Below are 115,343 nucleotides of genomic sequence, written 5' to 3' on the forward strand. Positions count from 1 at the left end.
CACGACCCGACGACACCTCAACCGAAGCCGCCACCAGATCCGCCAACGTCACATCCTCAACCCAACGATCCGTAACGTTCACACCCCCCAACACCAACCCACGCTCAACCACAGACTCCACGGCGAAAAGTTCCACTCGCCGATCCGGTTCTGCTACAGCAGTAGTCAAGACCGACTCGAACGCGTACATCAGACGGGAGGCAGTGGATTCCTCGAAGAGATCCGTGGCGTACGTCAGCTGAACGACGAGCCCGGAAGGTCGACCGTCGTTGTCGAACTGTTCCGCCGCGACAAAATCGAGGTCGACCTGGGTGCTCACCACCGTAGGTTCGATGCTCTCGATATGCAGCCCGTCGAGAGTCAATCGTAAATCGAGATGGTTCTGCAGCGCGAGACCGACCTGGAAGAGCGGTGAATACGACTGCGAGCGAACCGGATCGAGCAACTCCACCAGACGCTCGAACGGCACGTCACTGTGAGCGAAAGCCTGGAGGTCGGCGTCGCGGAGGCGGGACAGCAGGTCGAGGAACTGCTCATCTGGATCGACGCTGGTGCGCAACACCACGGTCCCGACGAACATGCCGACCACATCGTCGAGCATGCGTTCTCCGCGCCCGGCCGTCGGCGTCCCGACGGCGAAGTCGTAACTGCCGGTGAACCGCGACAGTACAACAGCCAGAGCCGCGTGCAGCACCATGAAAGGCGTCGCGCGATGCCGTCGAGCCAAATCGGAAATCGCCTGTTGCAGGACAGGTTCGAGATGAGCGTTCAGAACCGATCCACGACCGGAAGCCACCGCGGGGCGGGGCCGATCCAACGGGAGTTCGAGGACGGAGGGCAAGCCGTCGAGCATGTCCGACCAGAACGCGAGCTGGCGCGAGATCAGCGAGGTCGACGATTCTTCCGAACCCAACATCTCGAGCTGCCACAACGCGTAATCCGCGTACTGCACCTCGAGCGGCGACCACGACGGCTCCACCCCTCGGGTCCGCGCCTCGTACGCCACCATCACATCACGCGTCAACGGACCCATCGAGAAACCGTCACCCGCAATGTGATGCACCGACATCGCCAGCACGAACTCGAACTCGTCGAGCTGGAACAGATGAGCTCGCACGGGAATTTCGGACGTGACGTCGAACGACGCACCGAGCACCTCGACCAGCACGTCGTGGAGCGAATTCTCCTCAATGGCAATGACATCGAGGATCTCGGGAACCTGAGGTGCCTCGACAATCTCTTGGTATCCCATCCCGTCGTACTCCGGGTACACAGTTCTCAAGATCTCGTGACGGGCGATCACGTCGGCGACACTCACGCGCAGCGCCTCGACATCCAGCGGACCGACGAATCGAAGAACCACCGGGATGCTGTACGCCGACGAACCGGGATCGAACCGGTTGAGGAACCACATACGAGTCTGCGCCGGTGAGAGCGGAATCCTCACCGGTCTCGGCTGCGAACCCAGCGCGGGTCGCCGCGAAAGCTCGGCAGTTTCCACTACTGCAGCCAACGCTGCGACGGTGGGCGACTCGAAGACCACACGCACGGGCAGGTCGGTGCCCACCGCGGCGTTGATCCGTCCGAGCAACCGAGTCGCACTGAGCGAATTGCCGCCGCGTTCGAAGAAGTCGTCGTCGACTCCCACTTCGTCGGTCTTCCCGTCACCGAGGATCTCGGCAAAAGCGGTGGCTACCGACAGTTCGGCAGGCGTGGTGGGTGCGCGGAATCGACGTGCCTCGAAGATCGGTTCCGGGAGCGCCTGTCGATCCACCTTGCCTGTACTCCCCAGGGGGAGGGCGTGGAGTGTCATCAGGACAGTCGGCACCATGTAGCCGGGCAGGGTGGCACGCAGTCGGGTCAGGATCACCGACTTCTCGACTGTCGAACCCTCGACCGCGGTAACGTAACCGACCAGGTGTTGCTCGCCGGTGGCTGACGTCGTGACCGTGACTACCGCATCCTGAATCGACGGCTCGGCGCGCAACGCTGTTTCGATCTCACCGAGTTCTATGCGGAAGCCTCGAACCTTGACCTGGAAATCTGCACGCTCGAGGTATTCGAGACTGCCCGCCGCATTCCACCGAACGAGATCGCCGGTTCGATAGAGGCGCTCTCCCGTTTCATTCGGATCGGCGACGAAACGAGTCGCGTTCTGCCCCGGATCCCCGATGTACCCACGGGCCAGCTGAACTCCGGCGAGATAGAGCTCACCTGCAACACCGACCGGAACCGGATGAAGGCGGTCGTCGAGTACATGCAATCGTGTGTTCCATGCGGGAGTTCCGATCGGAACAGTCGCCACGTCGACATCGCTCGTTCGGTGTGCCGTGACGCTGACCGCGGCCTCCGTGGGGCCGTACAGGTTGTAGACCTGCGCCGAACTCTGATCTCGCACATCCTTGGCGGTCTGTACCGGCAGTGCCTCACCGATGCACAGGATCCGGGTCAGAGAACTCGGCAGCCGACGCGCGGAGGCACTGAGCAGTGACAACATCGAGGGAACGGCATGCAGCGTAGTCACCTGCTCGCGCTCCATGAGCAACGTGAGGTAGTCACCGTCCTGCTGGGCTCCCGACTCGGCGAGAATCAGGCAGGCACCGGTCTGCAACGCCCACCAGTACTCCCAGACCGACAGGTCGAAGGTGGCTGCGGTTTTGACGAGCACACGGTCATCGACATCGAGAGGGAACTGAGCCTGCTTCCACAAGAGTTGATTGGTGATCGCTCGATGGGAGATCGCTACGCCCTTGGGCTTTCCGGTGGATCCGGAGGTGTAAATCGCATACGCGATGTTGTCCGTGTGCAGGGGTGCGAGGCGTTCTGTGTCCCGAACGGGCGACCCGTCGATACCGTCCAGCTCGAGTGTGTCGACGTCCACGACATGGTACGGCCCGTCGACTGAATCGTGAGAAGTGTTCAGAACAACGGCGGTCTCGGCGGATTCGAGTATGTGCGCCGTGCGTTCTGCCGCCTGATCCGGGTCGAGAGGAACGTAGGCTCCGCCCGCCTTCACCACCGCGTACATGCACACGACCAGTTCGACGGAACGCCGAAGATTGAGCGCAACAGTCACTTCCGGGCCGACACCGATTCCGATCAGATATCGCGCCAGGCGATTGCTTTCGGCGTCGAACTCGGCATAGGTCAGGCGACGGTCACCGAAAACCAGTGCTTCGGCGTTCGGTGTTCTGTGCACCTGGGCGTCGAACAGATCCGCGAGGGTTGTCTCCGGAACGACGGTGTTGGTGTCGTTCCACGTCTTGACGGTGGCCGCGATCTCTTCGTCGCCGAGCAGAGCGATGTCGCCTACCGTGACGTTCGCGTCATGACCGATCGAATCGAGCACGCGCAGCAGGCGATTGGCGAATGTCGCCACCGTGGATTGGTCGAACAGATCCGTCGCGTAGGTGAACGACGCCGACATCGCACCCGACTCCCCCGGGGTGACTGTCAGGTGGAGATCGAACTTCGCCGTCTCGACTGGGGCGCCAACTGCCGCAATCTGCAGTCCGGGTAGCGCGAACATCGTCGGCGTGAGGTTCTGGAAGGACAGTGCCACCTGGAACAACGGATGGCGTGCCGTCGATCTGACGGGATCGATGATCTCGACGAGCTTCTCGAACGGCAGGTCCGCATGCGCGAAGGCGGCGAGATCCTGATCGCGGGTGTGGTCGAGCAGTTCCGTGAACGGCGCCGCCGTGTTCACCTGGGTTCGAAGTGCCAAGGTGTTCACGAACATCCCCACGAGCGCGTCGAGCGACTCGTGTCCACGTCCCGCGATGGGCGAACCGATAGTGATGTCGGCGCTGTCTCCCAGCCTTGCAAGTAGTACTGCGAACGCGGCGTGGACGACCATGAACAGGCTCGAGCCTGATCCGGCGGCGAGATCACGCAGTCGATCGGCGGTGTCCGAGCCGATCGTGAAGTGAATCTCCTTGCCCCGATAGCTCTGACGGGCCGGACGCTGCCGGTCCGTCGGCAGATTCAACTGGTCCGGAATTCCGGCGAGCGTGGACGTCCAGAACTGTATTTGCGCCTGAGCAACACCTGAAGGTTCGGATTCGGTTCCGAGCAGATCGTGTTGCCAGAGAGCGTAATCCGCGTACTGAACGGGCAACGGCTCCCACTGCGGAGCGTCACCCGTAGAACGCGAGACATAGGCGCCCATGACGTCGGCTGCCAGGGGCCCGAGTGACGATCCGTCCGATGCGATGTGATGCATCACGACGGCGAGCACATGCTCGGTCTCGGAGATTCGATACAAAGCGGTCCGCAGCGGTACAGCAGTCGTCACGTCGAATCCGGCGCCGGCCAGAGCGAAGAGCCGTTCCAGCGCTTCGGCGTCGGTGACGTCGTGCTGAACCAGATCGAGATCCACCGACGACGCGGACAGGATCTCCTGACGGGGTCCGTCCGCGGTATCGGGATAGTAGGTACGCAACGACTCGTGACGTTCGACGACGTCACGAAGCGCAAGCGCCAATACAGACGCGTCCAGGGTGCCGCTCAGACGAAGCGCGAGCGGTAGGTTGTCCGTGGCAGCCGCGGCGTCGAATCGATTGAGGAACCACATCCGAGTCTGCGCCGGCGAGAGCGGAATACGTTCGGGTCGCGGTCGCGCTTCCAATCGAGGCTGGTCATCGCGTTCTGCCGAGCCCGCCAGCAGAGCCAGTTCTGCGACAGAGGGTGCCTCGAACAGCGCACGAACACCGAGTTTGACCCCGAACGAAGCGTTGACGCGGGCAATCGCCCGTGTGGCACTGAGCGAGTTTCCACCCAGCTCGAAGAAACTGTCTTCTGCTCCGACGGTGTCGGTACCGAGAACGTCGACGAAAGCACTCGCGACACGAATCTCCGCGAGTGTCGTCGGCGCCCTGAACGTCGCCGAGGCGATGAACGCCGGAACGGGAAGTGCTGCGCGATCGAGCTTCCCGGCCGGAGTCAGGGGTAGCGAATCCAGCAGGACGACAGCAGTGGGCACCGAGGCTCGGGGCAACACCGCTGCGACGGCGTCGAGGATGTGCTCCGCCGACACCGCACCTGTGACGGTGACATAACCGACGAGTTGATCGCCGAGAGAGTCATGTCGGTGAACGGTGGCAGCGGAGGCGATCACTCCGCGGACGGAGGCGAGAGCTGATTCGATCTCTCCCAGTTCGATGCGGAGCCCGCGAAGCTGAACCTGGGCGTCGGATCGTCCGCAGTAGGCCAGTTCGCCCTGGCCGGTCCAGGTGACCACGTCACCGGTCCGGTACATCCTCGCGCCCGGTGCCCCGAACGGGTTCGCGACGAAGCGTTCTGCGGTCAACCCCTCGCGTCGGTGATACCCGCGAGCCAGGCCTGGGCCCGACAGATACAGCTCACCCCTGACCCCGACGGGGACGGGATTGAGGGCGGAATCGAGGACCAGAACATGGGCGCCTTCGAGCGGTGTGCCGATCGTGACGGACGTGAGTGAACGGTCACCTCCTTGTACACCGTCACCGAACAGCGCCACAGTCTCGGGGAGAGCCCCGGTCTTGGTGATGACGATGGTGCTCTCAGTCGGGCCGTAGCTGTTGAAGAGTCGTGTCGTGTCGTGAAAACGGTCGAGCAGCTGTGGTGGGAAAACGTCGCCACCGAGCACCACGGTTTCGAGGTCGGCGAGCGTAGTCGCATCGACGGTCGTCATCGCCGCCGGCGCTGTCACCACGTGAGTGATGTGGTGACGCCGGATCACGTCGGTGAGTTCGTCACCGGCGATGACCGTCGGCGGAGCGACCACCATCGTCGCACCGGCAGTGAACGCGAGGATCATCTCGAACATCGAGGCGTCGAAACTCGCGGAAGACAGTCGCAATACCCGAGAGTCTCGCGATACCGCCAGATCGGTGCGGGTGCGGGCGGAGAACACGGACAATCCGCGGTGAGTGACGGCGACCCCCTTGGGGAGACCGGTCGAGCCTGACGTGTAGATCAGGTAGGCAACCTGATCGACGTGCAGTGGACGGATCCGATCGACATCGGTGACCTTCCCTGCGAAATATCGATCGAGATCGAGATCGTCGACCTCGATCGTGTCGATTCCGTTCGGAAGTGTCGGCGCCGTCACGGAGTCGGTGACGACGGCCCGCGCACCGGAGTCTCTCAGCATGTGAGCGATGCGCTCGTCGGGGTATGTCGGATCCACCGGAACGTACGTTGCGCCCGTCTTGGCCACGGCCCACAGCGCGAGAATGGATTCAGCCGATCGCGGAAGAGAAACTGCGACAGCCGTTTCGGGGCCTGCTCCGCGCTCGATGAGGAGACGAGCCAGCTGCGAGGATCGCAAATCCAGCTCGCTGTACGTCATCTCGACACACGACTCGGAGACGATAGCCACACTCTCGGATTCCGAATGCAGGGTCAGAAGATCCGCCAGGGTGCGAACTGTTGGCGCAGGCGGACCGAGTACGGACGTGAGCCTGGTGTATTCGTCCTCGGCCAGTACGTCGATATCAGCGACGGCCGTGTCGGGAGCCTCCACAATCTGCGCGAGAATCCGGTGGAACCGCTCCGCAAATCCGTCCACGGACTCGCCGGCGAAGAGATCTGTGGCGTAGGTCCAGGTGAGATTCATCGAATCAGCGTGCTCGACCATCGTGACCTGGATGTCGAACTTCGAGGGCACGACTGCGTTCTCCACGGCCTCGATCTCGAGGCCGGGCAGCGCGAATGCCGCAGTTCCCTCCTGCTCTTGCGAGAGTGCCACCTGGAATATCGGCGCGTGGGCCTGGGATCGAGGGGGTTGCAGAATGTCGATCAGCCGCTCGAACGGTAGGTCCGCATTCTCGAATGCAGCGAGGTCGGTGGCTCGCACCTGGGCCAACAAATCCAGGAACGACATCGCCGGCGTGAGACGGCTACGCAGGGCCACCGTGCCGACGAACATTCCGACCACGTCGTCCAGCGCCGGTTCGCCGCGTCCGGAAATCGGTGTCCCGATCACCACGTCATCGGTCGCGGCGAGGTTGGACAGAAGAACCGCGAGGGCCGCATGAAGCACCATGAATGGCGTGGCTCCGTGCGTGCGGCCCACCTGCTTCACAGCGCCGGTCATCTCGGACGTCAGCACCAGTTCGGTGCTCGCTCCGCGTAACGACGCAATCGCCGGCCGCGGGAAATCGGTGGGCAGTTCGAGAAGCTCCGGCGCTCCGGCCAACTGGTCACGCCAGTACTCGGCCTGCCTCGAAGCAACACTGGTCCGGTCACTTTCCGAACCGAGGACCTGGTGCTGCCACACGCTGTAGTCGGGATACTGAACTACCAGGGGGGTCAGCGACGACTCTGCTCCCGAACGGCGTGCCGAGTAGGCGAGAACCAGATCCCGAGCGAGCGGCGCCACTGACGCACCGTCCGCGGCGATGTGGTGAACCACGGCGGCCAGGATGTGTTCGTCGTCCGAGAGTTCGAACAGATTCACCCGCAACGGGATTTCCCGGGTGACGTCGAAGCCCTCGCTCAGAGCGCCGACAATCAGGTCGGCAGCCTGTTCGGGAGAAACCACCGTGTGACGGAAGGGTATGTCGGCATCTCCGAGAACGGACTGATAGGGCCCAGCTGCGTCTTCGGGGAAGATGGTTCGCAGGGATTCGTGACGAAGAAGGATGTCCGACAGCGCTTCTCGCAGAGCTGAGGAATCGAGCTGCCCGCGCAGGCGAAGGACGAGCGGGATGTTGTATGCGGGTGAGGTGGGATCGTATCGATTGAGAATCCACATTCGTGATTGCGCGGGCGAGAGCGGGATCCGATCCGGCCTGGGCCCGGCCGTCAGAGTGAGACGGGTACTGCGGTGTGCTCCGTCGACTACCGCAGCGAGCGCCGCGACTGTCCTGGCGTCGAAGAGGACCCGAACCGGGAGGGCAACCGAGAGTTCGGTGCCGACTCGTCCCATCACTCGGGTAGCGCTCAGCGAGTTTCCACCGAGGTCGAAGAAGTCGTCCACCACGCTCACCTGGTCGACATCCAGAACGTCGCCGAAGATCCGGCTGATCAACGTCTCCGTCTTCGTAACCGGTGCGACGAACGCGTTCCGATGCATCGTCGGCGCGGGTAGTGCTCGGTAATCGACTTTGCCGGCCGGTGTCAGCGGAATCTCCTCGACGACGATCACGGAGTCCGGAATCATATGTGCGGGTAGCAGACTGGAGACGAAGGTGCGTACTTCCTCCGGGTCCAGATGCTCACCAACGACGTACGAGTGCAGCCCGTCGGTCTGGTGTGCGGTCGTCACCGCAGTTCGCACGCCCGCGTGCACGGCGAGCACTGCGTCGATCTCACCGAGTTCGATGCGGAACCCACGAATCTTGACCTGTGAATCGCTACGACCGAGATACTCGAGTTCCGTTCCACGACGTCGCACGAGGTCGCCGGTGCGGTACATCCGCAGGCCCGAGCGTGCGGGATCGGCAACGAATCGCGCTGCCGTCAGGTCGCCGCGACGGTGGTAACCGCGGGCCAGTCCACGCCCACTCAGATACAGCTCACCTGTCACACCGTCCGGAACGGGACGGAGGCGAGAGTCGAGAACATGTGCGACGGTCCCGACAACGGGACCACCGATGGTGATCCGATCGGTCGCCGACATGGGTCCCGCGAGGGTAGCCATGACGGTGGACTCGGTGGGACCGTACGCGTTGAACATCTTTCGTGTCGGTGCCCACAGCGCGGCCAACGCAGCGTCGCACGCTTCACCCCCGACGATCACGACACCCAGATCGGGAACGTCCGCCGGTTCGACCGTGGCCAGAGCTGCCGGGGTCACGAACGCATGGGTGATCTTCGACGCGCGCATGAGATCTGCCAGCTCGGCACCGCCGTAAACTCCGGTGGGAACAACAAGCATCGCGGCGCCCGCACCAACGGCCATTGCCAGTTCGAGCACCGAAGCATCGAAGCTCGGTGAGGCGAAATGCATGGTACGACTGCGGTTGTCGAGTCCGTATCGTCGAACCTGTTCGCCGACCAACGCCGCCAGCCCCGCATGCGAGACGGCGACGCCCTTGGGAACGCCGGTCGATCCCGACGTGTAGATGACGTACGCGGTGTTGTCCATCCGAATCGGTGACGTGCGTTCGGAGTCGACGAGTCGAGCGTCGCCGACATCGGCGCGATCCAATGACACCGCCACGTCGTCGGTCAGCGTCAGGACTGCACCCGAATCGGTGAGCATGTGCTCGATACGCTCGGCCGGGTAACTCGGGTCGACGGGCACGAAAGCGGCTCCGGTCTTGGCGACGGCCCAGGTCGCGAGGACGGACGTCACAGATCGTGGAATGGCAATCGCCACTACCGATTCGGGACCGATTCCTTGCGCGACGAGTGCCCGCGCCCACCGATTGGTGCGCCGGTCTACGTCGTCGTACGAGAGTTCGAGGTCGCCGCACAGCAACGCCGAACCGCCGTTCGACCTGCTGACGCCGGCAGCAAGTATCTCCGGCAGCGTCAGTTCTGCCAGAGCGACCGTATCTGCAGCTTCCTGGCGTTCGATCTCTGGCATCGTCCGCAGATCGAGGTCGCCGACCACTGATTCCGGTTCAGCGACGACAGTGTCGAGAACGGCGGCAAACCGAGCCGCGATCTCGCGCACGGTCGGTTCGTCGAAGATGTCGACTGCATAGGTCCACGTCGTGGTCACCGACCCGTCCGGGCCCGGAGACGACACATCCAGTTGGAGATCGAATTTCGAGATCCTCGCATCCAACGCGACCTGAGAGACGGTAAGGCCGGGAAGCTGCACGGATGGAGTCGGAATATCGCCGGTGGCGAGTACTACCTGGAAGAGGGGGTGGTGCGCCGACGAACGAGGCGGGTCGAGCACCTCCACCAGACGCTCGAAGGGAATGTCGGCGTGGGCAAATGCCGAGAGGTCGGCGTTGCGGGTCATCTCGAGCAGTGCGCGGAAAGTTGCGGCCGGATCCACTTGTGTCCGAAGAACCACGGTCCCGACGAACATGCCGACGAGATTGTCGAGGGTCCGATCGCCGCGTCCGCTGACCGGGGTGCCGATCGCGATGTCGGTCTCCCCCGCCATCCGGGACAGCAGAACCGACAATGCGGAGTGCAGGACCATGAACGGTGTGGATCGAGTGCTGCGAGCCAGGGATTCCACGGCGCTGTAGGTCTGAGCGGAAACTGCCGACGACACCGTCCCTCCGCGATACGAGGCGACGGGCGGATGCGTTCGGTCCGTGGGGAAATCGAGGCGAGTCGGCACGTTCGTCAATGCGCCGCGCCAGTAGTCGATCTGCCGTGACGCCTCCGACCGCGGATCGTCCTCGTCGCCGAGAGAATCGATCTTCCAGAGCGTGTAGTCCGCGTAGTGGACACTCAACGGCGTCCACTGCGGCGCCTCGCCCGCCAACCTCGATGCGTATGCCGTCATCACGTCCGCGGCCAGTGGCTGCATCGACCACCCGTCGCCGCTGATGTGGTGAACGACCAGAACAAGAACGTGCTCTCGCCCAGAGGACCGCAGAAGCGCGACCCGCACGGGGACCTCAGTGGTGACGTCGAACCCGCTGCCGACCACTTCGCTGATCACCGCGACTGGGTCACTGACATCCACCGGTTCGAGATCGACCGGCACCTCGTCGAGAATGCGCTGGTACGGCCCCTGCTCCGAATCAGGATAGAGAGTTCGCAGCACCTCGTGCCGGTCGACGACGTCGCTGATCGCCTGGTGCAGAACCTGGACGTTCAGGTCGCCCGACAGCGAGAGTGCTGCTGCAATGTTGTATGCCCCGGATTCCGGATCGAAACGGTTGAGGAACCACATTCTCTGCTGGGCCGGTGAGAGCGGAATCCGTTCCGGTCGCTGCCGTGGAGCGAGCCCTGTGCCCGTGGGCCGATCACCGTCTGCGACAAGTTCAGCCAGCGCACCGACCGTCGGAGCATCGAACAGTTCTCGAACACCCAGCGAGGATCCCAGCGCCGAATTTATCCGCGCCACGGCCCGCGTAGCCGTGAGCGAGTTGCCACCGAGGACAAAGTAGTCGGCGGTGACGCCGATACGGTCCACTCCGACGAGCTCGGAAAAGATTGCCGCAATGGCTTTTTCGGATTCGGAGGACGGAGCGACGTATTCTTCTGCTGCCACATCCGGTTCCGGCAGAGCTCGCCTGTCAAGTTTACCGTTCGGACCGAGCGGCATCGACGACAAGATCACGAAGACGGAGGGGACCATGTATGTGGGCAACTTCGCCCGCGCATGAGCGGCGAGAAGCGCAGTGTCGGTTGCCGATTCAGCAGTGACGTAAGCGACCAGGCGATCCTCGTGTACGACGGTGACGGCGGAGAGAACACCCGTGAGTTCCACCAGGACGGCGTCGATCTCGCCGAGTTCCAAGCGCTGTCCGCGAAGCTTCACCTGAAAATCGGTACGCCCGAGATACTCGATCTCACCACGGGCATTCCACATGACGAGGTCACCGGTGCGGTACAAGCGCCCAGTGCCGAAAGGGTTGGCCACAAAGCGATCTGCAGTCAGATCAGGACGATCCACGTAGCCACGGGCGAGCTGCACTCCCGCGAGATACAGCTCTCCCGGAACTCCTATCGGGCTGGGCGTCAGGCGCTGATCCAGCACGTAGGTTCGAGTGTTCCAGACCGGAGCCCCGATCGGCACCGGGCCCGTTGCCGCGGAATCCGTCTCGTGGAACGTCACGTCCACGGCAGCTTCGGTGGGACCGTAGAGATTGTGCAGATCTGCACCGATTCGTTCGTGAAAGCGACTCACCGTCGCACGCGGAAGTGCCTCACCGCTTGCGAACACCCTTCGAACGGACTCGAGTTGCGAGAGATCTCCGTCGACGAGAAAGACGTCGAGCATCGACGGGACGAAGTGCAAGGTGGTGACACCTTCGCGAGCGATCAACTCCGACAGGTAACGCGCATCGCGGTGTCCGTCGGGTTCGGCTACGACCAGCCTCGAACCGGTGACGAACGGCCAGAACAACTCCCACACCGAAACGTCGAAGGTGGCCGGCGTCTTGTGCAGCACGACATCCCGAGGCGAGAGCGGGTATTGATGTTGCATCCACAGCAGGCGATTGACTATCGCACGATGCGAGACTGCAACACCTTTGGGTTTCCCGGTGGACCCGGACGTGAACATCACGTAGGCAACGTGATCCGGAGATACGTGACCGAGTCGCTCGACGTCCTCGATCCGGTCGGTGGAGTACGCCGAAAGATCGATCTCGTCGAGAAGCACCGGCTCGATCTCCGCAGGCAGAGATGCGGCATCGGCCGTCATCGACAGCACTACCGATGGTGCTCCTATGTCGAGCACGTGCCGGATCCGCTCACCCGGGTGTTTCGGATCGATCGGAAGATACGCTCCACCTGCGGCGATGACGGCGTGGACCGCGACCACGTAATGCGCACTTCGTTGCAGCGCGATCGCAACGAGAGACTCGGGCCCGACCCCACAGTCGACGAGGTGGCGAGCAAGAGAGTTGACCTGGGCACGGAATTCGCAGTTGCTGACCGTCGCGTCTCCGAAGGTCACTGCAGCACCGGACATGTCGGCGACGTCAGCGTCGGCGAAGATCAGATCGAGCAGCGTCGCATCGACCACAGGGTGGGAAGTGTTGTTCCACTCGTCGAGCACGAGCCGACGTTCGGCATCGTCGAGAGAGTCGATGTCCCGGATGCGGACACTCTCGTCGGTCATCGCAGCGAGTATCGATGCGAGACGTCCGCCCAGACGCACCGTGGCGTCGTGGTCCATTGCGTCGGGTGCGTACTCGATGGTGAGACGGAGGCTCGGTTCGAGGACGGTGACCAGCGCCAGCGGGTAATGAGTCGCGTCTGCGACCTCGATACCCGTGATGCGCATCCCGGCGATGTCCGTCGCGGATTCGAGCGCCGAACGATCCACGGGATACGACTCGAACACCGTCAACGTGTCGAACACCGCGCCGGCGCCCACCGCCGACTGCACCTCGGCAAGACCGACGTGATGGCTGTCGAGCAACCGGACCTGCTCGGACTGAACTTGTTCGAGCAGTTCGGAAACCGAACCGTCCGGGTCCACGCGGACGCGAACGGGGACGGTGTTGATGAACAGGCCGAGAATGTCTTCGACCCCGGTCAGCGACGCGGGTCGACCGGAGACGGTGGCGCCGAACACGACGTCGTCACGCCCGAGCATTCCACCCAGCAGCAGGCCCCATGCTGTCTGGACGACGGTGTTGACCGTGACCCCGGTGCGCTTGGCCAACGCGACGACGGCCTCGGTCGACGAGGCTTCCAGCGGGACGTCGACGTCCACGGGAACTGCGTGCACGGAGGATTCGGCGCGGTGCGGTGCGATCAGCGTCGGTTCGTCCGCCCCCGCCAGCGCGCCGGTCCACCGTTCCAATGCCTCGCCGTTGTCTTGTTCGGCCAGCCAGTCCAGATACGTGCGGTACGACCGAGCAGGAGCCGAGAGCGATGTGTCGGCGGCGTAGAGCGAAAGTAGATCGCGCACCAACAACGGCATGGACCAACCGTCGAAGAGAATGTGGTGATTGGTGACGATCAGGTGCGCGGAGGCCGAACCCTCGCGCACCAGAACTGCACGAAGCAGCGGAGGGGTTGAGAGATCGAAGGGCGTCGTACGCTCTCGTTCCGCGATGGCGTGCGGGTCACCCCCGAGCACCTCCCGCCACGGACTTGTCACGGAATCGAGAACGAGCTGTGCTGCAACGCCGTTCGAGTCGTAGACGAAGGCGGTCCGAAGCGCGGCGTGACGCTCGAACAGTCTCGAGAGCGACCGGTGTAGTCGCTCGCTGTCGACGATTCCAGCCAGCGACAGAACGATCTGGCCGGTGTAGACATCGACTGTATCGGCGGTGAGGCCGGCGTGGAACTGGAATCCGGCTTGCAGCGGCGAGAGCGACCAGATGTCCTCCAGGTGGCCGAACCGCTTCTCCCACAGTTCTATTTCGTCCTGTGACGTCGAGACCAGAGGCACGTCGGACGGCGTGAGACCGGCATGATCACCGACGGAGGCGACAATCTTCTCCAGGGCATCGCGCCACGACTGTGCAAGCTCCTCGACTTCTCCGGGTTCGAAGATGCCTTCGGGGAAGGCAAATGTCGCCGAAAGGTATTCGCCGTGCGGTCCGTCCACGACCGCGGCGTTGATGTCGATCGCACGGCTGACAGCGAGATCGCTTCCACTGCCGTAGTTGAGATCGATTCCGGCATCGGGAATCCAGCCGGCGGAACGCAGTTCGTCGCTGAACTCCGCGGTGGACAGTTTGCCCAGGTAGTTGAAACCGATCTGTGGCTCCGGACCGGTCAGCATCCCGGCACGGCGTAGCAGCCCGTACCCGATGCCGGACCCGGGTGTAGCTCGCAGCTGTTCCTTGACGGATTTCACGACCGTAGGTACGTCCGCTCCGAGTCCGGTGAGATCCATTCGGACCGGGTACACCGCTGTGAACCAACCGACGGTCCGGGACAGATCAGCGCCGGGCAGCACGTCTTCGTCACGTCCGTGACCTTCGAGCGCGACGAGCACGCGCTGCGATCCGCTCCAGGTGCGTATTGCCAGGGCCAGTGCGCTGAGCAATCCGTCGTTGACACCGCTCCGATAGTGCGACGGCACGGAGCGCAACAAGTGATCCGTCATGCCGTGGTCGATGTCGATCCGCACCCTACGGAGTGACGACCCCCGGTCCCGTTCCGCATCGAGTTGACGCGAACCACAAGGTGCAGCGGCGGAGTCGAGGACCTCTCGCCAGTACTCGAGTTCCGCCGACGGTGACACGTCGGCGAGTCCGTGCGACCAACGCCGCAGTGACGTACCGACGGGCATCAATACCGGTGTGCCACCGTCAATGATCTGTTGCCACGCAGCGGCGAAGTCGGGAAGCAGAATCCGCCAGGAGACACCGTCTACGACAAGGTGGTGGATGACGATGACCAAGCGGCCCGAACCGAGCATCGAATCGAGCCAGACCATCTGAACTGTGACGCCGCGGTACGGATCGAGCCTCGAGGCGGCGTCTGCGGTCGCCTCGGTGAGAGCGTCCTCGAACTCCGGGTTTCCGGGCGCCGCGTCGGTGACCGTTCGGCGAACCCATGTATCGACGGCACAGGTCGGGGCAATGTCGAGCCCGGAGTGGTCGGGCAGCAAGCGCGCACGGAGCGCGTCGTGCCGATCGACAACTACCTGTAGAGTCGCGACGAGACGCGAAAGATCTACTCCAGCAGGAACACTGACTGACACGGCTTGATAGAAGGCATCGATGCTGCCGGCCGTGCCCAGGATCTCGGTAGCGATCGGGGTCAGGGGGACAAACCCCACTCCCCCACCCGGCAATTCGTCGAGCACAACGGATTCATCTGCCGGACGCGCAATTTCGGCCAATCGAGCCACGGTCTTACGTTCGAACACATCGCGCGGGGTGAAGACGACGCCGGCTGATTTCGCTCGCGAGACGAGTGAGATGGCAACGATGCTGTCTCCGCCCAGTGCAAAGAACGAATCGTCGACGCCGACTCGCTCGATGCCGAGAACTGACGCAGCGGCGTCGGCGATGATGCGCTCGACCGGCCCGCTCGGTGCCCGGTAATTCTGGTCGGCCGACCGAAGTTCCGGTTCGGGTAACGCTTGGCGATCGATCTTTCCGGCCGGGGTCAATGGCACGTCGACCAGCGGCACCAACTGCGACGGAACCATGTGGGCGGGCAGGAATCGAGATGCGTGTGCGGTCAGAGCCTCTTCGTCGAGACTGTAGCCGGCCTTGATCTTCACGTACGAGTACACGGTGCCGCGAGCCAGCGTCACGACGACATCGACGGATTCATGCTGTGCGAGAACAGCGTCGATCTCACCGAGTTCGATCCGAAGTCCATTGACCTGCACCTGGAAATCGGAGCGGCCGACATACTCGAGCGAGAGTTCCGGAGTCCAACGCACTATGTCACCGGTGCGGTACAACCGAGTTCCGCCGCCGAGAGGGTCGGCGACAAAACTCGCAGCGGTCAGGGCCGAACGTGCGTGGTAGCCCTGAGCCAATCCGGGGCCACCGAGATACAGTTCACCGGCCACACCGACCGGCACTGGCCGCAACCAGCGGTCCAGAACCATCAGATGTGCGCCTTGAACGGGTGAACCGATCGTGATGGCGTCGTCGAGTGACAGCGGAGACGTCGTGGTGATGACGATCGTCGATTCGGTGGGGCCGTAGCTGTTGTAGAACCGGCAGATCGGGCCGAAGCGCCGAACCAGATCCGGCGGACACACGTCGCCACCGACAACGACCGCTTCGAGATCCGGGAGAACGGTGGCGTCCACAGTGCTCAGAATTGCCGGCGCGCTGATGATGTGGGTGACGCGCTCGCTGCGCAATAGTTCGGTGAGCTCGTCGCCGCCGAAGACATCGGACGGAGCGATGACCATCGTCGCACCGGCACTGAACGCCTGGACCATTTCGAAGACTGAAGCGTCGAAACTTGCCGACGAGAATCTCAGTACCCGCGAATGCACTCCGACGCCGAGTTCAGGACGACCCCAGGCGGTGAAATCGACCAACGCGTTATGCGTGACGGCAACACCTTTCGGCGTACCGGTGGACCCGGACGTGTAGATCAGATACGCGGTGTGATCGCTTCGCAACGGCGCCGTGCGGTCGGCGTCGCCGACAACGGACTCGTCACCGACATAACTGAATCCGTCGATCGAGATCCAGTCCGGATCGCCGGGCAAGAACTGTCGGACAGTCGAATCGGTCAGTCCTACAACAGCATTACTGTCCCGAACCATGTGAGTGATTCGTTCGATCGGGTACGCGGGGTCCACCGGAACACAGGCAGCGCCGGTCTTGGCAACCGACCACCACGCGACGACGGCATCGATCGATCGGGGCAGCGCGATCGCCACACCGGCACCGGGTCCTACTCCGAGCCGGATGAGCATTCGAGCAAGAACGGTGGATCGTCGATCGAGTTCGCGGTAGGTGAGCTGCCGAGCGCCACATTGCAGTGCGATCCCCTCCGGCGACGCCGTGACGCCGGTCGAGAGAATCGAGGGCAATGTCATCGGCTTCAGCGCGGCAGGTCCGCGCGCCGGAACGAGTGACATCCGTTCCTCGTCGCTCAGGATCTCGAGATCGAGAACCCGGGTGTCCGGCAGCGCGTCACCGTAGCGAATCAACAGGTCGACGTACCGACGAACGTGGTCGCTGAGGGTATCCGCGTCGTACAGATCGGGATTGGCCTCGAAATCGATTCTCGCCGCCTCACCCGACGCACTCGGATAGATGTTGACCGACAGGTCTTCCACCGGCCCCGTCGACAGCACGTGGAATCGACCGGTCACCGAACCCAGGACCACTTCGGGGTGAAAGTTCATGATGTTGATCGCGGGACCGAAGAATCCACGCTCGGCGCCGAGGCCTCGATCGCGTCGCATGTCTTCGGTGCGGTATCGCTGATGTCTGAGCGCACCGGTCAATTCCAGTTGGACTGCCGCGCTCAATTCGGCGACGGTGGTCCTCGCAGTCACCGAGACTCGTACCGGAACGACATTGGAGATCATTCCACCCGAACCACGCAGAACTTTGTTCGTTCGCGCGGTCACCGGCAAACTCAGGACCACGTCTTCGGTGCCGGTCACACTGGCGAAATAGAGCGCAAAGGCCGCTACCGCCACCACAGAAGAGAATCCGTCCGCGTTGACCATCGCATTCGCGGCGTCGAGTGGTCGTCCGACAACGACAGCACCCGCTGTGGCGTCCATCCGCCTGCCGGCCAGGCTCGAGGCTGCGGGAAGCTCCGCCGTCTTGGCTGCCCAGTAGTCCCGATCCCTGGTGAATCGCGGCGAACGGCGATATTCGGCCTCGGCCGCGTACACGGCACCAAGATCGTGGGCCGAGGATTCCCCGGCTTCGAGGCCGGCGACCTCCGCCGAGTACAACTCGGCGATGCGTGTCATGAAGTTCATGGCGCCGTAGCCGTCGAGTACCAGATGGTGGATCCGGCAGTACCAGTAATGACGGTTCGCGCCGACGCTCAGGACCGCAGATTTCACCAACCGATCAGTGAGTAGGTCGAAAGGGCGGGTGTACTCGTTCCGCATCCACTCGAGTGCGGCCGTCTCCGGCTCGAGTTCGCAGCTCAGATCGACGACCTCGACGCTCTGGCTGAGGTCGGAATCGATCTGCTGAAAAGGTTCGCCGTCCACCTCGAGGAGTTTCAGCATTCCGGAGCCGAACTCATGCGCTGCTGCGACGCAGGCCCTTTCGAGAACCGCAGCGTCGAGAGATCCGTCGACCACGACATACTGCGCGATCGTGATCGGCACATCGGTACGCAGTAGCTGGGCAAACCAGATTCCGCGTTGTGCGTTGGTCAGCGGAAAGGGCTCGAAACGTCGATCAGCATGCACAGCGTCGTTCTCTCATCTGCCGAAAAAAGTACCGACGGCCTGCATCGATTGCTGTGGGCTTGCGGCGCGAGATGACCGAACCGGCTACCACTCGACACAGTCCGCCGATTGATCAAAGATAGGGTTGCATAACCTTCCCATCTCGTCAAATGGCAAAACAAGTTCCGAACTGAACATTTGAAGGATTCCGCGAGGTCTGTTTCTGCTGATCAGGCCTGCGCTCCGACCGCCGCCTCCGAATTCGGCGCATCATGCGCCGGATACGCATGCACCAGCGCAGTGGCGAGCTTGGGCACCGCGTGAGTGAGCGAATGCTCGGCACTGTGCGCGATTGCGTGAGCTTCGGCAAGAGTTGCCCGTGGATCGATGTCGAGTTCCGCATCGGCGTGCAACCGGTGCCCGATCCATCGCATCTTCAGATCACGTACGCCGAGAACCCCAGGCTCGTGTTGCAGCGCATGTTCGGCATCGTCCACCAACTCCGGTTCGACGCCGTCCATCAACCGCCGGAAGACGTCTCGCGCTGCGGTCCTCAGCACCGCCACGATGGCCACGGTGATGACAAGGCCGATGATCGGGTCTGCCAACGGGAAACCCAGCGCAACTCCCCCCGCCCCCAGAAGGACTGCGAGCGAAGTGAATCCGTCTGTACGAGCATGCAATCCATCGGCCACCAGAGCTGCGGAACCGATCTGCCGCCCCACTCTGATCCGATACAACGCCACGAGTTCGTTGCCGAGGAAACCGATCAAACCTGCAGCCGCTACCCAACCGAGGTGCTCGATCTCCACCGGATTGATCAAACGCCGCACCGCCTCCACACCGGCAATCACCGCCGACAATGCGATCATCGCAAGCACGAACAATCCGGCCAGGTCCTCCGCACGGCCGAACCCGTAGGTGTAACGCCTGGTCGCCGCACGTCGGCCGAGCGCAAAGGCAATCCAGAGTGGGACTGCCGTGAGCGCGTCGGAGAAGTTGTGAATGGTGTCCGCCAGCAGCGCCACCGAACCCGAGATCGCCACGATCGCAACCTGAGCAACTGCGGTGACCCCGAGCGCGACAAGACTGATCTTGACCGCCCGGATGCCAATTGCGCTCGATTCCAACGCGTCGTCGACACTGTCGGCAGCGTCGTGACTGTGCGGGGAGAACACTTCGCGAACTGCCGATCGAAATCCCTTCGGGCCGTGGCCATGACCGTGACCACGTCCATGACTGTGACCGTGTCCGTGGGTCGTCTTGGGCTCGTGTGTCATGACGCACCTTCTTCTCGATCGGTACGATCGACCTTCGCCGAGCGCTCCGGGTGAATCTCCCGAAGCTCACCTTCACTACGGTGATGCCCCGGCAATCCGGGTCCGGCATGCTCGGCATTGAAGACCGCATCCGTAACCAGTTGGCGCACATGGTCGTTCTCCAGGCGATAGAACACTGTCGTACCATCACGGCGCGTTCGCACCAACCTCGCCATACGCAGTTTCGCCAGGTGCTGTGACACAGAAGGCGCCGGCTTGCCGACACGTTCTGCCAGCTCGTTCACCGAGCACTCGCGGTCGACCAATGCCCACAACACCTGCACACGAGTTGCGTCGGCGAGCATGCGGAACACCTCGACTACGAGGTCGACTTGATCATCGGGAAGCTTGCGGCGACAAACACCACTATCTGCGTTCATACGTAGATAGTAGATCATGGTGGACGCCGAAGATGTCTCTCGTCGATTCACCAGTTGTGCAAAGCTTGGCAGCAGAGCCTTTCGCCACTCGCAGACCGGGAGACAACGATGAGTACCGACGATTGGAACGCAGGCATCATTTCGGAGTTTCGGGAAAACGAGGGCAAGGTAGGTGGCCCCTTCGAAGGTGCGCCCATGGTGTTGGTCCATCACACAGGACGTAAATCCGGGCGCGATTTCGTCAGTCCCATGATGTATCTGGCAGACGAGCGGGATCCTAAGACCATCTACGTTTTTGCATCCAAGGCCGGCGCCCCGACCAACCCCGACTGGTACTACAACCTCGTTGCCACCGACCAGGCAGAGGTCGAGGTCGGCACCGAAACATACCCGGTCTCCGTCAGCGAAGTAACCGGCGAGAAACGTGACCGCATCTACGACGAGCAGGCCAGTCGATACCCGGGATTTGCCGAATATGCGGAGAAGACAGCTGGGATCCGCACAATTCCGGTGGTGGCACTGACTCGCGCGTAATTCCTGACAGCGCCTCCCTGCCGTTTCCATCCAGAAACGGCAGGGATCGTCACCAAGGAATCATGACACTGAAGAATCACGACCCTGAAGAATCATGACACTGACGACGCTTTGACCTCAGCCTTCGAATGCCGTCCGAGCAGCACGTATCCGACCCAGGATCCGACAACCACCGTCGCCGCGAGCGCCTGTACCAGGCCTTCGATACTCACCGGATAGAACACGCCGGTGATGTAGTGCGAGATGAATCCGGTGGACGGCAACTCCGCGATTCCGGCCATCCGGCGGGCCCAGTTCTCGAGATTGGTCAGCGGGCAGTCGTATCCGACCGCTATCGAACCGGCTCCCCAGACAACCGCAGCAAGATGGATTGCGATGGTACGACGCCACTTCCACGCGACAAATCCACCCAGCACCACATAGAGAACAAATCCGAAGTGAACGAACACCGTCACTACTTCGATGAGCCGATACACCATCGTCGTCTCCGCTCGTGGCGCGGAAGTCCCGCAACAACCAGACTATTCCGATGTTAGTCCCCGCAGCGACGATCTACCCGGTGTATGCAGCCGTCGTGCGAGCAGCGGCGGCTGCAGCCGCATCCGGGTCGTCGCCCGATACGATCGCAGCTTCGGCCCACAGTTCACTGCTTCCCGCGATGAACGCCTTGGCCTCGTCGCTCGCCGACCACTCGGGTGTCTCGAGTGGGGTCGCGATCCCCAGTTCCACGTGTCGAGCCAGCCCGAGCAGTCCCATGTCCCACCCGACGCCGACGGCACCTGGACCGTACTCGGCCCACCGATCAGGCTCCACGTCCGCAGCGTGTTCGAAGTCGAACAGCGTTGCACCACTGCCTTTTTGGGCGAGATTCACAGCCACATAGCTCACATCGCCGTCATATTCCCAGGTGATGCGAAGAGCCCGAGGAGCATCGCACGCCAAAATTTCGCCGCCGGCGTTGCCCTCGAGTTGATAGTGGCCGCCGATCACGGCTTCTCCCGAGACCGGCATGAACCATTGGGGAATGCGGTCGAACTCGGTTATCGCCGCCCAGACCGTGCCTATGGGTGCCGCGAGAGTCCGCGACATGCGCAGCGTGCGTGTTTTCCCCTCGTCACCGCCGAACGGACTCAGCTCTCGCGCTACCATCTGCAACGAATCAACGGCTCTGTCGACCACAATTCTCCTCGGTTCGGGAAACTTCAGGTCAATCGCTGCTGTAGACGTACCGATACTTCTTCTCCAGCGAGGCTCTTGCCGATCGCCTTGCAGAGCGCCACGCGGAGCGGAAGCCAATGAGGTCCGTCGCCGGAGGGCATCAGCGTCGCCTCGAAGGGATGCTCGCCGTCGAGGATCCCGACCACCTTGACTGCGCGTCTGGTTCCCAGAAGTTCCGCCGAACCGGGCACGGTGAGAAACGTCGCGAACGCCCCGTCTTTCTCGATAGGAGCGGTGAAGGTGTAATCGAGCGGTTGTGGAGTCTTGTCAGCGGCCATGTCGCGTCACTGCTGAGCGGCGAGTAGGACGTCGGTGTCGAAACACGTGTGAGTGCCGGTGTGGCACGCCGCGCCCTCCTGGTCGACGATCAGCAAGACCGAATCGCCGTCGCAGTCGAGTCGCACTTCGTGGACGTACTGGGTGTGCCCCGACGTCTCACCCTTGACCCAGTATTGCTGCCGCGAGCGCGAATAGTACGTCCCCTTACGGGTTTCCAGTGTTCGCGCGAGCGCTTCGTCGTCCATCCACGCGACCATCAGCACATCACCGGTCGACTTCTCCTGCGCAACCGCGCTGAACAGTCCGGCGTCGTTACGCTTCAGCTTCGCTGCGATTGCGGGATCAAGACTCATATGACGTTTATACCTTCCACCTGTGACTTCCGTGGAATTCCCCTGCGTGGCCGCCCTAGAATGGGAGTTACGTCGCCGTCGCTGCGGAAGAGGATCCGACATGAACCATCAGCATCATGACGGTCCACACCCGGAGTACACCTGCCACCTCGCGAACCCGAGTACCGATCGCGTCCCTACCCGCCACATAGTTCTCGGCATCGGCACAGGCCTGACCAGCAAGAATGTCGTCAGCTACGGATTGATGCTTGCCGCCAAGGAAGATTCGGCCCTCCACGTCGTTCACTGCATCACATCCGAGGACTTGCCTGTCGAAACCGACTCACCACAATTCGACACGCGTCTGCACGACGAGATGGTGTCGCAACGCGAGCAGACGACCTCGGCGCTCGCCTCACACACCGATACGTGGACGTACGACTGCACCTACGGCGACCCGGCCGGTGTCATTCTCGCGACTGCCGACAAGTACCACGCCTTCACCATCGTGATCGGATCACCGCGAAAAGGTGCTGCCTCCGCGGTGAGCAAACTGATGCACAGTTCGGTCACGTCCCGACTGAAGCGGCAGAACCGTTATCCCGTGATATCGGTTCCGACCGGAGTCGGTTCGACACGTTAGCCGAACACGGAACAAGCGCGCCTAGATGATCGAATAATCGTCGAGCGGAAAGCGTTTCGCTTCGACAAACGCGTTGCGCGTAGAGGTGGGCCGCAGGATCGCAGCCTCGCCGTGCTGATTGAAGTAGTAGCTCCGCGCAGTCTGGCAACTACCGCCGTAAAAGACGGAGTCCGCGAGGTTCTCCGTCATCCGGTCCAGGAACTTGGCGTTGGCGGTTTCGGTGACCTCGAAGGTGTCCGCGCCGCGCCGTTTCACCTCGCCGAACAGTCGATCCATGTGCTGCATCTGCGATTCGATCGTCGTGAAGTAGGACAAACCGCTGTACGAGTACGGACTGGCGAGCGTGAGGAAATTGGGAAAGTAAGGAACCGCAACTCCCTCGTAAGCCTGGAAACGGTTGTCACGCCACCACTTGCCGAGGTTGCGGCCCTCACGGCCGATAACCTCGATGGCCGGAAAGTTCACGTCCCAGAGGTTGAAGCCGGTTGCCAGCACCAAGGTGTCGATCTCGGTCTTGCGTCCGTCAGCGGTGACGATGCCGTCGGCGGCGATATGGTCGATCGGCGTAGTTTCAAGGTGCACGTTCTCCTTGGTGAACGTACGGAAATAGCTGTTGGAGAACGTGGGTCGCTTGCACCCGAAGTCGTAGTCCGGTGTGAGTTGCTTGCGAAGGCCGGCATCGCGGACCTGCGACCGCAGAAACGCTCGTGATGCGGTTGCAGCGCCCTTGTTCAACAGTTTGACCTGCTTGTAGTGCAGGACCGCACTGACCATGATCATTTCGAGTATCGACGAACTGACAGCGCGAGCGATTCGCTGGGTGAGCGGAATGCGCGAGAACAGCCTCTGCACTGCGCTCGGAATGGGGACGTCGATCTTGGGAACTACCCAGATCGGTGTGCGTTGGTAGACGGTCAACTCTGCGGCCTGCCGCGCCACCTCGGGGATCAACTGCACGGCAGTGGCACCGGTTCCGATGATTGCGGTCTTGGTGCCCGACAAATCGTAGGAATCGTCCCAGGCGGTGGTGTGGATGATCTTTCCCGCAAATTCGTCGATGCCGGAGATGTCCGGGCGATGTGGCTGCGAGAGGAAGCCCGTCGCGGTCAGGAGGTATTTTGCGGTGATATCCGGAGATCCCTCGACGGATACGACCCAGTGCGAGGAATCCTCGTCCCAGCGGGCTCCGTTGACCACAGCACCGAACGTCATGTGCCTACGCAGGTCGTACTTGTCCGCGACATGATCGGCGTACTGCTTCAGTTCGGCACCAGGTGCGAAGAGCCTGGACCAGTTCGGATTGGGTTCGAACGAGTACGAGTACGTGACCGACGCGATGTCGACGGCCAAACCGGGATAGCGATTGACGTGCCAGGTCCCGCCCAGATCGTCCTCACGCTCGAGGATCGCCAGGTTGTCCAGGCCCATCCGCTTGAGTTGAATGGCCGCACCCATTCCACCGAAGCCCGCCCCCACCACTACTGCGTCGTACTGCACTGCCATCGGAGAATCCCTCTCGTGAACTGCACACCGTGAACCACGCACCCGTGAACTGCACATCAGAAACTGACATGTCATTCCGTTATTGAGAACGGTATCATTCCTGACGTGACGAAGGCCATGACCAGAGCAGAACGAAAAAAGGCGGAATTGCGCCGCGAGATCATCGACGCATCATTCGAGTGCTTCGCGAAACACGGCTACCACGCGACCGGAATTGCCGATATCGCAACAACTCTCGGAATCGGTCACGGCACGTTCTACCGATACTTCGAGAACAAGCGCGACATCATCGACCACGTCATCGACGATCTGATCGCAAAAATAATCAGCGCACTCGCCGTCGAGAATGCCCCTGACGCAGCAAACACGTTGGACGAGTACCGCGCGCAGGTCGGTCGCATCGCCGAAGCACTCCCCCGCATCTTCTTCGACGACCCGCGTATTCCGCGGGTTCTCCTCTTCGAAACGACCGGCGTCGACGCCGATCTCACAGGCAGGATGCTCGATCTACTCGACCAGTCGGCATCGTTGACCGCGGCGTATCTGCATCACGGAGTCGAATGCGGCTATCTACGCGCCGACCTCGACGTCGACAACACTGCGCAGGCAGTCAACGGCATGATGCTGGCAAGTGCAATTCAAGGATTGCGAGCCGATTCGTCCGTCGACTGCGCAGCACTGAACCAGGCCATCAGTCGCCTCATGTTCGACGGAATCCGCGCCGAGAACGCCTAGCGAACGACGATTCCCTCGGCGCGCATCGCATCCTTGACCTGCGGGATGCTCAAATCGCCGAAGTGGAAGACACTCGCTGCCAGAACTGCATCCGCGCCCGCTTCCACAGCAGGAGCGAAGTGTTCGACCAGGCCGGCACCGCCACTGGCGATCACCGGTACGTGGACCGCCGCCCGGACAGCACGGATCATCAGAAGGTCGAAGCCGGCCTTGGTGCCGTCGGCATCCATCGAGTTGAGCAGGATCTCCCCCACTCCCAACTCCGCGCCACGCTCGGCCCACTCGACCGCGTCGATACCCGTCCCGCGCTTGCCTCCGTGAGTGGTGACCTCCCACCCCGACGGTGTGTCCGGCTGCCCCTGGGGAACGGTGCGGGCGTCGACCGAGAGGACGATGCACTGCGAGCCGAAACGCTCACTCAGTTCCTTGAGTAGCTCCGGGCGCGCGATTGCCGCGGTGTTGACGCTGACCTTGTCGGCACCGGCACGCAGCAGACGATCGACGTCCGCCACCGTGCGCACTCCACCGCCGACTGTCAGAGGAATGAAAACCTGCTCGGCCGTACGACTTACGACGTCGAGCATCGTGCCACGATCCGACGTGGACGCGGTGACGTCCAGGAAGGTCAGTTCGTCGGCGCCCTGAGCGTCGTACGCCGCCGCGAGTTCCACGGGATCTCCGGCGTCGCGAAGATTCTCGAAATTGACACCCTTGACCACTCGTCCGGCGTCGACGTCGAGGCACGGAATCACGCGAACTGCGAGGGTCATGACTGTGGTCCTCCTGAGGACGAAGCGCGCGGATCACCGAGCGCGTTGAGGATATCGAGAATCTCACCGTGGATGCCCGGGGCGGCGGCGAGCACCGACTCCGATTCTACGGTCCACGGGTTGCCGGCCAGATCGGTGACCACCCCGCCCGCTCCGCGAACGAGCGCGACACCGGCTGCGTTGTCCCACGCGTTGCGGCCGTAGACGATCGCACCGCCCAGGATGCCCGCAGCGGTGAAAGCCAGGTCGACTCCGGTGGAGCCGTGTATCCGGATCCGTGAGGACACCTTGCTGATCTCGGCGAGGAGGTCGAGCCGGAAACTGCCGGGGATCCGGCCGCGACTGTTGACGTTGAGCGCACCCAAGCCGACGATCGACGACGCCAGATCGGTTGACTCCAGCGGAGGTACGGCGATTCCGTTGACCAGCAACGGACCGCCGGCACGAGTCGCGTACGTGTGACCGATCAATGGCAGCCAGGTCAATCCGAGCACCGGGACACCGTCGTCGAGAAGCGCCAACAACGTTCCGGCAGTAGGCAATCCGGCCGAATAGTTGAAAGTACCGTCGACGGGGTCGAGAACCCAGACAAGTCCCGAACCGACGTCGGGGCCACCGAATTCCTCGCCGTGCACCTCGATGCCGGTCTGCTCGAACAACTCCGCGGTCAACCGCTTCTCGAGCGCGAGATCGACCTCGGTGGCAAAATCGCCCCAGCCCTTGCGGACCGCGCTCGGGGCACCGACACCGGAGACGAACTGATCGTGGACGCCGTCGAGAAGCCGACTCGCAATCGCGAGAAGTTCGTCGAGGTCACGCGTCGGAGTCATCTGGAAAATCTATCCGGAAACTGCTGCCAGCGCTTCGGGGAGTGTGAAGCGTCCGGCATAGAGCGCCTTGCCCACGATCGCGCCTTCGACACCCTGATCCACCAGGCTGGAAATGGCGAGCAGATCCTCGATGGTCGACACACCACCAGAGGCCACGACGTGCGCGTCGGTTACTGCGCAGACCTGACTGAGAAGTTCGAGGTTGGGACCGGTGAGGGTGCCGTCTTTGGAGACGTCGGTGACGACGTAACGGGTGCAGCCGTCGCGATCCAGACGCGCGAGGGTCTCCCACAGATCGCCGCCGTCGGTGACCCAGCCGCGACCACGGGTGCGGTACTGGCCGTCGACGAGACGAACGTCGAGGCCGACGGCGATCTTGTCGCCGTACTTGGCCAATGCACGCGCACACCACTCGGGATCTTCGATAGCGGCGGTACCGAGATTCACGCGAGCACAGCCGGTGGCCAGTGCGGCTTCCAGGGAAGCGTCGTCGCGGATTCCTCCGGAGAGTTCCACCTTGACCGTCAGGTCACCGATGACGCCGGCCAGCAGTTCGCTGTTGGACCCACGCCCGAAAGCGGCGTCGAGGTCGACCAGATGCACCCATTCGGCGCCGTCGTTCTGCCACGCAAGAGCAGCATCGCGGGGCGACCCGTAACCGGTCTCACTTCCCGCCTCTCCTTGCACGAGGCGAACAGCTTCACCGTTGACGACATCTACAGCAGGCAAAAGGACCAGGCTCACGTGCGGTAACCCTAGTAGGTCAGGACCTCGAACCGTCTTCCGGGTCACCGAACGCTTTTCGGGTCATCCGCTTGGATACGACGCCCATTGCCGCGATCGCAGCGACGACCCCCACGAGACCGATCGCGAGACCGACACCCGGCGAGGGTTCGAGCACGACGATGACGACGGTGGCGACCGCCAACGCAGCAACAGCGGCGCCGAGCGAGAACAACGCCAGACGAGCGAGGGAAAAGTCGTCGCCGCGGTTCGGGCCGGAACTCCCGGTCACAAACTCTGCACCCAGTTGCTCAGCAACTCGGCGCCTGCGTCGCCGGATTTCTCGGGGTGGAACTGCGTCGCGGACAACGCGCCGTTCTCCACGGCAGCGAGGAACTTTCCGCCGTGATCTGCCCACGTCAGCTTCGGAGGTGCGATGTGCTCGGACGGCGCGAGTTCCCAACTCTGCACACCGTAGGAGTGGACGAAGTAGAAGCGGGTGTCGGCGTCGATGCCTTTGAACAAGGTGCTGGACTCCGGAGCCTCCACGGTGTTCCAGCCCATGTGCGGCAGAACTTCAGCTTGCAGCCTCTCGACGGTGCCAGGCCATTCGCCGCAGCCCTCCGCCTCGACACCGAATTCGACTCCCCGATCGAACAGAATCTGCATGCCGACGCAGATGCCCAGCACGGGCCGGCCACCGGCCAAGCGTCTGCCGATGATGCGGTCACCCTGGACTGCGCGCAGACCTTCCATGCAGGCCGCGAACGCGCCGACACCGGGTACCACGAGACCGTCTGCCGCCAGTGCAACCTTCATATCGTTGGTCACCTCCACCTGCGCCCCGGTGCGCGCCAGTGCGCGAGTAGCGGAATGCAGGTTGCCGGAGCCGTAATCGAGTACAGCAATCGTGGAAGCGCTCATGCCCCAACTCTATCGGGCAACCCTGCTGCCGATCACTTTGCCGCCTGCGGCCAGTGCCGGGAGTAGAGCGACAACGACCGCGGAGACCGCGAACACCCACGCATAGCCGGCAGTCGTGGCCACGAATCCCAGAGCCAGTGCACCGATCCCGGTGCCGGCGTCATAGCCGATGTTCCAGATCGCGCTCGCGGATCCGAGTTGCCTCGGGCCGGCAGCCTGGAAAGCCATGACCAAGGACTCGTTCTGCACTGCACCGAACCCGAGCCCGAAAAGGACCGCCGCGCAGAACAAGACCGGTGTCGAACCGCCGTCGACGTTGACAGCGAAGAGCACCAATCCGATGGTCGACGACGCCAGCGCCGGCGCGAGAGTTCGGCCACTGCCGACACGATCGGCGATCAGCCCCGCCGAGAATCGACCGACCAACATCGAACCACTGGCAGTCGCCAACACCACACCTGCAACAGCCGCGCGCTCCGAAATGGCGATCGGCAGCAACGACGACAATCCGCCGAACGACGCGGACACGCACGCCAGAGCGAGCACCGGAACCAGGACGGCGAACACACTCAACCGGGCGGATTCCCCGGTCGGCTGGGCGAAAATCTCCGGCAACCCGGCAATGGCCACCAGCGCGAGCGCCGGGATCAGCGCACCGAGGACGAACACCGGTGTCGCCGACCACCGTTCCATGATCGCAAGCCCCAGCGGTAGCCCCGCCATTTGTGACGCAGCGATCGCGATTCCCTGAGCGCCGGTGGCACGGCCCAGAATTCGCTTGGGCGCCAACTCCGCCACCAGTGCGCTGCCGGCCACCGTCAGCATGCCGAAACCGATACCTCGCACCGCGGAAACCGCCAGGACAGGGCCGGCGTCGGCCGAGATCAACAGCACCAACGACGGTGGACCGAGGAGCAGACATCCGACCGCCAACACGCGTCGGTAGCCCTGCGTCCGCAACAGCCGAGGCACGAGCAGTTGCGTCACGACCGTGGCCGCCATGAAGACACCGGTCACCGACCCGGCAAGCGCATCCGATCCGCCGGATTGCGCAACCAACAACGGCACCACCGGCAACAGCAACGACCAGCCGCCGAAAGCTGCTGCCGCCATGATCAGGACACCGACCATGCCCGGAGTACGAAGCAACCCCGGCCCCGCCTCTTTCCCCGTCACAGACGCAGTAACTTTCCCCGTCACAGACGCAGTAACCTTTCGCGTCACAGACGCAGTGCGCCCGCTACCGCCGCCAGAACCGCCAACGCCAGAAGGATTCCCGACGCCAGCTTGTTGACCTTGAACATCGAGTAAGCGCCGCCGACGGCAATTCCCGCACCGATGAACAGCAGATAGGTGAAGAGGACGCTCACAGTGTGCCCTTCGTCGACGGCACGCCGCTCACGCGCGGATCCGGCTCGACAGCTTCACGCAAAGCACGCGCAACGGCCTTGTACTCGGCCTCGGTGATGTGGTGCTGATCGCGGCCGTACAAGACCCGAACGTGCAGTGCGATACGTGCATTCAATGCGATCGACTCGAACACGTGGCGGTTGATCACCGCGTGATACGGAACGCCCGGGTACCCGCCGATGACGGAATGCACCATGTAGTCGGGCTCACCGGTGTGCACGCAGTACGGGCGACCGGAGACGTCGACCGACGCGTGCGCCAGCGTTTCGTCCATCGGTATGAAAGCGTCGCCGAAACGGCGGATGCCCTTCTTGTCGCCGAGTGCCTGGCCGAGTGCCTGGCCGAAAACGATCGCGGTGTCCTCGACGGTGTGGTGAGCGTCGATCTCGACGTCACCCTTCGCCTTGACATCGAGATCGAAGCTGGCATGGGTACCCAAGGCGTTGAGCATGTGGTCGAAGAACGGAACGCCGGTGGAGACGTCGACGATGCCGGTCCCGTCCAGATTCAGTTCGACGACGATGCTTGATTCCCGAGTTGTTCGTTCGATCCGCGCGATGCGATCGCTCATGCCGTCTCTCCTGAATTCGTGTCGACCAGCTGGGTGCCTGCGATTTCGTCACTGGCCTTGATGAACGCGTCGTTCTCGGCTTCGAGTCCCACTGTGGCCCGCAGGTATCCGGGGATGCCGATGTCGCGGATGAGAACCCCGCGGTCGAGGTATTCCTTCCACGCCTGTGCACTGTCGGCGAACTGACCGAACAAGATGAAGTTCGCGTCACTGGGAATCACTCGGAAACCGGTGTCCGCCAGCGCCTTCGACACCCGATCACGCTCGGCGGACAAGGCGTGAACGCTGCCGAGAGTCTCGTCGGCATGGCGCAGTGCGGCACGTGCCGCCGCCTGCGTCACCACCGACAGGTGATAGGGCAAGCGCACCAACAACAGTGCGTCGATGAACGCGGGGGCAGCGGCGAGGTAGCCGAGTCGGCCACCGGCAAACGCGAACGCCTTGCTCATGGTGCGGGTGACAACCAGCTTGGCCGGGAACTCGTCGATCAGCGTCATCGCGCTGGGGGCAGCGGAGAACTCCGCGTACGCCTCGTCGACGATAACGATGCCCGGCGCCACGTCGAGAATGCGTCGCAGTTCCGCAATACCGACGCTGTGTCCGGTCGGGTTGTTGGGACTGGTCACGAACACGACGTCCGGTCGACGCTCCTCGATCACTGTGACGGCAGCATCCACGTCGAGTGCGAAATCGTCCCGACGGAAGACCTCGACCCACTCGGTATCGGTACCGTCGGCGATGATCGGGTGCATCGAGTACGAGGGCACAAAACCCATCGCGCTGCGCCCCGGACCTGCGAACGCCTGCAACAACTGCTGCAGAATTTCGTTCGATCCGTTTGCCGCCCAGAGATTGTCGACGGTGACCGGCACCCCGGTCTGCTTCGACAGGTACGCAGCCAGATCCGTCCGCAACGCCACAGCGTCACGGTCGGGATAGCGGTGCAGTTCCTTCGCGGCGTCGCGCACGGATTCGGCGACATCGTCGATGAGCGCCTGCGTCGGCGGATGCGGGTTCTCGTTCGTGTTGAGCTGAACCGGAACCGTCAACTGCGGTGCGCCGTACGCCGACTTTCCACGCAGGTTCTTGCGAATCGGAAGGGCGTCGACCGAAATCGATCCTCCGGGAACACTGCTCATCGCAGCGCTACTCATCGCAAGGCCTCGAATCGCAGACGCACAGCCTCGCCGTGAGCGGGCAGGTCCTCCGCATTGGCGAGCGTGATGACGTGTCCGGCAACGTCTTTCAGAGCCGACTCGGAGTAGTCGATCACGTGGATCCCACGCAGGAAGGTCTGCACGCTCAGACCGGAGGAGTGACGTGCACACCCGGCCGTCGGCAGAACATGGTTGGAGCCGGCGCAGTAGTCGCCGAGGCTGACCGGCGCCCATGGGCCGACGAACACGGCACCAGCGCTGGTGACCTGAGCTGCGACACCGGTTGCGTCCTCGGTCTGAATCTCGAGGTGCTCGGCTGCATAAGCGTTGACGACGCGCAGACCAGCGGAAACATCGGAGACCAGCACGGTGCCCGACTGGCTGCCGGTCAGCGCCGTGGTGACGCGCTCGCGGTGCTTGGTGATCTCGAGCTGCGCGGCCAGAGCCGCATCGACGGCGTCGGCCAATTCGACGCTGGTCGTGACGAGGACGCTGGCGGCCATCACGTCGTGCTCGGCCTGACTGATGAGGTCGGCGGCAACGTGAACCGGGTCAGCGGTGTGGTCGGCGAGGATCGCGATCTCGGTGGGACCGGCCTCCGCATCGATGCCAACCAGTCCGCGGCACAGACGCTTGGCCGCAGTGACGTAGATGTTGCCGGGGCCGGTGATGAGGTCGACCGGTACAAGTTCGGTTCCGTCGGTGTCGGTTCCGCCGTACGTCAGCAAGGCAACGCCCTGTCCGCCGCCGACGGCCCACACCTCGTCGACACCGAGCATGGCTGCGGCGGCAAGGATCGTGGGGTGCGGCAATCCGCCGAACTCGGCTTGCGGAGGCGAGGCGACTACGAGCGATCCGACGCCGGCCGTCTGAGCCGGCACGACGTTCATGACAACACTCGACGGGTACACGGCGTTGCCACCGGGGACGTACAGCCCGACGCGCTCGACGGGAACCCAACGCTCGGTGACCGTGCCACCCGGGACCACCTCGGTGACGGTGTCCTTGCGACGCTGATCTGCGTGCACCTTGCGGGTGCGCTCGATCGCAACCTCGAGGGCTTCCTTGACGGCCGGGTCGAGTTCACGAAGTGCGCGCTCGAGCTCTGCCGCTGGAACCCGGACCGAGGACGGACGAACGCCGTCGAACTTCTCGCCGAACTCGAGCGCGGCTTCGGCCCCACGATCACGAACGGCTTCGACCATCGGGCGAACCTGATGCAGCACCGCGTCCACATCCACTCCACCTCGGGGAAGCGCGGCGCGAAGTTCGGCCGTGGATGGGGTACGACCACGCAGGTCGGTGCGGGCAAGCATGAGAGTTCCTCTCGTACGCAAACGGGGTGCCTGTGCAAGCGGCTGCAAACCGGTCCGGCATTTCGGGCCCGATCAATGGGTCCGAAACACAGAACTGACGTCAATTATCCAGGATAGGCGCACCCCATTTTTCACCGGTCCACCTGCGACGCTCACTGCAGGTCCGGCGCTCGCCGCCGGGCAAGTTCGATCAGCTCGTCCCTTCGGTCGGTCGCCACCGAGATTTCGCGGCCGTCGTGGAGACGAAAGCGGACCCCGTCGCCGGGTGAGGCGAGAATTACCCGCATACCTGGGCCGGTCATCCGATAGCCGATTCCGGAGCCCATCCCGATATGGACCGGAGTTGCCGACACAACCTCGTCCCACCGAAAAACCTGACGCAATCCCGGAGACAGTGCGATTGTCACTCGTTCGGCGTCTGTGGTGATGATCACGCACACCTTCCACATGTACGCGGCCAACCCGAAGGAAAGGATCGCGGACAACACGGCGCCGACGTAGCCCGCCGGGTCGCGTTCCACGATCGCCGCGAACCCACAGACAATCACCATGACAATTCCGAGGACGACGCACAATGCAGCCGTCGATCGCCGCAGTAGTGGGCTCAGCGGAATGGACTCGTGAACCTCGTGCACCGCACCCCCGCCTCGATCGCCGACAACCCCCGCGCAGTGGAACGGCACCGGGAACACGACCATCCCATTACTCGCGCTTTTATAACAAACACGTCACGCACAGCTAGGGTCCAAAGTCGTGACAGACAGTGACGTGGCCACGACCGCACCTCCGGCATTGCCGACCCCTCAGCGATCCAGCGGACCGAACCGAGCACGGATCGTTGCGATTGTCGCATCGATCCTCGGCATCATTTTGTGCGGATCAGTGCCGTTCCTGCCGATCGAGCAGGACACCGCCACCGTCAACTGGCCGCAGGCCGGATCGACGACAAGCGTCGAAGCACCATTGGTCTCGTACACGCCGCTTCGTATGGAGGCATCCATTCCGTGCGCGTCGATCAACGAGTTGACCGCCGGCGGCGGAACACTCGTCTCGACTGCTCCCCCCGGTGCCGCAGACGCCCGGCGATACGGATTCGTCGCGACGGTCTCCCCCGAGTCCGCCGACGCCCCCGCTCGGGTCGAGGCGGTCCTGCGCGATCAAGTGTTGCTCTCGGCACCCGTCGCTGATCTGCAGACTGGCTGCGCGCTCACGCTCGTCGCCGAGCCGACTCGAACCACCTTCAGCGCCACCGGTTCCGAACCGCGCGTCATCGAGGGCGACAGCCGGCCACAGGTGGTCGGTGTCTTCAGCGACCTCGATTCGGTGGCAGCCGGTTTGAACGTCTCGATCGAGGCGGACTCTCGCTTCACGTCGAGCCCGTCGGTGATCAAGACCCTCGCCATGATTCTCGGGGCACTCACGGCGGTCGTGTCCCTCTTCGCGCTGCACCGCCTCGACAACCGCGACGGCCGGGGAACACGCAAATTTCTGCCCGCTCGATGGTGGAAGTTCACCGTCCTCGACGGTGTCGTCGTCGGAACTCTGGTGCTGTGGCACTTCATCGGCGCTACCACCACCGATGACGGCTACCAGTTCACGATGGCCAGGGCCTCGGAGCAATCGGGCTACATGTCCAACTACTTCCGGTGGTTCGCGGTTCCCGAAACCCCGTTCGGAACGCCGTACTACAACATCCTCGGACTCCTGGCACACGTCAGCACCGCAAGCCCGTGGGTCCGCCTGCCTGCTCTGTTGGCGGGCATCATCACCTGGCTCGTCATCAGCCGAGAGGTTGCGCCTCGGCTGGGCGCCGCTATTCGCGGAAATCGACTCGCCCTCTGGACCGGCGCGCTCGTCTTCCTCGCATTCTGGCTTCCGTTCAACAACGGACTGCGCCCCGAACCGATCGTTGCTCTCGGTGTCCTGCTGACGTGGTGCTCGATCGAACGCGCGGTCGCGACGAGACGACTTCTACCGGTCGCAATCGCGATATTGATCGCCGGATTCACCTTGACTGCCGGCCCTTCCGGACTCATCTGCTTCGCCGCTCTCATCGCCGGAATACGCCCGATCATGCGCATCATCATCGAACGTGCCCGCACCACCGGTTACGTCGCGGCTGTCGGGCCACTGCTGGCTGCCGGACTGTCGATCCTCATCCCCGCGTTCGGTGATCAGAGTCTGGCCGCCGTCATCGAGATGCAGCGTGTCCACTCGATCTCACCGAATCAACCCTGGTTCGACGAGTATCTCCGCTATCAGTACCTCTTCAACATCTCCGTCGACGGTTCCCTGACCCGCAGGTTCGGTGTGTTCGTCATGGTTCTGTGCCTTGGCGTCTGCACCGCGATGATGCTGCGCAAGGGGGGCCGGATCCCCGGTTTGGCCGCCGGTCCGTCACGCCGCGTCGTGGGGCTGACGATCGGCGCGCTGCCACTGCTGATGTTCTCGCCGACCAAGTGGACGCACCACTTCGGGATCTTTGCCGGGCTCACTGCAGTTCTGGCGATGATGACGGCCGTCGCCGTGGGAACGAAACTCCTGCGCTCGCCGCGCAATCGGGCCCTCTTCGCGGCAGCCGTCCTGTTCCTCCTGGCGGTCGCATTCACCGGCAGCAACAGCTATTACTACGTGTCCAGCTACAGCGTTCCGTGGTGGGACAAGCCGGTGTCGATCAGCGGACTCGGCGCGAGCACCGTCCTCCTCGGGCTGACCGTGCTGATGCTCGGCGTCGCTGCGTGGTACTTCTTCCGTGAGCCGTACACCGCCGGAAAGGAACTGTCCGCGAGGCACGCTCGACTGCTTGCCATCTCGCCGCTGACCATCGCCGCGGGCGCGATGGTCCTCTTCGAGGTGCTGTCCATGGCCAAGGGCGCGATCACCCAGTACCCGGCATATTCGGTGGGCCGCGCGAACGTCGACGCCGTTCTCGGCCAACATTGCGGACTCGCCAACGACGTCCTGATCGAGACCGATCCGAACGCGTCGATGCTGACCCCTCTCTCCGGCAACGTGGCCACAGCTCTCTCCGCCGGTGGGGCGACGGGATTCGATCCCAATGGCGTGGCCTCCGACCTTCGAGCCGACAAGGAGGCCACCGCCACCGGTGGCGCGAACACCGTCGACACCGCGGAGGACACCGCCGGCAACTCGGCCGGAACCGGCGGTGGCGCCGGACAGACCGGCGTCAACGGCAGTTCGGTCGCGTTGCCGTTCGGCCTCGACCCGGCGACGACACCCGTCATGGGTAGCTACGGTCAGCCCTCCCCGGGCACTCTGACCAGTGACTGGTACCAACTCCCCGACGTGGGTGAGAACGCCACACGCGGAGACATCATCTCGATTGCCACGGCGGGTCGTGTTCGATCCGTCGACAAGGACGGGATCGTCACCTACGGCCAGAACGTCGAGGTCGAGTACGGCACAGCGCGCGGGGTCGACGATGCCGAAACAGACGCTGTGGAAACACTCGGAAAGATCGCACCCCTCGACATCGGGCCGGCACCGTCATGGCGGAACCTGAGAGTGCCGCTGGACCAGATTCCCGTCGAAGCCAACAGCATTCGACTTGTGGTCAGCGACTACGACAGCAAGGCCGACCAATGGGTGGCCGTTACGCCGCCACGGGTTCCGAAGACCCAGAAGCTCAACGACGTCGTCGGTTCGCAGGCGCCCGTCATGCTGGATTGGGCTGTCGGACTGGCATTCCCGTGCCAACGCCCCTTCGACCATCGGGTCGGAATTGCCGAGGTCCCCGAGTACCGGATCCTTCCCGACCATTCCGGCGCACTCGTGACCAGCGCATGGCAGGACCACTACGGCGGCGGACCGTTGGGGTGGATCGACCTGCTTCTGAGCGCTCAGACCATTCCGTCGTATCTCGACAACGACTGGGCTCGCGACTGGGGGTCGATCGAGAAGTACACACCGATCGATCCGAGTGCCGTGCCTGCCCAGGTCGACGAAGCGACCGTTCAGCGCTCCGGGACGTGGAACCCCGGATCGATGACCATGGTTTTCTGAGCGGCAGGGTGACTGAGTGACGCGGTCCAGTGGCAGGCGGATCGGACGAATCGCCTGCGACTGGACACTTGTATGACTTAGTCTCCCAGGCATGGGAGCCCTGTCACGGTCTATTGCGCCTGCGCTGATGGCACTGACGTGTCTGTTCGGGGCGCTGGCCCTTCCCGCTCGCGCCTCGGCGGAGGCACCGGATGACTTCCTGTGGGGTGTTGCCACCTCCGGATTCCAATCGGAAGGTTCGTCACCGGACAGCAACTGGTCTCGATACTCCGATTCCGGACGAACACACGACAAGATCGGTGACTCGGTCGACTTTCGCCATCGCTACGCCGAGGACATCGACCGGGCGGCCGATCTGGGATCGAAGGTTTTCCGATTCGGCGTCGAGTGGGCGCGAGTTCAGCCCGCCGCCGGGAGCTGGAACGAGACCGAATTCGCGTACTACGACGACGTGGTGGCTCACATCCGCGCGCGGGGCATGACTCCGATGATCACGCTCGACCACTGGGTGTATCCGGGATGGGTTGTCGATCAAGGCGGCTGGACAAATCCGAAGACGGAAGCCGATTGGCTGGTCAACGCAGAGAAGGTAGTCGAGCGGTACTCCGGAATCGGGGCGCTGTGGATCACGATCAACGAGCCGACTGTGTACGTTCAGCGTGAATTGACCTACGGCGGAATCGCACTCACCCAGGCACCGTCGATGTTCGACTCATTGGTCCGAGTCCACCGGGCGATCTACGACCGCATCCATGTTCTCGATCCCGGTGCTCGCGCGAGCAGTAATTTCTCCTTCATTCCCGGCGTGTCCGAGGCGATCGATTCGGTATTCACGGATCGGGTGCGCGACAAGCTCGACTTTCTCGGGATCGACTACTACTACGGTGTGGCCCTGAACAATCCGACTGCCGCGTACGCCGCACTCGACGAGTTCTACAACGTCACGCCACAACCCGAAGGCCTGTACGACGCATTGATGCGGTACTCCGGCAAGTATCCAGAACTCCCCCTCTACATCGTCGAGAACGGCATGCCCACTGACAACGGAGCGCCGCGCGCCGACGGATACACACGCTCGAATCACCTACGCGATCACATCTATTGGATGGAACGCGCCCGAGAAGACGGTGCCGACGTGATCGGATACAACTACTGGTCGATTACCGACAACTACGAATGGGGTTCTTACCGACCTCGATTCGGGCTCTACACGGTCGATGTTCTCGGCGATCCCACTGCGGCCCGAATCCCGACCGACGGCGTCGACACCTACCGCCGGATCATTCACGACAACGGCGTCGGCGCCGACTACGTGCCCGTCATGGCCCCGGCTTTCTGCTCGCTCGTCGATCCTCCCCGCAGCTGTACGGCTACTCGATGAGGGCCGTTTTCCGAATTTCCTGCCCTCTCCGTCGTTAGGATGCCTCATGCGAACACTGCGAAATATCGCCGGAACTGCCGCTGCCACCGCTGCCCTGATCCTGCTCGCCGGAGGCGCTGCGACAGCAGCCCCCAACCCGGCCGATTCACCCCGCGAGGCGCAGGCACGTGCCTACATCGACGCCCTGGTCTCCCATGACGTCTCCGATGTCCACTTCGCCCCGGATGCGACGCGCGTCGAAGCCGGAATCAAGACCGGCTTCTCGGGACCACAGATGTCCGCAGACCTCGAAAACGGCATCCAATACCGCGTCATCCAGGGTGTCCGCGACCTCGAGATGTCGGAAGCCGGGGACATCGTCTCGACCACCTACCTGCTGGACGCGGGAATCGGTGGCACGCGCCTGATGACCGTCGAGATTCGTGAAACCTTCGAAGTCCGTGACGGTCTCATCCACGACGTCGTCGCCGACATCATTCCGGTGTCTGTGTCGTGACGCGCGCCCGATAGCTACTGGGCGGTGCACCCGAGACTCGGGTGCACATCGCGGTGAAGGCGGCCGGCGTCGAGTATCCAAGTTCAGACGCAACGGCTGTCACACTGGCACCGGCAGAGAGTTTCGGAAGCGCATGAAGAATGCAGGCGCGCTGCATCCACGACGACGCGCTGATCCCCGTTTCCGAGATCAGCAAGCGGTGCAGTGTTCGTTCACTGATATGGAGTTGCTCGGCCCACCGCGTGGGTGAGTCGTGGATCGACGGACCTGTGAGATACCTCGTGCACAACGCCCGCAATCCCGGGTGCCGCGGCAGCGGGAGTTCCACAGGCAGGGGCGCAAGATCACGAAGTTCGTGCAGGATCAGCTGAAATACCGCGGCGCCGCGCCCGTGGGCGGGGAAGTCGTCCTCCGCGTTCAACTCGACGTCCATGTCGACTGCAGCGACCAGCAGCTCACGCAGAAGTGACGACACCGCGACGACTCGACACCTGACCGGGAACCACGGCGCCGCGGACGGTTCGATGTAGAGGCTTCGCGTGCTGACGCCGTCCATCGTCACCGCATGAGCGACACCGGCGGGAATCATGACCGCATTGGACGGCAGAACCGTCCACTCACCGTCTTCGGTTTCGACGTTCATCGCACCGTTCACAGCGAAGAGAAACTGGGCTCGTCGATGTTCGTGGGCGGCCAGCACGTGACCGGGCGGGTAGTCGGTTCCGATTGCGAGAACGCTGCGAGGTGAGTGATCGACGTCGTTGATCGAGATGTTGCGCACCGGAGGAACCTACCGAGTCCGTGTCTGATTCACAATGGAACGTGGCGAACCTTCGAATGTGCGCCAGCGGCGAAATCGCTACCGTTCATCAAGTGCTTCACTACGCCCTCATCCTGCTCACTTTCGGCGCCTTGACCGGAGTCACCACCGTTCTCTTCGGGTTCGGTGGCGGATTTGTCACCGTCCCAGTCGTTTACGCTGCATCCACGCTTCGGCCGGACGTCGTCGATCCGATGCATGTTGCCGTCGCATCCTCGGCGGCCGTGATGGTGGTCAATTCACTCAGTGCCACAGTCGCATTCAGGAACTCAGGACGGCTTCGGACGGAGTACATCCGGCCTCTGATCGGCCCCGTCGCAGTCGGAGCAGGCCTGGGAGCGGTCGCGGCGGGCCACGTCGACGACGCCGTCGTCCGGATTCTGTTCGTGCTCTACCTCGTCGTGACGATCCTGGACAGTCTTCTGCGACAAGGATTTCTGACACCTCACGTACCTCGGGACCATCTTGGCCCGCACGGTCTCCGCACAGCCGGAATCGGAATCGGCGCTGTCGCAAGTTTCCTCGGCGTAGGCGGCAGCGTCATGACGGTTCCGATGATGCGACGCGGCGGAGTTCCGATGGCCGACGCCGCCGCTAGCGCAAACCCGTTGAGCCTGCCTGTCGCTGTCGTCGCGACTGCGGTGTACGCGGCCGCATCAGGGGGCATCACGGCCTCGGATCTGTCGGCGGGCAGAGTCGGCGCCGTCGACCTTCTGGCGGTCTGTGCGTTGCTCGCCGGCTCTCTACCGGCGATTGCGCTGAGCCGACGATTTGTCGGCGTCATCCCGGACCGCGTTCATGCCTGCGCCTATATCGCTCTACTCTGTGTCGTCACGACGGTGATGGTGATTGCTTAGCGCACGGCGTACCGCAGATAGATCACGCCGCCGTCGAATGTCTGCTCCTCGAGCAACTGCAGGTCGAGCCTTCCTTCAGGGAGAGCGCGCAGTCCGCCCCCGACGCTCACCGGGCAGAGGAAGAGCCTGCATTCGTCGACCAGTCCCGCCGCGAAAGCACATGCTGCAACGGTCGGACCGCCGATCGAGATATCTTGTACCGCTTCACTCTGGAGCGCACGAACGGCGTCGGCGTCGAAGTCTCGGACAATTGTTGTGCGCGCCGTCGACACCTCGGTCAGCGTCGTGGAGTACACGACTTTGTCGATACCTCCCCAGATTTCGGCGAACTCGACAGTCGCCGCCTCGATTCCGGCAAACTCTTCGGGAACCGAAGAACCTCCCGACACCGAAGAGCCGTGAAGGCCCCCGCGTGCCATTGCTTCCCAGGGAATCATGGTCTCGTACATCTTGCGCCCGAGTAGGTACGTGCCGACTCCCCGCTCGAGCTCGTTGACGAACGAATGGACCTGCGCGTCGGGAACCGCCCAGTCGAAGTTCCCCTGCTCATCAGCCACATACCCGTCGATCGAGCAGATCGCCGAGTAGATCAGGCTCACCATCGGTCCACGTGCAGCACATTGTCGACCGGTTCGCGGGCGGCTGGTTTGAACGTCTCTCCGGTGAAGTACGCCGTGGGAATCAATGCCGCTTGATGGAATCCGGCCGGAATGCCCAGCAGCTCGGCAACTTCCGCTTCACGCTGCAGGTGCAATGTCGTCCACGCCGTACCGAGTCCACGTGCCCGCGCGGCCAGGGCGTAACTCCACGCGGCGGGAAGGAGCGACCCCCACAACCCTGCCTGATTGCCCTCCGGCAGTGTCTTTCCTGCCTTGATACATGGAATGAGAAGAACGGGTACCTCGCCCATGTGCTCACCGAGCCACGCGACGCTGGTGCCTACGCGCTGTTGGATCGGCGCACGATCGGGATCGTCGGCGAAGAGTTTTGCCGCCGAACCGTGAGAAGCGAGGTACTCGTCGGTGACTTCCTTGTAGATCTGCCCGACAGCCGCTCGCAGTGCCGGATCGGTCACCACCATCCATTGCCACCCCTGACGATTCGAACCGGAGGGTGCTTGCAAGGCGATCTGGAGGCACTCCTTCACCAGATCCAACGGCACGGGACGGGTCAGATCCAGACGCTTTCGAACCGTGCGCGTCGTGGTCAGTAATTCGTCGGGTGTCAGGTCGAGTACGGGGTACGGCGTCATCTCCCGATCATTGCACTGCAGCGAGCAGTGAGCAGGACAGTCCGTCTACACTTTTCTGATCCCGTGCGTGCTGGTTGTCGGGAGTATTCCCCGATCAAAGGACATTCGACATGAGTTGGCACGTCTGGTTGGCCTTCTTCGGAGCAAGTTGGGTGATCAGCCTGTCACCGGGGGCCGGCGCCATTGCGTCGATGTCGTCGGGGCTTGCCTACGGCCTGCGGCGAGGTTACTGGAACATCTTCGGGTTGCAATTGGGATTGTTGCTGCAGATCGGAATTGTCGCGGCCGGGGTCGGTGCAATTCTCGCCAGTTCGACCGTGGCCTTTTCCCTGATCAAGTGGTTCGGTGTCGCATACCTCGTCTATCTGGGAGTCAGGCAGTGGCGGTCAGCGCCCACCGAAGTGGAGACCGACGAAGCAACCGCGAGCAGTTCCGGCCCGATGATGATGCTTCGCGCATTTCTCGTGAACGCGAGCAACCCGAAGGCCGTCGTTTTCATGCTCGCAGTGCTCCCACAGTTCCTGGACCCTGCGGCACCGCTGCTGCCGCAGTATCTGATCATCGCCGCCACGATGTGCGCAGTCGACGTGATCGTGATGACCGGATACACCGGGCTGGCCGCACGGGTACTTACCTTGATGCGCTCCCCCAAACAACAACGAACCACCAATCGAGTGTTCGCCGGCCTGTTCTTCGGAGCCGCCGGCTTCCTCTCGAGCATCGGACGCGCAGCGGCTTGATCGCTCACACGGCTTGATCGCTCACAGGCCTGCAATCAAGTTGACGACGGACGCCACGATCACCGAACCGAAGAGGTACGACAGCAGTGCGTGGCCGAGCGCCATCGCGCGCATGTCCGACGACTTCAAGTTGGTGTCGGAAATCGCGAAGCTCATCCCGACCGTGTACGCCACGTAGGCGAAATCGCTGTATCTCGGCGGTTCTTCCTGATTGAAGTCGATTCCGCCGTCAGGGCCGGAGTAGTACAGCCGCGCGTATCCGAGGGCGAAGAGCGTGTGGACCGCCAGCCACGAGATCACGACACTGCCGACAGCAACCGATGCCGCCACGACTTGGTAGTGATGTCCGTCGGGTGCCGCCAAGAGCAGGAACGCGATACCGACCAGGCTCGCGACGGCAGCACCGAGAATCAGCAGGTGTGCGACGTTGCGCGCCGGTTCTTCCCGCGTTGCGTGGCTCGCGGTGAGCGTCGCATCGAAGGGCCAGACCAGAATCCACGTCCACACCGTGAACACCGTCGCCGCGACATCCCAGCCGATCAGGAACGCGAACCGCGGGTAGCCGACCCATGCCATCACGACACCTGCCGCGACACCGAGCAGCAGTCCCGTCGACACTCTCAGTGCGGGGCCAGCACCTAGCGCGCTGCGAGGAACGGGTTTGATCGGAAGGTCGTGCGATCGATCGTTCACGGGGTCAGTCAACCACCGTTCGCAGTGAGACGGTGGTTACGCCGCAGGGTAATCGAGAAGCAGGTGTCTCAGGCGTTGCACGTGTCGACCAAGGGCTTACCGTTGAATCTGTCCAGCACGTACTGCAATCCGACACCGAAATCCGCTACCGCCGGCGCGAGGTGGTTGTTACCGCTCCCCGGATTCACTGCAGGCAGGGTGTCGGTGAACAACGTCGCCTCGGCTCCGCGCGCGCACCAGTCCTGAACCAGGCGCCGGGTTTGCTCGTACGGGATGAAGTCGTCGTTGAGCGCTCCGTTGACCAGGATCGGCGACGCCGGGGTTCGCCGCCCGATGCGTTGTTCCTCGATCACCTGCTGGATGTCCGGTACCGATTCCACAACATCGGCAAGGGGTCGACCGTCTGTGGTCCACGACGCCGTCGACTGCTTCCCGTACTTGGTTCGGGAATCGATGAGGCATTGCCCGGTGACGTCGGCGAGCACGGACCGGCCGTAGTCGTTGAGTCGAGACTCGATTGGCTCTCGTGCGGCGGGATATCGGTCGAGGACGCCGTTGATCGTGTAGCCGATCGCAGCCATCAGACCGGTACCGTCGATATGACGCAGAACGCTTGCCAGGTCCGCCGGGGGCGCGCTCGCGTAACTCCCGACCAGATTCAACTCAGGCGCGTATTCGGGTGCGAGTTCGGTTGCAGCGGCAGTGGCACCGCCGCCCTGCGAATGGCCCCACAGCGCTATCGGATCGTCCACTCCTGCCTTCGCCAGGGCTCGGGCGGCGCGTGCACCGTCCAACATCGCATGCGCTTCCTCGGCGCGATTGACGTAGGTATGGACGCCGGGCGTTCCGAGTCCGATGTAGTCGGTGACGAACACGCGAACGCCCTGAGCAAGAAATGCAAATGCAAATGCGGACTCGTAGTTGACACCGACACTGTCGACACCGGCACCGTAGTTCGACGGATTCCCGGGTTCCGCCAGGCGGAGTTGACCGGCGGTGGGAAACATCCTCGACGGCGCGCACTGATCACCTTGGCCCTGCGTGCCCGGACCGACCACGATCGTCGGGCGCGGGCCCGCTCCTGACCACGGGGCAGCCGGCTCCAGGTACGAGCCCGACACAGCAACCGTGGAACCGTGGGTATCGGTACTCGAATAAAGAATCCGAGTCCCCACACCAGGCACTCCGCCGACTGCACCGGCAAGCGGAAGCGGTTCCGTCCGAATCACCGAACCCGGATCACCGACCTCACCCGGACTCGCGTCGTAGAAATCGTTCGCAGGTTCGGCGTTCGACATCGGTGTGAACAGCAGCGACGTCGGCAGAAGCGCCGATACCACAACGGCAGAAATCTTCACTGCCGCGAGGACAACCTTCCGGGTGCTCATGGACATCCAACGTATAGGCCTCAGTCGATACGCGGACCGGTTTCGATCTGCGGGACTTCAATCGGTCGGTACCAACTCTCACGTGAGCGGGCCATGCCGCTGGCCCCCCGATCCCCTGTTTTGACGGCCAGAACCTGATGAATCGTAAGCCGGTGCGGCTCCTCGAAACCCAGCGCACTGGCCGCGAGGTACAGCAACCAGGTTCGGACCCGGGGAGCACCGACTTGAAGAACTGCCGCGTCCCAGTTCTCGCGCAGGTTCTCGACCCATGCGCGCAGCGTCAAGGCGTAATGCTCGCGCAATGCTTCGCTGTCACGCGTCTCGAACCCTGAAAGTTCCAGCGCATCAATGGTTTTACTCAGCGGAAGTATCTCGCCGTCCGGGAAGATGTACCGGTCGATGAAACTGGGTCCGTCATCGACCTTGTCCGACAACGACTTCACCGCCGCGATGGCGTGATTGAGAAGACGCCCCTCGGGCACGAGCAGCTCGTGGAGTTTTGCCGTGTACACCGGCAAATTGGCAAGGCCCACATGCTCGGACATGCCGATGCTCGAAATCGCGTCGTACGGTCCGTCGTCGACGTCGCGGTAGTCCTGCACTCGAATCTCGATACGATCGGTCAGACCCGCGTCGGCAACCCGCCCCTTGGCGTACTCGACCTGCTCGTTACTCAGTGACACCCCGACAACGTCGACGCCGTAGTTCTGGGCAGCATGCAATGCCATCGATCCCCAACCGCAGCCGACGTCGAGCAGTCGCATTCCCGGCTTCAGATCGAGCTTGCGGCAAATCAGGTCCAGCTTCGCGAACTGAGCGGCTTCGAGGGATTCGACCCCCTCCGGCCAGTACCCGCACGAATAGACCATGCTCGGCCCGAGAAACAGTTCGTAGAAGCGATTCCCGACGTCATAGTGATGGGAGACGGTAGCAGAATCCCGTGCCTTGCTGTGCCGCGTGCCGCGCTTACGACGCATCTCGATCGACGGAGGTGATGGCGGTAGACCCAGTGCCCCCAAGCCGGCGAACGTACCGGCGGCGCGCACGATCGAGCGCAGCGGCAAGCCCGACAATCGATTCTCACCGAGCCGCGTGACCAGATCCGGGACATCGAGGAGCGCAAAGATATCGCCGTCTACGTCCAGATCACCGGACACGTACGCCCTCGCCAGCCCCAATTCGTTGGGAGAGTACAGGACTCGGCGTAGGGCACGCCGATTCCGGAAATGTACCTGCGCAGCGGCGTCAGGCGGACCTGCTTCCGAACCGTCCCAACACCGCACCCGAATCGGAAGCGGAACCCCGATCACGTCCTCGAAAACCGTCAGAATCTTGGTCGCGGCGCCAGTCACAAATCAACCCTCCGACAAAAGATGGTTAGCCGATGACAGAAAACTTACGCCCGATTCGCAAATCTTTCGCGCCATTTGTCCGAGTTTCGGGCAGTGTTCACCGAGGTTTCCCGTTCCTCACGGCTCCACCAGTCCGGCCAGGAATTCCACCAGCAGGCGCTTCGTGACCTCGCGGGGCAGCGATTCCACCGCCGCGAGGACTGCCGCCATGTCCAGCGGAGAATCAGAAGAACCCCGAGGATCCAGCCCCGCCGACGTCAACGCCGCCGCGACGGCGTCACTGGGCAACGCGAGAACATCGGCCACGGTGACATCGCCACGTTCGAATGCTCCGGCCAACTCTGCCAGGGCCGGCGGCGCCTCGGCTGCCGCCGAGCCGCGAACGTCGTCGGCACCGAGGACGAGCGCGCTGGTCAACTCGCCGAGCACGGACTCCGTCACCGGGGTGACGGTCAGGTGGGTGGTTCGAGGCAACGTCGTCCCGTCGGATTGCGTAGACGCCGGCTGCCCCTGAAGGACGAAACCGCGGGCACCGACGGCACTCACCCAGCGATGCGGATCGACTCGACGTTCGAGCGGCACGGAATCGTCGGTGGCGACCGCGAACAGTGGCCCCACCGGCGTGCCCACGACGCGAAGCCCGTCGATGCTCTGGACCGTGTCGATCAGCGCGCGCGTCGCCCGCTGAGCTCGGGACACCAATTCGGCGTATCCCGATTGACCGAGAACTTGCGAGATCGCCCACGCTCCGGCCAGCGCAGCAACGGATTTGGAACCGAGAAGAGTGGGATTGACCACCGGATACCCCGGCCAGTCCGTGAGTCCGAAATACTGCTTGCGATGCAGGTCGCGCCCTCGGTGCAGCAAGACCGAGACGCCTTTGGGTGAGTATCCGTACTTGTGGAAGTCGACCGACATACTGGTGACACCAGGCACCCGGAAATCCCAGGGCGGCAGATCACCCCACCACGGCAACGCAAGGCCACCGATGCAGGCGTCGACATGCAGTGGAATCGACTGTGCACGGGCAACTTTCGCAACCTCGGCGATCGGGTCGAGCGCCGCGAACGGGTAATTGGGCGCAGAGACGACGATCAGAACCGTGTCCTTCCGAACTGCCGTCGCAATATCGTGTGCGCCCACGCGCCCCGACGTGGGATCTACAGGTACCAGGATGAGTTCCAGTCCGAGTAGGTGCGCTGCCTTGTGGAAAGCGGCATGCGCGGTGGTCGGAAGAACCAGCGAACCCTCACCCGGCGGGAGCCCACGAAAGTCGCGAGCTGCCTTGACGGCCAACACACAACTCTCCGTTCCGCCGCTGGTGACATTGCCGACAACCACCTCACCGCCATCTGTGTCTGTATCCGCGGATCTATCTGCGGCTGTGCCTGGAGCTCCATGGAGGAACTCGCGAGCGAACGCAACCAACTCACGCTCCATCACCGCGGTGGACGGGAACACGGTCGGGTCGAGACCGTTGACCGGCTGAACCAGTCGAGCTGCGTCCGCTGCCAACTCGTCGAGCGCTGCGAGGCCGCTGTCGTACACGTACGACAGAACCCGGCCGCCGTGCGTCGGAGCGTCCTGCTCACGAAGCGAACGCAAACGAGTCAAGATGTCGGCCGCCCTCTTCTCGAGGTTTGCGCTCTTGCCCTGAAGTTCCTCGGCCTGAGTGGAACTCATCGTTCACCTACGTTCTCGTGAGTGGATTCTTGTTCGGTGCGGTAATTCCGCAATACGAGCAGGCTGATCGCAACCAGGATCGCCGGCACGACCGAGAAGCCGAGAGCTATTCCGGTCAGCGCTGATTGCGGTTGCACGACAGTCTCGCCCGCAGTTTTCGAGACGAAGCCGGTGACCGCGAGTACACCCAAGAACACCGCGGGCCCCAGGGCAAGGCCCGCGGTTTCCGAGGCGGTCCAGATACCGCTGAGCGAACCACCACGCTGGCGTCCACCGATTCGCGCGTCGTCCTCGATGACGTCCGGAAGCATCGCCAGCGGAAACACCTGCATCCCTGCGTAGGCAACGCCGGCAAGAGCGACGGCACCGTAGATCCACGACCCGGCGTCGACAGCCGCCAGCGTCAACAACGCAGTCGCGACGACAAACAGGATGGAAGACACGACGTAACCGCGAAGCTTTCCGTACCGATGCGAGAACCGGTACCACAGAGGCATGACGACGAGAGCTGGTCCGACGAGTGCAACGAACAGACCGGTGAGCGCGCCTTCGTTGCCCATCACGTAGGTCGCCAGATATTGCGCACCCGCCAACATCACAGCGGTGGCAAGAGCCTGAAGCACGAAGACGATGACCAGCAATCGGAACGCGCGGGTACGTCGTATCGCGTCGAACCCGTCCCGGTATTGCGCGAGCAACGAACCGACCGGCGCGTCCGCGTGAGTCACCGTGTGGCGCGCCGCTCCGCGAACTGCCCAGATCATTGCCCCACACATGAGCGCCGACACCCCGATCGCCATGACCAGATAACCGCGTGCTCCGCCCCCGGCAGCATCGCGAAGTTCCGGTCCACCAGCGCCGATGACCAGAATTGTCAGGGCCAGCACCGCAATTCGAACCGATACCAAACGAGTGCGCTCGTGGTAATCGCCGGTCAGCTCGGTCGGCAACGCGATGTACGGAACCTGAAAGAGGCTGTAGGCACTGGCCGCGAGCAGGAAGAAGACGAGCACCCACAACGCACCGACTCCGGGGCCGGCAGACACGGGGGCTGAGAACGTGAGGATGAAGAGCAACGGCAGCCCCAGAGCGCCTGCGAGCATGAGTGGCACTCGCGTACCAGTTCGATGGGAGCTTCGATCGCTGATCGACCCGATCAGCGGATCGATCAGCACGTCGGCGATTTTCGGGACGATGACCACGAGCGAGGCGAGCGCCGCGGCTACCCCGAGCGTGTCGGTCAGGTAGTACGCCAGTACCAGACCTGGAAGCACGCCGAAGCCGCCCGTACCGACACTTCCCGCTGCATATCCGGCTACCACGCCGCGCGAAAGCCTGTCAGGCGATCTATCTTCACGAAGACGTACCGGTTTGTCTGTAGTCACCGTCCACACACTAATGTCACGACTCGGCACCGCGAGGGCAAAAGAATCTCGATGACCAGAAGTCCCTCACTCGGACGGGCCCGGCATGCCAGACTGTGACCCGATTCGCACACGAACGAAAGCCTGCAGACGATGGTTGATCCACTGACAGAGATCTGGCCTCCGTACGGAGTCACGATCACGTGTGGGCCCGTCAGCTTGGTCCCCGTGCGCGACGACCATTTCCCCGAACTCGCTGCGCTGGTGCGGGCCGGCATTCACCCTGCCGAACAGATGCCGTTTCTCGTCCCCTGGACGGTGGGCACTCCCGACGAAGTGTCGCGAAGATTCATCCAATACCACTGGTCGGTCCGCGGAGCGATGACCATGGCCGACTGGAAATTCGAGACAGCCATTGTCGTCGACGGAGAAATCGTCGGCTGCCAGGCGTTCGCCGCGACGGACTTCCCTGAAAGTCGTACCGGAGAAACCGGCTCGTGGATCGGGCGAGGCTTCCAAGGCCGGGGTATCGGCACTCTTGCCCGACAGGCAATCTGCGCATTCGCATTCGACTCTTTGGGCGCACGAAGCGTCGTGTCGTCGGCGTTCACGGACAACCCTGCCTCGATCACTGTGTCGGCCAAAGTCGGGTACCGCGCGGACGGCACGGTCGAGGAGTTGTCCGCCGACGGTCGTATGACCGTACGTCGACTTTTCACCCTCAGCCGCGAAGATTTTGTCGCACCGCCGTATCCCGTCGAAGTGACCGGCGCAGACGCGCTCAAGGCGATGCTGGGCATCGATTGAGCGAGCTACCCGTGCACAGCGACAACCGGTAGAACGGACGCATGGAACCCTCCGACATGATGGCCGCAGTCACCTCGTCCATGCGCGACCGTACCGGGCGCACTCTCGAAGAATGGGTCGAGGCTGTACGGACGTCCGGGGTCGACCCGCTCGATCAGAACAAAGTCCGCAAGTGGCTGAAAGCAGAGCACGGTGTACCGCAGAATACGCAGTGGGCAATCGCGTTCGAGGCCGCCAAACAGGCTGGATGGGTGGAGCCGACCGTCGAGCAGTACATCGACCAGCAGTACAGCGGCCCGAAGGCGGCGCTGCGACCCATCTTCGATGCAGCCCGACGTCTGATCGAAGAACTCGGAACCGATGTTCGAGTCGAAGGCCGCGGAACCTACACGCCCTTTGTTCGCGCTCGCCAATTCGCTGCCATCGCAGCGGCCACCAAAGCCCGAGTCGACCTCGGACTACGTTTCGTCGAGGCCCCCGGTTCCGAACTTCTGGTGCCGGCCAAAGCACCCGGGCAGTCGAGTCACAAGATCGGGCTCACCAGCACCGAGGACGTGAACGACGAAGTCGGATCGCTGATAGCGATCGCGTATCAGCAGAACGGTCGGTAGGACACTCACTCACCGCCACGCAGCCGCTGACCGGCAGGTTGCACGAAAGTCCCTGTTCTCCTTGTCGGAGAACAGGGACTTTCTTCACCGCGGGGGAAGGTCGCTGCGACGTGTCAGCTCAGGCCGAAGAGCGCGCCGATGATGGTCCGAGCAGCCTCGAAGAGCGCGTCGACGGACGGGACACCGATTTCAGAGCTGATGGAAAAAAGGGAACCCAACATACGATCCTCCGGAGATAGTTTCTGAATGGCTTACTGCCACAAGGGAAATGCTACAGATTCTGCTTGCGGAACTGAAGCAATAGGACCACTGGGGTGACAATTCCGGACCAAAGTCCCGGCCCGTTAGATCTATTGCACCCCAGTATGATTGCGATCCTTGGAATCGGAATCGACACCTTCGAGATCGCCGACGAGAACGTGGGCGACTTCCGCCAACACCTCTGTGCTCGACATTTCCGAGTGAGAGCAGTCGACCAGGTACGCCCGCAACGGCCCTACCAGTTCGGACCACTTTTCGACCAAGTGACCATGCTCAGGCAGATCGTGCTGCGCCACAAACAGTTCCACCGAGCCCGAATAGGGTCTGGGCCTGTGGTCCCGAACGATCCGTGACAGCTTTTCCACCCGCCCCACTACTGATTCCAGAACAGTATCGGTCAGGAAATCCATATCGGTCTGCCGCCGGATCTCTGCCGCAACCTCCGCAAAAGTCACTGGCGCAGATTCAGTTTCGACCTCGGCCAGTCCGATCTGCGCGAACAACTCGGAAGGCTTCGGGGCTGATTGCACAGACGGCATCATCTCGGGCAGCAGCGCGTCGAGCATCAAGACCGAACCGACCAGATCGCCGGCCTCTTCGAGCTGGCTCGCCATCTCGAGAGCGATCGTTCCGCCGGCTGACCAGCCCAGCAGATGGAATTCACCCGACGGCTGCACCGTCCGTACGGCATCGACGTACCCCGACGCCAACTCCGCCACCGTGCCTGGCAATTCACCTGCACCCGTTGCCTGGATGCCGTACACCCGTCGACCCCGCAAGTGACCGACAAGTCCGGCGTAGCACCAGGCAATTCCGCTGACCGGATGCACACAGAACAACGGCGGCCGTTGGTCGTCGGGGTCGCCGCCGAGCATGACGACCGTGTCCAGCGGATCCGAATGAAGCGAATCACCCTCGAAGACATCGTCATGAACGAGGTCCATCCGAGACGCAAGCTCCGCCACAGTTCGATCGGTGAAAATCCATTGAACCGGGAATTCCCTGTTCAAGGTCTCACGCAAGCGCGAAGCCACTTGAACTGCACCCATGGATGTCCCGCCGAGCTCGAAGAAGTCGTCGTAGCGACCGACCGACTTCGCGCCGGTCACACCTTCGAATGCCTGTGCCACGTGACGTTCGGTATCCGAGACAGGTCGATCCACACTCGACCCTACCTGCGGTGCAGGAGCAGGAAGTGCCGCTGCGTCTATCTTCCCCGAAGCGAGCAACGGTACCTCGCCCACTACCGTCACCGACGAAGGCAGCAGGTGCTTCGGCAGCAGGCCGGAGACGAACCCGCGAAGCTCCGATTCCGTAGCCGAACCGTTTTCCGCCAACGTCACATACGAACGGAGTTCAGCGGATCCGTGTCCGTCGTCAGCGACAACGGTTACCGAGAAGGTCACTGCTCCATGGCTTGACAGAGCCGCGTCGACCTCCGCCGGTTCCACGCGGACACCCCGCACCTTCACCTGTGCGTCGTTGCGACCCAGGTACTCGAGCGCTCGGTCGTGACGCCTACGACGCACGAGGTCACCCGTGCGATACATCCGAGTCCCCACCGCGTGAGGATTGGCAACAAAACGCTCGGAAGTCAGACCCGGGGAGGCGACGTACCCGCGTGCCACATTCTCACCGGCGAGGAATAGTTCTCCCTCAACGCCATCCGGAACCGGTCGGAGCCTCTGATCGAGAACAAATGCCGTCGTGCCAGGTACCGGGGTGCCGACAGTGACGTCCCCGTCAGTGATCCGAGCGGAAATCGATGCCGCAATCGTTGATTCGGTCGGTCCGTATCCGTTGACTATGCAATGTCGGCTCGACCAAGCCGACGCAAGGCGGGCAGAGAGTGGTTCCCCCATCGATTCGACGATCAGCGGGGGTACTGCATCCGGATCGATCGTGGCCAGGACGGTCGGCGTCACGATCAAATGCGTGACGTCGGCGGCTACCACCAGATTCGTGAGTTCCTCTCCCCCGTAGACGAAGTCAGGAGCCAGAATCAACGTTCCACACCCTGCAGCCGCGAGAAGGATCTCGATCACCGACGCGTCGAACGTCGACGACGCCAATTGCAGGATGCGGGGGCCACGATCGAGCTGAGCGATCTCGGCGTGCGCAGTGCAGACATTCATGATTCCGCGGTGTGAAACCTCGACACCCTTGGGTCTTCCCGTGGAACCCGACGTGTAGATGACGTAGGCAAGGTTGTCTAGGTCAGCCCTACTCGCCGAAACCGCGGCAGGCTCACTCGCAGTGCGGGATTCATCCATTGCCAGCCACTCGACGCAGGCAGGCAGACTTGCGGCCGCACCGTCCGCCGTCAAACCGACAACCGAACCGCACTCCTCGATCATGGTCTGCCGACGCGCTGTCGGCAGCGCCGGATCGAGCGACAGCCACGCTGCGCCTGCCCGCGCTACCGCCCACAACGCAACGATCCACAGATGCCCGCGACCGAGCGCAACGGCCACCACGTCATCTGGTCCGATTCCTCGGACCACCAACTCGCGCGCCCAGTACGACGACTCCTCGTGCAGGTCGCGATAGGTCCATCGCCGGCCGTTCTCCTCCAGCGCGATGCCGTCGGGTACCTGCCGCAGCGCGCGTTCGAATATGTCCGCAATCGTCAGCGGTTCGACATGGCGAGGATTCGCAGCCGTCAGCGCCGAGCGTTCGAAACTGGACAGCAATTCGATCTCCCCGACCACGATCTCGGGTTCACCTGTCACTGATTCGGTGATACGTGCCACCCGCTGCATGAACAGTTCCGCGGTCGACTCGCGGAACTTGTCCGTGGCATACAGCAATCGAATCGTCAGACTGTCACCGGTGTCGACCAGGTCCCACGTCAAGTCGTAGCCGGTCGAGGACCCTGCGTTGTCGATGTCGATGTCGAAGACGGTGATGCCGTCGATCTGCGGCACGTCGAGCGCTCGTCGATAGGCCAGCATGACCGTGAACAGCGGATGCTCGTTCATCCTGCGCGGCGGATCGACCCTCGCGACTACGTCGTCGAACGAGACGTCCGCGTTCGCCATTGCTTCCAGATCGACGCGGCGCACCTCGTCCAACACCGTGGTGAAGCGGTCGGCGGAGTTGATTCTCGTGCGCAATGCGACGGTGCCCACCATCATGCCGGCGACGTTCAGTAGCGCCGGATCGTTCCGCAGACTCACAGCTGCTCCCACCACGACGTCGTCCGTGACGCACTCGCGGGCGAGCAGTACGGCGATCACGCTGTGGACGACCATGAATACCGTGACGCCATGTGAACGAGCCAACGCCGACAACGCGTCGTAGGTGGCGCCGTCGAGGACTTCCGTCACCATCTCCTCGGATCGTGAAGACACGGCACTCCGGGGGTTGTCGACGGGTAGAGCCAGCACATCCTCGACGCCACGAAGTGCGCTCGACCAGTAGTCGAGTTGCCGGTGAGCCACGCTGAGAGAATCCTCGGGATCACCCAAACTCTCTCGCGCCCAGTGGCTGTAGTCGCCATAGCTGACTCCGTCAGTGGAGCGGACCCACTGCTTTCCAACAGCCCTGGCCTCGAAGGCTGACGCGAAATCGGCCAGGATCGGGTCCATCGACGCACCGTCGACGGCAATGTGGTGAACCACGATCACCAGGACAGTCACTCCTGCAGAGTCGACTCCGCCATTCTCGGTGAATACACGCACTCGGAACGGAACATCGCGTTCGAGGTCGAACGGCACAGTCGCGAAGGCCCGAGCGCTCGCTTGGAGATCGTCGACGGACACTGTCGTGAGATCGATTGCGACAGAGCCTATTTCAACCTGTTGTGGACCGAATTCACCCGGAACAAACACAGTTCGCAATACGGCATGGTGGTCGACGACGTCACCGAGGGCGCTGCGCAAGACCGAACGATCGACTTCGTCTGCCAGGACCGCTGCAAACGTCAGGTTGTACGCAGTCGATTCCGGCTCGAGCTGATTGATCAGCCAGAGCCGTTGTTGCGAGGGCGCCAGAGGTGCCGGCATGCCAGAATCACGTCGAGTCAGTTCGCGGCGCTTGTCATCGGTCGCGCTTGCCGACAGCCACTGAGACATCGCTCGCGGCGACGGATTGTCGAAGACCGCGCGAACGGGCACATCCCGCGCGAAGATCGAGGCAAGTCGACCTGCCACCGCTGCCGCGGCCAACGAATCACCACCTGATTCGAACAGGTTGTGCAGAGCGCCGAAACTTCCGGACACGTGTTCCGACATGACAGCGGTGACGAGTTCCTCCGAGACCGTCACTGCGGCATCGGGCGCCTGGCTCTCGAACACGTGGCGCCGCAACGCATCTGCGTCCAACTTTCCGTTCGACGTGAGTGGGATCGACTCCAGCACGACAACTCGGCCGGGCATCAGATACGCAGGCAACATCGAGGCCAACTCGATTGTCAGCTGATCCGATTCCAAACAATCGCCGACCGCACACGCAACGGCGATCTCGTCGACGAGGACAACCGCAGCGGCCTCGACGCCCGTGCATCGACGCAGAGCTGATTCGATTTCGGCAGGCTCGACGCGGATTCCGCGCACGCTCATCTGGCGGTCGGAGCGTCCGACGAATCCGAGCGTGTCATCCGTGCGGCGGTGGACCAGGTCACCGGTCCGATAACGTCGGCGTCCCCCTGGTGCTGCGATGAACGAGCTGGCGGTGCCGGCGGGATCTCCGGCATAGCCCATCGCAAGCCCGGGCCCGCTGACATACAACTCACCGATCCCGGCCCACGGCACCGGACTTAGTCGAGTATCGAGTACCTCGGCACCGATTCCGGCGAGCGGGACTCCGATGGTGACACGATGATCCACCTCGGCGACAGTCGTGACCACCGTGCATTCCGTCGGTCCGTACGCATTGAGCATCCGCGCGCGGCGACTCCACGCACGCGCGGTGGACGGTGAGAGCACATCGCCACCGACTGCCACCACCTCCAACGAATCGAACCGCTCCGGAGCCATCGTGTCGAGTACGGCTGGAGTGGACAGCATGTGAGTGACGCCGCGTTCTGCAACGAATTCTTCGAGTGCCCGTCCGCCGAAAGCCTCGCGAGGAGCGACAGCCAGGGTAGCCCCGGCGCCGATCGCCAACATCATCTCGAGGATCGCTGCATCGAACGTCGGTTTGTATCCGTGCAGCACAACCGAGTCCGACGTCACGCCGTACTTCCGGACAGCATCGTCGGTCAGCAGGCCCAGTCCTCGGTGCGTAACTGCAACGCCTTTCGGTTCACCAGTCGACCCGGACGTGTGAACAACGTACGCGACTGAATCCGGATACTGCCGACCTGGAACGGGACTGCGGTCGACGAGCACTGTGCGCAGTTGCTTCAACCGTGCCGGCGGCAGGTCGGGGTCGATCGGCACGAATGCCGCGCCCGTTTTCGAGATCGCCAACATTCGGACCAGGTACGCGATAGTCCGTACCGCCGGAATCTCGTACACCGCACCAGGTCCCGCTCCGCGAGCCACCAGTTCCCAGGCTTGCGCATCCGAGGCAGAGTCGAGTTCGGCATACGTCACCGTGCGCTGTCCGTCGTCGAGAGCAATGTTGTTCGGGAATCGCGCCGCGGTGGCGGTGAAGATGTCGGTGAGTGTTCGCGACGAATCGACCTCGACAGCAGCCCAACTGGGCGCCGTACCCACCGCGAGATCCGAAACGAGTACAGGCACATCCTCGGCGATCGAGGCGAGCACTCTCGACAGTTGTCGAGTAACTGCGTCGGCGCTCGAAGGATCGAAAGCGCTCGCGGCATAGATGACAGCGCCGGTCAAAGATCCGTCGACAGCGGGTGAGAACGAGACATGCATGGGGAACTTCGTCGTTGCGGTCTCGATTTCGCGAGCCTCGATCCTCAGACCCGCCACCTCCACGGCAGGAACCGCGAAATTCTGCAGACCTAGCGCAACCTGCGGAGTTCGTCCGCCGAGCACATCACCCAGCAATTCGGCAGGAACAGAGCTGTTTTCGAACGCAGCCACATCAGCATCGAAAGCTGCACTTAACAGAAGATCGATCGGCACATCCCCGTCGACCCGAAGGCGAAGAGGCACCGTATCCACGAACATGCCGACCACGCCGTCGAGCTGAGGCGTCCGCCGTCCGTCGACAGCTGTCGCGATCACGACATCGGGATTTCCACTCAGCTTGGCAAGCACCACGGACAACGCCGCATGAACCACCGCAAACAGCGAGACCTTCAATCGGTCGGCTCGCGCCTGCAGTGCCGAGGTGATGACGGCTGGTATCACGAAGTTCACTCGCTGCGCCACGGAATCCGGCCCGCCATCAGAGTGATCCACCGTCAGCGGCGACACAGATGTCACACCGTCGAGCGTTCGGCGCCAGAACTCTTCGACGACAGGGGAAACGTCACGTGCTGCCTCCCACGCGGCAAAATCGCCGTACTGGATCGGCAGCGGAGACCATTGCGGATCCAGTCCCACTCGTCGCTTGCCGTAAGCGGTCAGCAGGTCGCCGACCACCGTTCGCATCGACACCCCGTCGACTGCGATGTGATGAAAACTCACTGCCAGAACGTGCCTGACCGGTGACACCTGGAGCAGCATCCAGCGCACCGGCAGGTCTGCTGCTACATCGAAACCGCGCGAGCCGAACTCTTGCAGCAGGGCCTCGACCTCGATGTCGCCGACCAGTCGCGTTTCCACTGTCACGGCGGACGGAGAATCTACCACCTGAACCGGTGGGGTGCCCGGATACCGGGTTCTGAGGACGTCATGTCGGCCGACAAGATCCGTCATTGCCTGACGCAGCGCGGGCACGTCCAGTTCACCGTCGATCTCGATGCAGATCGGCAGGTTGTACGCACCGCTCGCCGTGTTCCGCTGGTTGAGTACCCACATCGAGCGCTGGTTCCGTGACAGGGGTGCGGGCGTGGGGTCGCGGCGCGGTTCCAGTCGGACAACATCGGTCGCCGTGCTGCTCCGCTCGAGCGAATCGAGCCGGGCCGCCAACGCCGCAACTGTTGGATGCTCGAATACGGTCCTCAGCGGAACAACGTGTCCCAGAGAACTACTCAGGAGTGAGGTGACCTCGGCAGCGGACAGCGAGTTGCCCCCGAGCGTGAAGAAGTCTGCGTCGCGATCGCCCCCGTCGCCGCCCAGAACCGCGGCGAAGGCCTCAGCCACCAGGTACTCGGTGGCGGTGTCCGGGCCCTCGGTTCGGGAAGCATCGAGCGCCGGCAACGGTAGACCGGCGAAGTCGACCTTGCCGTTCCGCATCGGAAGCTCGCCCTCGAGCTCGACGACGACATGCGGAACCATGTACGTCGGAAGGAGTTCTGCAACGGTGGCGCGCAGTCCACCCGTGTCAACTCTCTCCGCGCCTGAACTTCTCACGTAGGCGACCAAGAGCGGACTTCCACTTTCGGTCGTCCGTACCCCGGCGACGCAGAAATCGACGTTCGCGACAGAGTGAATGACTGCCTCGATCTCGCCCGGTTCTATCCGGACACCGTTGACCTTCACCTGCGAGTCGGTTCGCCCGAGATAGTGCAGGCGATACGTGTTGCCTTCAGATGTGGAGATTTCGGATGTGGAGATTTCAGGCTTCCACATCACCAGGTCGCCGGTTCGGTACATCCGGGCGCCTGAACTGGTTGCCACGAATCGTTCCGCAGTTCGGGCAGGTTGCCCGGCGTAACCGCGCGCAAGCATTCGACCTGAGAGGTACAGTTCGCCGGCGACTCCCGGCGGCACCGGTTCGAGTCGATCGTCGAGGACGACGGCGTCGACCCCGGCCAGTGGATACCCGACGGATCCGTCGTGAGTGTCAGCTGACAATTGTTCAACCGACAGAGGCTCGGTAGCAAGCGAATACATCGTCGACTCGGCAGGTCCGTATCCGTTGATCACTCTGCGTCCGGCTTGCCAGCGCTTCGCCAAGGCGCGGCCGAGTCGCTCGCCCCCGAACATCACCGTTGCAAGGTCCGGCAGCGCCGGATCGCCGATCGAGGCGACGACAGTAGGTGTGGCGCAGAGGTGAGTAATTCGCTCGCGCCCGAGTGCTGCTGCGAGTGCCGAGCCGAACAACTCGTCGTTCTTCGCAAGGACGAGCGTCGCCCCCGACGCACTCGCGATGAGCACCTCGAGCAACGTCATGTCGAACCCTGGCGCGCCGCGATGGAATACGCGAGAACCTGGCCCGGCCGAGAATCGAGCGGGCAGGTCTTGGCCGATCACACCGAGCCCGCCGTTGGTCACGACCACAGCCTTCGGCGTTCCGCTCGTTCCCGAGGTGAAGACCACGTAAGCCGTCAGGCTGTCGGAGTGTTCACGCGCGCTTCCACCGTCCGCGAAACCGCCTGCAGTGCCGCCGTTCGGTGCGCTCAGTGTCTCGAGGACTTCACGTACTCGCGCCTGCGGCTGTTCCGGGTCCACCAATGCCGGAGCTGCACCGACCTTCGCGATCGCCCACAATCGCACGATCGACGCGATGGACCGATCGGCAGTCCAGGCAACGACGTGGTCGACTCCGACTCCCCCGGAACGCAACTCGTCGGCCGCAACATCCGACTGTGCATCGAGGTCCCGGTAAGTGAGTGTGTTGCCCTCGCCCTCGACAGCTACGGCATCCGGAGCGGATTCGACCCCGTATCGCAGCATCGAGGCAAGCGTCGTACCGGAACGCCGAGATGGATCGGGACGTTCAGCCGCGCCGTGTGCGGGGACGAGAAGTGCTCGTTCCGCACGATCAAGAAGGTCGATTCCCCCGACGACGACGTCCGGGTCGATCGACACGTGATTCAGGACGCGCTCGAACCGACTCGCAAAGCTCGACACTGTCAGATCGTCGAATAAATCAGCGTTGTAGACGAATTCGAGACCGAGTCCGCCCCCGATCCCCTCGTCCACGACGTTGAGTTGCAGATCGAAGTTCGCCTGCCTGACCTCAGGCGCAATCTGTGTGACCGTCAACCCTGGCAACGACCACGTAGCGGAATGGGCTGTCTGGAACGAGAGCGCCACCTGGAACAACGGGTGTCGCGAACGCGATCGTGGCGGGTCGATCAGATCGACCAGCGATTCGAAGGGCATCTCTGCGTGCGCGAACGCCGCTACGTCGCGCTGACGAACTTGCTCGACCAACTGTCCGAACGACCTCGACGGATCGACTTCGGTTCGGAGAACAATCGTGCCGGCGAACATGCCGACGAGGTCGTCGAGTTCAGGTGTGACGCGTCCGGCGACCACGGTGCCGACAACCACGTCGCTGCTGCCGTTGTACCTCGCCAGCAGTGCCGCGAAAGCAGCGTGAACAACCATGAAGATAGTCGCGTTGTTCGATCGTGCCACTGATTGCAGACCCTCACGTACCGAACCTGAGATCTCGACCCGACGACTCGACGCACGGGCGGACGGCGAGCGTGGGCGGTCCAGGGGTAGTGTCACCTGCTCGGGAAGACCTTCGAGAGCCTGCTTCCAGTAGCTGGAAACCGTGTCCGGAATCCCTGCTTCTATCTGCCAGGCACTGTAGTCGGAGTATTCGAGCGCCGGCGGTGACCACTGCGGAGCGCGCTGCTCCGAGCGAGCGAGGTACGCGAGCGTGAAGTCACGTACCAACACTTCCAGCGATCGAGCGTCGGCGGCAATGTGATGGACTACGACGGCCAGGACGTGTTCGTCCGGTGAACCTTGCAAGAGCGCCGCCCGTACGGGCGGATCCACGGTGACGTCGAATCCCGAACCCACCAGTCCTGCAATGGCATTCCCGGCATCGTCGCCGGCCAATGCCTCGAGCTGAAGTGGCGGACTCGCCACCTCGACGTCGAGCACCTTCTGAACCGGGCGCTCACCGACAACCGGGTACACGGTCCGCAGAGTGCGATGGCGATCGATCAGGTCCCGAATTGCCAATTCGGCTGCCACTACGTCCAATTCACCCGTCAGTCGCACTACGATCGGGATGTTGTATCCGGCGGACTCTGTATCCAGCTGGTTCAGGATCCACATTCGATACTGGGAAGCCGACAATTGCACGTCCGCAACGCCCGAACGAGGTACCGAAGACAACGGAGACGCGTGCCCCGTGCCGATTCGGGCAACAGCGATGCCGGCCAACTGATCGACATACGGGTGCTCGAACACGTCGCGGACATCGAGGTTGCTGCCCAGGACGGCGTTCACACGCGACGAGAGCCGAGTGGCGATCAAGGAATTGGCCCCTTGATCGAAGAAATCACGAACCGGATCTACATGCGGAACTTCCATCAATTCGCTCAGGATGGCTGCGACTGTCTGCTCGAAGAAGTCTCGCGACTGCCGAGACGACTGCGTGAGCGACGTCGGGTCCGGCAGCGATGCTCGGTCGATTTTGCCGTTGATCGTGACCGGTAGAGACGCGAGCGGCATCAAAGCCGACGGGACCATGTGCGCGGGCAACAACGAACGAGCTGTCCGTAACACGCCATCGAGGTCGTGCCCGCTCTCCGGGGTGATGTAACCGACCAATGTCGGTCCGCTGTCGAGTTCTCGCACCATCACCGCGGCCTGCGCCACCGACGGGTGAGCCAGCAGTGCGAATTCGACCTCACCCGGTTCGACGCGGTAACCACGCAAGGCAACCTGACCGTCGGCGCGGTGGACGTATTCGAGTCGACCGGCTCGCCAACGGACCAGATCGCCGCTGCGGTACATCCGCGATCCGTCGAATCCGGGTTCGGCCACAAATCGTGAAGACGTCGTCCCGGGTTGCCCCAGATAGCCTTCGGCCACCTGCGGACCGGCAACGTACAGTTCGCCGACAGATCCCGGCGGGACAGGCTTCAACGACGCGTCGAGTACGTAGCCGCGCAGTCCTGGTAGCGGAGATCCGATCGGCGAGGCCGCCTCGTCGCCGGACGAAAGCTCGAAACTCGTTACGTGGACCGTTGTTTCGGTGATACCGAACATGTTGACGCCGCGCACATTCGGGTGCCGTTCGAACCATGTCTGGACGCGCCCGAAGTCGAGACGATCACCGCCGAAAACAATCGACCGGAGCGGAAGCGGCTTTTCTTCTGCAACTTCCGCCAACGCATAGAACGCGGCCGGCGTCTGATTCAGAACGGTGACTCGTTCCCGCACAATCAGATCCACGAATTTTTCGGGTGAGCGTGCGACGTCACTGTCCACGATCACCACGGATCCGCCGGTGGTCAGAGCACCCCACATTTCCCACACCGAGAAGTCGAATGCGTACGAATGAAACATCGTCCATACATCTTCGGGCCCGAAGTCGAAGATCTCGCGTGTCGAGGCGAGAAGAGCCAACACGTTTCCGTGAGACACCACAACGCCTTTGGGCGCACCGGTCGATCCCGAGGTGTAGATCACGTAGGCGGCGGACTCCGAATGCGCAACAGGCCAGTCGGCAGTCGTGCCAATCGTCTCGTTCACGAAGATGACAGGTTGGTCGTACCCGGCGAACCGCACAGCTGATTCGGCCGTCGACAAGATCGACGTCGGGCGTGCATCGGCCAGAATGTACTGGATACGAGCGTCGGGATACTGCACGTCGATCGGTACATAGGCGGCGCCCGCGCGGACGACTGCGAGAATGGCTACGACGAGGTCGACCGATCGAGGCAGGGCGACTGCCACGCGATCCCCGACTCGAACTCCTCGATCGATCAAGACGACAGCAAGCACCTCCGAGCGGACTCGCAACTCGTCATAGGTGACGCGACTGTCTCCACTCGTCACGGCGGTTGCATTCGGACGCCGCGCTGCGACGGCCCCGAACAGGTCCGGCAGCGACTGCGCGACACTTGCCGGCGCCGGCGCCCAAGCCAGCAGCTCCTCACGCTCCGCGGTACTGAGAACATCGATGTCACGCAACAGGATCGACGAGTTCTCGGATACCGAGTCGCACACTCGGCGCAGTCGCTCGACCCAGCCGCCTACGGTGGCCGTATCGAATAGATCGTCGGCAAACCGGAAGATGCCGTGAATACCGTTCGTGTTGCCGTCAACCGTGCGGTCTTCGCGCACCGTCACTTCGAGATCGAAACGAGGGTGTGCCGGGGGCAGCGCAGCGCCGTGGGCCGTCATCGCTCCCAACGCGATCTCGGGAATCGAGGACAGCGGATCGACGGCAAGAACCACGCGCAGGAACGAATTCTTCTCTCCTGCGGCCCCACCGACCGCGTGCTCGACCACCCAGTCGAACGGGACGTCGGCGTTGGACAGAGCCGCCACATCGACCTCGCGCACCCGACTCAAGAACTCACCGAAAGTCTCTGCGCCGCGAAGGAGCGTTCGCAGCGCCACGGTGCCGACGAACATACCGACGGCGCCGTCGAACGAAGGATGCGTTCGACCGGAGGTCGGCGTTCCGATGACAATGTCGGGCGCACCGGTGATCTTGCTGAGCGCGATCGCAAGGCAGGCGTGCAACACCATGAAGGTAGTGCAGTCGTGGGCTCTGGCGATCTCGTTCAACGCCGCATGGACGGGCGCGGGCAACTCGAACGTCAGGTCTCGCGCCGACGCCGGCCGGCCCGGCCGGCGGGACCTGTCCGCGGGGAGAGCAAGAGTCGGATCAACGCCCGCGAGGGCGCCGGACCAGAATTCCAACTGCCGCCCAGCCAAGCTCTGCGGATCCGCAGGATCACCGAGAACGGTTCTGTGCCACGCGGAATAGTCGCGGTGGTCGAGCGAGGTCGAAGGCCAGGTCGGCGATCGCCCGTCGGCGCGGGCCTCGTACGCCGCGATGAGATCCGAAACGATCGTTGCAAACGAAAGGCCGTCCAAGGCGATGTGATGCGCAACCACGGTCAAGCGGTGATCGAGATCGCTGTCCGAGGTGAGGATCAAACGAAGCGGCGCATCGGTCGACAGGTCGAACCCTGCCGCAACCAAATCCGCTGACGCGGAGTCGTAATCCGCGGACGGAACCTCGATCAGGGTCACGGACCCCGCAGAAGGTGCTTGGATCGGCCACGCGTCGTGATTCTGGTCGAACGAGAACACCGTACGCAGAACGAGATGGCGATCGGTCAGGTCACCAACCGCCGCGCTCATCGCCACTGCATCCAGCGCACCGCTGAACGTGACCTCGAACGCGATGTTGTACGCCGACGACTGCGGATCCAGACGGTTGAGAAGCCACAGACGTTGTTGCGCCGGAGCGATTTCCACGATGACGTCGCCCGAAATTCGCTCGGGCTCCACCACCCACTCCGCCCGACCCTCACGGATCTTCCGGGCCAACTGCTCCGGCGTCGGGGCACCGAACACATCCCTGACACCCACCCTTCTCCCGAAGGCGGAACTGACGCGAGCAGCGACATACACGGCGTCGAGAGAACTACCGCCCCAGGCGAACAGATCGGAGTGCGGTCCGAGAACTCCGACGCCGAGGACCTCGGCCATCACCGAGGCAATCAATTCTTCGTCGTACTCGATCGGACGGTGCGCCGCCGCGCGCTGCTCGGCGACCGCAGAAGAAGTCGGTTCAGGAAGCGCTGATCGGTCTGTCTTTCCATGGCTTGTGACGGGCAACGCTGCCAGAATCGTCACCGAACTCGGAAGCATGGAACGAGGGAGTAGGGAAGTCAGGTGATCGAGCACCATCGCCTGACTCAATGGATGAGGTCTGCCATCCCCGAGTTCGGTCGCGGTCACATACGCCGCGATGGACCCCGCCCACTCGATCACCGCTGCTTGCGCGACGCCAGGCGTGGACAAGAGCACGGCCTCGATCTCGCCCAGTTCGATGCGTACTCCAAGGATCTTCACCTGTTGGTCGGAACGGCCCAGGAACTCGAGTTGACCGGCGTCGTTCCACCGAACCACGTCGCCGGTGCGGTACATGCGCTCGCCGGCGCCGCCGGCACCGAATGGCGCGGCGACAAATCGCTCCGCGGTCAGCGTCGGCGCAAGGTACCCGCGCGCCAGTCCTGGCCCCATCACGTACAGCTCACCCGCTGCGCCGACCGGAGTCGGACGTAACAACGAATCCAACACCACAGCGGCAACGCCGTCGATCGGACGCCCGATCGGCGTATCGCCGTCAGACTCCAGAGGTTCGCTCATGAATGCCGCGACGGTTGCTTCACTAGGTCCATACGAGTTCACGAGGTCGACATGACTCGACCACGCATCCACCAGCGCCGCCGGCGGTCGCTCGCCGCCGACGTTCAACATTCGAAGATCCGGCAGTTTCCGAGGATCCATCGTCAGCGGAACCGACGGTGTCGAGATCAGGTGCGTGACACCCTCGAGCCGCAAATAGTCTTCGAGGTCCACTCCACCGATCAATCCAGGAGGAACGATCACGGCTGTCGCGCCGCAGCCGTGTGCAAGCAGAATTTCGAGGATCGCCACGTCGAACGAAGTAGCCGCCAGCAGCGCGATGCGGGAAGAACTATCGATCTTCAGTCGCCGTGAGTGAGAACGCAGCAACGGCGAGATGCCTCGGTGCGTGACCGCGACGCCCTTCGGCCGGCCGGTCGATCCCGAGGTGTAGATCACGTAGGCGGTGTCGTCCAGGGACACGTCGGCGACGCATGAACCGGTCCCCGATCCTCGATCGATCGGCCCGTCGACAGTCTCGTGGACCGTCTCGTCGAGGTTGGGATTCACGACGCAGATCCAAGCCGGCACGTCCACCGGACCGTTCCCGACCACGACGGACACGTCGGCATCGTCGAGAATGAAAGTGACACGCTCGGAGGGTGTTCGAGGATCCACGAAGAGAACGGCCGCACCGGTCCGCACTACTGCATGAAACGCGACTACCGAATCGGTCGAGCGCTCGACGAGAATCCCGACGACGTCACCTCGGCCGACGCCGTTCTCCCTGAGCAAGGCGCACAGTGCCTCCACGCGGGCACTGAGCTGGGCGCAGGTGACGTCCACACCCTGCTCGCGGATCGCGACCGCACTCCCCTGCGCCAAGCCTTCCTCGAGCACAACGCCGAGCGTTGCGAACGTGTCTGCCTGCCGACCCAGCGCGGGGACCAGATCTTCCACTTCGTCCGTTGCGAGGACGCGGAGGTCGCCGAGCGTACGAGTGGCAGAGTCGAGGAATCCCTCGAGTAGTCGGACGAACTGACGATGGTGCATCGCCAGGTCGCGCTCGCTGTACAGACGCGGATTGGCTTCGAAGGAGAGTCGAAGGTTTTCCCCCGCGATCGAGGGATAGATACTGAAGAACAGGTCTTCGGTGGGTCCGGATGTCAGGACGTGAAACTCACCGACGACGTCACCGAGCCGAATCGCCTCGTGAAACATCATGACGTTCACGGCCGGACCCGCCGACTCGCGGGATCCGCCCTGATCTCCCTGGAAACCCATGTCCTCGTAGCGAAATCGCTGATGCCGCAGCGCGCCGGTCATCTGCACCGAGATCTGCCGAACCAACTCCTGCGGCGACATGTCCCGTTCCAGTTGCGCACGGACGGGCACGATGTTGGACAGCATTCCGCCTGAACGTCTCGACTTCGCGGTGGTGCGGCCGGACACCGGCAAGCTCAGGACTACGTCGTCGGAATCGGCCATCCGGCCGAGGTAGGACGCGAATGCACCGACGAGGATCGCCACCTCCGACGTGCTCCACTCCCCGGCGATACTCGAAAGCTGTTGTGCAAGTGAGTGATTAAGTGATTGAACCATCATGCGCTGCGGCATCGACGTCAGCCCGGCGCCCTCGGCCAGACGAACCGGGCGAGGCAGCCCCTCGGACATCTCCGTCCAGTACTGCTTGTCCGATCGATATCGCGCAGAGGACCGGTAGTCGACATCGAGGTCATGCAGTGCGCGCACCCCCAGACCAGCGAAAGGAGTCAGCGCCGTGCCCTGGACACGGTACGAATAGCGCTCGGCCACTCGCATGGTGAGTGTCATCGCCGCAAGTCCGTCGAGCACGAGGTGATGGGCATGCGAGTACCAGTAGTAGTGGTTCTCTGCCAGCTGAAGCAAGGTCGCCGAGATAAGACGATCCGACATCACGTCAAGTGGCCGTGAGTATTCCGCTGTCATCCACTCGTTCGCGCGCTGAACCGGGTCGTCGTCGCTACGCAGGTCGAGGTATTCGAGATCGTCGACGATGGAGTGATCGACGACCTGGTGCGGCTCGGCGTCCGTGGCGACGAGGCGAACGAACGCCGACTCCAATTCATGACATGCCGTGTTCGTTGCCTCGATCAGCGCGTCGACGTCAACCGGCCCCCGTAGCTCCACGTATTGAGCCACCACGAACGCAGTGGACGGACTCAGTTGCTGCGCGAACCACAGCGCGAGCTGAGCCCGAGACAACGGAAAAGCACTCAACCCGTCACCTCACATTTCACCAGCCTTGTTTTTCACGAACGTTCGGTGGCTGATCACGTGAATCCATGGGAGCGAACACCACGAACGGCCGAACCGAACCCTACTGTCTCGTCTAAGTTTTCACCACTGGTCCAAGCCTGCTAGACATGTCGACGCAGCTTTCACGCACTCAAACGTCAGGAGCTTCAGCGGATGAACAACGACACGGTGGGACCAAAGTCCGACGACGAGTCCGGGGCTGAACCGAAGGGCTCCGGCACCATCCCACCGAGCGCACCGGAGCGCGAACCCAAGGGGACGACTGCGTTTCCGCGAAGCCGTCGAACTGCGGTTGCAATCGCGGGAACGACGCTGGTCGTGGGCGGTTTCGTGGCTTGGCTCGGGTACACGGCGTATGAGGCACAAGACAACCTTGAAGCAGCTCGCCACCATGCACAATCGGCGAAGAGCGCACTCCTGGCCGGGGATACGGCGGTCGCAGAATCCGCCGCGGCGGAAGCCGATCGAAAGGCATCCGCCGCGTACGACAACACCCACTCGCTCCCCTGGAACATCACCGCCGCAATTCCGGTCATCGGCTCGCCCTTCGACTCGACACGCCAGATGACCGAGGTCGTCCAGGGACTCACGCGTGACGTTCTCGGCCCTGCCGTAACTGCCGGAACTTCACTCGCGCCAACGGAATTGGTGCAGCCTGGCGGACGCTTGGCACTCGCACCGTTACGCGAGGCGGCTCCGAAACTGGCTGAAACAGCTATCGCCGCGGAATTGCTGTCGTCGCAGGCACAGGAAGTTCCCGAATCGAAGTACCTGAGCCGAGTTAACGATGCCCGAGCAGAATTACAGTCGCAGACAAGCGAACTGGCTACCCTCCTGACGAACACCGCCACCGCGGCGCGTATCGCACCGGCAATGCTCGGCACCGACGGTCCGCGCAATTACTTCATCGGCTTCCAGACCAATGCGGAGGCCCGCGGAACCGGCGGCCTGTTGGGTGGATACGGCATCGTCCGAGTCGACGACGGCGCCGCTCGGGTGGACACACTCTCCCCCAACTCCGAACTAACGCTGGACAATCAACCGATAGACCTTGGTCCTGACTTCAATCAGCTGTACGGAAACAGTCGACCGACCACCGATTTTCGCAACAGCAACCTCAGCTCGCACTTTCCGTACGCGGCGCAGGTCTGGCAGTCCCTGTGGTCACAGGAGTCCGGCGGTGAGATGGTCGACGGTGCGATAGCGACAGATCCGATCGCCCTGAGTTACCTCCTCGAGGCTGTGGGACCGGTAGAGATGCCGGACGGGGAGTCCGTCACTGCCGACAACGTCGTGGAACTGACCGAGTCGACCGCGTACGCGCGCTTCCCTTCAGACAACAAGGCACGAAAGCAGTATCTGCAGACCATCGCGGCTCGTGTCGTGGAGAAGATGACCGGGAACATCAAGTCACCGAGCGCACTGCTGGAAGCTCTGGGCAAGGGCGTCAGCGAGGGCAGAATCGCAGTGTGGAGCTCTCACCCCGACGAACAATCGGTTCTTGCCGACACGGTTCTCGGTCATACGATTCCCGGAGATGCGGCGCCCTATGCGGGTGTGGTGATCAACAACCAGGCCGGTAACAAGCTCGACTACTACCTCACGAGAGAAATCGACTACACCGCTGAGACGTGCACCGGCGATACTCGAAAGACGACGGTCACCGTTCGACTGACAAACAACGCACCCGACGCCGAGCTGACCGAATATGTCAGTGGGATCGTAGACAACCCCGGTCGACTACCCAAGGGCACCAATGTGGCTGCAGTCACACTACTGGCAACGGCCGGAGCGAAACTCGACGCAGTCTCGGTGGGCGGACAGATCTCGTTTGCCGTCAACGGATTAGAGCAGGGTCACCCGGCTTTCATGACCAGGGCGGTCATTCCCCGAGGACAGACTGTTGAACTGAAGTTCGATCTGACCGAACCCGCAACCGAGGGTGAAGCCCGCGTTCCCGTCCAGCCGCTGGTCGACGAGCCGAAGATCACCGTCGACGTGCCTACCTGCTGAACGCGATCGGCAAGCGTCGACGGGTTCCCCGGATATGTCGACGTTTGCCGGTCCGTGAACTTTCAACAGATTTGAAACTTTGGCGAAGGCTAGCCTATGCTTCCTGACGCGCCTGGAACCGGCCGTCGGCTGTGATCCGTCGGAGTCACACTCCTCGGCGCATCGACAACGGAAGGTTCTCCATGCGATACGCCCGTGTGCGCTCACTTCGCCGAACTCTGGCTCTGAGCAGCTTGGTCATTGCCGCTCTTGTGGTCGGTGGATGCAGTAGCGACAACACCGAAACCGATTCGAGCAGCACCGACTTCGAGACCGTCACCATCGAAAGTGCGCTCGGAAACGCCGTCATCACCGAAAAGCCCGAGCGAATCGTGACACTCGGAATGGGATCGGCGGAGACCGTGATCGCACTGGGCACGATCCCGGTCGGCGTCGAAAAGTACGCGTGGGGCAGCGACGACACCGGGTATCTGCCGTGGGTGCACGAAGCGGTCACGAAGCAAGGTGGAGAACTGCCGGAACAGTTCACCGGCGGAACCGACCTCAACATCGAAGCGATCATCGCTCTCGAACCCGATCTGATTCTCGCCCCCTGGTCCGGCATCACACAGCAGCAGTTCGACTCGCTCAACGCGTTTGCGCCGACTGTGGCCTACGCAGAGAGTCCGTGGACCATCACGTGGGAAGAGCAGATCAACGTCATCGGCAAAGCCATGGGCGAATCCGAGAAGGCAACAGCCGAGATCGACAAGATCAAGTCGCAGTTCGCGGAATCGACTGCAGCGCATCCGAACTACGCCGACGTCAGCTTCTCCTTCATCTACAACACGGGCCCAGGAACCCTCGGCGTCTTCTTCGCGGAGGAGCAGCGCGTGGCCATGGTGCGCGCACTTGGCTTACAGGTTGATCCCGTCGTCTACACCTTGACGGAGTCGGAAGGAACAGACTCCGCCGTCATCGGCCTCGAGAACGCAAACCTCCTCGACAAGTCCGATCTGCTCTTCACCTTCTACTCGGACCCGGCCAATCGGGCCGAGATCGAAGCGCAGCCCGCTTACCAGGCCATCCCCGCTGTGGCTCGGGGAACTGTCATCGCTCCGACCGAGCAGCCCTTCGTCACGGGTTCCTCGATGATCAACCCACTGACCGTGCCCTGGTCTCTCGAGCGCTACGTTCCGATGATCGACGAAGCAATCGCGAAACTGAACAAGTGATGTAGATCAGTATCGTGCGATCGAGAAGCCCGCGTCCTATTCGGATGCGGGCTTCTTGCCGTCACGTTCGGCCTTGAACCGCATCCATTCGCTGCTCAGCATGCGATTGTCGATGATCCACCCCATGTAGTCCCGCATATTGAGCACGCGAATGTACGCGGGGCCGTTGGGGTTTGCATACTGCAACGCCTCGGTCGCGAGCTTGCGCTGATTCTCGAGATACACGTGCTCTGTTTCGAGGAATCCGCCCCACACGTCGGAATCCATGACGTAGTAATGGGTCCGGTCGCGAGGCTTGCGCGTGAGCTTGACGAAGCCCCGGTCGATCAACCTGCGGATGTAAGTGGACACCGATCCGCGACTGGCCCCGAGCGCCTGCGCCAACTCCTCCGCACTGACTCCCGGCGACTCGCTGATCAACAGATAGCCCGCAATGCGTCCTTCGATGCGAGCCCCACCACCGGACTGCCAGTACACGGAGAACTGGTCGATGAACCAAGTGGAGAAATCGTCACCGCGAGCAGGGCTGGCATCGCCCATTCGTTGAGCCTCCGACGTCTCTGGGTACAAAAACTGGGTACGAACAATTCCCCACTATTCTGCCAGCAGCACCCTCACTGAGCCGAAAGCATCAGTCCTGGTGTAGTTGCAATGAACTCGAGTTGCTCGATTGCCAAGGGTGGCGCTGTCGTGGAGGCAGCCGATTTCACGAACTGGGTCACCACCACGGTTTCGCCGGAGGGGTGGACAACCCGGACCGTGTCGCCGCCCGAGCCATCGGGATCGACCAGGCGAGTCACCACGGTGGCGTCGGGCAACGTGAGTGTCTGACCTGGTTCCGGCACGGCCGTACCAATCGCTATCTCGACATCCCCGCGGTCGTCCGCAGTCGAGACGACGATTCGCTCGCACGCCCCACCCTGCCCGTAATCGTCTGGAACCAACGAACCGAGCGGACGTTCCAAGGTGACACCTGCCGCGCCGAGATCCCTCCAACGTGCATCCAGTGCCTGGTTCAGTCGGTCGATATCCATTCGCGTCGCAGTTGGGCCCGCATTCACGGAATCGGTGTAGCAGGATGCCATCGGTGGCGGCGTCGAGTCTGGAACCGGTGCGGTCACCGCAAGTCCTGGCGTGGTCGCGACCGCAATCAGTTCGTCCATAGTCAAAAGCGGGCCGCTACCCGTAGAAGTGCCGGTCGACGTGTCGATGCTCGCAACAACTCTGGATCCGTCACCGAGATACGCGACAACACCGCGCTCGCCCCCGACTTCCGAACCGTCTCTGTCTTCGAACTCTGCAATGTCCAGCACTGTTCCGTTCGCGAGGTGCTCGCGCCGATCCACAAGTCCCTCCAAGCACGGCGGCACCGCCTGAGCCCATGCACGAACCTGAACCGAGATATCCGCACTCTGTCCGGTTCGAGTCAAGGTTCCGTTCGCCGACGTCGAACCGCTGAACTCGATCGGGTCGACTCCATCGGGAAACGAACCGCCCCGGTAATTCTGGATCGGCGCAAACTCGAGCGATTGCGACGGACTCGCAAATACAACCTCGACATCGGAAGGTAACGATTCGAGTAGTGCATCGCTCATAGCGGTGGCCTTCGGCCCCGAGAACCACTGATAATCCGGATCGTCATAGCCAGGCTCGCCCGCAGAACCGTAGTTGAATCGCACCGGCGGACCCGGCGATTCCACCGAATCGCAGCCAGGAATCGACGGGCCCGTGTCCTCGTTCGTCACCGCCGCAACGACAATTCCCAAGGCGACGATCGAGACGATCACCAACCCGTCGCGCCAGGTCCATTGCTCGCGACGACGTTTCGGCTCGTGTGCAGTGCGCCCAGACATGTCTCGATCATGGCCTACGGCAACAACTACGTCACTGTCCGACATACCCAGTGAGGTCGTACACCGTGGAATTTCCCACCGTCGTCGACGTGAAATTGGCCTCGACCCAGTCCTGGATGGCACTCGACGTGCCGTCCCCGCCTTGGCTGTTTCTCTGGCTTCCGCCCTGGCCACCGGCAATGTAGTAGTGGATTTCGCCGTCTGCCACGTATTGGATGAACTGGTCCAGCGTCGGTGCGGGATCAGAACTCCAACCGCCGATGGCCATCACCGCAGTATTGCTGGCCAACTCGTAGGTTGCTGCGCTTTGCGAACCGTTGGTCGCAGCCGACCACGTGGTGCCCGCATTGACCAGCATTGCCGTCAACTCTGAAGTACTTTCGCTGCCACCGCCCGCTTCTGGCCCACTTGACACGAGATTACCGGTCGTCTCAATCGGTGGGGCCTCACCGTCTCGCTGCTCTGGGCCCCCACCGATGGCTCCTCCCCCGCCCAGTCCGGAATCGGACACCGCACCTGTTGGTCCAGCTGTGGGGATGGACCCGCCGTGCGCTGTTGCAGCGGTGGCAATTGCGTAAGACGCCGAACCGGTTATCCCTGCCAACGAGCCGATGATCAATCCAGCGACAGTGAGCTTCCGGAATCGATCCTGCGCACCCATCAGAATCAGGATCGCGCCGACGACTGTGCCTGCCAACAGAATCCATTTCAGCATCGGCAGCCAGTCGGCGTTGCGATGCAACAACACCCAACTCCAGATTCCTGCGGCCAGCAAAATCGCCGCCAAGCCGCAACGCCCGATCCAGCGGGCACGAACCGCCCACAGCGCGTATCCACCGGTCCCGATCATTCCTGCGACGGCAGGCGCAAGCGCAACTGTGTAATAGGGATGGATCGTGCCGGACATGTAGCTGAAGATCACGCCGGTCACGAGAAACCAACCACCCCACAGGATCAACGACGCACGGAGTAGATCTGTGCGCGGTGCGCGCCCACAGGCGAGGAGGCCGAACACCAACGCGATCAGTGCCGCGGGGATCAACCAGGAAATCTGTATGCCCATCTCGCTGCCGAACAGTCGATCGAGTCCCGTACTCCCCCCGAAGCTCGAACCTGCACCGCCACCGTTCATTCCGCCACCGGTGTTGCCGAAAAGTCGACCCAACCCGTTGTATCCCAACACCAAGTCCATGACGCTGTTGTTGGTCGACCCGCCGATGTACGGGCGAGAATCGGCCGGCCACAGCCAGACAGCAAGTACCCACCACCCGGCCGATACGATCACCGCCGCGGCTCCGATCACCAAGTGGACCAAACGAGTTCGCAGCCGTGTCTGTCCGGCAATCACGTACGCAACTCCGAATGCAGGTAATACCATCAACCCTTGCAACATCTTGGTGAGAAAAGCGAATCCCAGTGCAACACCGGCGAGGGCTGTCCACATCGCCGCTCGTCGACCCGCCACCGTGCTCATGGCCCGCACCACGAAGTAGCCGGCAAGAGTCATGAGCAGAACCAGCAGTGCATCGGGATTGTCGAACTTGAACATCAGAGCGGCAGCGGGCGTAGCTGCCAACACAGCTCCCGCCACAAGACCCGCAGCAGGCGACGCCACTCGTTTGACAGCCGCATACACGAGCGCAACCGATCCGACGCCCATCAACGCCTGCGGAACGAGGAGGCTGGCACTCGAGAATCCGAAGATTCGTCCGGACAGACCCATCACCCACAATGAGGCGGGAGGTTTGTCGACTGTGATGAAATTCGAGGTATCGAGGGAACCGAAGAACCACGCTTTCCAATTCTGGGAGCCGGCCTGCGCCGCCGCAGCGTAGAAGGTGTTGGCGTAGCCACTCGCGGTCAGATCCCCCAAATACAAGACCGCCGTTGCTGCCAACAGGATCGCCAGCGCCAAACCTGTACGGCGAGTGCGGAACCACGACGGCAAGGGCTCGGCTCGATGGGCAGTTGTTGCCGGCCGATGAGGCGGGGCCGGATGCAGAACGGCGGTCATCAGGAAGTCCCTTCACGAGTTACTGTCCTGCCAACGATCGCGCTTTCAACCCCGGCGGCACTGGGAGCCGGCTGGAAAGTTGCTGTGAATGAATCAGGTCAGGGAGCGCTCGAACAACACGACGCTGAACCAACCGTTGTCGAAAACATCTCCGAAATCACGACGCCCGACCTCGACAAAACCCGCGTCCCGGTAGTAGCGGCGCAATCGCACGTTCGTTTCCACACAATCGAGCCGTAAGTACTGCGCGCCTTCCTCCGCGGACGGTCGAAGCGCCCAGCCGAGTAGCCGTTCACCCATCGAGGTGCCCGAAAACGCTCGATCGATGACCAAACCGTGCACGTAGCCAGCAGGCTCATCCGAATCCGGCCAGACCGCAGGGTCCGACCAGATCAACCGCAACGCGCCGACAATTCTCGACTGCGCGCGGTCTCGTGCGACAAAGAACTCGCCACGCGAGATCTGGGCCCTGATCTGCTCGAGAGTTATTTCACGCGGATGCCACTGGATGATTCCGCGTTCTGCCAACCAATCCTCTGCCGAGTGCCGCAGCGCCAGAATCTCCGGACCATCGGTGTCGACTGCCCGCACAACGTCCACAATCATGCGCCTCCCCACATCTGTGGCCGTTCAGAACAACACGGCCTCCAGGCTCCACCTCGGATATACCTGCGAGATGGAGCCTATCGGCGTGAAGTTGTGTGGCTGTCCGGGTCTCACCACCCGCTCAGGTTGTGAAGGTGGTGTTCGCCGGCCGCGGGTGCCGCTGCGGGTCGATCGACGGCGGCGGAATGAACCACGGCTTGTTGTCGACCCCGATCCGGATCTCCCACTTGCCGACGAACCCGGATTTGCGATGCATCAACCGATGATGCGAACGGCACAGCAAGACCAGGTTGTTCATCACCGTCGGGCCGCCATTGGCCCAGTGCCGAATATGGTGCGCATCCGTCCACGCCGGCACACACGAACACCCCGGGAACGCGCAGCCTTGATCTCTCGCGATCAACGCCACTCTCTGTTCGGCGGTGACCAACCGTTTCCCGGGTTTCGCATCGAGCGGCGCGCCGTGATCGTCCAGCAGAACAGTGGACAGGAAACAATCACATCCGAGGAGCCTGGTCTGCGAGATCGAGAGTGGTCCCAGCCAGGGCATGTGCCCGACATCGAGATCCGACACAGACCCCCCACCATCAGTTGGTGTTGCGGCGCAGTCCCGGTGCTCAGCCAGATCACGGGCATTGATGTGCACGTTCACGTGCGGCCGCTGACCACCATCCATACCGGTCTTGGCACAGTCCAGATACCGGCGGATCAGTTCGGTGAACCCGTCCGCGGTCCGCTTCGCCGCCGACCGAGCATCCGGGGTTCCATCGGGTGCCGGGGTGGGCATCGTCAGGTTCGACAGGGCGGAGAGCAGCATTTCGCCGGTGAGGGCGTCGAAATCCCCGCGAACCACCACTCGACCATGCAGCGTCGACGCGATGCGGAGTTCGTTGCGGTCGACGTCTTCGGCGGGCGGAATCTCATCGGATTCGAACAACCGCTCCAACGTCGCGATGACGTTCCGCACCTTCGTGGTCGTTGCTTCCACTCCCGAGGCGGCAGCCAACAACAAATCGATACAGCGAGGCATCGCCTCGTCCGGCATCCCCTTCGGCGGCGACTCACAAAACGAGATAATCAAAACGGCATGATCGAACGAACAATCCCCGCAATCGAACCGGGCTGCCACCGCGGGAAAGGGCCGCAGCGCCGCACCGAGGGCGGCGATCTTCTTCCCGTCCCGAACCTGGAGCATCGTGTTCGCCGCCAACCACGCACCCACCCCGCGGCTGGCGATCACCTGATCATCGGGACGCAACGAGAGCTCGTCGACCACTGCCACCCGAATGGCCTCGAGACGCAGAATCTCCGCGCTCGCGGACACGGCAGCCTCACGTAGCTCCGCAGCCGTCAACTGCCACAGGCGTCCGCGTAACCCCACCGCAGAGCCCGACACCACATCCGATGACAGAACACTCATTGAATCCCCCGATCCCCACCTCAAGCATACTCGAACACACGTTCGAGTCAAGAGCGGTAGACCTCGAGTGCCCGCGCTACCGATTCGTGACTCGCAGCCAGCAACGGCAGTCGCACATGGGGGGTCGGAATCTGCCCCAACGCGTGCAACACGCCCTTGATGACAGTGGGGTTCGGTTCGGAGAACAGAGCTCCGGACAGCGTCGACAACCGCCGCCCGAGGTCACGGGCGCCGTCGACATCGCCACTGTCCCAAGCCTTTACCAAGCGAACGAACTCCGCGGTCGACACATGAGCGGACGCCAAAATGCCACCCGAGGCGCCCAAGGCAAGAAGCGGCGCCAGAAAGAGATCATCCCCCGCCAGTACGGCGAAGTCGTGCGGAAGGTCCGCGAAGAGTTCGACGGCAGCTGCGTCGATACCGCCCGCGGCATACTTCACACCGACAACCCCGGGCAAAGTACCCAGCTCCCGCAAAGTGCCACTATCCAGATCGCACGCAGTTCGATACGGCACGTGATAGACGATCAGCGGCACTGGGCTCGACGACTGCAGATGCGCGAAATGCGCCACCACACCGGCTTTCGACGGCCTCGTGAAGGAGGGAACCGGCACCAAGGCCGCCGAGACCTCAGGCCACCGAGCCAGCCTCCCGAGCGCCTGCGCACTGCCCGCCGTGTCGTTGCTGCCCGCGCCGACGATCAACGTCGCACCTCTCACACGGCACACGCTCGCACAGATATCCAGAACGGTCTCCCTCTCCCACTCCGTGAGTGTTGCGGTTTCCGCTGTAGTCCCCAGTGCAACGAGTCCGACCGCGCCATCGTCGAGGACCTGGTGCGCAAGCTGCTCGAGCGCATTGGTTGCAACACGCCCGTCGCTCTCGAACGGGGTGATCAGCGGGACATGGATTCCGGCGAGGTCGACTCGAGTCGTAGTCATACAACTCAGCCTCACCGAACAAACCTTGCAGGTCTAGTTCGTATTTCCGCCTTCCAGCGTAAGCTGAGCTGATGCTTGACGTTCGTCGACTGAGGCTCTTACGCGAACTGGCGTTGCGCGGAACCATTGTTGCCGTCGCCGAGGCGTTGTCGTTCAGCCCCTCCGCGGTGTCGCAGCAGTTGGCGGTTCTCGAACGTGAAGCCGGAGTACCTCTGCTGGAACGCACAGGACGCCGTGTGCGCCTCACACCTGCCGGTGAGAACCTCTCTCGTCATGCCGAAGTCATCCTGCAACGCCTGGAGCAGGCGTCGGGTGAATTGGTCGACGCCCGGCGTGGACTCGCCGGGCCGCTTCGAATCGGCACGTTCCCGACCGCAGCACGAGCGATCCTCCCTCAGGCCTTGATCGCACTGTCGCACGAACATCCGAGGCTGGAACCGATGGTCTCGGAGATCGACCCAGCTGACGTCGCCGACGCATTACGAGCCGGAAATCTGGACTTGGCGTTGATTCACGATTACGACTTCGTCCCTCGCCCCACGGAACCGGGCCTGACGGCGTTACCACTGTGCAGTGAATCCGTGTACCTGGCGTCGAGCGACACCGAGTCGGATTCCGACGAGGCTGTCGCATCGCTGACCGACTGCGTAGAACGTGCGTGGATTACCGCGATTCCCGGAACTGCTTGTCATGCAATGACTATTCGCGCGTGCCAAGCTGCCGGGTTCACACCGAAAGTCCGTCACCACATAGACGAGTTCGCCACAGTTCTCGCTCTTGTTGCTGCAGGACAAGGAGTTTCACTGGTCCCCGAACTCGGAGCGAGTCATCCACCTCCGGGGGTGCGGCTCACGCCGATGCCGATTCGACGGCGAACCAAGATCGCTCACCGAGCAGGCTCCGACGCACACCCGGCGGTCGCAACCGTCACACGCGCGCTTCGCTCGGCAGTCCCGCCACTGCTGGACGCCGAGCAATAGCGGCTATTACATGTCGAGTCCGAGGTCGAGCACCGTCACCGAGTGCGTCAGTGCACCTACGGCCAGGTAGTCGACACCGGTTCTGGCGTACTCTGCGGCAACGTCGATGGTGAGACCACCGGAGGATTCGAGCTTGGTTTCGGGAGCAGCAGCGTCTCGGCGCTGGACTGCGATCTGCGTCTGCCAGAGCGGGAAGTTGTCCAGCAGAACAAGTTCGACTTTTTCCGCCAGCACCTGATCGAGCTGAGTGAGATTGTCGACCTCTACCTCGCACTCGATGTCCGGCGCGAGTTCACGGACGGCGCGAAGTGCGGCAACCACCGAACCGGCAGCGGCCACGTGGTTGTCCTTGATCAACGCCGCGTCACCCAACCCCATCCGGTGGTTGACTCCGCCGCCCACGTGGACTGCATATTTCTGCAGTGAACGCAGGCCGGGCAGCGTCTTTCGACTGTCGCGCACCTTGGCACGAGTGCCGGCAATGGCGTCGACCCACTGCGATGTCGCCGTGGCGATTCCCGAGAGATGGCAGACGAGGTTGAGCATCGTCCGCTCTGCCGTGAGAAGTCCGCGGGTGGGCGCGACAACGGTGAGGACCGATTGACCTGGCGCGACCCGAGTTCCGTCGGACACCCGATCGACGATCTCGTAGTTACCCGCGCCGATCACTTCGTCGAGAACAAGCAGTCCGACGTCGATGCCGGCGATCGTTCCCGATGAGCGCGACACGACCGAGGCCTTCGCGACCGCATCGGCGGGAACCGTTGCGGTAGAAGTGATATCAGGGCCATAGCGCAGATCCTCGTCCAGAGCGAGCCTGACCAACGTGAGCAACTCGTCACGGTCGAGCGGCGCGGGCAGGATCTTCTGCTCGGTCATCAATGAACTCCTGTCAACAACATGTCGGGTATTTCGAGCGTTCCATCGGCGCCCATCTTGATCCGAGTGCTGCGACGCTGATTCGGATCTGTTTCAGGATAGTCGGTGCGGGTATGGCAACCACGGCTCTCGGTTCGCGCCACGGCCACGTCGACCAATGCAGTCGCGGTCAATGTGAGCGCCGCGTCTTCGAGGTCCGCAGCAGCCACCGCCACCGTCTGCCGAGCGCCGGCAAGCGCGGCTCGCGCAGTCTGGAGACCACCTCCGTCGCGAACCACCGACGCGTGTGCCGTCATGACGGACTGCACGGTCTCTCGCGGCAGGATCGGCATCGGCTTGCGCACCACATTGACCACTTCGGCATGAACCTCGCGGCGCTCGGCAGCTGCGATTCCGGCGCGCTCCCCGACCACCAACCCCTCCAGAAGGCTGTTGGACGCAAGACGATTCGCGCCGTGCAATCCCGTGCGCGCCACTTCTCCTGCTGCGTAGAGTCCAGGCACTCCAGTGCGTCCATGGACGTCGGTGGCGACTCCACCGCACGAGTAGTGTGCGGCCGGAGCGACCGGAATGAGTTGAGTCCGTGGATCGATGCCTGCTTCGAGACAGGACGCAGTGATGGTCGGGAATCGCGAATCGAAACCGTCGAGCTTGCGGGCGTCGAGGTAGACGTGATCGGTGCCGAGATCGCGTAGGCGTGCCGCAATTGCGCGCGAGACCACGTCACGCGGGGCGAGATCACCCAGCGGATGAACACCTGCGGTGACCGAATCGCCGTTGGTGTCGACAAGAATCGCACCCTCGCCGCGGACCGCCTCACTGATCAAGGGTCGACGACCTAGTCCGCCGGGGGTGAAGAGCACCGTCGGGTGGAACTGAACGAACTCCAGATCCGCGATTGCCGCACCAGCCTCGAGTGCCAACGCGATTCCGTCGGCAGTTGCGCCGGGTGGATTGGTACTGCAGGCATACAGCTGACCGAGTCCACCGGTAGCGAGCAGGACCGCCGGCGCATGGATCACCCCGAGCCCTTCCGGCGAGGAGACGATCAGTCCGCACACCCCGCGGCGGTTGGTCACCACCTGAACTGCTGCGGCCCCGAACAGAACGGGCAGGCCGGCAGCATTGAGAGCTCGCTGCACTTCCGCGCCCGTGGCGTCACCACCAGCATGGATGATCCGACGTGTGCTGTGCCCACCCTCACGGGTGCGTGACACTTCGCCGTCCATCCCGCGGTCGAAGACCGCACCCAACGCGGCCAGCGCCGCAACAGCATCGTGACCAGCTTCGACGATGGAGTAGACGGCTTCCTCGTCGCACAAACCGACGCCGGCCTCACACGTATCCGCAACGTGCGACTCGACGGAATCCGTATTCAGATCGTCGACTACCGCGATGCCACCCTGCGCGTACTGAGTCGCGGTGTCCGTCGGGCCACCCTTGCTGACAGTGAGCACTTTCAGCCCCCGCAGAGAAGCGGTGCGCGCAGCGGTGAGGCCCGCAACACCGCCTCCCACGACGACCAGGTCGGCATGAGCCTCCCAGGCGAAACGCCCGGCAGGACTGGTCACTCGCCGCCGCCCGGATTACCGATCTCGATCATGCGCTGCACCGATTTCTGTGCGCGCTTGGCCATCTCGAGATCGACGTGGACCTCGTCCTTGCCCTCGAGAAGGCAGCGAAGCAACGCGGCTGGCGTGATCATCTTCATGTACGGGCACGACGCGCGGTCGTTGACGGCCTGGAAATCGACGTCGGGCGCTGCCTTGCGCAACTGGTGCAGCATCCCGATCTCGGTCGCGACCAGAACCTGCTTGCTCTTGGTGACGCGCGCAGCGTCGAGCATTCCGCCGGTGGAGAGGATCTTGACCTTGTCCGCGGGGACCGCGCCTTCACCGGCGAGGTACAGAGCCGAAGTAGCGCAACCACATTCAGGGTGCACGAACAGCTCGGCGTCGGGATGCGACTTGGACTTGGCCGTCAGCTCGTCGCCGTTGATGCCGGCGTGCACGTGGCACTCACCAGCCCAGATCTGCATGTTGGTACGGCCGGTCACGCGCTTGACGTGCGCTCCCAGGAACTGGTCGGGCAGGAACAGAACCTCGCGGTCGGGATCGATCGAGTTGACCACGTCGACGGCATTGGACGACGTGCAGCAGATGTCGGTGAGACCCTTCACCTCCGCCGTGGTGTTCACGTACGACACCACCAGCGCGTTCGGGTTGTCGGCTTTCCACTCACGGAGCTGCTCGGCGTTGATCGAGTCGGCCAGCGAGCAGCCGGCTCGCTCGTCCGGGATCAGGACGGTCTTGGACGGCGACAGGATCTTCGCGGTCTCCGCCATGAAGTGCACGCCGCAGAAGACAATCGTGTCCTCGGGCGCCTCGGCAGCGATTCGCGAGAGCGCCAGGGAGTCGCCGACGTGATCGGCGACGTCCTGAATCGCGGGCAGCTGGTAGTTGTGCGCAAGAATCGTCGCGCCGCGTTCGCGAGCCAGACGTTTGATCTCAGCGGCCCATTCGGGGGTCGCTTCGACTCCGCTGTATCCGCCAGGGCCGTCGTGAATCTGCGAGGCCGATCCCTCCCATAACGTCGTGGTCGTCATGGCGTTCTCCTTCACCGTGAACCCGGGCTCGTCACCCAGTTCAAATCCGGACGGGCTGGCCCGGATTTCCGTATTCGAGGTTTTCGACTTAGGATCGAAAACGTGCCCAATAGTAACACCACCCACGAAGTGCTTGCAGCGGTGTTCCAAGTTCGCACCTTCCCCGCAAGCATCGCCGCAGGTGACGGCGATCACTGCCCGCAAGGACGTGAAGAGTTGGCCGTACTGCTGTGGCAGCGCGCACTCAACCCGCAGAAGGGCACTTGGTCCCTGCCCGGAGGCACTTTGCGCGACGACGAGGACCTGACGACGTCCGCTCGACGACTCCTCGCCGAGAAGGTCGACCTACGAAAAGTCGCTCACCTCGAGCAACTCTCCGTCTTCAGCGACCCACAGCGGGTGCCGGGCCCACGCCGCATCGCGTCGACCTTTCTCGGACTCGTCCCTCTCAGCGCCGATCCACAACTCCCACCGGACACCGCCTGGCACCCTGTTTCGAAATTGCCGGAGATGTCGTTCGACCACGGAACCGTCGTACGGCACGCGCGCAATCGACTGGCCGCAAAACTCTCGTACACCAACATCGCATTCGGGCTGGCTCCCGAAGAGTTCGCGATGTCCACACTGCGGGAAATATACTGCGCCGCACTCGGTTACCAAGTCGACGCCACCAACTTGCAACGCGTACTGGGGCGCCGAGGCGTCCTGACTCCCACCGGCAACACCGCACCGTCGGGCAAGTCGGGTGGACGTCCACCGGCCCTGTACCGTTTCACCGACTCCACCTTGCGGGTCACCGACGAATTCGCCGCCCTACGGCCACCGAGCTGACGCCGGTCACGTTGTCAGGCAACGGCTTCGAGACTTCCACGCTGCGTCCACACCGAGGTCACGGCGCCCGCCGGATCGATAACCCGATTTATCGTGCCGAATCGTGTCGTCACGCGGTCGAGAATCCGGTCGGCCTGCCAATGATCCGTCGGATCGGCGACTATCGCAAAGAAGCGATGGGCAGGTTTCCCAGCCATGATGCGTACCAACTCGGTTACCGTCCGCGCCGTGACCGCCACGCTCCAACCAGCGTCGAGAAACTCTGTGGCGATGCGCGCACCGTGCTCGAATCCGATGTCCGTGACCAGTACAACTCCCCTGTTGGGGGCGATCTCTGAAACGCTCATTGCGGAACCTCCACTCGGAATCAAACTTCTTGACTCCTATGTAAGTCCGCAATCTTGTGCTCCCCTTGTGCTGGTTCTGTGAGAACTCTGGGGAATTCCGCGTGTGTCCCGGGCGTCAGACAGGTCGAGACAACCCCGCCCAGAAGACCGTCGACGCAGCGTTCACCACATCGCCGACCGGCACGTCGCCCAACATTCCGCCCGCGGCCAGCGTCGCGACTCCATGGAACGTCGCAAAGGCAACGAGCGCAATGCTTTCCGGATCACCGGCAGCAATGTCACCCGCGGCCTGCGCTTCCGACACGAGCCGGACGGTCAGGTCCATCGTCGCGTGCCCCGCGTTCACGACGGTCTCGGCCGCACCGGGTGCATGCTTGTTGCTGTACATCAGAGACAACAGGCCGGGATGCTCGAGTGCAAAATCCACGTAGGCGTTGGCGAGCGAGGAGAACCTGGCCCTCGCGGTCGGCGGAGCCTCCGAAACTGCTCGCTCGAGCGCACCGGTCATCCGGTGGAAGCCGCTTTCAGCCAGGGCGTCGAGCAACGCCTGACGGTCCCGAAAGTGCTTGCCCGGAGCCGCGTGACTCACGCCCGCCTCACGTGCAAGTTGCCTCAGCGACAACTTGTCGACGCCGTCTCGCTCGAGGGTCACTTCAGCCGACGCCAGGAGTTCCTGTCGCAGACTGCCGTGGTGGTACGGCTGGTCGTGGGCGGGCATGGAGGCACCTTATCAAAATGTTGTCATTGACAACTATGGTGTCAGTGCCTACATTTGGGACCACCCGAACCGAAGGAGCCACCATGGCCATCGACGTATCCGGAACCACCGTTCTCATCACAGGAGCCAGTGCCGGGCTCGGCGTGGAATTCGCTCACCGCTTAGCCGCTCGTGGTGCAAATCTGGTTCTCGTCGCCAGGCGAGCCGACCGCCTCGAAGCACTCGCCACCGAACTCCGCGTCGCCCACGGCATCACAGTCACGGTTCTGCCCGCCGACCTGGCTACACCCGGCGTCGGTGCATCGCTGCACCAGGAGCTGACAAACCGTGGCATCACCGTCACCTCACTGATCAACAACGCTGGGTTCGGAACGCACGGCGCGTTCGTTGACGAAGACCTCGAGCGCGTCACGTCCGAAATTCAACTGAACATCGCCACACTCGTCGAGTTGACGCACACATTCCTGCCCGACCTTCTCACCGGACGCGGCGCACTGGTCAACATCGCCAGCACCGCGTCGTTCCAGCCGACACCGGGCATGGCGGTCTACGGCGCATCCAAGGCCTTTGTACTCAACTTCACGGAAGCACTGTGGGCAGAAGCTCGCGGTAGCGGCTTGACCGTACTGGCGGTATGCCCCGGTCCGACGCGCACCGAGTTCTTCGACGTCGTCGGGTCCGAAGATGCTGCAGTCGGACGAATGCAGACGGCAACTCAGGTGGTGGACACAGCTTTCCGGGCACTGGATCGACGCAACGCACCGCCGACAGTGGTATCAGGTTTGCCGAATTGGGTGTCCTCGATCAGCACTCGCTTCGCGACCCGCCGATTGGGGGCGTTGATTTCGGGTCGACTCTTGGGAGACGTGCGAATGAAGTCCGCTGCGAACCGTCCGTCGACCTCGGCTGTTTAGCGACACGACGGTTACGGGAGTTTCGGCTGGACCTCGTCGTCGGTCCGTTCGACCTCGGCGGCCGGATCCTCAGATTCCGGATGGTCCCCCACACCGAGGTCGTCGTACGGATTGAGCACTGCGAGAACCAAAGTCACGACGCACGCCGCGAGCGGCTGAAACAACAGGACCAGCAAGGTTCCGATGTTGGGTGCTCGCGCGACGATCTCCCCCACCGCCGGATTGTCGGCCGCGGGGAAACGTAGTTTCGTCACACCCGAACCCACCAGTGCCATCAGGCCGGCTCCCACCGCTGAGCCGACGATCAACCCACCCAGGGCATACGGGCCTCGACTCAGGCGTGCCAGCCAGGCTGCCACCGCTGACAGAACGCCGACGATCAGTGCCAGCCAGATGAATACGGCGCTTGCGTCGAACTGGTGAAGACTCTCACCCGTCAACGCGACGCCGCGCCCCTCGGACACCACCAACAGGTGCTCTGCCGGAGCCAGGAACGCCCACAGCACACCGACGAGCACGCTCACGCCCGCACTGGTTGCGGCGATCACGATCGCGGTGCGCAGTCGAGTCTGCCGAAGAGAGATCACACAGAGTGACGCTACCTGCGGGCGGCGTCGATCGAGTCGACGACACCGTGACGGGAGCATTTCGCCCACCAACCGTCCGGACTGACCTGAACGATCATTCGCCGTCCGCACTGCTCGCAGAAGCGAGGAGGCTCGAGGCCCATCGACGCTGCTGTCGGCGTCGGATCGTCGACGCCGTCGACGATCCGACGCCCGGTGAACGGGTTGTACCGCTCCTCGGTCACCGGAACGCTCACAGAGTGTCGTTCAGAGCTTTGATCGGCATCTGCAGATCAACCAACAAATCCAGATCCTTCTCGGCGGGACGTCCGAGAGTCGTCAGGTAGTTGCCGACGATGACGGCGTTGATTCCGCCGAGGATGCCCTGCTTGGCCCCCAGGTCACCGAGAGTGATTTCACGTCCACCCGCGAAGCGCAGGATCGTGCGGGGCAGCGCGAGACGGAATGCCGCAACGGACTTGAGCGCCTCGCCGGCGGGCAGCACGTCCAGATCACCGAACGGGGTACCCGGACGCGGGTTGAGGAAGTTGAGTGGAACCTCGTCCGGCTCCAGTTCGGCCAGGTTGGCCGCGAACTCTGCACGCTGCTCCAACGATTCGCCCATGCCGAGGATTCCGCCGCAGCACACTTCCATGCCTGCTTCCCGAACCATCCGCAGGGTGTTCCACCGCTCTTCCCACGAGTGCGTGGTGACGACGTTCGGGAAATGCGACTTGGAGGTCTCCAAGTTGTGGTTGTACCGGTGCACACCCATGGCGGCCAATTGGTCGACCTGTTCCTGGGTCAGCATGCCGAGCGAGCAGGCGATCTGGATGTCGACCTCGTTGCGGATCGCCTCGATGCCGGCAGCCACCTGAGCGAGCAACCGGGCGTCGGGTCCGCGGACGGCGGCCACGATGCAGAACTCGGTGGCGCCCGACTTCGCGGTCTGCTTGGCAGCTTCCACCAGGCTCGGGATGTCCAACCAGGCCGCGCGAACCGGCGACTGGAAGAGTCCGGACTGCGAGCAGAAATGGCAGTCCTCGGGGCAACCGCCCGTCTTGAGGCTGATGATGCCCTCGACCTCGACCTCCGGTCCACACCACTTCATACGCACATCGTGGGCGAGAGCGAGCAGGTCTTCGAGCCTGTCGTCGTCGAGTCGAAGTACGTCGAGCACCTGGCTTTCGGTCAGGCCGACTCCTCTTTCGAGAACTTGCTCGCGAGCCTGGTCGAGGATGTCGACCGTCGCAGGGGCCGTGCTAATCGGGGGCGGGGTCACAGACGTCTCCTTCGAAACCAGCAAAATTGAACACCGTACAAGTTGAACGGTGTTCACGTTAGAGACGTGGTGGAATACTGTCAAAGGCGGGTCCGATCGACAGTCGATCGCGAGCAGCCCACAGCGGGACGACACGAGGGGAACAACAAGTGCAGTTGCGACGCGGCGACGTGCTGGACGGCGCCATGGCGATACTCGACGAGTTCGGACTTGCCGACCTCACGATGCGCAGGCTCGCAACGTCCCTGGGTGTCCAACCCGGAGCTCTCTACTGGCACTTCCCGAACAAGCAGACCTTGCTCGGTGCGGTCGTCGACAAGATCCTCGAAGACCTCGACTCCCCCGTTGACGCGGACACGTGGCAAGAGGCGTATTCCGAACTGGCACATAGGCTTCGGTCGGCACTGCTGGCGCACCGCGACGGCGCCGAGTTGGTCAGCGCCACCTTCGCCTCGCGTATGACGAGCAGCAAGGTACGCGAGCACTTCGTACAAGCAGGGCAGGAATCCGGCCTCTCACGCGAGCACGCCCAACTCGCGGCATACTCCCTGCTGTATTACGTACTCGGCCATACCGTCGACGAGCAGTCCCGAGCGCAGATGGAAGAAATGGGGGCACTCACCCGAGCACCCATTTCCCCCGACTCCCCCGAGGTGATCGGCGGCGGTTCCGACGAGGACCTCCTCGACGGCGATCCGACGGTACGCTTCCAGTTCGGCCTGGATCTGTTCATCGACGGCATCCGCACCCGCCTGAATTCGACCCCACATTCAACGCGCACCGAATCGGCTCTACGACACTCCTGACAGTCGTAATAGTGCAGTAGTACCGGCCGCGACAATCACCACGACCACCAACGGCGCCCTGAACCAGGCACAGATACCTCCGGCCACCACCCCGAGCACTCGCGCCGGTCCGGCAACGTCATGGCCGGTGAAGATCGTCGAGGTCACAACCACTGCGAGCAGTAGCACCACGACAGCACGATCGAGAGTCTTCTCGGCAAAGCCCGAAAGCATCACCCGAGCGCGGAGCAGAACGCCACTCACCCGTAAAGCGTAAGAGCCGCAGGCGAATACGAGAATGCCGATCCAGACCGTTGCCGTATTCATCGGACCTTCTCCCGAAACGGTATCGTCACCGCAATACTCAGCAGGGCTACGAGCGGCGCGGTACCGGGCGGCAGGAACGGTGACGCGGCCACCGCGATCACTGCACCGACCACGGCGGCAAGCAGCGTCACCCCCTCCCTCAGCGCCGGCAAGACGAGGGCCAGAATGACAACCGGAAAAGCGGCATCCAACCCCAACGCGCCCGGATCCTGGACGACACTCCCGAGAAGACCGCCCAGCAGCGCTCCGATGGGCCACGCCACCGCGATCCCGATCCCACACAACCAGAAAGCAGCACGCTTCTGCTTCACCGTTGCTTGCGCCATGGCGACCGCGACGCTTTCGTCGTTGACCAGGTGCGCGCCGACCATTTTGCGCCAACCTGAGCCTCTGTGCCGACCCCTGTCGAGAAAGGATCCCGCCGACAATCCGTACGCGAAGTTTCGCGAGTTGATCAACAAACCGGCTGCAACCGCGGCGAGGGCACTCCCCCCGGCCGCGATGATTCCGATGAACAAGAACTCCGACGAGGCACCCAGAACGAGCACGGCCAACGCAAGGAGCTGCCACATCGAGAACCCGGCCGATCCCGCCGTCACACCGTAGGAAACACCGACGATGGCCACGGAGAGACAGATCAGCACGCTCACCCGGAGCGTGTCGCGATCAACTGTTCGCCATAAAGAACGCATGTATTCTATGTTGAACGACGCAAGACCGTTCGTCAAGGGAAACGATCGATCGGAGAATCGAACGATGGCTAGTGGTGGATTTGACAGTGGTGTACCTGACGGTGCCGGAATTGGTACTGAACAGAGTCCTCAAAAGCTGGTGGCAGTCGCACTCAAACGTGAGCGCACCCGAGCGGGCTTGAGCCTCTCGGAGGTCGCCCGACGCGCTGACATCGCCAAATCCACACTCTCCCAACTCGAATCCGGCCTCGGGAACCCGAGCCTCGAAACACTGTGGGCACTCGGCAACGCCCTGGGTGTGCCGTTCTCACAACTCGTCGACTCGCAAGCACAGACCGTTCAGTTGATTCGAGCCGGGGAAGGGCCCGCGATTGCGTCGGCGAACGCGTCGTACATCGCGACCCTCCTGGCTCCCAGCCCACCGAACGCGCGCCGCGATCTGTATCGGATAGTTGCAGAACCGGGCGAGCCCCGCATTTCGACGCCGCATGCGCGCGGCACCACCGAACACGTTGTGATCGGCACCGGGCGGGCGGAGGTCGGGCCCACTGCAGATCCGATCGAGCTCGGGCCGGGCGACTATCTCGCGTATCCCGGTGACGAGGAGCACATCTTTCGGGCACTCGAACCAGGCACGACGGCGATCCTGGTTTCGGAGCACACCTGAGCCGCGATGAGTTTCGTCGCTGCGGGAAGTCTGTACCTGCGAGGTGATGTGGCCAGTGCCTCGATCGCCGACGGCAGCAACGACCAACAGCAGGAGGACCCATGTCCGGATCCAGCATCAGCAGTATTTTGCTCTCGAGCACCGACCCCGAACGCTTGCGCGACTGGTACGCCGAGGCGTTCGCTCCGAAAGTCGACCGCACTCCGGGCGAACCCGGCTACGACGTTCTCGACTTCAACGGTTTCTACGTGATGCTCGACAGACGCGACGACGTCGGCGAGACCAACCCGCAGCCCGGCCGGATGTTCCTCAACGTCGAGACCGACGACGCCCGGTCGATCGCGCAACGCATCGACGTACTCGGCGGAAACTGGCTCGCCCCACTCGAAGACCGCGACGGCAGTTTGTTCGCCACCGCGATCGACCCCGACGGAAACTACGTTCAGATCATCGAGTTCAGTGAGGCGGCCCGGGCCGAGATGGAATCCGGAATGACGGATTCCGAACCTACCTAGTCGGACAACAGCCAGGAACGGAGACAGTCATGCTTGCGGACACCAAAGCGTTCAGCGGTTTTTCGGTGACAGACATCGATGCTGCAAAGAAGTTCTACGGCGAAACACTCGGGCTGAAAGTGACCGACGAGGACATGGGACTTGTGCGCCTACATCTTGCCGGTGGAACCGAGATCTTGGTTTACCCGAAGCCGAATCACGAACCCGCGACGTACACGATCCTCAACTTCGTCGTCGACGACATCGACACGACGGTCGATCAACTGACCGCACGTGGCGTGGAGTTTCTGAAATACGACGGATTCCCTCAAGATGCGCGAGGCATCATGCGTGGCAACGGTCCCGACATCGCGTGGTTCACCGACCCCGCCGGCAATGTTCTGTCGGTAATCAAGGAGTCCTGACGTGTTTAACCGCTGAACAGCTGTGACTGCCGCTGTTCAGCGGTGTCGGTATTGGACCGTTCCGCTGCCGCAGTTTCACGCTCGGCCGCCAGTTGCTCGGCGCTTTTTGCGTCGACAACGGACTCCGCCGCACTGAGGTCGGAAAACAAGCCACTGCTCGATTCGTTCACATGCCACCCTTTTGCCTGGTCATCGTTACCGCGCGCAGATAAACCTGCGTTAGAGATCGGTCGATGGCTACTTGATTACTGCCGCCCGTACGGCGCCGACAAGACGCCGATGACCCAGCAGTTCTTCACCCAGTGTTGCACGCCTGTGTTTTCCACGAGAAATTCGGTCCAGACGGGTTGTCATCGCCCGCGTGCTGGAGCAATGTGAAAGATGAGCGCGGAGCAGGTCGGCAGCACTTTCGTCGGACACCTGGCCCCTCAATTCACTGCACAATTTTTGGAGGAATCATGTTGGGAATTGCTTTGGGCCTCGGCAGCGCCGCTGTCGGAATCGGCCTCGGACTGCTCGGCGCAGGAGCCGGAATTCTGCTGAGCGACAAGACCGTCAAAACCGCACGACGTGAACTCACCGCCTGACGAGGGCGAGAGCACTGAAGACGGCGAGCGCACCGAATACGTCGGTGTCGGAGTCAGCACTCGGGTGAACGCCGCGCTGCGACATCCCGCGCAGTGGGTGTTCGCACGGGCCGCGCATCGACGTGGCGTGCATACCGGCGTAGATGTTCCGACGAGCGCTCAGGACGTGCTCGACCGGTTGGCGGCACTCCGAATAAGCACGTGGAGTTACGGATTCGACCACAAGTCGGTCCGTCACCTGGGTCCGATGGCGCAAGACTTTGCGGCGATTTTCGGCTTGGGATCCAACACCCGCCGGATCTCCGCCGTCGACGCGAACGGCGTCTGCATGGCGAGCATCCAAGCGTTGAATCGCAAAATCAGTGCTCTCGAGACAGAAATCAGCGCGCTCGAGAAGGCCGTGAACAGACTGAGAAGGGAGACGGGAGACACGAGCACGACTCGGAATGCATTGGAAGTAAACAACAATCACGCATCCACGCCGCTCGACGAATTCGGTGGATCCACCGGTCTGTAGTTTGTTCGGTGTGACCGCCCCTGATTCAGACTCCGACTCAGTACCCAACGTGATTGCCGCGCTGTTCGACGTGACATCCGACGCCGTCGGTGACGAACACGTCGAACAGGTACTGGCCGAATTCGGCGTTGGCGCAACGGAGATCGCGGAGACAGCGGCTCGCATCCGGGCCAGTCGGTCGGAATTTCGCCGACTGCGCCGTCGCGAAAACGAATTGGCGGTCCTCTATTCGAGTGCGCGTGAGCTTGCGCAAGTTCGCGACGTGGACACTCTGCTGCAGAGGCTGGTGAACCGCGCACACGACATCATGGGTACCGACGTCACGTACCTGTCCGAGTTCGACGTGATCACTCGTGACCTGAATGTTCGAAAGACGGCCGGCGCGGTCTCGCCGGAACTCCAGCATCTGCAGGTTCCTGCCGGCGCGGGACTGGTCAGCGCGATTGCCGAATCTCGAGCAGCCCAATGGGTTCAGAACTACAGCGACTACACGCAGTCGCGCCACGACGAAGTGGTCGATGCCGCGATCGTCGCCGAGGGTCTGGTGGCGATTCTGGGCGTGCCGATGCTCTCGGACGGCCAGATCCTCGGAGTCTTGTTTGCCGCCGACCGCCGGGAACGCCGCTTCACTGCTGATCAGATCGCCCTGCTCTCGGCGCTGGCGGATCACGCCTCGGTGGTCCTGCAAACCGCACGGGCCCTCGACCGCGCCGAGGAATCCGCCGCCGAGACCGGGCGAGCACTCGACGAGCTTCGTGAGCACGTGTCCGCGCGGGACAAGTCGAACATCGTCCACCAGGATCTCATCCATGCCGTTCTCCGCGGCGGCGGATACGCCCAGGTTGCACGAACCCTCAGCAGCTCACTCGAGCGCAGCACCGTCGTGGTCGACAGTGAGTTGCGCCCTCTCGTGAAATCCTCGGGCGAGCAGATCACGACGGTGCCGTTGTCGCTACCTCGCACCGTGTCCGAGGCCATCGACCAGAGTCGCCGCAGCGGCCGATGCACGTTTGTCGCCGATGACAGTGAGACCGCCATCCAACTCGTCAGCGCTGTCACGGCCGGAGAATCGTTCCTCGGGGCCATCTTGCTGAATCGTTCGGACGCGCCGATCGGCCCCGTCGAACTCCGGACCGTGGAACGGGCAGCTCAGGTCACTGCCATCCTCGTGTTGCAACACTCGGCGGCAGCAGCAGCGGACCGGCGCGCACGTGACGAACTGGTCGCCGACTTGCTGAGCACTGCGCCCGAGCGCAGGCGCGATCTCGAACGTCGGACCCGCAACCTCGGAATCTCCCTCGGCGAACTCGACACTGTCCTCGTGGTGTCGGTCGCTCCGGAACTCCGTACCGCCGCGCTCCGCGCAATCGGACAGAGTCTGCCGGTAGCGGCATTGGCGGCGCAGCACGCCGGACTGATCGCGGTGGTCTCGCGCTCGGGAAACCCGGCAGCCGCGGCGACCGTCATTCACCGCCAGATCACCGGTTCGGTAGGACCCCACGCAGTAGTCATTGCGCCGGCGACGGCGGAGCGCCCCGAAGAACTCCCGGCGCGCTTCACCTCTGCGCTGCGCACGGCCCGCCTGATCACCGCGTTGGGCAAGACCGACGGCGCGGTCACGACTGCGTCGTATCTGCCGTACAGCGTTCTGTTCGGCGAGAATCCGGAATCACTCCATCAGTTCATTGACGAAGTAATCGGCCCGGTACTCGCCTACGACCGTGACAAGGACACCGATCTCACTGCGACCCTTCGGGCCCTGGTCCGCAACGACGGGAGCCCGACCAAGGCTGCCCGCGCGCTCAACTATCACCCGAACACCGTCGTTCAGCGTCTCGACCGCATTCGTACACTCCTCGGTCACTCGTGGCGTGAAGACGAGAACTTCTTCCGGGTATCCATGGCGACGAGGCTCGACGAACTTCGGGAAGTGGGAACGGAAGAGGGCGGAAGCGACAACACCGACAGCGGTGATGGTGCTTGACACCACAAATTCGACTGATCGATGTGCTGTGAGCATGTGGCTTGGCAGGCATCAACCTCCCTACTGTGAAGCGGAGCACAGAACCACTTCAGGAGGACGACCCCCGTGTCTATGAACAATCGGTCCAAGAACAACCGGTCTGTCAACAGCCGCATCGCCGATTTCCGGTCCTACGACGTCGCCGCCCGGCGCGCCGAGATCGTCCGCCAGACCGACCTGACCGAAGCAGACATCGCGGTCTACGACGCCGCCGACGGCCTCACCATCGACCAGGCCGATCGCATGGTCGAGAACGTCCTCGGCGTCATCGGCATTCCGGTCGGCGTGGCCACAAACTTCACGATCAACGGCAAGGACTACCTGATCCCTCTTGCCACCGAGGAGCCGTCGGTCGTCGCAGCTGCGAGCAACGCCGCTCGCATCGCACGCGGACTGGGCGGCTTTCACGCCTCCAGCACCCAGCCGATCATGCAAGCCCAGATTCAACTCGTCGACGTCGTGGATCCGGAGGCGGCCCGGATCCGGCTCCTCGAGGCGCGTGAAGAAATCATGGCACTCGCCAACGAGCAGGACCCGAAGCTGGTCAGCGTCGGCGGTGGCGTGAAGGATATTTCGGTTCGCGTCGTGTCCTCGGACCAGGCCACCTACGTCGTCCTCCACCTTCATGTCGACGTACGAGATGCGATGGGCGCCAACGCAGTCAACACGATGGCGGAAGCAATCGCGGATCGAGTGTCCGAGATCGGCGGCGGGCACGTCGTCCTGCGTATTCTCACCAACAAGGCAGATCTGCGGCTCACGCGTGTTCGCGCCGTGTTCGACGCCGAATTGATCGGCGGCGCAGAAGTAGTGGACAACCTGATCCATGCCGCACGTTTGGCCGAGCTGGATCCCTACCGCGCCGCGACACACAACAAGGGCATCATGAACGGCATCAGCGCCGTTGTGCTGGCGACCGGAAACGACACGCGTGCAGTCGAAGCCGGGTGCCACTCTCACGCAGTCAACGCCGACGGAATCTACTCCTCGCTCTCGCATTTCGAGAAGAACGCCGACGGAAACATCGTCGGCACCCTCGAGCTACCCATGCCGGTCGGCCTCGTCGGCGGGGCCACCAAGGTGCACCCCGTAGCGCAGGCCGCGATCAAGATGCTCGGCGTCGAGAGTGCCGAGGAACTCGCCGGCATCATTCTTGCAGTCGGTCTCGCCCAGAACCTGGCTGCTGTCCGCGTTCTCGCCGGGGAGGGTGTCCAGCGCGGACACATGGGACTGCACGCCCGCAACATCGCTGCCACCGCCGGAGCGCAGAAGAGCGAGATCGACGCCGTGGTCGCACGCCTGATCGCGGACAAGAGCATTCGCGTCGAGCATGCCGAGAAGGTTCTCGCCGAGATCCGCGGCGGAAACTGACGACAATGACGGAAACAGTTGCAGGATCACCAGTGTGGAAACCGGCGCCTCATCGAGTCTCAGCGCCGGGCCTACCGACCTCGGTCCGGGTCTACGAAGTCGGGCCTCGAGACGGACTTCAAGCGGAGACGGCGGTGATCCCGACCGAGACGAAGGCCCAGTTCATCGAACGCCTGGTCGCGGCCGGTTCCCGCACTGTCGAGTTGACGAGTTTCGTCTCACCTCGATGGATCCCGCAACTTGCGGACGCGGAAGAATTGATGGGTCGGCTCCACCTGCCGAACTCGGTACGTACGGTCGTTCTCGTCCCGAACCGCAAGGGTCTCGAGCGGGCCGTCGCCGCCGGAGCGCGTGAAGTTGCAGTATTCGTCAGCGCCACAGAGGAATTCGCGAAACGCAACCTCAATTCCACGGTCGACGGCGCGATCGCCGCGGCCGCCGAGGTCACGACCGCCGCTCGAGCCCTGGGACTTCCCGTCCGCGGGTACATCTCCATGTGCTTCGGAGACCCGTGGGAAGGCGTCGTGTCCGTCGAGCGTGTCGCCGACATCGCCAAGTCCTTGATCGACAGCGGTGCCACGTCGCTCTCCCTCGGCGACACCATCGGCGTCGGCACCCCTGGTCATGTGCTCGCTCTACTCGGCGCGATCCGCGAACGTGGCATCCCCACATCGCAGATCGCGATGCACTTCCACGACACCTACGGGCAAGCACTGTCGAACGTCTACGCGTCGTTGACCGCTGGAGTATCCGAATTCGACAGTTCCGCAGGTGGTCTCGGACGGTGCCCGTATGCCAAGGGCGCGACCGGAAATCTCGCCACCGAGGATCTTGTGTGGATGCTCCACGGCCTCGGGATCGACACCGGCATCGACCTGGATTCGCTCACCGACACAAGCAGTTGGATGGCCGAACAGATCGGACACTCCAGCCCGTCCCGGGTTGTCAACGCCCTCCGCGCTGCACGCACCTGACATTCGCCAAGCAAGTCCCCCGCCTCCCAAGCCTCTCGCCCTGTATGACCTCGCCCTGTATGACACTGGAGAAGACTGATGTCACCACCGCAGTCGGCAACGACGCCGACCACCACAACCGAGCCGACCGAGCAGCAGACATACCTCGAAGTCTGGGGCGACACCGTCAACGGTCGACACCTCGCGATCTCTGTCGCAGTCGGCAGTGTCGTCGGCGCCTCGGCTCTTCTCGCAGCCCAAGCACTGTTCGAACGGGTCGTCAGCGAGCCGTCGTTGGCCCAGGCGTACAGCCTGCTGGTCGGCATCGCGGCCTGCCTGCTCGCCGGCGTCGTCTACGGAATCTTCATCAAGCCGAAGCGGATAGTCGCCTTGGCGGCCGCCGACGCGGAGTCGATCGACGGTGTCATCACGATGATGAGTGAACAACGCCAGGGTCTCGGGACTCTCGCCGACATTCCGGAACAGAGCCAACTGGAACTTCGCGAACTCGGTCTGTACGACCACTTCGCCGCTGCCGAGGCCGAGCACGCGCGGGTCTCGAACACACCGGTCTCGAAAGCACCGGCCTCGAAAGCACCGGCCTCGAAAGCACCGAAGGACGGTGGGCTCGCATGAGTTCGGTTCTGACCAACGAGATTCTGATTGCCGTTCTCTTCGGCATCATCGGTGCGGTCGCATTCACGTTCATCGGATTGATCTCCGGCACGGACGAGACAGCCACCATCGCACCGCTGACTCTGCTCGTGATCCTGCTCGGTGCTCCCCCGGCGGCAGTCTTCACGTTCTTCCTCTCCGGTGCGATCGCCAAACACATGACTCACGCGGTGCCGACGATGCTGTTGGGCATTCCCGGTGACACGATGGCGATTCCACTCCTGCCGGAGGCGCAGATGATGCGCTCACTCGGCATCCCGCACATCGCACTCCGCAAGGCGATCTCGGGAGCAGTGATCTCGGCGTTCGTCGCTGTGCCGGTTGCCGTCCTGTTCGCGACCATCCTCGCTCCGTTCGCCGACACCGTTCAGTCGATAGCACCGTGGCTGTTCCTGGTCGCCGCCGTCGGCATCGCCTACGCCTCGCCGGGCCGCTGGGCCGGAGTGGTCGCTCTCGTTCCCTTCGTGATCTTGATCCTGGGCGCACGCGCCTTGACGTCGAATTACGATGTGTCGCTCAACATCAGCTACTTCCTTGCCATCGCGGTCGGGCCGCTGATCGCGGACCTCGCGCTGACCTTGGGGCCGTCGAGTCGCAAGGACATGGAGCGCAGCGAACCCAAGACCGTCGCACTGGCCCCGGACATCAAGGGGTGGAAGGGATACTTCCCCAATCCTCTGAAGGTCCTCGATCGTAAGCAGATCGGCTACACCGCGGCGGCCTCCACGGTCTCCAGCGCAACGTTCGTCTTCAGCCCCGTTGCCATGACCGTTCTGATGGGTGAGCTGGTGGGTGCGCGGATCAAGAACGGCTATCACCGGCTGACCACCATGGTCTCGGCAAAGAACGGTACGACGGAATCCACGTACATCGCGGAAACCCTCATCCCTCTCGTGGCCTTCGGCCTTCCGCTCAGCCCGCTGGCAGCAGGTCCCGCGGCGCCTCTGTTCAACGCTCCGCCGGTCTTCGAAACCAATCAGGAAACCGGAGTGATCAACAATCTCTCCACGTACCTGACCCAGTGGGAGTTCCTGCTCTACGGCCTGCTCGCAGTCGTCACCGCGACGGTCATCGCATATCCGTTTGCCATGAACTACGCGTACCGCGCTGCGTCAGCGGTGGTCAAACACATCAGTCACGAAGCTGTGATCGCGGTGTTCACGGGACTGGTCGTGGTCATCAGCATCTGGGAGGGCGGCATCCTCGGGCTTCTGATCACCGTGACGGTCGGCCTCGTCGGCGGCTTGCTCGGGCGTCTGTTCAAGATCCACGGCGGTGTCCTGTTCATGGGTTACTACGTCGCGCTGTTCAGCGTCCCGGCTCTGATCAACCTGTTCTGAATCGCCCGACACCACCAACCCGTGCGGACCTGCAAACACTGCGGGTCCGCACGGGTTACTTCGCTTGTCCGACCGTGAGCGACACGGTTCGATTCCGGTCGAGTTTCTTCGCCCGGTACAACGCTTCGTCGGCGCAGTCGACCAATTGCGTCAGATCCGCACCGCCTGCAGGTGAACACGCGACACCGATACTGACGGTGGGCCCGAGTTCACCCAACACTGCCGACGAACTCTCGGCCTGCGCACGTCGAATCATCTCGGCCGTCTCGGTCGCACCCGCCAGATCGACACCGGCCATCAGTACGACGAACTCCTCGCCGCCCAAACGGGCGAACAGATGCTTGTCGTCGAGATTCCGCCGCACCTGATCGGCAAAACTCACCAACGCGGTGTCGCCGGCGCGATGACCGAGGTTGTCGTTCACCATCTTGAAGTGATCCAGATCCATCATCAGGACGCTGACCGGACGTCCAGAGTGCCGACGCGGTTCGGTCGCACCCGTCACGCTGCCGCCTCGCCGCAAGAACTCGTCCCGGCGCAGCGCACCGGTGAGATCGTCGTGGGTGACTGCCTGGGTGAGTGCCTCGAGCGCGCGGCGGCGCTCGAGGATTACGCAGGCCACCGCGATCGGCGCTACCGCCAGCAGCGACAATCCGATCTGGACCGACGCACTGACGGGCGAGACGCCCTCGCTGGACAATCCGAGATGACCGTCGGCCGTCAGTACCAACGTCCAGGCAGTTGATACGGCTGTGAGCACCGAGGTGACGAAGACATTGGTGAGCAAGGCGGCAGTCACCAGGGCCGGCATGGCAAACGCGATCGCTCCGGCACCGCCGATCACCCACTCCAAGATGATGCAGACGGCCAGCAGCGCTGTCGGAACCACAGATCGACGCAGAAGTGCGGCAACAGCTTTCGGGTCCCGATCCGCTCGCCGAAGCGAAGGGAATGTCAGCACCAACGGGACGATGGTCATGTAGTTGACGAACTCACTCGAGAACCAGAGCAACCAGCCGTCCCACCACTGCCCGCCGAACAGCACGCGGTTCGCGATTCCGCCGACGAGTGCTGCCATCGACGCGGCGACGACCGTCGTCGCCACGAGATATCCGACAGACTCGATACTGTTCAGACGACGATCCTCACCGTCGACCCAGCGAAAGGCGTAGAAGCCGCTGGCAACCCCGACGATGTTGGCGGCGTTGAGCCACATCGTGGACTCCCACGCCCCACCGGTGATCAGGTCGGCTCCGACATAACCGACTACTACGCAAATCCAGGTGAGCAGTGTGGCGGAACGCGGCGACCGAAAGAGAATCCCGAGTAGCAGCGCGTTGGCCGGCCAGAAGACAGCAAGCGTGCCCGGCAGACGGCTCAGAATTCCGACGAGGCACGAGACGAAGACGACTACGCCGACAAGCAGTGCGCGACGTACGGCCGATGACGACAACGACTTTTCGACCGTGCTCACCACCTACATCCGACTGACCTACTCACAATTCGACAACCACCGTCGGCGTCCCGGGTGCCCCGGATGCAGGGTCGCCCCAAGACACCCGCCGAAACATACCGACCGGAATCGTACGCGAGAGACGTCGAAACCAAGGCGCCCCACTGTGCCTTGGCTATCGATGCAGACAAATCGGATGTTACGGCGTCAGATGGCCAACGTAGATTTACCGAGCGCGCTTGAAGCGGTCTGAGCAAACTCTTGGACACTCTCGCTGCCACTTCCCGCAGGCATCAACCCGAGAAGGGGAACACCACTGACAGAGACAAGATCCTCGCGATTGCATCTCTCGGCGAGGTCCGGTTCCTGCGGCCACGAACCGATCACCAACCCGGCGCATTCCACGCCAACAGCACCCAGCGCTTCCACCGTCAGAGCCGTGTGATTGAGCGTGCCCAGGCAGGACGCAACCACCAGCACTACAGGTGCACCCAGCGCTGCCGCGAGATCGCGCGCGGTGAACCCGTCGGCCCCCAACCGGACCAGCAAGCCGCCGGCACCTTCGATCAGGGTCAGGTCGTGGGTGGTGTCCAGGTCGCGAGCAACTCGGACTACGTCGTCGAGCGCCAACAACGGCAGACCACTTCGACGTGCAGCAGTATCCGGCGCCAACGGTTCGGGATATCGCGCCAACTCGACCAGCGTCACGCCGCCACCGGTCAGACGCTCGATCTCGGCCAGATCACCCGCACCGTCCACGTCGACGCCGGTCTGGGCCGGCTTGAGCACTGCAACCGACTTACCCGACTGCACGGCGAGCGATGCCAATGCGGCTGTCACCACTGTTTTTCCGACGTCGGTCGACGTTCCGGTCACCAGGAGAATGCTCATGCTCGGGCCCCTGCCAATACTTCGCGCAGGACGAGAGCGATCTGCTCCATCTCGGAGGCCGACAGCGTCGCTCGAGCCGTCAGACGCAGCCGTGACGTTCCCTCCGGAACCGACGGCGGGCGGAAGCATCCGACATGCAACCCCTGGTCCCGGCACGCCGACGCGGCATCGAACGCCCGTTGCGGATCACCGAGAACGACCGAGACGACAGCAGATTCAGGCGACGGAGCACCGGTGACGTCCGCCAACTCGGATGCCCGGGCCAGGACGTCGAGCGCTCGCGTCGGCTCGCGCTGGAGTACGGCGAGTGCGGCTCTGGCCGCGCCGACGGCGGCCGGTGCGAGACCGGTGTCGAAGATGAACGTTCTTGCCGCGTCGACGAGATGCGCGCGGATCTTGTTGTCGCCGAGTACAACTCCGCCCTGACTGGCGAGCGACTTGGACAGTGTTGCCGTCACGACGACGTCGGGTTCACCGGCCAGGCCCGACTCGTGGACGAGTCCGCGTCCACCGGCACCGCGCACACCGATGCCGTGCGCCTCGTCGACCAGCAGGATCGCCCCGTACTCGCGGCACACCTGATGCATCTCCCGCAGCGGCGCGAGGTCTCCGTCGGCACTGAAAACCGAATCGGTGACGACCAGAGCTCGCTCTTCCACTCTGCTACGCAACGTGTCGGCGAGAAAGCTCACGTCCGAGTGCGGGGCAACGACGACCCGCGCGCGTGACAGGCGGCAGGCATCCACCAGCGAGGCATGCGATCCCGCATCGGAGACGATCAACGATCCGGGACCCGAGAGCGCCGTCACCGCGCCGAGATTGGCTGTGTAACCGGAGGAGAAGACCAGCCCCGAGTCCGCCCCGACGAACTCGGCCAGTTCGACTTCGAGCAGTTCATGTTCGGTGGTGGTGCCGGTGACCAGACGCGAGCCCGTGGCGCCCGCGCCCCAACGGCGCAGTGCCGCCGTTGCACCCTCGATCACATCGGGGTGCCGCACGAGTCCGAGGTAATCGTTCGACGCCAGGTCGATCAACGGTGAGTCGACCGTGCGAGGACGGAGTTCGCGACGCAGTCCAGCGGCCCTACGGTCCGCTTCGACGGCAGAGAGCCAATTCAGCGAGGTGTTCACTTTTCCGACCATACTTGAACACCGTTCAACTCAATGGTTAGGGTGCATCCGTGCTCACAACCGGACTTGATCCCCAAGACGTCTCCGCCATCGATGCCGATGTTCTCTGGCATCCGTACGGATCGTTTCCCTCGTCGACTCGTCCGCTGATCGTCGACTCTGCCGAGGGGGCTACCCTCACGCTCTCCGACGGCCGCCGACTGGTCGACGGGATGAGCTCGTGGTGGGCCGCCATCCACGGCTACCGCAATCCCGTGCTCGACGCCGCGGCCGCGCGGCAGCTGGGCAAGATGAGCCATGTCATGTTCGGTGGACTGACGCACGAACCCGCCGCTCGCCTCGGACGACTACTGGTCGACATCACACCACCACGCCTCGACAAGGTGTTTCTCTCCGATTCCGGTTCGGTGGCCGTCGAGGTCGCCGTGAAGATGTGCCTGCAGTACTGGCGGAGTCTCGGCAAACCGTCGAAGAACCGATTGATGACCTGGCGGGGCGGATACCACGGTGACACCTTCACCCCCATGAGCGTCTGCGACCCCGACGGCGGAATGCACTCTCTCTGGACCGATGTCCTGCGCGCGCAGGTCTTCGCGCAGACTCCCCCCGCGGACTATCGACCCGAGTACGCACAGGAGCTGGAAGCACTGCTGGCCGAGCATCACGAGGAACTGGCCGCGGTGATCGTCGAACCTGTAGTCCAGGGCGCCGGCGGAATGCGCTTCCACGACCCCGCCTACCTGATCGACCTACGTAATCTCTGCGACAAGTACCAAGTCCTCCTGGTCTTCGACGAGATCGCCACCGGATTCGGACGCACCGGCGAGCTGTTCGCCGCCGATCACGCCGGCGTCAGCCCCGACGTCATGTGCGTCGGCAAGGCCCTCACCGGCGGATACATGAGCCTGGCGGCGACCCTGTGCACCACGGAGATAGCGGAGGCGATCACCGCCGGCGAAGGCGGCGGGCTGATGCACGGCCCCACTTTCATGGGCAATCCACTCGCGTGCGCCGTCGCAGTCGCATCGACCGAACTGCTGCTCGCGATGGATTGGCGGCGTGATGTCGCAGCCCTCGAACATGGCCTCGTTCGTGGCCTCGCCGAAGCCGTCACAATTCCCGGGGTCGTCGATGTCCGCGTCAAAGGCGGGATCGGAGTGATCGAACTCGAGCAGCCGGTCGAGATGCAGAGCGCCACCGATGCAGCCGTCGACTCCGGAGTGTGGCTGCGACCGTTCCGAAACCTCGTATACGCGATGCCTCCGTACCTGTGTTCGGAGGCGGAGGTGGAACAGATCACAGCCGGAATGCTGGCAACCGCCCGCAGCCAGGCAAAACGGTGATCAGCGGCGTAGACAGTCGACAAGATTCGATCGGCTGCACCCGATAGGGTCTGATTCATGGATCAACCGCCGAGCGAGACCTCAGCCACTCCCATACCGGTATGGCCTGGCAGTGCGTACCCACTCGGTGCCACCTACGACGGTGCGGGGACCAATTTCTCGCTCTTCTCCGAGGTCGCCGAAGCCGTGGAACTGTGCCTGATCGCCAAGGACGGAACCGAAACCCGGATTCGGATGGACGAGGTCGACGGTTACGTCTGGCATGCATACCTTCCGTCCGTATCCCCCGGCCAGCGATACGGCTACCGCGTCCACGGACCGTACGATCCGGCGGCAGGCCTGCGGTGCGATCCGAGCAAACTGTTGCTGGACCCGTACGGAAAAGCATTCGACGGAGACTTCGACGGAGACCGTTCACTGTTCTCGTACGACGTCGAGTCGGCAGGCGATCCCGAACCTTCGGGAGACGACGAAACTCCTGCAGCGGAGCCGGAAGACGCGACCGACGAGACGAGTTCGGAAGCCGAATCGGGCGAGGTGGTCCTCGAGGACGAGGTGGAAGACGCGTCACCCACGGGCGATCAGGAATCCGACGAGATCCTCGACCCCGAACCCTTCGATCCCGCCCCACTCACCGACGAACCCGCCACCATCCCTTTCCCCCAACATGATTCGCTCGGCCACACGATGTCGACCGTCGTCATCAATCCCTTCTTCGACTGGGCGTCCGATCGCTCGCCGAAGCGCCCGTACCACGAGACGGTCATCTACGAAGCGCACGTCAAGGGTATGACCGCGACGCACCCCGGAATTCCGGAGGAACTGCGCGGCACCTACGCCGGACTCGCGCATCCGGTGATCATCGAGCACCTCACCAATCTGGGTGTCACTGCTATCGAACTGATGCCGGTCCACCAGTTCATGCACGATCAGGTGCTTCTCGACCAAGGACTGCGAAATTACTGGGGTTACAACACCTTCGGTTTTCTCGCTCCGCATACCGACTACTCGTCGGCCGCAAAACCCGATGCGGCCGTAGCGGAATTCAAAGCGATGGTGCGCAGCTTCCACCAGGCAGGCATCGAGGTGATCCTCGACGTGGTCTACAACCACACCGCCGAGGGCAACCACATGGGGCCGACCATCAGCTTCCGCGGCATCGACAATGCTGCCTACTACCGCCTGGTCGACGGCGACGAAGCGCATTACATGGACTACACCGGAACGGGCAACAGCCTCAACGCCCGTCATCCGCACACACTGCAGCTGATCATGGACTCGCTGCGGTACTGGGTCACCGAAATGCATGTCGACGGTTTCCGCTTCGACCTCGCCTCGACACTCGCCCGTGAACTGCACGACGTGGACCGCCTCTCCGCCTTCTTCGATCTGGTGCAACAGGATCCGATCGTCAGTCAGGTGAAGCTGATCGCCGAACCGTGGGATGTCGGCGAGGGCGGTTACCAGGTCGGCAACTTCCCCGGCCTGTGGACCGAATGGAACGGCAAGTACCGCGATACCGTCCGTGACTACTGGCGCGGTGAACCGGCAACGCTGGGCGAGTTCGCTTCCCGCCTCACCGGATCCTCTGATCTCTACGAGGCCACCGGACGTCGCCCTGGCGCGAGCATCAATTTCGTCATCGCTCACGACGGTTTCACCCTGCACGACCTCGTCTCGTACAACGAGAAGCACAACGAAGCCAACGGCGAGAACAACAACGACGGCGAATCGCACAACCGATCGTGGAACTGCGGCGTCGAAGGCCCCACCGACGACCCGGAGATCCTCGATCTGCGTGGACGTCAGAGCCGGAATATTCTCGCGACGCTGATGCTCAGCCAGGGCACCCCGATGCTCGCTCACGGCGACGAGATGGGCCGAACTCAGCAGGGCAACAACAACGTCTACTGCCAGGATTCGGAACTGTCCTGGATGGATTGGACTCTCGCGGAAACCAACGCGGATCTCGTCGAGTTCACCAAGCGCGCAATTGCCTTGCGCGCCAAGAACCCGGTCTTCCGGCGTCGTCGATTCTTCGAGGGTCGACCTATTCGAAGTGGCGATCAGAGTCGCGACATCGCCTGGCTCACGCCGTCGGGCGAGGAGATGACTCCGGCCGACTGGGACAGCGGTTTCGGCAAGTCGTTGGCCGTCTTTCTCAACGGTGACGCGATCCCGGAACCGAACTACCGCGGCGAGCGCGTCACGGGAGATTCGTTCCTTCTATGTTTCAACGCCCACTACGAAGATCTCGAATTCTCCACCCCCAACGCGGACTACGCGTCGGAGTGGACCGTCGTACTCGACACCTCGGTCCCCACCGGTGAGAGCGACACCGTGGTCAAAGCCGGAACGACATTGGATGTAAAAGCCCGAGCATTGACGGTACTTCGCAGAACGGCTTGAGGGAGACGTGCAGATGGCCCCGATAACCAGCACCTACCGACTGCAGTTGCGCCCGGACGCGTTCACCCTTCGTGATGCGGCCGCGCAAGTGGACTACTTCGAGGCGTTGGGGGTCTCGCACCTTTATCTCTCCCCCATCCTCACGGCAACATCCGGGTCGACGCACGGCTACGACGTCACCGATCCGACAACCGTGTCCGAAGGACTTGGTGGCCGCGAGGCGTTGGTGGAGCTCTCGCACGCGGTTCGATCACGTGGGATGGGCCTGATCGTCGATCTGGTCCCCAACCATGTCGGTGTCGCCAAACCTCGCGAAAATGCCTGGTGGTGGGACGTTCTCACGCACGGGCAGTCGTCGGAGTACGCAGACTTCTTCGACATCGACTGGGCCGACGACAACGGAGCCAACGGCGCCGAGGGCAAGCTCTCGCTCCCGGTACTGGGCAGCCCGGCCGATCTCGACGCACTGACCGTCGAGAAAGACGGTGAGGAAACACTTCTCGCTTTCTACGAGCACCGCTTCCCCGTCGCGGCGGGCACCGAACTCGGATCTCCACAGGAGGTCCACGCCAGGCAGTCGTACCGACTCGTACCGTGGAACGCCGGAATCATCAACTACCGACGGTTCTTTGCCGTCAACGAACTCGCTGCAGTGCGCCAGGAGGACCCCAAAGTCTTCGAACTCTGCCATCGGCAAGTGAAGTCGTGGGTCGACGAAGGACTGATCGACGGCGTTCGCATCGATCACCCGGACGGACTCGCAAATCCGGCGGAGTATCTCGGGCGCCTGCGAGAACTGATCGGACCAGATCAGTGGCTCGTGATCGAGAAGATCCTCGGCCACACTGAACCACTCGATCCGCTGCTCCCGATCGACGGCACCACCGGATACGACGCGCTCAATCAATTGGGCGGCATTTTCGTCGATCCCGCCGCCGAACTCGAATTGACCGAACTCTCTGCAGATCTGACCGGCGACGACGGGGACAGTACGTGGTTGCATCACACCGAACGTCAGTTCAAACGCGACACCGGGCGCGGTGACCTTGCCCCCGAGGTTCGCAGGCTCGTGCGCGCAATCCGACGCGAAACCGGAAGTCGTTGCAGTGAGACCGAACTGAACGACGCCGTGGTGGTCGCGATCGCTCGGATGCCGGTGTACAGATCCGATTACAGTCCCCTCGCCGGTTTGGCCGCTCGTATCGTCGGCGACATGCACGAATTGGCTCCCGGGCATGAAGCAGCGTTCAACGTGTTGGCGCAGTCACTGGTGAACGGAAATGAAGCGGCAGTTCGCTTCCAGCAGGTGTGCGGCGCTGTCATGGCCAAGTCCGTCGAGGATCGTCTCTTCTATCGGACGGCGCGCCTGGTCTCACGTCAGGAAGTCGGCGGCAACCCGGCGTCGCTTGCCGTCTCCGTCGCCGAATTCCATCTCCACAACGCGGACCGAGCGAAGCGGTGGCCGCGTGCGATGACGAGTCTGTCCACTCACGACACCAAACGCGGCGAGGACGTGCGGGCACGGATCGGTGTTGTGTCTCAGGTGCCTACCCTGTGGTCCAGGATGATTCGCGAGTGGGAAGGCGTGTGCCCCAGCCCTGATCCGCTGACCGGATTGTTTTTGTGGCAGAACATCATCGGTGTGTGGCCGGCCGACGGTAGCCCTGCGTCCTCGCTTCCAGAACTGCGCGAACGTTTACACGCCTATGCAGAAAAGGCCGTCCGTGAATCCGGCGCAAAGACGTCCTGGAACGATCCGGACGTCGGCTTCGAGTCGGCGGTGCATCACTGGATCGACCAGGTGATCGACGGTCCTGTCGCTGATTCGGTCAGCGAATTCGTCGGCCGGATAGCGCGTCACGGCTGGTCGGACTCTCTGGGCCAAAAGTTGCTCCAACTCCTCGGGCCCGGAGTTCCCGACGTCTACCAGGGCACGGAGCTGTGGGAGGACTCGCTGGTCGACCCGGACAACCGGCGCGTTGTCGACTACGGAACGAGGCGATCACTGCTCGAATCCGGCGCCGCGCCGATCGACGCGACAGGAACCGCAAAGTTGCACCTCGTTCGCACGGCACTGACACTGCGGCGGGAGAACACCTCGTGGTTCGATCACGGTGAGTACCGGCCCATCTTCGCTTCAGGTTCCGGATCCGGTCATCTGGTCGGCTTCTCGCGCGGCCCGGCAGGTGATCCGCCCATGGTCGTTGCTCTGGCGACGCGACATTCGCTCGGACTCTCGTCGCACGGCTGGCGAGACACACGAATCGACCTTCCCGAAGGCGAATGGCTCGACGCACTGAGCGGACAACCCGTCACGTCCGCAGATGCGCGCGATGTCTTCGCCGCCGGACCATGTGCCCTGTTGACCAGGGTGTGCTGAGCGGTTTCCGCTGACTGGACATTCACCCCCGAAAAGAACTTCGTCGCGCTAACTTCCGAAGAGCAGATCGTCACCACTATTCGGAGGTTTGAGCATGACTGCCAATCGATACACCGGAAAAGTTGCCTTCATCACCGGAGCAGCCCGCGGTCAGGGGCGGGCGGAAGCTGTCCGGCTGGCAGAAGAGGGCGCAGACATCATCGCCGTCGACGCGTGTGTTCAATTCGAATCCACGTCTTACGCCGGCGCCACCGAAGACGACCTGGCCGAGACAGTCGAACTGGTCAAGGCTCTGGACCGTCGAATTGTCGCTACCAAGACCGACGTCCGCGACTTCTCTGCGCTGTCCGCGGCGCTCGATGCCGGCATCGACGAACTGGGGCGCCTCGACGTCGTCGTCGCGAACGCCGGAATCTGTTCTGCCAACATGTCCTGGGAAATCACGCCCGAGCAGTGGCAGGAAACGCTCGACGTCAACCTGACCGGAGTCTTTCACACCGCCAAGGCAGCGATCCCGCACCTGATCAAGCAAGGCACCGGTGGCTCGATCATCTTCACCAGCTCCGTCGCCGGCCTGCGTGGGCTCCCCTTCCTCGGCCACTACGTCGCGAGCAAACACGGCATCACCGGTCTGGCCAAGACGATGGCCTCGGAATTGGGGCAGTACAACATTCGGGTCAACACCATCCACCCGCACGGCGTGGAAACCGGAATGCAGATGACGGACATGCGGCCGCTCATCGACGCCAACGCTCACACACTCGGTCCGATCTTCATGCAGACCTTGCCCGACCCGGTCAGCCAGCCGGAGGACATCGCCGCAGCCGTCGCGTTCCTCGGTTCTGACGAGGCCCATCACATCACCGGCATCGCGATGCCGCTCGATCTGGGCACCCTGATCCGCTGATCGAATCTTCTCGAGTTTTTCCCGTCCTCGGGGAATATCGCTTCCCCGAGGACGGTTGCGCGAGACATGACCAAAACTGTTGTAGCGCAGACGTACGGCACGCCCGAGGTCCTGGAGCTGCTGGACATCGATTTACCGGCACCGAAATCAGGCGAAGTCCTGGTCGACGTGAAGGCGATCGGGGTGAATCCCTTCGACTTCAAGCTCTACAGCGGTGCTTTCGGCACCGATCCCGAGAAACTTCCGATCCGCCTCGGCGGCGAGGCGGCGGGCGTCGTCTCTGCCGTCGGTGACGCTGTCGCGGACGTGGCAGTCGGCGACGAGGTGATCGTCAGCCCGGGCAACGGTCTTTATTCCGAACAGGTTGTCGTTCCGGCCTCCTCGGTGACCGCGAAGCCCGCCGGCATCGGCTGGGAGCAGGCGGCCGGACTCCTTCTCGTCGGCGGAACTGCAGTCGACGCGCTCGACACGATTAGAGTCGGCTCCGGCGACACCGTTCTCATCCACGGCGCGTCCGGCGGCGTCGGCGCGATTGCCGTCCAGCTGGCAGTAGCTCGCGGGGCCACCGTGATCGGCACTGCGGGAGCCTCCAATCAGGAGTACGTGCGTTCACTCGGCGCTACCCCGGTGGTCTACGGCAACGGCCTCGAAGCCCGCGTTCGTGAACTAGCACCGAACGGTGTCGACGCCGCTTTCGACACCGCCGGAACTGACGAAGCCGTCGATACATCTCTGGCGTTGGTCACCGACACGAGCCGTATCGTCACCATCGTCGCGTTCGGACGCGCCCAGACCGACGGCTTCGCGTCTGTCGGCGGAGGCAATCCGGCAAGTGCCGAAGCACGTTTGAAGGCACGATCCGAACTGGTCGAACAAGCCGGTTCCGGACATCTCACCGTGAAGATCGCCAAGACCTTTCCACTGACGGACGTCGCGCTCGCTCACACCGAGTTGCAGAGTTCTCATCCCGCCGGGAAGTTCATCCTCATTCCCTGACTTTGCCTGGGGTTCCCTGAGATTGAGCGCCGAGTGGAACCAACAGAGTGGTGCCGAACGCGACGAGCACGGATTCGCCTTCGCGTTCGGCATGTACCTCGGCAGTGACGAACACCTGCTTACGCCCGGCCTTGACCGAGCGTGCCGTGGCGACGAATGCGGTTCCGACTCCTGGGCTCACGAAGTTGACCGCACAGTTGGATGCGGCCACTACGCCCACCTGTGTGAAGGCGGCAAACCCACATGCGGTGTCCACGAGCCCCGCCACGAGCGCAGCGTGCAGGTGTCCGGAGTACTGGCTGAGATCCTCACGCCATTCGAGCCGCAGGCGCACGCGACCCGGTTCTGCTTCCGTGACCTCGAAGCCCGCCCACCGATTGAAGGCCGCCGACGCGTTGACCGCGCGCAATTGTTCGAGTATCTCCGCATTCTCCATGTAGACCAGTCTACATAGATTGTGATGGTTCGCTGGGGTGTTTAAGCTCCAACGCGTGGCGACTCCCCCGAAACACCGCGAGGCACTTGTACGAGCTGCGGCCGATCTGTTTCGCCGCCAGGGATATGCGGCAACAGGCCTCAACGAGATCCTCAAGTCGAGCGGGGCGCCGAAAGGTTCGCTCTACCACTACTTTCCCGGCGGCAAGGAGCAGATTGGCGAAGAGGTCGTCCGCGTCGGCGGGCAGTTGGTCACCGACACTCTGACCGAACTCGCCGAGAGCCAATCAGACGCCGGATCGCTGCTGCGCGAGTACGCGCGGTTGCTCACCGGATGGGTCAGCGATTCGGACTTCCACGAAGGCTCGCCGATCACGACGGTGTTGTTGGAACTTGCCCCCGATTCGGAGAGCGTGACAGCCGCCGGACAGGCGGTCTACCGACAGTGGACTTCGCTACTGCGCGACTCACTGATCGAATCCGGGGTCGCACGTACGCGAGCGGAACGACTTGCCGTCCTTGCAGTGTCCGCGCTCGAGGGTTCGCTGGTGCGGGCTCGCGTCGAACGATCAGGTCAGCCGATTCTCGATTCGCTCGGCGAGGTCGCCGACGTGTTCGACGGAGCAATCGCTTCGGCAGCCGTGCACTGAGCGAACGGCACTCTCGGTCTCATGAAGGCGCCGAAAGGTACGTTCGCTCGGAATCGGAGGGTGGCGCGGCCGGCCTCTGAGCACGATCTCTCGCGCCACCTCGGGCCGCGCCGATACCGGCGACGACGACGCACGCGATACCTGCCACGGCCAGAAGGCTCGGGACCTGGTGCAACACAATCAAACCGATGAGCTGAGCGAACGCGGGTTCGAGACTCATCAGCGTGCCGAACGCTGCCGTCGACAGCCGCCGCAGCGAGACCATCTCCAAGACGAAGGGCACGACGGGCAGCAGAATCGCGAGCCCGAGGCCCACGAGGATCAGGTGCGGGGTCAGCCGCCCGATGGCCGAATGCCCCACGGCAATTGTTGCGGCCAAACCAGCTACGGCCATCGACACCGCCAGCCCGTTGATACCGGCAACCTCGTCGCCGACACGCTGGGTGAGCAGTATGTACATCGCCCAGCAGAGCGCTGCGCCGAGCGCGTATCCCACTCCGACCAGATCGACCGTGCCCGCCCACGGTTCGGTCAGAAGGACTACGCCGACACCGGCCAGAACCGGCCACAGAACACGGCCGCGCCCACGCAGCAGAGCAACTGTCAGCGGACCCAAGAATTCCAAGGCGCTTGCCGTGCCCAGCGGAAGACGCTCCACGGCCGCCATGAACAAGAGCGTCATCCCGGCGGTCACCACACCCAGGACCACGCAGGCCAGAAACGCCTTGCGGGTGAACGCGGACGGCCGGGGCCTGACGATGATCAAAAGAATGATGCCCGCCCAGGCAAGGCGCACCCACGCCGCTCCGTCCGCGCCGAGCTGATCGATCAGACTCACCGAGACGGCGAGGCCGAGCTGTACGCACAACATCGCCAGAACAGCCAGACCGACGCCGGCTCGCGCTCTCGTATCCATATCTGCATTGAACGGGACACCAACCGTTCGCGTCCACGCGATTTCGACCCACATTATGTTCACGATTAGTGAATGATCGACGAATGGAAACCCGTCGACTTCACCTTCTTCTCGAACTCTCGCGTTTGGGTTCGATGCGCGCCGTCGCCGAAGCGCACAACCTCACGACGTCGACAGTGTCCCAACAGCTCGCTGCTTTGACGGCCGAAACCGGAACAGCGTTGATCGAGCCGGACGGCCGACGCGTTCGCCTCACCCCCGCCGGGCAACGACTCGCGGATCATGCGGTCACTATCCTGGCGGCGCTCGACGCCGCTCGACTGGACCTCGATCCGGACGCCGAACCGGTGGGAACGCTGCGAGTCGGCGGATTCGCAACTGCCATCAGAACCGCCATGCTCCCCGTCGCCCGAAGCCTGCAACACAGTCATCCGCTGGTGGACGTGGTGATCTACGAATACGAACCAGTCGAGGCCTTCGCACTCCTCGAACGCGACGACCTCGACCTCGCACTGACGTACGACTACAACCTCGCCCCCGCGTCGCCGAGTCCACTTCTCGAAGCAGTTCCGCTCTGGTCGACGCCGTGGGGACTGTGCGTTCCCGACAACGCCCGAACGCCCGACGAGGGAACGAATTCCAGGATCGATCTCCGGGCCTTCGCAGACACCCCATGGATCGTGAACTCACGAAACACTGCCGACGAGCGCGCCGTGCGAACCCTCGCGTCGCTGGCTGGATTCACCCCACGGATCACTCACCAGATCGACAGTCTCGACTTGGTCGAACTATTGGTCCTCAGCGGCTACGGTGTCGGACTGATGCCGCTCGAACGTAAAACTCGCGAAGGCGTGCGGGTCGAACCACTCATCGATCCGCCCGTCATCCTCACGGCCTACGCGGTAACCCGTCGTGGCCGAACGTCCTGGCCGCCACTTCGACTCGTGCTGGACCAGCTCATGACGTATCGATAACTCACATTCGATCAGCGTCTCCGTCGCGGCGCTGCTGCTTGGCGATTCGGCGCTGCTCCTCCGCCCGCTCACGGCACTGACGAAGGAAGGCTTCGTCCGCCGCCGGATCCTGCGCGACTGCGCGTCCCGGACGCTCGTATTCGCCGTAGCCGGTGGGGCCGACGTACCCACGAGGTGCATTCTGCCCGCGACCCACCACGAGCCAGAGCACCGAACCGAGAGTGGGAAGGAAGATGATGATCAGAATCCAGACGACCTTGGGCAGGTACTGGATATAGGCGTCATCTCTCGTGATGGCGTCGACGATGCAAAAGATCCAGAGCAGCATCGTGATGAGGCCGAACAAGGCATAGGGCACGCTGGCGATTCCTCCCGAGAATAAAAAACCCTCGCCATGCTAACCAAAACAGACCAATTAGTACATTAGATTCTGTCGAATGTTGAACTCCAGCCACGAGCGGTATGCGTCGAGATCCCAACCACTGACTCGACGCAGTTGTTGATGGAGCTGCGGCGAGACGAAGGCGGCAAGTATTCCCGCGGCCTTCTCGAGCGAGATCTCCGGCCTCAGCAAACCGTGTTCCGACAGACCCTCCGCTATCGACATCGCATTGGCTGCCGATTGCTCGGCCGACTCCTCGGACAGACGTCGCATGTCGGAATCGGCACCTGAAGATTCCACGGTGACCATCATGAGAGCACCGGCACGCTCGAGCATGCCGATGCCCTGTGCGACGATCTGCGAGACGATCCGCCGAACGTCATCGGGGTCCGAGGCCGAACTCGGCGCACCGAGAGGAAAAGGCTCGGCGTCCAGCGCTGCAGCAAGTGCCGCTTCGAAAATCTCGAGCTTTCCGCCGGGGAACGCCGTGAACACGGTCCGATTGGCCACACCGGCGGCGTCGGCAATCTGTTTGACAGTGGCGCTGACATACCCGTCGCGCACGAACAGAGTCGTCGCCGCATCACGAATGAGTTCCTTGGTTCGTTGCGCGGAAGCCTCACGCACACGGGAGTGATACTGGCGTTTACCCTCCATTGCGCACACTTTAGCCGCATTCGATGCAACAGCCATGCAGGGAAATAAGAGTGCAGATCAGGAGCCTTTTCCAGGATGGTCGATCCAACCGTCACTGCCAGGAAACACGAGTGCCTCGTGTCCGTTGTCGTACCTGACCAGATAGGGCGGTCCCCCATCCTCACCGTGAACTTCGAGGACCTCGGCCGTCACCTCGGACTGACCGACCACTCGCCCCTGAACATGAAGGCGGTCACCTACTTCGGCACGCATCACTCCTCCTCGCTGCCCGCCAAGCGCAGGCGCAGAACACCACTGTCGTTGTTCCCGCGATACCGGCGGGGAAACCAGTGACATCACCGAAGTCGTGACCGAAGACACAATCTACCGATGTGACAATCAGGGGTGAACAGTGATTCACTCAGGGGTGAACTACCGTTCACCCCACGCCTCGTGAAGGACCGTCTCTTGGCATTGCACTCGTCTCCGACCCCTCGCCGTTCGAGTCGGCTCATCACCGCAATCCTCTGTCTGTCCGGCACCGTGGTCGCACTGCAACAAACCATGGTCATTCCGTTGCTGCCCGAGTTTCCGAAGATCCTCGGCGTCAGCGCGGACGACGCTTCCTGGCTGGTCACCGTCACCCTGCTGACCAGTGCCGTCGCCACCCCGATCGTCACCCGCCTGGCGGACATGTTCGGAAAACGACGCATGATGCTGATCTCGATGACCACGATCGTGGTCGGATCACTGATCGCAGCGATCGGCGGCAACTTCGTTTTCCTCCTCATCGGGCGCGGACTTCAAGGCTTCGCCATCTCGATGATTCCGGTCGGAATCAGCATCATGCGCGACGAACTCCCCAAGGAGAAGGTGGCGTCGGCAACCGCATTGATGAGCGCCACTCTCGGAGTCGGTGCCGCACTCGGACTCCCGCTGTCGGGGTTGATCTTCGAACACCTCGGCTGGCCCGCCATCTTCTGGCTCTCGGCGATCGTGGGCGTCCTACTGATCGTCGCAGTGGCCGTCGTTGTCCCGGAATCAAGTGTTCGCACCCGGGGCAAGTTCGACTTCCTCGGCGCAGTCATGCTCTCGGTTTCACTCGCCGCGCTCCTCCTGGCCATTTCCAAGGGCTCCCGCTGGGGGTGGACCAGTGAACCGACATTGCTGATGTTCGTCATCGGGGTCGTGACGCTCGCACTGTGGTTCCCCTACGAACTACGCGTCACCCAGCCGATGGTCGACTTGCGCACGTCAGCCAAGCGGCCAGTACTGCTGACCAACGTCGCGTCGATCCTCGTCGGCTTCTCGATGTACGCGAACAACCTTTCGACAACACAACAACTTCAGATGCCGAAAATCTCCGGCTACGGCTTCGAACTGGGCGTGATGGCGGCTGGGCTCTGCATGATTCCGGCAGGACTCGCGATGGTCTTCTTCGCTCCCGTGTCCGCGAACATCACCAAACGATTCGAGGCGAAAATCACCCTGATCGTCGGCGGCACGGTGCTCGCGCTCGCCTACATCGCGCGCGTGTTCCTGACCGGATCGATCGCACTGATCATCATCAGCGCAGCGGTGGTCAGCATCGGAACTGCAATCGCGTACTCCGCGATGCCGATGCTGATCATGCGCTCGGTCCCGATCACGGAAACCGCGTCGGCAAACGGCCTCAACTCGCTCCTTCGCTCGGTCGGTACCTCGATCTCCAGCGCGGTGGTCGCCGCCATGCTCACCTCGATGGTCATTCCATCCGGACCCGGCGAGGGCCTTCCGTCGATCGACGCCTTCAAGAACATCTTCTGGCTCGCCGCCCTGGCCGCGGTTGCCGCTGCCGGTGCCGCTGCCTTCATTCCTCGCCGCGGCGCAAAACCGGAAACGGCACTTCGCCCGGTCACACCGGAAGGTTTCGAGCTTCCCGACGCCGCCGTGAGCGATACGGAAATAGTGGTTGCCGGTCGCGTCGTCCGAGCGGACAGTCGCCCCATCAGGCAGGCCGTGGTCACCGTGATGGACATGGACGGGCGTCCGATCGACTGGAGCCGCGCCGACAACGAGGGCAATTTCTCCCTCGCTCTTCCGCAGCCCGGACGGTACTTGGTGGTAACGAGCGCCGACGGCTGGTCCCCGATCTCACAGGTGGTCGGTTTCGACAACGCGCAATCGACGCACACCGTCGAACTCGGTGAGCGCCTTACCATCTCCGGCAAGGTCGGTGTGGGTGGGCAGACAACTTCTGGAACTGTCGTCACACTCACCAAACCGACCGGCGAGTTCGTCGCATCCACCGTCACCGACGGAGCCGGACACTACGGAATCGCTCTCCCCACATCCGGTCGATACATCCTCACCGCGTTGACCGCGAGCGGACACGGCACACTCGCGAGGCAGATCGCGGTCATCGCGCAGTCCACCGTCGTCGACTTCGACGTTCCCCTCGATGCAGAGCCGCTGACAACCGTATGAGCAGGCCTGCCATGAGCACCGCTGAAGAGAGCATCCTCACGGCCGCGACATCCTTGTTCGCGGAACGCGGGTATGCCTCGACGAAGATCAAAGATGTTGCGGCAGCCGCCGGATACTCCCCCGCGCTGGTCATGAAGATCTACGGCAGCAAAGCTCGGTTGTATTCGGCGGCGATCCCGTCCGCACCTCCGATGGACGAGGAGCCGAACGGCGACTCCTCAGGTGGCTTCGGCTACTGGCTGGTCGAG

88 protein-coding genes (1 of these 88 running past the window's edge) are annotated in these 115,343 nt (G+C 62.9%); 35 read left to right on the forward strand and 53 right to left on the reverse strand.

What is annotated here, in order from left to right; all coding sequences use genetic code 11:
- The 3 genes from G8767_RS13455 to G8767_RS13465 form a co-directional block, all read right to left on the reverse strand.
- Positions 1-18,406 (reverse strand): non-ribosomal peptide synthetase (locus G8767_RS13455; RefSeq protein WP_166810445.1); only part of this gene is annotated, 18,406 nt, incomplete at its 3' end.
- Between the two features lie 209 nt (positions 18,407-18,615).
- A complete protein-coding gene (locus G8767_RS13460; RefSeq protein ID WP_166810446.1) occupies positions 18,616-19,665 on the reverse strand; it encodes a cation diffusion facilitator family transporter in 1,050 nt (349 codons plus the stop codon).
- Complete coding sequence (locus G8767_RS13465; RefSeq protein WP_166810447.1) at positions 19,662-20,084, reverse strand: metalloregulator ArsR/SmtB family transcription factor; 423 nt, start codon at positions 20,082-20,084, stop codon at positions 19,662-19,664. The genes G8767_RS13460 and G8767_RS13465 overlap by 4 nt, the downstream gene beginning before the upstream one ends.
- A gap of 108 nt (positions 20,085-20,192) precedes the next feature.
- On the opposite strand from G8767_RS13465, the gene G8767_RS13470 reads away from it, so the two are divergent.
- The gene (locus tag G8767_RS13470; protein WP_095969972.1) at positions 20,193-20,618 is read left to right on the forward strand and encodes a nitroreductase/quinone reductase family protein; all 426 of its coding nucleotides are present in this window, start codon (positions 20,193-20,195) and stop codon (positions 20,616-20,618) included.
- Positions 20,619-20,710: 92 nt separating this feature from the next.
- On the opposite strand, the gene G8767_RS13475 is transcribed toward G8767_RS13470, so the two are convergent.
- The 4 genes from G8767_RS13475 to hisI form a co-directional block, all read right to left on the reverse strand.
- Positions 20,711-21,097, reverse strand: coding sequence for a DUF2784 domain-containing protein (locus G8767_RS13475; RefSeq protein WP_095969971.1), 387 nt, complete (start codon positions 21,095-21,097; stop codon positions 20,711-20,713).
- A gap of 73 nt (positions 21,098-21,170) precedes the next feature.
- On the reverse strand, positions 21,171-21,797 hold the full coding sequence (locus G8767_RS13480) for an SRPBCC family protein (RefSeq protein WP_166810448.1): 627 nt from the start codon (positions 21,795-21,797) through the stop codon (positions 21,171-21,173).
- Positions 21,798-21,820: 23 nt separating this feature from the next.
- A complete protein-coding gene (locus G8767_RS13485) occupies positions 21,821-22,114 on the reverse strand; it encodes a DUF1905 domain-containing protein (protein WP_095969969.1) in 294 nt (97 codons plus the stop codon).
- Between the two features lie 6 nt (positions 22,115-22,120).
- Entirely contained in the window at positions 22,121-22,468 is a 348-nt protein-coding gene (hisI, locus tag G8767_RS13490; RefSeq protein ID WP_050655350.1) for a phosphoribosyl-AMP cyclohydrolase, read from the reverse strand.
- A 100-nt stretch (positions 22,469-22,568) separates the two neighbouring features.
- Between hisI and G8767_RS13495 the strand changes: the two genes are divergently transcribed.
- Positions 22,569-23,090 carry a universal stress protein gene (locus tag G8767_RS13495; RefSeq protein WP_166810449.1) on the forward strand — a complete coding sequence of 174 codons (522 nt, stop codon included), beginning with the start codon at positions 22,569-22,571 and terminating at the stop codon, positions 23,088-23,090.
- A 21-nt stretch (positions 23,091-23,111) separates the two neighbouring features.
- Here the strand turns inward: G8767_RS13495 and G8767_RS13500 are convergent, their stop codons facing one another.
- Complete coding sequence (locus G8767_RS13500; protein ID WP_166810450.1) at positions 23,112-24,593, reverse strand: NAD(P)/FAD-dependent oxidoreductase; 1,482 nt, start codon at positions 24,591-24,593, stop codon at positions 23,112-23,114.
- A 105-nt stretch (positions 24,594-24,698) separates the two neighbouring features.
- Between G8767_RS13500 and G8767_RS13505 the strand changes: the two genes are divergently transcribed.
- Positions 24,699-25,328 (forward strand): TetR/AcrR family transcriptional regulator, encoded by a 630-nt coding sequence (locus tag G8767_RS13505; protein WP_166810451.1) that lies wholly within the window; start codon positions 24,699-24,701, stop codon positions 25,326-25,328.
- Here G8767_RS13505 and hisF read toward each other — a convergent pair.
- From hisF to G8767_RS13560, 11 genes are all read right to left on the reverse strand, one after another.
- Positions 25,325-26,098: an imidazole glycerol phosphate synthase subunit HisF gene (gene hisF / locus G8767_RS13510; RefSeq protein ID WP_095969965.1), complete on the reverse strand. Its 774-nt coding sequence runs from the start codon at positions 26,096-26,098 to the stop codon at positions 25,325-25,327. The genes G8767_RS13505 and hisF overlap by 4 nt on opposite strands.
- Complete coding sequence (locus G8767_RS13515; RefSeq protein WP_166810452.1) at positions 26,095-26,928, reverse strand: inositol monophosphatase family protein; 834 nt, start codon at positions 26,926-26,928, stop codon at positions 26,095-26,097. Before G8767_RS13515 ends, hisF begins: the two co-directional genes overlap by 4 nt.
- A gap of 9 nt (positions 26,929-26,937) precedes the next feature.
- Positions 26,938-27,672 carry a bifunctional 1-(5-phosphoribosyl)-5-((5-phosphoribosylamino)methylideneamino)imidazole-4-carboxamide isomerase/phosphoribosylanthranilate isomerase PriA gene (priA, locus tag G8767_RS13520; RefSeq protein WP_003942371.1) on the reverse strand — a complete coding sequence of 245 codons (735 nt, stop codon included), beginning with the start codon at positions 27,670-27,672 and terminating at the stop codon, positions 26,938-26,940.
- Positions 27,673-27,691: 19 nt separating this feature from the next.
- Positions 27,692-27,943, reverse strand: coding sequence for a hypothetical protein (locus tag G8767_RS13525; RefSeq protein ID WP_095969963.1), 252 nt, complete (start codon positions 27,941-27,943; stop codon positions 27,692-27,694).
- Positions 27,940-28,575, reverse strand: coding sequence for an imidazole glycerol phosphate synthase subunit HisH (gene hisH / locus G8767_RS13530; protein WP_003942389.1), 636 nt, complete (start codon positions 28,573-28,575; stop codon positions 27,940-27,942). Before hisH ends, G8767_RS13525 begins: the two co-directional genes overlap by 4 nt.
- Positions 28,576-28,584: 9 nt before the next feature.
- Positions 28,585-29,706 (reverse strand): MFS transporter, encoded by a 1,122-nt coding sequence (locus G8767_RS13535; RefSeq protein ID WP_166810557.1) that lies wholly within the window; start codon positions 29,704-29,706, stop codon positions 28,585-28,587.
- A gap of 89 nt (positions 29,707-29,795) precedes the next feature.
- Positions 29,796-29,945 carry a hypothetical protein gene (locus G8767_RS13540; protein ID WP_007732248.1) on the reverse strand — a complete coding sequence of 50 codons (150 nt, stop codon included), beginning with the start codon at positions 29,943-29,945 and terminating at the stop codon, positions 29,796-29,798.
- Positions 29,942-30,556, reverse strand: a complete 615-nt coding sequence (gene hisB, locus G8767_RS13545; protein ID WP_003942383.1) for an imidazoleglycerol-phosphate dehydratase HisB — start codon at positions 30,554-30,556, stop codon at positions 29,942-29,944. The genes G8767_RS13540 and hisB overlap by 4 nt, the downstream gene beginning before the upstream one ends.
- Positions 30,553-31,695 carry a histidinol-phosphate transaminase gene (locus G8767_RS13550; RefSeq protein WP_166810453.1) on the reverse strand — a complete coding sequence of 381 codons (1,143 nt, stop codon included), beginning with the start codon at positions 31,693-31,695 and terminating at the stop codon, positions 30,553-30,555. The genes hisB and G8767_RS13550 overlap by 4 nt, the downstream gene beginning before the upstream one ends.
- A gap of 11 nt (positions 31,696-31,706) precedes the next feature.
- Positions 31,707-33,029, reverse strand: coding sequence for a histidinol dehydrogenase (gene hisD / locus G8767_RS13555; protein WP_095969958.1), 1,323 nt, complete (start codon positions 33,027-33,029; stop codon positions 31,707-31,709).
- A gap of 152 nt (positions 33,030-33,181) precedes the next feature.
- Entirely contained in the window at positions 33,182-33,727 is a 546-nt protein-coding gene (locus tag G8767_RS13560; RefSeq protein WP_166810454.1) for a hypothetical protein, read from the reverse strand.
- Positions 33,728-33,797: 70 nt separating this feature from the next.
- On the opposite strand from G8767_RS13560, the gene G8767_RS13565 reads away from it, so the two are divergent.
- The 3 genes from G8767_RS13565 (at position 33,798) to G8767_RS13575 (ending at position 38,929) form a co-directional block, all read left to right on the forward strand.
- Complete coding sequence (locus G8767_RS13565; protein ID WP_166810558.1) at positions 33,798-37,052, forward strand: arabinosyltransferase domain-containing protein; 3,255 nt, start codon at positions 33,798-33,800, stop codon at positions 37,050-37,052.
- Between the two features lie 127 nt (positions 37,053-37,179).
- Positions 37,180-38,433: a family 1 glycosylhydrolase gene (locus tag G8767_RS13570; protein WP_095969955.1), complete on the forward strand. Its 1,254-nt coding sequence runs from the start codon at positions 37,180-37,182 to the stop codon at positions 38,431-38,433.
- Positions 38,434-38,479: 46 nt separating this feature from the next.
- Positions 38,480-38,929 (forward strand): hypothetical protein, encoded by a 450-nt coding sequence (locus G8767_RS13575; RefSeq protein WP_124569413.1) that lies wholly within the window; start codon positions 38,480-38,482, stop codon positions 38,927-38,929.
- Here the strand turns inward: G8767_RS13575 and G8767_RS36540 are convergent.
- Positions 38,907-39,710 carry a helix-turn-helix transcriptional regulator gene (locus G8767_RS36540; RefSeq protein WP_166810455.1) on the reverse strand — a complete coding sequence of 268 codons (804 nt, stop codon included), beginning with the start codon at positions 39,708-39,710 and terminating at the stop codon, positions 38,907-38,909. The two genes, G8767_RS13575 and G8767_RS36540, sit on opposite strands and share 23 nt — an antisense overlap.
- Positions 39,711-39,766: 56 nt before the next feature.
- On the opposite strand from G8767_RS36540, the gene G8767_RS13585 reads away from it, so the two are divergent.
- Positions 39,767-40,606 (forward strand): sulfite exporter TauE/SafE family protein, encoded by an 840-nt coding sequence (locus G8767_RS13585; RefSeq protein WP_166810559.1) that lies wholly within the window; start codon positions 39,767-39,769, stop codon positions 40,604-40,606.
- Here the strand turns inward: G8767_RS13585 and G8767_RS13590 are convergent.
- Together G8767_RS13590 and G8767_RS13595 are read right to left on the reverse strand one after the other, a co-directional pair.
- Entirely contained in the window at positions 40,603-41,208 is a 606-nt protein-coding gene (locus tag G8767_RS13590; protein ID WP_166810456.1) for a dihydrofolate reductase family protein, read from the reverse strand. The two genes, G8767_RS13585 and G8767_RS13590, sit on opposite strands and share 4 nt — an antisense overlap.
- Complete coding sequence (locus G8767_RS13595) at positions 41,202-41,858, reverse strand: nitroreductase family protein (protein ID WP_124569410.1); 657 nt, start codon at positions 41,856-41,858, stop codon at positions 41,202-41,204. The genes G8767_RS13590 and G8767_RS13595 overlap by 7 nt, the downstream gene beginning before the upstream one ends.
- 110 nt (positions 41,859-41,968) lie before the next feature.
- Between G8767_RS13595 and G8767_RS13600 the strand changes: the two genes are divergently transcribed.
- Entirely contained in the window at positions 41,969-42,598 is a 630-nt protein-coding gene (locus G8767_RS13600; RefSeq protein ID WP_095969950.1) for a LysE family transporter, read from the forward strand.
- A gap of 21 nt (positions 42,599-42,619) precedes the next feature.
- On the opposite strand, the gene G8767_RS13605 is transcribed toward G8767_RS13600, so the two are convergent.
- The 5 genes from G8767_RS13605 to G8767_RS13625 form a co-directional block, all read right to left on the reverse strand.
- A complete protein-coding gene (locus G8767_RS13605; RefSeq protein WP_095969949.1) occupies positions 42,620-43,291 on the reverse strand; it encodes a DUF1345 domain-containing protein in 672 nt (223 codons plus the stop codon).
- A 68-nt stretch (positions 43,292-43,359) separates the two neighbouring features.
- Entirely contained in the window at positions 43,360-44,679 is a 1,320-nt protein-coding gene (locus G8767_RS13610) for a lipase family protein (RefSeq protein ID WP_166810457.1), read from the reverse strand.
- 20 nt (positions 44,680-44,699) lie between these two features.
- Complete coding sequence (locus G8767_RS13615) at positions 44,700-46,031, reverse strand: cyclopropane-fatty-acyl-phospholipid synthase family protein (protein WP_166810458.1); 1,332 nt, start codon at positions 46,029-46,031, stop codon at positions 44,700-44,702.
- 117 nt (positions 46,032-46,148) lie between these two features.
- Positions 46,149-47,714, reverse strand: a complete 1,566-nt coding sequence (locus G8767_RS13620) for an aminotransferase class V-fold PLP-dependent enzyme (RefSeq protein WP_166810459.1) — start codon at positions 47,712-47,714, stop codon at positions 46,149-46,151.
- Positions 47,711-49,108, reverse strand: a complete 1,398-nt coding sequence (locus G8767_RS13625) for an MFS transporter (RefSeq protein WP_346842988.1) — start codon at positions 49,106-49,108, stop codon at positions 47,711-47,713. Before G8767_RS13625 ends, G8767_RS13620 begins: the two co-directional genes overlap by 4 nt.
- Before the next feature lie 123 nt (positions 49,109-49,231).
- Here G8767_RS13625 and G8767_RS13630 point away from each other — a divergent pair, with 123 nt between their 5' ends.
- Both G8767_RS13630 and G8767_RS13635 read left to right on the forward strand, forming a co-directional pair.
- Positions 49,232-49,885, forward strand: a complete 654-nt coding sequence (locus tag G8767_RS13630) for a GNAT family protein (RefSeq protein ID WP_095969946.1) — start codon at positions 49,232-49,234, stop codon at positions 49,883-49,885.
- A gap of 41 nt (positions 49,886-49,926) precedes the next feature.
- Entirely contained in the window at positions 49,927-50,496 is a 570-nt protein-coding gene (locus tag G8767_RS13635) for a DUF5655 domain-containing protein (RefSeq protein ID WP_124569406.1), read from the forward strand.
- Positions 50,497-50,846: 350 nt separating this feature from the next.
- Here the strand turns inward: G8767_RS13635 and G8767_RS13640 are convergent, their stop codons facing one another.
- On the reverse strand, positions 50,847-67,049 hold the full coding sequence (locus tag G8767_RS13640; RefSeq protein ID WP_166810461.1) for a non-ribosomal peptide synthetase: 16,203 nt from the start codon (positions 67,047-67,049) through the stop codon (positions 50,847-50,849).
- 192 nt (positions 67,050-67,241) lie between these two features.
- Here G8767_RS13640 and G8767_RS13645 point away from each other — a divergent pair, with 192 nt between their 5' ends.
- Together G8767_RS13645 and G8767_RS13650 are read left to right on the forward strand one after the other, a co-directional pair.
- On the forward strand, positions 67,242-69,101 hold the full coding sequence (locus G8767_RS13645; RefSeq protein ID WP_166810462.1) for a DUF4012 domain-containing protein: 1,860 nt from the start codon (positions 67,242-67,244) through the stop codon (positions 69,099-69,101).
- Positions 69,102-69,283: 182 nt separating this feature from the next.
- Positions 69,284-70,315, forward strand: a complete 1,032-nt coding sequence (locus G8767_RS13650; RefSeq protein ID WP_166810463.1) for an iron-siderophore ABC transporter substrate-binding protein — start codon at positions 69,284-69,286, stop codon at positions 70,313-70,315.
- 36 nt (positions 70,316-70,351) lie between these two features.
- On the opposite strand, the gene G8767_RS13655 is transcribed toward G8767_RS13650, so the two are convergent.
- From G8767_RS13655 to G8767_RS13680, 6 genes are all read right to left on the reverse strand, one after another.
- Positions 70,352-70,855, reverse strand: coding sequence for a MarR family transcriptional regulator (locus G8767_RS13655; RefSeq protein ID WP_003942377.1), 504 nt, complete (start codon positions 70,853-70,855; stop codon positions 70,352-70,354).
- A 74-nt stretch (positions 70,856-70,929) separates the two neighbouring features.
- The gene (locus tag G8767_RS13660; RefSeq protein ID WP_166810464.1) at positions 70,930-72,168 is read right to left on the reverse strand and encodes a hypothetical protein; all 1,239 of its coding nucleotides are present in this window, start codon (positions 72,166-72,168) and stop codon (positions 70,930-70,932) included.
- A gap of 31 nt (positions 72,169-72,199) precedes the next feature.
- Entirely contained in the window at positions 72,200-74,182 is a 1,983-nt protein-coding gene (locus G8767_RS13665; RefSeq protein WP_166810465.1) for a glycosyltransferase family 39 protein, read from the reverse strand.
- A 93-nt stretch (positions 74,183-74,275) separates the two neighbouring features.
- Complete coding sequence (locus G8767_RS13670; RefSeq protein ID WP_166810466.1) at positions 74,276-74,788, reverse strand: GNAT family N-acetyltransferase; 513 nt, start codon at positions 74,786-74,788, stop codon at positions 74,276-74,278.
- 121 nt (positions 74,789-74,909) lie between these two features.
- Complete coding sequence (locus G8767_RS13675) at positions 74,910-76,208, reverse strand: HNH endonuclease signature motif containing protein (protein WP_166810467.1); 1,299 nt, start codon at positions 76,206-76,208, stop codon at positions 74,910-74,912.
- A 47-nt stretch (positions 76,209-76,255) separates the two neighbouring features.
- Positions 76,256-77,149: a dihydrodipicolinate synthase family protein gene (locus tag G8767_RS13680; RefSeq protein ID WP_166810468.1), complete on the reverse strand. Its 894-nt coding sequence runs from the start codon at positions 77,147-77,149 to the stop codon at positions 76,256-76,258.
- A 71-nt stretch (positions 77,150-77,220) separates the two neighbouring features.
- Here G8767_RS13680 and G8767_RS13685 point away from each other — a divergent pair, with 71 nt between their 5' ends.
- The gene (locus G8767_RS13685) at positions 77,221-78,129 is read left to right on the forward strand and encodes a LysR substrate-binding domain-containing protein (protein WP_166810469.1); all 909 of its coding nucleotides are present in this window, start codon (positions 77,221-77,223) and stop codon (positions 78,127-78,129) included.
- A gap of 6 nt (positions 78,130-78,135) precedes the next feature.
- Here the strand turns inward: G8767_RS13685 and nadC are convergent, their stop codons facing one another.
- From nadC to nadA, 3 genes are read right to left on the reverse strand one after another with little or no spacing between them, the layout of a single operon-like run.
- Entirely contained in the window at positions 78,136-79,008 is an 873-nt protein-coding gene (gene nadC / locus G8767_RS13690; protein ID WP_166810470.1) for a carboxylating nicotinate-nucleotide diphosphorylase, read from the reverse strand.
- Positions 79,008-80,579, reverse strand: a complete 1,572-nt coding sequence (locus G8767_RS13695) for an L-aspartate oxidase (protein ID WP_166810471.1) — start codon at positions 80,577-80,579, stop codon at positions 79,008-79,010. The genes nadC and G8767_RS13695 overlap by 1 nt, the downstream gene beginning before the upstream one ends.
- Complete coding sequence (nadA, locus tag G8767_RS13700) at positions 80,576-81,613, reverse strand: quinolinate synthase NadA (protein WP_095970016.1); 1,038 nt, start codon at positions 81,611-81,613, stop codon at positions 80,576-80,578. Before nadA ends, G8767_RS13695 begins: the two co-directional genes overlap by 4 nt.
- Before the next feature lie 102 nt (positions 81,614-81,715).
- Here nadA and G8767_RS13705 point away from each other — a divergent pair, with 102 nt between their 5' ends.
- A complete protein-coding gene (locus G8767_RS13705) occupies positions 81,716-82,444 on the forward strand; it encodes an NUDIX domain-containing protein (RefSeq protein WP_007733069.1) in 729 nt (242 codons plus the stop codon).
- Positions 82,445-82,458: 14 nt separating this feature from the next.
- On the opposite strand, the gene G8767_RS13710 is transcribed toward G8767_RS13705, so the two are convergent.
- Together G8767_RS13710 and G8767_RS13715 are read right to left on the reverse strand one after the other, a co-directional pair.
- The gene (locus G8767_RS13710; RefSeq protein ID WP_095969933.1) at positions 82,459-82,791 is read right to left on the reverse strand and encodes an SDR family NAD(P)-dependent oxidoreductase; all 333 of its coding nucleotides are present in this window, start codon (positions 82,789-82,791) and stop codon (positions 82,459-82,461) included.
- A 115-nt stretch (positions 82,792-82,906) separates the two neighbouring features.
- Positions 82,907-83,509 carry a TetR/AcrR family transcriptional regulator gene (locus G8767_RS13715; protein ID WP_166810472.1) on the reverse strand — a complete coding sequence of 201 codons (603 nt, stop codon included), beginning with the start codon at positions 83,507-83,509 and terminating at the stop codon, positions 82,907-82,909.
- Between the two features lie 83 nt (positions 83,510-83,592).
- On the opposite strand from G8767_RS13715, the gene G8767_RS13720 reads away from it, so the two are divergent.
- Positions 83,593-84,423: an SDR family oxidoreductase gene (locus tag G8767_RS13720; protein WP_166810473.1), complete on the forward strand. Its 831-nt coding sequence runs from the start codon at positions 83,593-83,595 to the stop codon at positions 84,421-84,423.
- A gap of 11 nt (positions 84,424-84,434) precedes the next feature.
- On the opposite strand, the gene G8767_RS13725 is transcribed toward G8767_RS13720, so the two are convergent.
- The 3 genes from G8767_RS13725 to bioB are packed head-to-tail and all read right to left on the reverse strand — an operon-like array spanning position 84,435 to position 86,256.
- Positions 84,435-85,010 (reverse strand): DUF2567 domain-containing protein, encoded by a 576-nt coding sequence (locus tag G8767_RS13725; protein ID WP_095969930.1) that lies wholly within the window; start codon positions 85,008-85,010, stop codon positions 84,435-84,437.
- Positions 85,011-85,021: 11 nt separating this feature from the next.
- Positions 85,022-85,246, reverse strand: coding sequence for a hypothetical protein (locus tag G8767_RS13730; RefSeq protein WP_095969929.1), 225 nt, complete (start codon positions 85,244-85,246; stop codon positions 85,022-85,024).
- The gene (bioB, locus tag G8767_RS13735) at positions 85,243-86,256 is read right to left on the reverse strand and encodes a biotin synthase BioB (RefSeq protein ID WP_095970015.1); all 1,014 of its coding nucleotides are present in this window, start codon (positions 86,254-86,256) and stop codon (positions 85,243-85,245) included. Before bioB ends, G8767_RS13730 begins: the two co-directional genes overlap by 4 nt.
- A 164-nt stretch (positions 86,257-86,420) precedes the next feature.
- On the opposite strand from bioB, the gene G8767_RS13740 reads away from it, so the two are divergent.
- Positions 86,421-87,077, forward strand: coding sequence for a TetR/AcrR family transcriptional regulator C-terminal domain-containing protein (locus G8767_RS13740; protein ID WP_166810474.1), 657 nt, complete (start codon positions 86,421-86,423; stop codon positions 87,075-87,077).
- Here the strand turns inward: G8767_RS13740 and G8767_RS13745 are convergent.
- Both G8767_RS13745 and G8767_RS13750 read right to left on the reverse strand, forming a co-directional pair.
- Complete coding sequence (locus G8767_RS13745) at positions 87,063-87,383, reverse strand: AzlD domain-containing protein (RefSeq protein WP_124569393.1); 321 nt, start codon at positions 87,381-87,383, stop codon at positions 87,063-87,065. The two genes, G8767_RS13740 and G8767_RS13745, sit on opposite strands and share 15 nt — an antisense overlap.
- The gene (locus tag G8767_RS13750) at positions 87,380-88,075 is read right to left on the reverse strand and encodes an AzlC family ABC transporter permease (RefSeq protein WP_206029335.1); all 696 of its coding nucleotides are present in this window, start codon (positions 88,073-88,075) and stop codon (positions 87,380-87,382) included. The genes G8767_RS13745 and G8767_RS13750 overlap by 4 nt, the downstream gene beginning before the upstream one ends.
- A gap of 64 nt (positions 88,076-88,139) precedes the next feature.
- Here G8767_RS13750 and G8767_RS13755 point away from each other — a divergent pair, with 64 nt between their 5' ends.
- From G8767_RS13755 to G8767_RS13765, 3 genes are all read left to right on the forward strand, one after another.
- A complete protein-coding gene (locus G8767_RS13755; RefSeq protein ID WP_166810476.1) occupies positions 88,140-88,742 on the forward strand; it encodes an XRE family transcriptional regulator in 603 nt (200 codons plus the stop codon).
- 101 nt (positions 88,743-88,843) lie between these two features.
- Positions 88,844-89,257, forward strand: coding sequence for a VOC family protein (locus G8767_RS13760; protein WP_095969925.1), 414 nt, complete (start codon positions 88,844-88,846; stop codon positions 89,255-89,257).
- Between the two features lie 29 nt (positions 89,258-89,286).
- The gene (locus tag G8767_RS13765) at positions 89,287-89,661 is read left to right on the forward strand and encodes a VOC family protein (RefSeq protein WP_095969924.1); all 375 of its coding nucleotides are present in this window, start codon (positions 89,287-89,289) and stop codon (positions 89,659-89,661) included.
- A 5-nt stretch (positions 89,662-89,666) separates the two neighbouring features.
- On the opposite strand, the gene G8767_RS13770 is transcribed toward G8767_RS13765, so the two are convergent.
- The gene (locus tag G8767_RS13770; protein WP_166810477.1) at positions 89,667-89,831 is read right to left on the reverse strand and encodes a hypothetical protein; all 165 of its coding nucleotides are present in this window, start codon (positions 89,829-89,831) and stop codon (positions 89,667-89,669) included.
- A 288-nt stretch (positions 89,832-90,119) separates the two neighbouring features.
- On the opposite strand from G8767_RS13770, the gene G8767_RS36325 reads away from it, so the two are divergent.
- The 7 genes from G8767_RS36325 (at position 90,120) to G8767_RS13800 (ending at position 97,127) form a co-directional block, all read left to right on the forward strand.
- A complete protein-coding gene (locus G8767_RS36325; protein WP_003941742.1) occupies positions 90,120-90,248 on the forward strand; it encodes a hypothetical protein in 129 nt (42 codons plus the stop codon).
- A complete protein-coding gene (locus G8767_RS13775) occupies positions 90,232-90,765 on the forward strand; it encodes a tail fiber domain-containing protein (RefSeq protein WP_346842989.1) in 534 nt (177 codons plus the stop codon). The genes G8767_RS36325 and G8767_RS13775 overlap by 17 nt, the downstream gene beginning before the upstream one ends.
- Positions 90,766-90,775: 10 nt before the next feature.
- On the forward strand, positions 90,776-92,749 hold the full coding sequence (locus G8767_RS13780; protein ID WP_166810478.1) for a helix-turn-helix domain-containing protein: 1,974 nt from the start codon (positions 90,776-90,778) through the stop codon (positions 92,747-92,749).
- Between the two features lie 111 nt (positions 92,750-92,860).
- Complete coding sequence (locus tag G8767_RS13785) at positions 92,861-94,159, forward strand: hydroxymethylglutaryl-CoA reductase, degradative (protein WP_124569444.1); 1,299 nt, start codon at positions 92,861-92,863, stop codon at positions 94,157-94,159.
- A 5-nt stretch (positions 94,160-94,164) separates the two neighbouring features.
- A complete protein-coding gene (locus tag G8767_RS13790; protein WP_166810479.1) occupies positions 94,165-95,133 on the forward strand; it encodes a hydroxymethylglutaryl-CoA lyase in 969 nt (322 codons plus the stop codon).
- 78 nt (positions 95,134-95,211) lie between these two features.
- The gene (locus G8767_RS13795; RefSeq protein ID WP_240952278.1) at positions 95,212-95,748 is read left to right on the forward strand and encodes a hypothetical protein; all 537 of its coding nucleotides are present in this window, start codon (positions 95,212-95,214) and stop codon (positions 95,746-95,748) included.
- Positions 95,745-97,127: a tripartite tricarboxylate transporter permease gene (locus G8767_RS13800; RefSeq protein WP_124569388.1), complete on the forward strand. Its 1,383-nt coding sequence runs from the start codon at positions 95,745-95,747 to the stop codon at positions 97,125-97,127. Before G8767_RS13795 ends, G8767_RS13800 begins: the two co-directional genes overlap by 4 nt.
- Before the next feature lie 55 nt (positions 97,128-97,182).
- Here the strand turns inward: G8767_RS13800 and G8767_RS13805 are convergent, their stop codons facing one another.
- From G8767_RS13805 to G8767_RS13815, 3 genes are all read right to left on the reverse strand, one after another.
- The gene (locus G8767_RS13805; RefSeq protein WP_260395769.1) at positions 97,183-98,601 is read right to left on the reverse strand and encodes a sensor domain-containing diguanylate cyclase; all 1,419 of its coding nucleotides are present in this window, start codon (positions 98,599-98,601) and stop codon (positions 97,183-97,185) included.
- A gap of 186 nt (positions 98,602-98,787) precedes the next feature.
- Positions 98,788-99,471 carry a dethiobiotin synthase gene (gene bioD, locus G8767_RS13810; RefSeq protein ID WP_166810480.1) on the reverse strand — a complete coding sequence of 228 codons (684 nt, stop codon included), beginning with the start codon at positions 99,469-99,471 and terminating at the stop codon, positions 98,788-98,790.
- The gene (locus tag G8767_RS13815) at positions 99,468-100,613 is read right to left on the reverse strand and encodes an 8-amino-7-oxononanoate synthase (protein WP_166810481.1); all 1,146 of its coding nucleotides are present in this window, start codon (positions 100,611-100,613) and stop codon (positions 99,468-99,470) included. The genes bioD and G8767_RS13815 overlap by 4 nt, the downstream gene beginning before the upstream one ends.
- A 38-nt stretch (positions 100,614-100,651) precedes the next feature.
- Between G8767_RS13815 and G8767_RS13820 the strand changes: the two genes are divergently transcribed.
- From G8767_RS13820 to G8767_RS13840, 5 genes are all read left to right on the forward strand, one after another.
- Positions 100,652-101,944 (forward strand): adenosylmethionine--8-amino-7-oxononanoate transaminase, encoded by a 1,293-nt coding sequence (locus G8767_RS13820; protein WP_166810482.1) that lies wholly within the window; start codon positions 100,652-100,654, stop codon positions 101,942-101,944.
- Positions 101,945-102,001: 57 nt separating this feature from the next.
- On the forward strand, positions 102,002-104,353 hold the full coding sequence (glgX, locus tag G8767_RS13825; RefSeq protein WP_124569383.1) for a glycogen debranching protein GlgX: 2,352 nt from the start codon (positions 102,002-102,004) through the stop codon (positions 104,351-104,353).
- A gap of 13 nt (positions 104,354-104,366) precedes the next feature.
- The gene (gene treY, locus G8767_RS13830) at positions 104,367-106,733 is read left to right on the forward strand and encodes a malto-oligosyltrehalose synthase (protein WP_206029336.1); all 2,367 of its coding nucleotides are present in this window, start codon (positions 104,367-104,369) and stop codon (positions 106,731-106,733) included.
- A 94-nt stretch (positions 106,734-106,827) separates the two neighbouring features.
- Positions 106,828-107,640, forward strand: coding sequence for a mycofactocin-coupled SDR family oxidoreductase (locus G8767_RS13835; RefSeq protein WP_019748832.1), 813 nt, complete (start codon positions 106,828-106,830; stop codon positions 107,638-107,640).
- 66 nt (positions 107,641-107,706) lie between these two features.
- The gene (locus G8767_RS13840; RefSeq protein ID WP_166810484.1) at positions 107,707-108,636 is read left to right on the forward strand and encodes an NADP-dependent oxidoreductase; all 930 of its coding nucleotides are present in this window, start codon (positions 107,707-107,709) and stop codon (positions 108,634-108,636) included.
- Here the strand turns inward: G8767_RS13840 and G8767_RS13845 are convergent.
- Complete coding sequence (locus G8767_RS13845) at positions 108,626-109,072, reverse strand: PaaI family thioesterase (protein ID WP_206029337.1); 447 nt, start codon at positions 109,070-109,072, stop codon at positions 108,626-108,628. The genes G8767_RS13840 and G8767_RS13845 overlap by 11 nt on opposite strands.
- 55 nt (positions 109,073-109,127) lie before the next feature.
- Here G8767_RS13845 and G8767_RS13850 point away from each other — a divergent pair, with 55 nt between their 5' ends.
- On the forward strand, positions 109,128-109,721 hold the full coding sequence (locus G8767_RS13850) for a TetR/AcrR family transcriptional regulator (RefSeq protein ID WP_166810485.1): 594 nt from the start codon (positions 109,128-109,130) through the stop codon (positions 109,719-109,721).
- A 19-nt stretch (positions 109,722-109,740) separates the two neighbouring features.
- Here G8767_RS13850 and G8767_RS13855 read toward each other — a convergent pair whose 3' ends face one another.
- Positions 109,741-110,637, reverse strand: coding sequence for an EamA family transporter (locus tag G8767_RS13855; protein WP_166810562.1), 897 nt, complete (start codon positions 110,635-110,637; stop codon positions 109,741-109,743).
- 83 nt (positions 110,638-110,720) lie between these two features.
- Here G8767_RS13855 and G8767_RS13860 point away from each other — a divergent pair, with 83 nt between their 5' ends.
- Positions 110,721-111,611: a LysR family transcriptional regulator gene (locus G8767_RS13860; protein WP_166810486.1), complete on the forward strand. Its 891-nt coding sequence runs from the start codon at positions 110,721-110,723 to the stop codon at positions 111,609-111,611.
- Between the two features lies 1 nt (position 111,612).
- Here the strand turns inward: G8767_RS13860 and G8767_RS13865 are convergent, their stop codons facing one another.
- Genes G8767_RS13865 through G8767_RS13875 form a run of 3 tightly spaced genes read right to left on the reverse strand, consistent with a single transcriptional unit; the run spans position 111,613 to position 112,902 of the window.
- Positions 111,613-111,969: a PLD nuclease N-terminal domain-containing protein gene (locus G8767_RS13865; protein WP_003941757.1), complete on the reverse strand. Its 357-nt coding sequence runs from the start codon at positions 111,967-111,969 to the stop codon at positions 111,613-111,615.
- A 57-nt stretch (positions 111,970-112,026) separates the two neighbouring features.
- The gene (locus G8767_RS13870) at positions 112,027-112,650 is read right to left on the reverse strand and encodes a TetR/AcrR family transcriptional regulator (protein WP_095969912.1); all 624 of its coding nucleotides are present in this window, start codon (positions 112,648-112,650) and stop codon (positions 112,027-112,029) included.
- A 57-nt stretch (positions 112,651-112,707) separates the two neighbouring features.
- Positions 112,708-112,902, reverse strand: a complete 195-nt coding sequence (locus tag G8767_RS13875; protein WP_095969911.1) for a DUF1918 domain-containing protein — start codon at positions 112,900-112,902, stop codon at positions 112,708-112,710.
- A gap of 180 nt (positions 112,903-113,082) precedes the next feature.
- On the opposite strand from G8767_RS13875, the gene G8767_RS13880 reads away from it, so the two are divergent.
- Both G8767_RS13880 and G8767_RS13885 read left to right on the forward strand, forming a co-directional pair.
- A complete protein-coding gene (locus tag G8767_RS13880; protein WP_166810487.1) occupies positions 113,083-115,095 on the forward strand; it encodes an MFS transporter in 2,013 nt (670 codons plus the stop codon).
- Positions 115,096-115,106: 11 nt separating this feature from the next.
- Positions 115,107-115,343, forward strand: partial view of a TetR/AcrR family transcriptional regulator gene (locus G8767_RS13885; protein ID WP_166810488.1) — the 5' end (the start) only. 354 nt of this gene lie beyond the right edge of the window; the window shows 237 of its 591 coding nt (coding positions 1-237); its start codon is at positions 115,107-115,109; its stop codon lies beyond the right edge, outside the window.

Origin of the sequence: Rhodococcus sp. IC4_135 (genome assembly GCF_011602025.1) — a bacterium.
Taxonomy (GTDB): domain Bacteria; phylum Actinomycetota; class Actinomycetes; order Mycobacteriales; family Mycobacteriaceae; genus Rhodococcus_F; species Rhodococcus_F baikonurensis.

What these genes read in the sequence shown, in the direction of transcription:
- G8767_RS13460 (WP_166810446.1), bottom strand. Translation starts at nt 19,665, where the DNA reads ATGACACACGAGCCCAAGACGACCCACGGACACGGTCACAGTCATGGA.
- G8767_RS13465 (WP_166810447.1), bottom strand. Translation starts at nt 20,084, where the DNA reads ATGAACGCAGATAGTGGTGTTTGTCGCCGCAAGCTTCCCGATGATCAA.
- G8767_RS13470 (WP_095969972.1), top strand. Translation starts at nt 20,193, where the DNA reads ATGAGTACCGACGATTGGAACGCAGGCATCATTTCGGAGTTTCGGGAA.
- G8767_RS13475 (WP_095969971.1), bottom strand. Translation starts at nt 21,097, where the DNA reads ATGGTGTATCGGCTCATCGAAGTAGTGACGGTGTTCGTTCACTTCGGA.
- G8767_RS13485 (WP_095969969.1), bottom strand. Translation starts at nt 22,114, where the DNA reads ATGGCCGCTGACAAGACTCCACAACCGCTCGATTACACCTTCACCGCT.
- hisI (WP_050655350.1), bottom strand. Translation starts at nt 22,468, where the DNA reads ATGAGTCTTGATCCCGCAATCGCAGCGAAGCTGAAGCGTAACGACGCC.
- G8767_RS13495 (WP_166810449.1), top strand. Translation starts at nt 22,569, where the DNA reads ATGAACCATCAGCATCATGACGGTCCACACCCGGAGTACACCTGCCAC.
- G8767_RS13500 (WP_166810450.1), bottom strand. Translation starts at nt 24,593, where the DNA reads ATGGCAGTGCAGTACGACGCAGTAGTGGTGGGGGCGGGCTTCGGTGGA.
- hisF (WP_095969965.1), bottom strand. Translation starts at nt 26,098, where the DNA reads ATGACCCTCGCAGTTCGCGTGATTCCGTGCCTCGACGTCGACGCCGGA.
- G8767_RS13515 (WP_166810452.1), bottom strand. Translation starts at nt 26,928, where the DNA reads ATGACTCCGACGCGTGACCTCGACGAACTTCTCGCGATTGCGAGTCGG.
- hisH (WP_003942389.1), bottom strand. Translation starts at nt 28,575, where the DNA reads ATGAGCGCTTCCACGATTGCTGTACTCGATTACGGCTCCGGCAACCTG.
- G8767_RS13535 (WP_166810557.1), bottom strand. Translation starts at nt 29,706, where the DNA reads ATGGTCGGTGTCCTGATCATGGCGGCAGCAGCTTTCGGCGGCTGGTCG.
- hisB (WP_003942383.1), bottom strand. Translation starts at nt 30,556, where the DNA reads ATGAGCGATCGCATCGCGCGGATCGAACGAACAACTCGGGAATCAAGC.
- G8767_RS13550 (WP_166810453.1), bottom strand. Translation starts at nt 31,695, where the DNA reads ATGAGCAGTGTTCCCGGAGGATCGATTTCGGTCGACGCCCTTCCGATT.
- hisD (WP_095969958.1), bottom strand. Translation starts at nt 33,029, where the DNA reads ATGCTTGCCCGCACCGACCTGCGTGGTCGTACCCCATCCACGGCCGAA.
- G8767_RS13560 (WP_166810454.1), bottom strand. Translation starts at nt 33,727, where the DNA reads ATGGTCGTGTTCCCGGTGCCGTTCCACTGCGCGGGGGTTGTCGGCGAT.
- G8767_RS13570 (WP_095969955.1), top strand. Translation starts at nt 37,180, where the DNA reads ATGGCACTGACGTGTCTGTTCGGGGCGCTGGCCCTTCCCGCTCGCGCC.
- G8767_RS13575 (WP_124569413.1), top strand. Translation starts at nt 38,480, where the DNA reads ATGCGAACACTGCGAAATATCGCCGGAACTGCCGCTGCCACCGCTGCC.
- G8767_RS13585 (WP_166810559.1), top strand. Translation starts at nt 39,767, where the DNA reads ATGTGCGCCAGCGGCGAAATCGCTACCGTTCATCAAGTGCTTCACTAC.
- G8767_RS13590 (WP_166810456.1), bottom strand. Translation starts at nt 41,208, where the DNA reads ATGGTGAGCCTGATCTACTCGGCGATCTGCTCGATCGACGGGTATGTG.
- G8767_RS13595 (WP_124569410.1), bottom strand. Translation starts at nt 41,858, where the DNA reads ATGACGCCGTACCCCGTACTCGACCTGACACCCGACGAATTACTGACC.
- G8767_RS13600 (WP_095969950.1), top strand. Translation starts at nt 41,969, where the DNA reads ATGAGTTGGCACGTCTGGTTGGCCTTCTTCGGAGCAAGTTGGGTGATC.
- G8767_RS13610 (WP_166810457.1), bottom strand. Translation starts at nt 44,679, where the DNA reads ATGAGCACCCGGAAGGTTGTCCTCGCGGCAGTGAAGATTTCTGCCGTT.
- G8767_RS13620 (WP_166810459.1), bottom strand. Translation starts at nt 47,714, where the DNA reads ATGAGTTCCACTCAGGCCGAGGAACTTCAGGGCAAGAGCGCAAACCTC.
- G8767_RS13630 (WP_095969946.1), top strand. Translation starts at nt 49,232, where the DNA reads ATGGTTGATCCACTGACAGAGATCTGGCCTCCGTACGGAGTCACGATC.
- G8767_RS13635 (WP_124569406.1), top strand. Translation starts at nt 49,927, where the DNA reads ATGGAACCCTCCGACATGATGGCCGCAGTCACCTCGTCCATGCGCGAC.
- G8767_RS13645 (WP_166810462.1), top strand. Translation starts at nt 67,242, where the DNA reads ATGAACAACGACACGGTGGGACCAAAGTCCGACGACGAGTCCGGGGCT.
- G8767_RS13650 (WP_166810463.1), top strand. Translation starts at nt 69,284, where the DNA reads ATGCGATACGCCCGTGTGCGCTCACTTCGCCGAACTCTGGCTCTGAGC.
- G8767_RS13655 (WP_003942377.1), bottom strand. Translation starts at nt 70,855, where the DNA reads ATGGGCGATGCCAGCCCTGCTCGCGGTGACGATTTCTCCACTTGGTTC.
- G8767_RS13660 (WP_166810464.1), bottom strand. Translation starts at nt 72,168, where the DNA reads ATGTCTGGGCGCACTGCACACGAGCCGAAACGTCGTCGCGAGCAATGG.
- G8767_RS13665 (WP_166810465.1), bottom strand. Translation starts at nt 74,182, where the DNA reads ATGACCGCCGTTCTGCATCCGGCCCCGCCTCATCGGCCGGCAACAACT.
- G8767_RS13670 (WP_166810466.1), bottom strand. Translation starts at nt 74,788, where the DNA reads ATGATTGTGGACGTTGTGCGGGCAGTCGACACCGATGGTCCGGAGATT.
- G8767_RS13675 (WP_166810467.1), bottom strand. Translation starts at nt 76,208, where the DNA reads ATGAGTGTTCTGTCATCGGATGTGGTGTCGGGCTCTGCGGTGGGGTTA.
- G8767_RS13680 (WP_166810468.1), bottom strand. Translation starts at nt 77,149, where the DNA reads ATGACTACGACTCGAGTCGACCTCGCCGGAATCCATGTCCCGCTGATC.
- G8767_RS13685 (WP_166810469.1), top strand. Translation starts at nt 77,221, where the DNA reads ATGCTTGACGTTCGTCGACTGAGGCTCTTACGCGAACTGGCGTTGCGC.
- nadC (WP_166810470.1), bottom strand. Translation starts at nt 79,008, where the DNA reads ATGACCGAGCAGAAGATCCTGCCCGCGCCGCTCGACCGTGACGAGTTG.
- nadA (WP_095970016.1), bottom strand. Translation starts at nt 81,613, where the DNA reads ATGACGACCACGACGTTATGGGAGGGATCGGCCTCGCAGATTCACGAC.
- G8767_RS13710 (WP_095969933.1), bottom strand. Translation starts at nt 82,791, where the DNA reads ATGAGCGTTTCAGAGATCGCCCCCAACAGGGGAGTTGTACTGGTCACG.
- G8767_RS13715 (WP_166810472.1), bottom strand. Translation starts at nt 83,509, where the DNA reads ATGCCCGCCCACGACCAGCCGTACCACCACGGCAGTCTGCGACAGGAA.
- G8767_RS13720 (WP_166810473.1), top strand. Translation starts at nt 83,593, where the DNA reads ATGGCCATCGACGTATCCGGAACCACCGTTCTCATCACAGGAGCCAGT.
- G8767_RS13745 (WP_124569393.1), bottom strand. Translation starts at nt 87,383, where the DNA reads ATGAATACGGCAACGGTCTGGATCGGCATTCTCGTATTCGCCTGCGGC.
- G8767_RS13750 (WP_206029335.1), bottom strand. Translation starts at nt 88,075, where the DNA reads ATGCGTTCTTTATGGCGAACAGTTGATCGCGACACGCTCCGGGTGAGC.
- G8767_RS13755 (WP_166810476.1), top strand. Translation starts at nt 88,140, where the DNA reads ATGGCTAGTGGTGGATTTGACAGTGGTGTACCTGACGGTGCCGGAATT.
- G8767_RS13760 (WP_095969925.1), top strand. Translation starts at nt 88,844, where the DNA reads ATGTCCGGATCCAGCATCAGCAGTATTTTGCTCTCGAGCACCGACCCC.
- G8767_RS13765 (WP_095969924.1), top strand. Translation starts at nt 89,287, where the DNA reads ATGCTTGCGGACACCAAAGCGTTCAGCGGTTTTTCGGTGACAGACATC.
- G8767_RS36325 (WP_003941742.1), top strand. Translation starts at nt 90,120, where the DNA reads ATGTTGGGAATTGCTTTGGGCCTCGGCAGCGCCGCTGTCGGAATCGGC.
- G8767_RS13785 (WP_124569444.1), top strand. Translation starts at nt 92,861, where the DNA reads ATGAACAATCGGTCCAAGAACAACCGGTCTGTCAACAGCCGCATCGCC.
- G8767_RS13790 (WP_166810479.1), top strand. Translation starts at nt 94,165, where the DNA reads ATGACGGAAACAGTTGCAGGATCACCAGTGTGGAAACCGGCGCCTCAT.
- G8767_RS13795 (WP_240952278.1), top strand. Translation starts at nt 95,212, where the DNA reads ATGTCACCACCGCAGTCGGCAACGACGCCGACCACCACAACCGAGCCG.
- G8767_RS13800 (WP_124569388.1), top strand. Translation starts at nt 95,745, where the DNA reads ATGAGTTCGGTTCTGACCAACGAGATTCTGATTGCCGTTCTCTTCGGC.
- bioD (WP_166810480.1), bottom strand. Translation starts at nt 99,471, where the DNA reads ATGAGCATTCTCCTGGTGACCGGAACGTCGACCGACGTCGGAAAAACA.
- G8767_RS13815 (WP_166810481.1), bottom strand. Translation starts at nt 100,613, where the DNA reads ATGGTCGGAAAAGTGAACACCTCGCTGAATTGGCTCTCTGCCGTCGAA.
- glgX (WP_124569383.1), top strand. Translation starts at nt 102,002, where the DNA reads ATGGATCAACCGCCGAGCGAGACCTCAGCCACTCCCATACCGGTATGG.
- treY (WP_206029336.1), top strand. Translation starts at nt 104,367, where the DNA reads ATGGCCCCGATAACCAGCACCTACCGACTGCAGTTGCGCCCGGACGCG.
- G8767_RS13835 (WP_019748832.1), top strand. Translation starts at nt 106,828, where the DNA reads ATGACTGCCAATCGATACACCGGAAAAGTTGCCTTCATCACCGGAGCA.
- G8767_RS13840 (WP_166810484.1), top strand. Translation starts at nt 107,707, where the DNA reads ATGACCAAAACTGTTGTAGCGCAGACGTACGGCACGCCCGAGGTCCTG.
- G8767_RS13845 (WP_206029337.1), bottom strand. Translation starts at nt 109,072, where the DNA reads ATGGAGAATGCGGAGATACTCGAACAATTGCGCGCGGTCAACGCGTCG.
- G8767_RS13855 (WP_166810562.1), bottom strand. Translation starts at nt 110,637, where the DNA reads ATGGATACGAGAGCGCGAGCCGGCGTCGGTCTGGCTGTTCTGGCGATG.
- G8767_RS13860 (WP_166810486.1), top strand. Translation starts at nt 110,721, where the DNA reads ATGGAAACCCGTCGACTTCACCTTCTTCTCGAACTCTCGCGTTTGGGT.
- G8767_RS13870 (WP_095969912.1), bottom strand. Translation starts at nt 112,650, where the DNA reads ATGGAGGGTAAACGCCAGTATCACTCCCGTGTGCGTGAGGCTTCCGCG.
- G8767_RS13875 (WP_095969911.1), bottom strand. Translation starts at nt 112,902, where the DNA reads ATGCGTGCCGAAGTAGGTGACCGCCTTCATGTTCAGGGGCGAGTGGTC.